Source organism: Rhizomicrobium sp., assembly GCA_037200045.1.
Classification (GTDB): domain Bacteria; phylum Pseudomonadota; class Alphaproteobacteria; order Micropepsales; family Micropepsaceae; genus Rhizomicrobium.
Map to the genome: position 1 here is coordinate 230,687 of JBBCHM010000001.1, position 115,343 is coordinate 346,029.

Genomic DNA, 115,343 nt, shown 5'->3' on the forward strand with positions numbered 1-115,343 from the left:
CGACGCTGCACGAGCCGGAGCGCATCGTCGGTCCGATCGTCGGCATCTTTTATGCGCTGGGCGCGCTGCCGCTCTTCCTGTTCTCCGGCGATACAACGCGCAGCGCGGTACGTTTCGCGGCGGCGTTTCGCGATGGCGCCGGCCGCCTGGTCGCGATGTTTCGCGGCCTGCACGTTCCGCGGGACATCGGAATCTATCTCGCCGCGCGCATGCTCTATGCCGATGCCAAGATGGCCCTGATCATATTCGGCGGCGTCTATGCCGCCGGCGTCATGCAGTGGGGCGTGGTGGAGCTGGTCGTGCTGGGTATGGTGACGACCGTGGCCGGAATCTGGGGCGGCGTGCTGGGAGGATGGCTCGACGTCCGGATCGGCCCCAAATACGCGATCATCACCGAGATCGGCGTCTCCGTCATCGGGGTGCTGGCACAGCTTGGCCTCGACCGGCATACGATCTTCTATTTCTGGCACGCCGGCGACATAGCGGCCTGGAACGCGCCGCTGTTCAAGACATGGCCCGAACTCGTCTATGTGGGCGTCGCCTTCGTCATTTCGGTCGTCGGCACGGCATCATGGGCGTCCAGCCGCACGCTGATGGTTCGGCTGTCGCCACCGGACGAGGTCGGGACCTTCTTTGGGCTCTATGCGCTGTCCGGCACCGCGACCGTGTGGTTCGGGCCGCTGCTTATCGGCATCTTCACGTCGATCTTCCAGACGCAGCAGGCGGGCTTTGCGCCGATCGTGCTGATGCTGTGCGCCGGCCTGGCGATGATGACGCTCGTCCGCGGCGGCGGAAAAAAGGTTTGACCGCTTAAACAGGAGGATTGCCGTGCGCCGTCTCATCAGTTCAGGATCGCCTACAGAGAAGATCGCGATGTATTCGCGCGCCGTCGTCCAGGACGGCTGGATCTTCGTTTCCGGCACCATGGGCGTCGATGCACAAACCGGCGCCATGCCGGACGATTTCACAGCCCAGGCACAGAATTCCTTCCGCATCATCGAAAATGCGCTCGAGCAGGCCGGCGCGAGCCTGGCCGACGTCGCGCATGTGCGGATTTTCGTCAGCGACCGGCAATATTTGCGCGAGATGGTGATCGTACTGCAGCAGAAATTCACCAACGTGATGCCGGCCCAGACGATGCTCATCGCTCAGATGCCCAACGAAGCGGCGAAGCTGGAAATCGAGGTCATCGCCAAGGCCCGGGACTGACCGAGATTCGAGCCGGTCGGGAGCCGGCGCCTTGCGGCGCCGGCTTTTCTATCAGTCCCTGTTCGTCGTCGCGATCGATTGGGCGCAGATATAGCCCCATGTCATGCAGGGGCCGATTGTCGTGCCAGCGCCGACCGCGCGTGTCCCGATAGGGTTGGCCATGGCGTTGCCGGCGCAATAGAGTCCCGCGATGACGCTGCCGTCGGCGCGCAGCACCTGGCCGTCCGCATTGGTTCTCGGACCGCCCTTGGTTCCCATGGTCGAGATATTGAACGGCGTCGCCACGAAAGGCGCCTTCTGGATCGATCCGAGCACGTTCTGCCCGCCGGACCAGTAGCGTTCGAACTTGTGCTCGCCACGTTGAAAATCCTCGTCGCGGCCCTTGGCGCAGAAGGCGTTGTAGCGCGCCACGGTCTCCTGAAGCGCCGATGCCGGAAGGCCGATCTTCTCCGCCAGCGCCGTCAGCGTCGGCGCCTTGATCAACCAACCGGGCTTGTGACGAGCGAAAAAGCGCAAGGGCGGAGTGCGCCGGAGGAAATTGGCATCGGCGATAACCCAGGCCGGCAAGTTCGCCGGCTTTTGCGTTTGCGGATCACGAACCACGAGTGTCTCGCAGAAATTGAAATCGCATTCGTTGCCGAACCGCCGGCCCTTCTGGTTGACCACGATGGCATGGGGATCCGCCTGGAAGCGCAGCGGCACGCCGTGCAGACGCCCCTCGTACCAGGTCGGCAAGGCACCGGCGAGATTGGCCTGATCCATGTGGGCCGTCACGGCGCCGGCCTGCACAGCCATGCGCAAACCATCGCCTTCATTGGTGGAGGGGCTGCACAGGAAATCGACCGGGCCTGGAAAGTGCTCGGCGAACAGGGCGCGGTCCCACTCGAAACCGCCGGTGGCGATGACGACGCCGCGACGCGCGCGAAATTCCCGGCGCTGACCCTTCTTCTCCACGATGACGCCGACGACAGCGCCTGACTCGTTCTGGATGAGCTCGACGGCGCGCGCCGCGAACTCGATGCGGCAGCCGTGATCCAGGCATCCTCGCAACAGGCCCGTGATCAGCGCCGTTCCCTGACATGCTATGCCATGCAGCTTCCGCCACAGAATTTTTGGGCCATTGCGCAGATAAGCTTGAAGCGGTTTGTGCAGGAAATTGGCGTGGATCATTTCCTCATAAGTGAGGGCATGGGGCTGGGTCGAGCGCCGAAGATGCTTGGCGTAGCGCCCCACCAGATCGCGTCGCATGGGCTTGGTGGACAGCATGCGCCCCCGCTTCCTGGCGCCGGCGACCTCAAGCATCGGATCGGGCTCGCTCAGGATTTCGAACCGCGTGGGGGATTCCTTTTCGACCAGCTCCAGCATGCGCGGCGCCGCCACAAGAAAGCTCTGCCACAGCGGGTCTTCGGTTTCACGCCAGCCATCCGGCGCCGCGGCGCGCATGTAGTCCAGCGCTTCGCCGATACTGTCGTCTATGCCCATTGTGTGCGCGTGATGGTTGGCCGGAATCCATGTGCCGGCGCCGGACATGGCGCTTGTGCCGCCGAGCTTTTCGCCCTTCTCGATCACGACGACCTGCATGCCGAGCACCGCAGCAGTGAGGGCGGCCGTCAGCCCGGCCGCACCGGAACCCAGGACGATGACATCGGCGCTCTCGGGCGACATGGAGATTGATGCACCTTTCATGTGGAAGGACGGCCGCCAACCGGCGACCGGAGAAGCGAAAATAATAGTAGCAATTAGTATCGTATGTAAATGCAGCCTTGGCGATGGCTGCAAGCAAAAAGGCCGCGCCTGCCGGCGCGGCCTCGTTTCGCCTCGGCGCCGGTAATTACGCCGGCGCGAATCTGTTGAAGGGCTTTTTGCGGATCATGGCGGCGCCTTCCAGGCGGCGCTGCGCATAAAGCCTTTCCATCTCGCCCATGTAAAAGGACGGAAAGTCCATCCTTGGCTTTCGCTGGCGCAGGAAATGGCGCGCATCGTCGAAGGTGATCAGGCGCTGGTCCGGCGGCCAAGGCTGCCACTCGGTTATTTCGAGCCAGAGCCGCAGCATGTAGCGCCGGCGCGCCAGCTCGTCATGGTCGTCATAGTCGAGACGGCTGTGGAGGATCTTGCGGTTGTTGATGAACTGGATGTCGCCCTCGTCGATCGTCATGTCGAGGTGGAACTCGTCGGACGCAGCAAATTTCTGCAACGTCTCATAGGCTTCCAGTTCGATCGCCGAGGCGACCGTGTCGCCCGCCTTGATGGCGTAAAGCCAATTGCCGGCGTCCATATGGCAACTGAAGTCGCCCGACTCGAAGCTGAAGATGGGGGCGGGCCTGCCGCCGGTATGGCCCGGGCTGAGGCTGAGTTCGGCGTCCGGCCCATGCATGCGCAGCGGTAAGCCCCGGCACAGCACTTGCGCCAGATCGGGCCGACGCTCGACCAAAGCGTTGTACAGCGAAACGGAGCTGACAATGCGGCTTTTGCCGCCCACCTTCGCACGCCTGAGGCACATCAGGCCGATCACGTCGCATGCTGTGCCGTCGGAATGAAACCCCTGCTGCCCGCCAGCGCGGTAGCCACGGGGCTTTTCGACGATATCGCTGACATCGACCACGCTTCCCAGCAGCTCGCCGCGATGCGACTGCGCCACCGGCTGCCCGATGTGCACCCCGAGCCCGACATAGATGCGGGCCAGGTCGTCCGGCGAATAACGCTCGCGCGGCAGGCCACGAAGAAGCAGGAAGCCCCGCCCGGTCTGGAGTTCGTGCCGCAAGTCCCTCAGATAGTGTCCGGTGGCCTTCAGCGGAAACGTGTCGCGCGTGATGTCCGGAATGTCCAGGTCGCCGAGCGATTTCAGATGATCCAGCGCACCATCGATCTCCGCGACCTGGTCGGCGGAAAGCCGATGCAGCGCCTCGGCCTGCCAGTCGAGCGCGGATCCCTTCCACGCGGCGGGAGAGTCGTGAACCTGAAGCGATGTTGCCACGAAAAATCTCCCGCTTGCCTCGCCACTGCGACAGAAACAGTACGAAAATATACCGTTTCTGCGATCGACCGAACCGCCAATTTCCGCGGACGATGCTTCAAAACGACGCTGGGCGCGATTCAGCGGTCTTTCCGGGCGTATCGGGCAAGGCCGGTGAAATAGAGCGTCTGCATCCAGGACAATTCCTGGGTGATGAGATCGGGACTGTGCCGGGGCTCCTCGAGCACCATCTCCGTCGCGGCATAGCCGACTTCGATCGTCAGCCGCGTCGCGATCCGCAAGAGGCGCTCTGGCACGTCCTTATAGGTATCGCGCAGGGCTGCGTAGAACGCATCGGCAACCTTGTTGCGCGACCGGACACGGATATCGCGCAACACCTGGATCGAGCGCATGGCGCGCATGATCCATATCCCACCCGGTTCCTCGCGGGTGATGGCGTTCACGCGTTCCTGGATCTGGATCGACTTCTCGACGGCTTCTTTTACGGTTGCCGCGACCAGGCCGTCATTGCGGATCCACGCGAACACCGCCGCGTCCTGTTTTTCCATCAGCCGGCTGCCGAGCGCCTTCAGGATCGCGTATTTGTTGGGAAAATAGCGATAGATCGCCGGCGGGGTCAGCTCCGCGCGCTCGCAAATCAGGTTGATATTGAACCGGTCGATGCCAACTTCTGCCAGGCTGCTCGAAGCGGCTGCGAGAATCGCGTCATAGGTCAGGCGCGAACGCTCCTGAACGGGAATGGTCTTGAGGGCCATGTCGATCTTGCGCTTCGTCCGCGCGGGCGGCTTGTTCGCGGCCAGGACCTGGCCTTCGTCATTACTTTTCCGCGCGGCTTTGCGGGGCCGCGGCTTTTCGCCTTCCGCCTTCTTCTTTTTTCCAGCCATCTTGTTGGCTCCATGGGAAGCCTGCGTTTTCATATGGGAAAGCCTCTATGGAGACGGATTGGAGCGCGGAAACCGGCGGCGTGGCGCAAAGAATTATCTAATTATTCCTCGCATAGCCATCGTCAACTTGACGGCATCGCGGAAACCCGACAGCCGCTTCGAATGCCACCTCCGGCATTCGAGATATCGAACGCGTCTCCGCCGCCAGCCGGTAAATGTAAAAAGATACTTTTGACTATCGTATCGGATACGGGCACATTGGCGTCCTGAAGTCTCAGGCGAGCCATGAACAGCGGACTTCTCTGCGTGGGATTGACGACGCTCGACATTGCGGGTCGTCCCATCGATGCCATCCCCGCGGGAGCGAGCTTGATCGAAGGCGTGGCCTTGTCGCCGGCCGGGACGGCGGGCGGGACGGCGCTGATCGCCGCCGCGCTGGGCGTGCGGACCGCACTCGCCAGTGCCATCGGGGACGATGGTGCGGGCCGGTTTGTGCGCAGCGAACTGGAGGCGAAAGGCGTCGATACACGGTTCCTCGCGACGTTGCCGCGGATGCGAACCTCCACCACCATTCTGGCGATCCGCAGCGATGGCGAGCGTCCCTTGTTCCACGCGCCGGGCGCGAGCCAATTTGCCAGGATCGACAGCGAAACGTTCGCGGCCGCCCAGACGTCGAAATTCGTCCATTGGGCGGGTATCGGGGGCCGTTATCTCGACGGCGGTCCGGCCGCCGATCTTCTCGCCGCCGCCAAGACGGCGGGTGCGACGGTGACTTGCGACCTGATCGGGCCGGGCAAACATACCATGGCAGAACTCGAGCGCGTCCTTCCGCATGTCGATTTCTTCATGCCCAACATGGACGAGGCCCTGCTGCTTGCCGAAACGGACGTTCCACAGAAGGCGGCGGAACGGTTTTTCGCGATGGGCGCTGAAACCTGCATCCTCAAATGGGGCCGCCGCGGCGCTATGGGCATCGCGCGCGACAGGCGGTTCGACATACCGGCGCATGAGATTCAGCCGGTCGATACGACGAGTTGCGGCGACTCCTTTTGCGCCGGCTTCATCGCTGCGCTCGATCGCGGACATGACATACGCGATGCCTGCCGGTTCGCATCGGCCACCGCCGCGCTCGTCGCCCAGGACCTGGGAACGCTCGGCAAGCTGGCCGACTACGAAACGACATCGCGCTACATGACGGAAACGCCGCTCAGGAGCGCCATATGACGGAGACCGCGGACGAAACCACGCTGCGCAACCAAGTGGTGGATGCCATGCGAGCGATGGTGGCGCATGGTCTCAACCGCGGCACCACCGGAAACGTGTCCGTGCGTTGCGGCGACGGGCTGTTGGTGACGCCGACCGGTGTCACGCCTGAAAACCTCACGCCGGAATGCATCGTCTTCCTGAATATGCAGGGGCGGGCGCGAGAAGGCTCCTTCAAGCCATCGAGCGAATGGCAGATGCATGCCGCATTGCTCGGGGCGCGGCGCGACGTGAATGCCATCGTCCATTGCCATTCGCGCTACGCCACCATCCTCGCCTGTGCGGGCAAGCCTATTCCGCCCTTGCACTATATGGTCGGCGTTTCGGGAAAGCCGTCGGTGCCGATCGCGGGATATGCGACATTCGGAAGCGAGGAACTGGCGCGGAACGTCGTCGAGACGCTGGCGGGAGGATATGCCTGCCTCATGGCCAATCACGGGCAGATCGCCATGGCGCCCAGCATCGCGCGCGCGCTCGTCATCGCAGACGAGATCGAGGAGCAATCGGCGGTCTATTGGGGTACGCTGCTGATCGGTGGCCCGAATATTCTTTCCGGGACGCAGATGGACGAAATATTCGGCCAGTTTAAAAAATACGGTCAAAAACACCGATCATAGAGCGCCGCTGCAGAAGACGCGCCGTTCGACTCGGTCTCTGACGATCCGTTTCCACACAAGGCGTAGCGGAGAGATATTGAGGTGGCTACGTAAGAATGCGACTGGCGGATATATGCGCGGACGATACAGCGTCTGTCAGTCAAGTAACCCCCATCCCAAGCTCTCTGGCGATGATGTTATTGGAGCTCCCGGCGACAAGCTCTTTCGGAACATGCCTCTCGCGCGGCGTCAGCAGCGCGAGCAGATCATGAGCCGCCATTAGCTCAGCCATCTTGGTCCGCCGCTCCTGGTTATGCCAACCGCCCGTGCAACGGCTGCGAACAATTGCACGGCTGCAAACGGCTTTTCGATAAAATCGATCGCAACGGCCCTCATTGCCTATACCGCAGGTGCCACGTTGGCATGACCGCTTACAACGATAACCGGTAGCAAAAGACCGTGTCGGACGATCTCCTCCTGCAACTTCTTCGCTTGCTGCCCAGGCGGTCTCTTTTTGCCGGTACACTTCATTCGCAAAAATGCCTACGGCACATTCGCAATATTTCCAGACTGCGTCGGTGCCAACACAGGCGATACGGAAAGACTTGTAAAGCCGCATTCGCTCCGTTCTTCTGTTTGCCATGTCGAGGCTCACGAGCCAGCGGGCCCAGTGGCTGGCCCAAAATATTGTGCCCCATGAGCGCATGATCCGCGCCTGGCTCGCGCGTCGCGCCTATGATCTGGACATCGACGACATCATCCAGAAAATGTACGCGCGCCTCGCGTCTCTCGACTCCGTCGCCGACATTCGCAGTCCGCGGCAATACGCGGCCCAGACGGCGTTTTCCATCCTCGCCAACCAGCTGCGCCGCCTGCGCGTCGTGCCGATCGTCGCGGTCGGCGACGTCGAGGCGATTGAGGCGTTCGCACCGGACGCCTCGCCGGAGGAGCAGGTCGCCTTGCGTGACGAGGTCCGCGAAGTCTACGAGGCTCTGGCCGATTTGCCGCCGCGCTGTCGCCAGGCCTTTCTGCTGCGCCGGGTGGAAGGGTTCTCGCAGCGCGAGGTTGCGAAACGCCTCGGCGTCAGCGAGAAGGCGGTCGAAAAGTACATGGCGCAGGGCGTGCGCTGCCTCATCAGCGCATTCGGCCGGGGAGGGAAACCGGCCTCTCAATTGTCTATAGGGGCAAGAGCACGCGGTTTCGGGACGCGGCAAAAATGACCGAGAGATATTCCGTCCAGTAAATTTATGACGCGGCCGCCCTGTGGGCCGCCAGGGCCGATGCCGGACCGCTAAATCCTGACGATCAGGCGCGCCTTGATGCCTGGCTGAGCGAGGATGTCCGACATGTCGGAGCGTTTGCGCTTGCAAGCGCATATCTGACGCCTCTGGCGCGACGTGACGCCCCCTCTCTGGGAGAAACCGGCGTTCTCCCGCCGCCGCGTCCTGTGGGGCGGCGGTATCGCCGCCGGCGTTGCCGGCCTGGCGGTCGCGGGGCGCCCGCTGCTGCAGTCTTTCGGCGGGGACCGCTACGCGACGCGGGTCGGCGAGATGCGGGTGGTGCCGTTGAACGACGGCTCCCTCATCAGTCTCAACACCCAATCCGAAGTCGTTGTCCGCTACTCCAAGAGCCGCCGCGACATCGATCTGATCCAAGGAGAAGCCCTGTTCGACGTGGCCAAGAACGCGCAAAGACCGTTCATCGTTCACGCCGGCGATATCGCCGTTCGCGCGGTCGGCACCAGCTTCACGGTCCGCGTATTGCCGTCCCAGCCGGTGCAGGTCCTTGTCAAAGAGGGCGTGGTCGAGGTGACCCGTCCCGACATCCCCGTTGCGCCGCCGGTGCGGGCGGCAGCCAACACCCGTGCCATCGCACCGGCGAACGCCCCGATCGTGGCAAAGCCTGTTGAAACGGCCGAGGTGGAACGGGCGCTGGCGTGGCGCGATGGCCGCATCGCGTTCCACGGCGAGACCCTTGGAACCGCGGCCGACGAGTTTGCGCGCTACAGCGACATCCGGATTCGGATCGACGATCCCTCCGTCGCCCAGGAACGGATCACCGGCTTGTTTCTGGCGGGCGATCCGATCGGCTTCGCCAACGCCGTCGCGGTTTCGTTCGATCTTCGTGTCGCGGTCGCGGACAACGAAGTCCGGCTCTTGCGGCGATAACGCGCGACAGCCGCGTAGGGAAAAGACGACCGTTGTGTGTCTCTTCCTCTGACAGGTCCGCGTGGGTGGCCTGCAGCGCGGGGGCGAGTATGCGTTTGAGTAGGACAGGACTGTCAGCGGCGAAGCGGCTTGCATTGCGAAGCGGCGTCGCCATCGGGACGTTGCTCTGCGCGGCGGCCGCCATGGGGCAGACGCGAAACTTCGACGTGCATTCCGACGCGGCGGTGAACGCCATTCCGGAATTTGCGCGGCAGGCTGGCATCCAGATCGTGGCGCCGGCGGACCAGCTCAATGGCGTGCGGACCCACGAGGTCAAGGGAAGCCTTGATCTGCATGCCGCGCTGTCGGCGCTCCTGGCGGGAACGGACATCGAGATCGCGTCCGAAAATGCCCAGACCATCATGTTGCGTGTCCGACCAAAAAACGCCGAAGCCGCCTCTGACCAAGGGGCGGCGAGCACCGCGACGAACGGCCAGCCGATCGAGACCGTCGTCGTAACGGGCACGAATATCCGCGGCGCGGCCAATCCGGCGAGCCCGGTCGACAGCTACTCGCGCGACCAGATCGACCTGTCGGGACTGGGAAGCGTCCAGCAATTCGTGCGGCGTCTGCCGGCGAATTTCGGCGGCGGGGCGTCCGACGAGACGGTGGGGACTCTCGTCGGCGGCGGCAACGCGGTGAACGCGGTCGGCGGCGCGGGCGTCAATCTGCGCGGTCTCGGCAGCGATGCGACCCTCGTCCTGCTCGACGGACACCGGATCGCGCCGGCGAACAATGCCGGCAATTTCGTCGACGTCTCGATGATCCCGCTGAGTGCGCTCGAACGTGTCGATGTTCTTGCCGACGGCGCATCGGCGATCTACGGCTCGGACGCCGTGGGCGGAGTGATAAATCTGGTGCTGCGGCACGATTTCGACGGCGCCGAGACCCGCGCGCGCTTCGCGGCGCCGACCGACGGCGGCGGCGTGGAAGAGGAAGTCGCGCAGAGCCTGGGCCGCACATGGGACGGCGGCTCCGCGCTTATCAGCTACGACTACGATCTGCGTTCGCCGATCTATGCGAGCCAGCGCAGCTATACGAGCGCCAACGCCAATCCGTTTACCCTGGTGCCGAAGCAATTGCATAATTCGGTTTTCGCGATGGGTAACCAGGCCCTGACCGGCGATATCAGCGTGTTCGGCGAGGGCTTCTGGTCAAACAGATCCTCGGCCAATGATGAGTTCTTCACCGGCATCGGGGACGACCACAACGTCGTGACCGCCTCGAACTATGGGGGCACCGCCGGCGTCGACATGGCGCTGCCGGAGGACCGGCAATTCGAGCTGAGCACGACCTACAGCGCGAGCGACAGCGACCAGAACGACGTCCTCGCCGGCGCACCCTCCGCGCATGTCCACACCATCGCGACGGTCGGAACCGTCGATGCCAAGCTCGACGGTGCGCTGTTCTCGCTGCCTGCCGGTCCGGTGCGGTTTGCGGTCGGGGGGCAATATCGTTACGAGACTCTCGATTCCAAGGACCTGATCGGACACAGCGTCTATTCTCCGAACCGGAATATCGCGGGCGGGTTTGCGGAGCTAGACGTTCCCCTCATCGGCCCGCGCGAGTCATAGCTGGACAATCGCCTGGAACTCAGCTTGGCCGACAGATACGAACACTACAGTGATTTCGGCTCGACCGATAATCCCAAGATCGGACTGAGCTGGATGGCGCTGTCGGATCTCAAATTCCGCGGCACCTATGGAACCTCATTCCGCGCGCCGCTGCTCAGCGATCTCAATCCGATACCGTCCCAAGTCGTCGCTTTGCCGGAAGCGGACCCGACGACGGGCGGCGCGTCCAACGTTCTGGTCGTCTTCGGCGGCAATCCGAAGCTTTCGCCGGAAAAATCGACCAACTGGACGCTCGGCGCGGACTGGGCGCCGGACGCCTTTCCGGGCGTCAGGGTCAGCACGACCTATTATAATGTCCATTTCACCAATCTGATCACGACCGCGCAGACGGCGGGATTCGATCTGTTCGATGCGCTCAACAACGCGTCGAGCTTCGGTCCTCTGATCCAGCGCAATCCCCCGGCGGCGGAAGTCGCGTCCCTGGTCTCCACCACGCAGGAGTCCGACGACTTCACCGGAATTCCGGGCGGCGTCGATCTTTCCACGATCGCGGCCATCGTGGATTCGCGCTCCACCAATCTGTCGGCGCTCGACACCAACGGCATCGATTTCAAGGCGTCCTATGACGGCGACTTCTCCTTCGGCCACCTTGAGACCGGCCTCGACGGCACCTATATCCTGACCTTCAAGCAGAAGGTGTCCGCGGCCATGCCGGCGGCCAGCGTGCTGAACACGCAGTACAATCCCGTCGACCTGAAGCTGCGCGGCCGCGTGATCCTGCGGCACGGAAATTCGATCTTGCGGTGTTCGCGAACTACATCGACTCCTACCGCGATGTCCGCAATGCGCCCTCCGTGCCGATCGCGTCGTGGACGACGTTCGACCTCGCGATGCAATACAATTTCGACCAGGGACCGGGAAGCCTTCTCGACGGATTCGTCGCTGGCTTGAACGTCATCAACGTCGCCGACACGAAGCCGCCCTTTGTCGCGACGCCGGACCCCGGAGTTGCGCCCGGACTTGTTTTCGACGGCGCGAACGCCAACGTGCTGGGACGGGTCGTTTCGCTTCAGCTCACCGCGCGATGGTGACCGGCGGTATTGGCCGCACTATACGCCGTCTGGCGATCGCGGTTGTCGCGCTTGCTTTCGGCGCGGCGACGATGGCGGATGCAGGTTCCCGGCGGCCGGTGACGCTGGACGACCTCGATGGTGTGGCTTCGGGCGAAGCCGCGATGCTGGCGACGCTCGACCTGTGTGCCGGCGGCACGTCGCTCGCCGTCGAGCGCGGCGGCGAATTGTCGATCGTGCGTGTCGAAGACGGCCACGTCGTGCAGCATCTGGGCGAGGGACTGATACCGCGCTGGTCGCCCGGCGGCGAAAGGCTCGCCTTCTATTCGCGCCGATCCGGCACGCTGCAAATCTGGCTATGGGACCGGAGCGACGGCGGCCTTCGGCAATTGACGGAATTCCCCGCTGGCATCGATCCCGAAATCGAGACCCGGATGATGGGCTATGTCGGCGATGCGTTCCGGATGCGCTGGTCGCCGAACGGCCGCAACATTGTGTTTGCTTCGCGCGTCGCATCGCCCGTTCCCGTGCCTTCCGCCGCCGGTGCGCCGCTGGCCCTGGACAATACGACGCCATCCGCGCAGATTCTCACGGACGTATTCGCTCATCCCGGCGGCGGAACTGGCGGCATCGTCGAGGCAAGGGACGGCCGCGATGTCGAATTCCGCGCGCCTCGGCCCGGAGAGGCGCTTTACAGCCAGCTTTTCATCGTCGACGCCGACTCGCATGCAAGCCGGCAGGTCACCCACGGCAACGCGATGGCCTTCGATCCGGCGTGGTCTGCCGACGGCGGCACCATCGCCTTCGCGCGGATCCGGGTGGATGATCCTGGCACCGCGTCCGGCGGCAGCATCCTGTCCGCGACGAAGGGCGAGATCGTGCTTCTCGATCTTCGCAGCGGGGACGCCCGCGCCCTGGCGGCGGGTGACGGCGTGAAATACCGGCCGCTCTGGTCGCGGGATGGAACACGAATCGCATTCCTCGTCAGCAGCAGCTTCGACGCTGCCGCCGCGATCCATGTCGTCTCGCCGGACGGCGCAGGCGCCGCGCGCGAATTCAGATTGAACGGTCCGGTCGTGAATTACGATTGGGACCGGGGATCCGAGTCCTTTCTTGTCGCCTATGACAGCGGTCTCGATGCGGGCGCCGCGCGCGGCGCGCCTGTCGCCCATGTTCGCGACACCGATTTCCTCGGCACGCTATCCGTAGGTCTGGTCGGACCGTGGTCGCAAGCGCAGAGCGGCGCGATCGCCTGGATCGACGGCGAATCCGGTCCGCTCGTCTGGCTGTCGCCGGACGGCGGCACGACCGCGAAAAAGCTGCTCTCGCTCGCACCCGATGACGATCTCGACTTGGCAAGGTCGCAAACCGTTACCTGGCTTAACGCGCACCATGAGGTGCTCACCGGCAATCTGCTCTATCCCGCGCATTATATTCCGGGGAAACGATATCCGCTGATCGTCGACGTCTATCCGTTTCCCGGCGGTGGTGGCGGCTGGATGAGCCCCTTGGCCGGAAACCAGGCCTGGGCCTCAGCGGGCTACATGGTGTTCAAGCCGCGGCCGCGCGCGCCGCATTCGGCGCCCAATTGCTCCGGCGCGCCCGCGTTCTGCAAGCGGGGCGCGGGGCCGGCCGCCTGGGATACGACGGTCGACGACGTGATGAGCGGCGTAGCGGAGCTCGATCGGCGGGGCCTCGTCGATCCCGACCGGATGTGCCTCTACGGCCATAGCAATGGCGGCGGTGTGGTCGATTACCTCGTGACGCGAACAGATAAGTTCAAATGCGCGGTCGCCGTCGCGCCTGCCTTGCCCGACTGGATCGGAAGCTCGCTTCTCTGGTTCGATGGGCTGGATTTCCTTGCAGACCTGGCCGGCGCCAAGTTGTGGGAAGACCCGTCCGCCTATGTAAGGCTTTCGGCCGTCTTCCGCGCCGGCAAGGTGAAAACGCCGATGTTGCTCGCGGATGGAGATGAGGACGGAAACTTTCTGCTGGGATCGATCGAACTGTACAACGTCCTGCGCGCTGCCGGCGCGAATGTGACACTGCTTCGCTATTCGGGCCAAGGACGTGTGCTGACCGGCGCGGCGCTTCGGGACTTTTGGCGGCGCGAGACGGATTTCTTCGCAACTTATCTGCAACCCGAGGAGACGGAGCGGTAGGGTACCTCTTTTGGAGGATTTTCGCGGCGCAAGCGTCTAGTTTCCGCGAGCACCGCAAAGATCGTCGGTCGATCTGCTCCTCTGTGGCAGCAGTACATCGGCGGAAGGGTTTCAACTGGCAGAAACGATCACGGGAGAACGGATGTTCTGGTGGCACGCAAGTGTAACGCAACAGCGGCAAAAACTGGCCTTTTCCAGCACAGTCTTGCACACTGTAGCACATCTAAGCCGTTGAAAGCATTGAATGGCCTCTTCGTTGACATGGTTAAGGTCACAGGTTCAATCCCTGTATTGCCCACCATTTTCAAGCACTTAGTCAACTTTTCGCACCGACTGCCATGAGCTGCGGCTGGGTCGGCAGGATGATTTCGCGCTTCGTCATTTTCGCGTTGATGTCCGCCATGACCTCGTCAATGGCAACCCGCGCCGCACTCAGATAGCTCGGATCGTATTTGGCATAGATCTCCGTCGTCCGCAGTCCGGCAGCCTTGTGCCCCAACATGCCTTGGACCTCCCACGGCGGAACGCCGCGGCGTCGCAGTTCTTTCGCCATGGTGTGCCGGATGCAGTAGGGCGAAATCCGCTCGGGCAATCCCTTGGCGATCTTTGGCAAGCGCTGGAAGGCCTTCTTGACCGAGAAGACTCGGTCGCCGTGATAGGTGACGACGTAGTTGGTCTTCCCCTTCTGTAGCCATGGCAGCAGCGTGTTGGTCATCGGAACCGTTGGCCGGTACTTCTTAGTCTGCTTGCGACCTTCTGGATTGAGCCGAACCAGCTTGCTTTCGAAGTCGAGCTGAAAGCGCGTCAATTCGAGCACGGCCTCGGGTCGCGCCATAGTGTTCGCCATCACCGGGCAGAACATCACGAGATGATCGGATTTGACGGTGTCGAAGACGATCGCCATCTGGTCGAGGGTCAGCGCCCGTTCCTCTGGTTCGCCTACTTCCACCGTCGGAATGAACGGCACCGCGCTTTTCGTCGCTACCCCGCCGCGGGGAGACAGACCTTGCGGCAGATTTTGTCGGGACGACCGGATCCGCGCTGATGAGTCTCGCACATTATCTTTTGAGGGCGGCCATAACCGCAGGGACCGGGCGACCCGACCGGCTGGCCTGTTGTGGGCCGACCTGTCACATGCCTCGGAAGACCCTGCGCGGGTAGCAGAAGCAGGGCGCTCGCCAAAACGCACGATGACAACGAGAGAAATCTCATGGGCGCTTCCTCGATCGGACAGCGCTAGCTAGCAAGTCGGGCCGGCCGGGACACTGTCCGTTCGGACAATAGACGTCCGGCCATGCGTTGTTCTTTCGAGCATTACAGATGCGTAATTCGTACGCATCATTTTCGCGGCCATTATCCGGTTGTGCCGGACGTTTGCGGCGCCTAACTTTCCGCGTCGATGGGTCCGCTCGATCAAGCCGAATTATCGCAGGTGATTGGCGCGATATACGACTGCATTCTCGACCGCCGCTGCTGGTCGAACGTGTTCGAGCTGCTGTGCCCGCGCATCGGGGCCGCCATGGCGATCTATCGGCAGACGCCGACTCTGCTCGTGCAGCACGGCATCGCGCCGCAAGCCTGGTCGACCTACCAGAGCGAATTCGGCCGCAGCAATCCATGGTCCGAGGCGGCGCTGCTCTATCTGCGAGAGGGCGACATGCGCACCCTCTACCGCACCGTCGACATCGCCGAATTCCGCCGGACCCGCTTCTACCGGGAATTGGTCGTGCCGCAGGGCTGGGGCGATTCCATCGGCGGGATGCTGTCGCGCACCACCTCCAGTCTTGCGTTCATCGCGATGATCCGGCCCGAGCGTGACGGTCCCTATGGCGACGGCGAAGTTGGGATCATGAAAACGCTGCTTCCGCATGCCCGCAAGGCGGCCAAGCTGGGTTGGTTGTTCGAGGATCAAAGAGCCAAGCTGTCCGGAATGGCCGCCTTCGTCGAACGGATCAAAGGTGCCGCGCTCCTGATCGACGGCGCGGGCCGCATCGCCTATGCCAACGCCGCTGCGGAGCAGCTGCTGTCGGACGGCGTGCTGCTGCGCGAGCAGAACCGCATTCTCTTGCCGCGCGATGCCGCTGTGCGCGACGCGCTGCGCCGAGCCTGGTCCGGCGAAGCGAATATCCCCTTCATCAAGCTGGCGCGTCATCCGCAGGGATCGCGAATCCTCTCGGTCATTCCGCCCTCCGACGAAAGCGGCGGCCATGCCATCGTGCTGGTGAGCGCGCCGGAGGCGGGCCTGCCGCTGCCCGGTCCCATTCTGATGGAGGCCTATGGCCTGACGGTCGCCGAGATTCGCGTTCTGGTCGGTCTCGTCAAAGGCCAGGCGATCGCGGAACTGGCGCGGGAATTCGGCGTTACGCAGCGCACGGTGAAAGCGCATCTGCAGAAGATCTTCGCCAAGACCGGAACCAGGCGGCAAAGCGATCTGATCCGTGAAGTCCTCAGCCACGCGCCGCCCCTGATGCTGTGCTAGCCATGACCGACGCGGTGGAGCTGTCGCGGCTGATCGACGGGATTTACGACTGCGTTCTGGACCGCAGCCGCTGGTCGAACGTGTTCGAGCAATTGTGCCCGCGGCTCGGCGCGCATGTGGCGGTCTACCGCCAGGCTCCGACATTGCTCATCCAGCACGGCGTCGAACCGCAGCTCTGGGCCACTTATCTTACGCAATATGCGCGCGGCAATCCCTGGTCCGAGGCGGCGCTGCTGTATCTGCAGGAGGGCGATCTGCGCGCCCTGTACCGTACCGTCGACGTGGCCGCTTTTCAGCAGACCCGCTACTACACGGACTGGCTGGCGCCGCAGGGCTGGGGCGATTCCATCGCCGGCATGCTGTCGCGGTCCAGTGCCAGCTTTGCCTTCATCGCAATGATCCGGCCCGCGGAGGACGGGCCCTTCGGCGACGAGGAATTGATGCTGATGCGCCTGCTGCTGCCGCATGCGCGCAAGGCCGCCAAGCTGGGCTGGATCTTCGACGATCAGGCCGCGCGGCTGTCCGGCATGGCCGCGTTCGTCGAGCGGATCAAGGGCGCGGCATTCCTGGTCGAAGGTTCGGGACGTATCGCCTATGCCAACGCCGCCACCGGACCGTTGCTGGCCGAGGGTGGGCTCGTGCGGGAGCGGGGCGGCATGCTCGTCCCGCTCGACGGCGACCTGCGCGCAGCGCTGCGCGCGGCCTTCTCCGGCCGCAAGAAAACGCCCTTCATCAAAGCGATTTCGCATGCCCAGGGAATGCGGATCCTCGCCGTCGTTCCGCCGTCGGCGGAAAGCGGCGGCTATGCCATCGTCCTGGTGTCCGCGCCGGAGGCCGACCTGCCTTTGCCGGGCCCGATCCTGATGGAGGCCTACGGCCTGACGGCGGCGGAGATCCGCGTGCTCGTCGGTCTCATCAAGGGCCGGCCGCTCGCCGAGATGGCGCGCGACTTCGGCGTCGCGCAGCGCACGGTCAAGGCGCATCTGCAGAAGATCTTCGCCAAGACGGGAACCCGGCGGCAGACGGATCTGATCCGCCAGGTTCTCAGCCTCGCCCCGCCTATGCTCCTGTCCTGAAGCGAAATACCGCGCGCGGCCTGCAATTTCCATCGGTCCATTGTCCGTTCGGACAATGCGGCGCGGCGGCCCGGCCGGCATAGTCGCTTCGACTTCAATTCAGGCAAATCACATGACGAGAGTTTCGACCGCCGGCCGGAATGGCCTTCGTCGCCTGCGCGGCCGCGTCCTTTCGACCTGCGCGGTCGGCGCGATCCTGTTGCTCGCCGGCGCGGCGCAGGCGGAGACCGTCACGGTGAACAGCGAGGCCGATTTCATCTCGGCCATCAACCAGGCGAACGCGGGCAACAATGTCGAAATCGACATTGCGCCGGGGCTTGTCATTCCGCTCACCGATCCCTTGCCGGCTTTGACCAACGGTGCGCTCGCCATCGGGAACACCGGAATTGCCGGCGGCAGTTTCAGCGGCGGCTCCCTCGAGAACGATTCGTTGGTCATTTTCCAGGATGCGGCCAACTACAATTACGCAGCAAACGGCTTCAGCTACGGCGTCGTCGATACCAATTTCAGCGGCACCGGCGCGTTCTGGGACGCGCGGACCTCGTCCATCTATCCCGATAACGTCCTGGTGCTCACCGGCACCAATACGTTCAGCGGCAATACCGTCGTCTTTGGCGTCACCGGCGGCGCCTATCATCCCATCGCCAGCTTCGAGAACAACCTGCTCGTCTATGGCACGCCAGCGGCGATGTCGGCGGCGAGCACCGTCTTCCTCAGCGACGGCGGCATGGTGGCGGCGGTGGGCACGCCGCTGGACCAGGCTTTTCTCGGCCGCATCCGCTCCACCACCACCGGCACCGGCGTGGTCGGCTCTTCGGCGGGCTCGGTACTGCTGAGCGACGACGACAGCAGCAATCTGGATTTCTCGGCGAGCGGCAACCTGGCCGGGATCAGCCTCGGTGCCTATGCCAACACCGCCCATCCGGCCGACGGCGATGTCACGTATAGCGGCACGCTCACGCCCTACAATCTCACCTATCTGGTGGGCGGCGGCACGACCGAGCGGCTGGTCATCACATCGGTGCTCGGCGATATCGGCGGCAACCCCACCAGACTCATCATGGAGAATGGCGGCAACGTCTTTCTGGCACCTGCGCCGACCTATACGGGCGGGACCGAAGTGCAGCTCGGCGCGCTCGGCATCGGCGGCGAGACGCTCGCGGCCGGCAGCGTCACCGTCGATCGCACCGGAATCTTCTATGCGCCCGGGGCGCTCGACCAGGTCGTGCTGGATGAAATCGCGCCCGGGTCGACCGGCACGGTGGCGATGTCGGCGAACACGGCCGGCGTGCTCAATTTAAACCTGCTGCCGGGCGTGAGCGTGGGGGCGATGGCGGCCTCGACCTTCTCCGGCACCATTCTGCCGGGCGCCGACGGCTATCTGCTGGGGGGCGGTTTCCAGGCCCTGACGGTTTCGTCCGTGCTGGCCGGAAATGTGGGCCTGACCGTCAACACGACCGAATCGGGCGCGACCGGGCAGACCACCGGCGTCGCACCCGTCATCCTGACGGGCGCCAACACCTATACCGGCGCGACCGCGATCGACGCCGGCCTGCTCATCCTCGGCAACGGCGTCAGCAACGGCTCGATCGACGATTCATCGGGCATCAGCATGATGACGCCGGCGCCCGATCCGGTGACGACGAACGTAGTGCCGACCTACAACAGGACCGGCCTGGAATTCGACGAAGCGACCGATGTGAGCTTCACGGTGCCGATCAGCGGCGGCGGCGAAGTCGATATAACCGGGCCGGGAAAAGTCACCTTCACCACGGTGCAACCCTATACCGGCCCGACGGAAGTCCTGAACGGCACGCTGGCGCTCGGCCCGGGCGCCTCGATCTCCGCTTCGTCGCTGCTGTACATGCAGGGCGGCACGTTCGACATCTCCGGCGGCGGCAACCAGACTATCACGGACCTGGGCGCCATCGGCAACAGCGTCATCCATCTCGGCGCCAACCAGCTCACGTTCGGATCCGATACCGGCTCCGACGCGGACTACGGCACCATCGACGGCGTGGGCGGCAGTCTGGTCAAGATAGGCGACTCCAACTTCTTCGTGGAGAACGTCAACACCTATTCGGGCGGCACCACCATCAGCGACGGCGCCGTCATCCTGGGCGGCGCCGGCGCCGCCGTCGGCACGCTGGGCAGTGGTCCGATTCTCAACAATGCCGATCTCGTTTTCGACGAGGGCGCCGATACCACGGTCCCGAACGCGATTTCCGGAACCGGCGTGGTCTATCAGGAAGGTTCCGGAAAGGTGATCCTGACCGGCGCAAACACCTATAGCGGCAACACCATGATCTCCGGCGGCACGCTGCAGATCGGCAATGGCGGGACCTCCGGTTCGATTGCCGGCGACGTCACGGACAACGGCACGCTGGCCTTCGACCGCTCCGACAGCCTGACGTTTGCCGGTATGGTCTCGGGTACGGGCGGCATCGACCAGGTCGGCAGCGGCACGACCATCCTGACCGGCGCCAACGCCTATGGCGGCGGCACGTCTATCGCGGCCGGCACGTTGCAGATCGGCAATAATGGCACGGCGGGCTCGATTCAGGGCGATGTCACCGACAACGGCACGCTCGCCTTCGACCGCTCGGATACCGTCACCTTCCCCGGTACGATCTCCGGTACGGGTAGCGTCAGCCAAATCGGCAGCGGCGAGACCATCCTGACCGGCACCAACACCTACAGCGGCGGCACCGCGATCAGCGGCGGCAACCTGCAGCTGGGCGACGGCACGACCAATGGCACCGCCGGCAGCGGGCCCGTCGTCACCGACGAGGCCAACCTGATCTTCCAGGAAGCGACGGCGATCACCTTCGCCAATTCGGTCTCCGGCACCGGCGGGCTCTTTCAGGACGGCCCGGGGACAGTCACGCTCCTCGGCGACAACACCTATTCCGGCACCACGCTGGTCGATCATTCCTCCTTGCAGCTGGGCAATGGCACGACCAACGGCACCGCCGGCACCGGCCTGATCCGCGTCTTCGGCAGCTTGGTCTTCGACGAGGCCACCAGCGTTACCATTTCGGGCATGATCCTCGACAACCCGGCCTATCTCGCCGGCTCCGTCACGCAAGAGGGACCCGGCACGGTGATTCTGACCGGCGCCAGCAACTATACGGGCGGCACCACCATCACCGGCGACACGCTGCAGCTCGGCGATGGCGGGACTGCCGGTTCGATCGCCGGCGACGTCATCGACAACGGCACGCTCGCCTTCGATCATTCCGACAGCCTGACCGTTGACGGCGTCGTCTCCGGCACGGGCAGCATCGATCAGATCGGCAGCGGCACCACTATCCTGACCGCCACCAACACCTACAGCGGCGGCACCACCATCGCCGCGGGCACCTTGCAGATCGGCGCGGGCGGCACGGCGGGCTCCATCCCGGGCGACGTCATCGACAACGGCACGCTCGCCTTCGACCGCTCGGATACCGTCACCTTCCCCGGTACGATCTCCGGTACGGGTAGCGTCAGCCAAATCGGCAGCGGCGAGACCATCCTGACCGGCACCAACACCTACAGCGGCGGCACCGCGATCAGCGGCGGCAACCTGCAGCTGGGCGACGGCACGACCAATGGCACCGCCGGCAGCGGGCCCGTCGTCACCGACGAGGCCAACCTGATCTTCCAGGAAGCGACGGCGATCACCTTCGCCAATTCGGTCTCCGGCACCGGCGGGCTCTTTCAGGACGGCCCGGGGACAGTCACGCTCCTCGGCGACAACACCTATTCCGGCACCACGCTGGTCGATCATTCCTCCTTGCAGCTGGGCAATGGCACGACCAACGGCACCGCCGGCACCGGCCTGATCCGCGTCTTCGGCAGCTTGGTCTTCGACGAGGCCACCAGCGTTACCATTTCGGGCATGATCCTCGACAACCCGGCCTATCTCGCCGGCTCCGTCACGCAAGAGGGACCCGGCACGGTGATTCTGACCGGCGCCAGCAACTATACGGGCGGCACCACGATCACGGGCGACACGCTGCAGCTCGGCGATGGCGGGACTTCCGGTTCGATCGCCGGCGACGTCGCGGACAACGGCGCGCTAACCTTCGACCGTTCGGATTCCGTCACCTTTCCCGGCGTCGTCTCCGGCACGGGCGGCATCGATCAGATCGGCAGCGGCACGACCATCCTGACCGCGAACAACACCTATAGCGGCGGCACCACCATCGCCGCAGGCACCCTGCAGCTCGGCGACGGCACGGCGAGCGGCACGCTCGGCAGCGGCGCCGTGACCGACAATGGCGCGCTGGCCTTCGCGGAAGGCAGCGACACGGTGTTCGTCAACGCGGTCAGCGGTACCGGCGGGCTGACCCAGAACGGTCCCGGCATGGTGACGCTGACGACCGCCGTCACCTATACCGGCAATACCGTGATCGCCGGCGGCACGCTGCAGGGTGGTGCGAAGAACGTGTTCAGCGCGGCCAGCGCCACGACGATCGATGAAGGCGGCACGCTCGACCTCGGCGGCTTCACCCAGACCATTGGGAGCGTCGCGCTCAATGGCGGCACGATCCTGGCCGGCGGCTCCTGCGCCGGCTGCGTGACGGTCCCTTATGGCCAGCTCGACGGCAGCGTGACCTCGACCGGCGGCACCATCGCGGCCAGCATGATCGGCTCCGGCACGCTGACCGTCGTCAGCGGCACCACGACGATGGAGGCCGGCGCCGTCGCCGTCGCGGTCGGTTCGGGGGAAGCCAACTACAACACCGGCGCCACGCTTATCGAGGGCGGCACGCTGCGCGGCGGCTCGGGCGCCGTGTTCAGCGCCGCCAGCGACATGACGATCGACGCCGGCGGCACGCTGGATCTGGGCGGCTATTCGCAGACCATCGGCTCGCTCGCCGGCGCCGGCACGGTCACCTCGACCGGCAATCCCGGATCGCCGGTGACGCTCCTTATCTACGACGCCACTCCGACGACCTTCAGCGGATTGATCAAGGACGGCGACAGCCCGGTGGCGCTCTCGCTCAACGACACCGACGAGAACATCACGCTGACCGGCGCCAACACCTATTCGGGCGGCACCATTTGGGGCTCGGGCGACGTCATCACGATCACCAACGCCAACGCGCTGGGCACCGGCGCGCTGGACATGTTCCCCGGCGCCACCCTGGTCTTCAGCGGCACCGGCTACACGCTGGCAAACGCCGTGGCATTCCAGACCTTTGGCGATCCCACCTTCGATTCCGGCACGGGCACCGTCACGATGTCGGGCGTCATCTCCGGCACGGGCGACCTGACCAAGATCGGCACCGGCACGCTGATCCTGACCGGCGACAACACCTATAGCGGCACCACCACGATCGCCGCCGGCACGCTGCAGCTCGGCAATGGCGGCACGACGGGTTCGATTCCGGGCGCCATCACCGACAACGGCACGCTCGCCTTCGATCGTTCGGATGCCATGACTCTCACGCAAGTGATCTCCGGCACGGGCGGCGTCAACCAGATCGGCAGCGATACACTGACGATGGACAGCGTGCAGACCTATACCGGCCTGACCGATGTCGCGGCCGGCACGCTGGTGGTCGGTGACGCCGCCACCCCGACCGCGAGCCTCGCCGGTTCGGCGCAGGTGGAGACCGGCGCGACGCTTTCCGGCTTCGGCACCATCGGCGGCAATCTGACCAACCGCGGCACGGTGCAGCCGGGCAGTGCCGCCGTCGGCACGCTGACCGTCGCCGGCAACTACACCCAGGCGGCGAGCGGCAACCTACTGGTCGCGGTGACGCCGACAGTGGCCTCGGTGCTTGCGGTGCAGGGCACCGCATCGCTGGGAGGCACGGCGACCTTCGTCTACGCGCCCGGCACCTATACGGCGACGTCGTACAATTTCGTCACGGCGACGGACGGCGTGACCGGCACCTTCGCCACCGTGACAGAGCAGGGGAACACGCCGACGACCCTGACGCGGACCGTCACCTATGGCGCCAACGCCGCGACTCTCACCTTGGGTTCGTCCAGCGTCGCCCCGCCGCCACCGCCGCCGCCGCCGCCGCCACCGCCGCCGCCGCCGCCGCCACCGCCGCCGCCACCGCCACCACCACCACCGCCTGTCGTGGTGCGTCCGGCCGACGAGTCGCTGTTCAGCAGTCAGGATTCGGCGCTCGTGGCCGGCGCCCGGCGGACGCTGGCGGTCCTCGACGCGGTCTGCGACACCGCCGAGCCATCCGGCGGCGACGCGCGCGCCGAACGTCCCGCTTGCCATGACGGGGTTTGGGCGCAAGGCATCGGCTCGTTCCTGACCGCCGGTCACGAAGGAGCGATCCCAGGCTTTCACGGCGACACCGTCGGCGCGCTCGCCGGGTACGGCTTCGCCATGGGCGGCGGCGGCAGCGTCGGCCTTGCGCTGGGCTACGACGAATCCTGGCTGCGCGACACCGCGAACGGCACCGGAAAGGAGCGCGTCGTACGCCTGGGCGTGTCGGCCTATCAACCGGTCGGCTACGGCGTTTTCCTCAAAGCCACGGCGATGTTCGGACATGATTGGGATTCGACCTTGCGCGACACCGGCATCGGCGCCGTCGCGGAATCGCACGAAGGCAACGAGGTCAGCGGCGGCCTGAATCTCGGCCTGCCGATCGCGCTGGACGGCACGCTGGTGACGCCGGAAGGCGGCGTGCGCTTCGCCGCCTTCTATCAGGGACGCTTCGCCGAACAGGCGAGCGGGGTGTTGGCGGCCTATGCGGTGACCGGCGGCAACGCCGACTTCGCCAGCGTCGCGCCCTTCCTGGACGTGACGCTATCGCATGCCTTTGACGGCGGCGCGGGCTGGACCATCCTGCCGATCCTGCGCGTCGGCTACAGCTACGAAGGCGGCGACCGCAATCCGGTCGTGACGCTCGCGGCGGCCGACGGCACCGGCTTCGCGGCCGATCATCTGCGTTTCGATCGGAGCAGCGCCGTGATCGCGCCCGAACTCAAGATCGACGACGGCCAGATGTCCTTCTTCGCCGATTACACCGCCGAACTGTCCGGCAATTGGAGCGATCAGACGCTCCTCGCCGGGCTGAATGTCCGGCTCTAGGAAAGGTGGCGGCATGCGCATCCTGAACCGAATGGCGGTCGCCGGCGTGGCCCTTCTGGCGTCGGCGGGCGCCGCTTGCGCCAGCCACGGCAAGGCGGGCCTGTGGAACGTGACCGTCACCCTGGGCGGCGCAAGCGTCGACATGTCGAAGATCCGGCCCGATCTCGCCGCGAAGATGAGGGCCGCCGGCATCGGCGCCAATGCGATCACGGTGCCGCACTGCATGACGGCGGCGGAAGTCGCAACCGACATGCCACATCTGGATCCCCGCAATATGCGCGGCTGCACGATCGCCGGCACCGATCACAGCGGTCACACGCTGAGGGCGGACCTGATCTGTAACGCCGACTTCAAAGGAACGGAGCATGTGCAGATCACCTACGATTCCGACACCCATTATTCTGGCATCATGAAGATGTCCGGCACCGTGAACGGCCGCCCGATGGATCGGGAGCAGACGGTGGAAGGCCGGTGGGTATCGGCGAGTTGCGGCGGCGTCGATCACTAAGGCGCGGCGGAAACTGCTCGGGCCGACAAGCATCGCCGGCGATGTGATGCGATGGGCTTGGCGCCGGGTCCGAGCGTCACCCTGCTCGCGGGGCGGCGATTCCCGATCGGGGATGGACGTCAGGTGGCGGTTCGTCCATTGGCGCGATTGCGCCGGATTCCGCCCGCATTGCGATCCCATGGATTTGTTTTTCGGCAAGCGCCATTTTACGGAAATCCGCGGAGACCGTGCGCGAAATTCTCTATATCGGCAAAGCATGCGATGTGTGTGCGAGCGCGCGAAGAGGTACGAGCAGATACGGTAAGAATTTAGGTCCTTGATATTGCTATGAACGAAATTCAACGCGATTGAACAAAGAAATCAGATTTTACTTGGCTTTTTGGCCGGAAGCTTGGCGCGCATAACGGTCTGGTCGCAGGTTCGATTCCTGCCGGTCCTACCATTGTTTTCGACGCCTTCCGTATCGTCGTGATCTTAACTTGTAATCGCGCGGCACGCACACGGCATGCAAGGGCCCGACTTTGAGTTACGCCGGCTGTCGACGAAACGGTTGGGCGCAACCGTTACGCTGGCCGCTTGTGGCGAGGCGCCTGCCCGCGCCGATAGGCGCTGGGCGTCATGCCGAACCAGCGCTGGCCGGCGCGCCGGAAGCTGCGCGCGTCGGAATAGCCGATTTCGGCGGCGATCTCCTCGAAGGATTTGTCGGTCATCAGCAGCGTCGCGGCCGTGCCGCGCTGAACATCGTCCAGCAGGGCGCGGAACGAGCTGCCGGCATCCGCAAGCCGCCGCCGCAGCGTGGCTGAACTCATCCGCAGATGTCGCGCCACAGCCGTCTCACCGTGCAGTCCGTCGTAAATCGCCGCGCGAACGTCCCTGACAATCGCCGGAGCATCCTCGGTCGTGCGTGAGTTGCGGTCGGCTGCCGCCTCCTCGAGCAGGCGCATGAACTCGACGAATTCATGCGCGGCCCAGGTATTGTATTTGACCGGGGCAAGGGGCGCCGCGGCGTCGCTTGCCCTGTAGGATAGCGTCACCCCGCTGCCTTTCACGATTGTTGGGCAGCGAAGCACGCTCTTCAGCATGGTCTTTCTGAACCGACCGATCGGCTCGGCCAATCGTGCCTGCAGCGGCCGCAAGCGGCGGCCCGTGAGCCAGCGAAAGGCGCAATGGATCGTGAGCGCGAAGGTCTCGACGAACAATTCCATGCGCGCGCTTCGCTTGCCTTCATAGCTCAAGGCGATGCTGAGCCCCCGCCTGTTCCGCCTTACGGCGACCTTGATATCCGGCCTCAAAAGCACCGCGGCAGCGGCGAAACGTTTCAGAGCCTCACCCAGATTGTTGCCCTGGCCGGCGGCGGCCATGAGGATGCCGAGCGTGCCTTTGGGGATGGGTTTGGCCGATATGCCGAAGGATTCGTCGTCGGTTATGCGCATCTGTTCGAGGCACAGTTTCAGAAATATGGTCGAGGGTATGAATTCGTCGCAATTCGGGCGGCCACTGCCGTGCGCGACGGATTTCGCCAGCAGCCGCGTGGCCACGACGGACCCCAGAAGCAGAACCAAGTAATCTCTCGGCACATGAAAGCCTGCCGCCGTGAAATGCACAGGTCCTTCGGGACGGCGGATGTGGACGGCGAGGTTCACGCCTTTTCTCCCTGGCACCAACGTGACGAGCGCCGTTATCCTGCTGCTATTTCATCACAATCATCCGGCTCTTGCGACAGCCGGAACGGCGCGCAACAGCATTCCGTTACGGAAATGCGCGTCCGCGGCGATTGCCGTGATCGAATTTGTCCCGGTCCTGTTGCACAGGCGCGTCCTAGCCGGGACCCGAGCTATGCACCAGAATCACGCAGCGCGGGCGCGCATTTTGCGATTTCACGAGGCCGGTGGTGAATCTTGCATTGACGTCTGAAGAGTTGTTGTTCCGCCGCGAGGTGCGCGCGTTCCTGGACGAGCATCTGACGGCCGAGTTGCGCGCGGCGGGACGCGCCACGACCAGCGTCTTCACGCCGAAGGCTTTCAGCATCGCCTGGCAGAAGATCCTGCACGCCAGGGGTTGGGTCGCGCCAAGCTGGCCGAAGCAATATGGCGGTACCGGCTGGACGGAAATGCAGCGCTATATCTTCGCCGCGGAATGCGCCCGTGCCGGCGCGCCGGGCCTGGCGCCGATGGGGCTCAGGATGGTCGGCCCCGTGATCATGGGGTATGGCTCGCCGGAGCAGAAGGCGCATTACCTGCCGCGCATCCTTTCCGGCGAGGATTACTGGTGCCAGGGCTACTCCGAGCCGAGTTCCGGGTCGGATCTGGCATCGCTGTCTCTGCGCGCGATCTCCGACGGCAACGATTACGTGCTGAACGGCTCCAAGATATGGACCACACACGCCCATTGGGCGAACAAAATGTTCTGCCTGGTGCGCACCCGGGCCGAAGGCAAGCCCCAGGCCGGCATCACCTTCCTGCTGCTCGACATGACGAGCGCCGGAATCACCGTCGCCCCCATTATCACGCTGGCGGGCGAGCACGAGCTGAACCAGGTGTTCTTCACCGATGTGCGCGTGCCCAAGGCGGGCCGATTGGGCGAGGAGAATGACGGCTGGACGGTCGCCAAATATCTCCTCGAATTCGAACGCGGTGGCGGCGCGGCGGCCGGCCTGAAGGTCGCGCTGGAGCGGCTGCGCCAGATGGCGAAAGCCGAACCCGCCGACGGCGGCGACGCCCTGAGCGACGATCCGGATTTTCGCGGCAAGCTGGCTGAAGCCGCGATTCGGATCGAGACGATCGAGATGACGGAGCACCGCGTCATGTGCGCCCTGGCCTCCGGCGGCAATCCGGGTCCGGCGTCATCGATGCTGAAGATGCAGAGCACAGAGGCGATGCAGCGCCTGGACGAAATCGGCATCGAAGTGGCGGGCCACTATGCCCTGGCGGAGCAGCCCGAAGCCCGCATGCCGGGCTCGAATGCGGAGCCGGTCGGTCCGGCGCACAGCCTCCACACGATGGCGCGCTATCTCAACAATCGCGCGGCGTCGATCTATGGCGGCTCCAACGAAATCCAGCGCGACATCATCGCCCGCCATGTGCTGCGCCTCTGAAGGATCAGGAGCATGAGTTCATCGCTATCGGCTGCCCCGCTCGATCACGCGCAGATTCCGACCCTTGCGGATATCCCGCGTTATCACGCGCGCGTTCGGCCTGACGACATTGCACTGTCGTTCGAGGGCCGCGACACGAGTTTCGATGCGCTCGACCGGCACAGCAACCAGGTCGCCCACGCGCTTATCGAGGCCGGGGCGCGGCCGGGCGACCGCATTTGCTACATCGGCAAGAACAGCGACCACTATTTCGAACTGCTGCTGGGCGCGGCGAAGGCCGGGGTGGTGATGACGCCGCTAGGCTGGCGGCTGGCGCCGCGCGAAGTCGCCTATATGGTCAACGACGCGGAGGCCCGCTTGCTCTTCGTCGGCCCGGAGTCGATGGCACTGGTCCGCCAGGTCCGCGGCGAGCTCGATAAGGTCGAACAAATCGTCGCCATGGAAGACGGCGCGGCGGAATTTCCGCTTTACGAGGCATGGCGCGACCGGCAAGGCGACACCGATCCCGCACGGCCGATCCGGGAAACGGACATCGCCCTGCAGCTCTACACCTCGGGCACCACGGGCAATCCCAAAGGCGCGATGCTGCGGCACGTCAATCTGCTCGGCGGACGGCGCCTGGCCGCGGAAGCCGGGCTCGACTGGAACCTGTGGGGTCCGGACGATGTCAGCCTCGTGGCGATGCCGGTTGCGCATATCGGCGGCACCGGCTGGGGCATCGTCGGCCTCTACAACGGCGCCAAAGGCGTCGTGGCGCGCGAGTTCGATCCGACCAAAGTGCTCGATTTCATCGAGCGCGACAGGATTTCGAAAATGTTCATGGTACCGGCAGCGCTGCAGATCGTCGTCAACCAGCCGCGCGCCCGCGAGGTCGATTACAGCCGCCTGAAATACATCCTCTATGGCGCCTCGCCCATTCCGCTCGACCTCTTGCGCGAATGCATGGCGGTGTTCGGCTGCGGCTTCTGCCAGCAATACGGCATGACGGAAACCTGCGGCACGGTCGCCTATCTGCCGCCGGAGGATCACGATCCGGCCGGCAATCCGCGCATGCGCTCTGCCGGCATCCCACTGCCGGGCGTGGAATTGAAGGTGATGGACGAAGCTGGAAAAACGTTGGGGCCCGGCGTCATCGGCGAAGTTGCGATCCGCTCGGTGGCGAACATGGCTGGCTATTGGCACCTGCCGGAGGCGACGGCCAAGACGGTCGACAGTGAGGGCTGGCTACGGACCGGCGATGCCGGCTATCTCGACGCCGACGGCTATCTCTACATCCAGGACCGCGTCAAGGACATGATCATCAGCGGCGGCGAGAACATCTATCCCGCCGAAGTCGAAAGCGCGATCTACGGTCATCCCGACGTCGCCGAAGTCGCGGTGATCGGTGTGCCCGACGAAAGATGGGGCGAGGCGGTAAAGGCCGTCGTGGTCCCCAAGTCCGGCCGCACCATCGATGCCGCCGATGTCATCGCCTTCGCCCGCTCACGCATAGCGCATTTCAAGGCACCAAAAAGCATCGACGTGATTGCAGCCCTGCCGCGCAACGCTTCGGGAAAAATCCTGCGCCGTCAACTGCGCGAACCCTATTGGGCTGGCCGCGAGCGCCGGGTGAATTGAACCCGATGCCCAGCCCGCCGTTATCATGACAGGAGTGCAACACCCCATGACCGACACAACCGCGACGATCAAGTCCAGCAGCGCCAAAGCTAGGCCGTCCAGCTACGGCAAGATCGATTTCACAACGCCGAAGGGCGAGCCGGCCCTGACCGCGCCGGATTCGGTTTCCTGGCAGGTGTTCAAGAATCCGGTGTCGCTGTTCATCGGCGGCATCACGGCCGTGCTGCTCGAATTCGCCGAGCCCGGCGTGCGCTCCGGCGTCTGGGATCATTCCTCATTCCGCCGCGAACCCTTGGCGCGCATGCAGCGCACAGGCCTCGCCGCGATGCTCACCGTCTACGGGCCGCGCAGCAAGACCGAACCGATGATCGCCGGCGTCCGCCACATTCATGCGCGCGTCGTGGGCACGACGCCGGACGGCGAGCCTTATCATGCCAACGACACCGCGCTGCTCGATTGGGTACAGGCGACAGCGAGCTTCGGCTTCCTCGAAGCCTATAGCGCTTTTGTGCGGCCGGTCGGCGATGCGGACAAGGATAAATTCTATGCCGAAGCGGCGCCATCGGCGCGGCTTTACGGCGCAACGGGCGCCCCGACCTCTCGGGCGGAATTGAATGCCCAATTCGAGGCGATACGGCCGAAGCTCGAACGCTCCGATATCGTGTTCGAATTCCTGGACATCATGCTGCGCACGCCGATCCTGCCGGGGCCGCTGAAGCCCGTTCAGCGCCTGCTGGTGCGCGCCGCTGTCGAGATCGCCCCGCAATGGGTTCGTGATATCCTGGGCCTCGGTCCGGAATGGGGCCTGAAATCATGGGAGGCTAGGCTTGTGCGCATCGCCGGGGCGCTGGCCGACCGCATCCCGATCCCGTCCAGCCCGGCATCGCAATCCTGCAGGCGCATGGGGCTTTCGTCGTTCTATCTCTATACGCGCTGATATAGGCGCACGGCGTGCCCGTCCCAAAAATTCGGGACGGGCAGCGCGTTCTCAATTGAAATTGTAGGTCAGGGATGCACCGTAGGTCATGGTCATGCCCGGGAAGCGCACATAGGTGTTCGTGTTGTTGGCCACCGAGGTCCAATAATACTGGTTGGTGAGGTTGCGGCCCCAGATGGAAAACAGCCAATTGTTGTCCAAGCTATGGAGCCCGATGCTGGCGTTCAGCAGGCCGTAGGATTTGATCGCATAGACGGCATCCGTGCACAGATCGGCGCAGGATTTCGATTGCCAATGCTCGTTGACAGTCGCCTGCAGCCCGAGCGTATCGGTGATGGGCGTGTCGTAATTGAGCGTCAACGCGCCCTGCCAATGCGGGCTGTACGGGAACTGGCTGCCCTTGAAATTCGCCGGGTTGCCGGATTCGTCCACGCCGAGATAATTGCCGACATAGGTCTCGACATAGGTCGCCGCCAGCATCGCCGTCAGACGATCGGTGATCGCCCAGGTCACATCGCCGTCCACGCCATCGGCATGGGACGTCGGAATATTCGCGACCCGACCGAGAACGGTATAGATCGGATCCGCGAACAGAACGCTGAGCTGCTTGTCGCCATAGTCGTAATAGAACGCAGCCAGGTTGAGTTGAACCTTTCCGTCGGCCAATGCCGTCTTCACGCCCACCTCATAGGACAACAGGCGTTCCTGCTTGGCGGGGACTTCCTGGCTGGCGATGTTCGCGGCGATGATCGGGATATTGCCGGCCTTGTAGCCCTTGGACACCGAGGCATAGAGCAGGGTGCCGGGCGAAACCTGCCAGTCTGCCGCGATGCGCCAGGCCAAGTTGTCCTCGTCGAGCTTCTCATTGATCACGCCGAACGAGTCGGTGGCCGGATTGAACGAAACGCAGTCGCCGGTTCCGATCGGGGCGGGCGTCGCGACGCCATAGATCAGGGGAAATAATGTGCGATTCACGATGTTGACGCTCGTCGCGAGGTTTCCGTTCACGTCGAAGGAGCAGCCCGCGAAGGTCTGGTGATCCTGCGTATAGCGAATTCCGCCCGTCAGCTTGAGTGTATCGGTCAATTGCCAGTCCGCGTTGACGAAGGCGCTCCAGGTGTTGGAATCGATCGTGCCGCGGTCGCCGAACGTGCGGAACGCCTGCGCCATCTGCGTCGGCGTGGTGCCGAATGTGTTGATCGCGTTGAACGGCGGCGTGGCCAGCAAAACCTCGCCGAGCGAGCGGATCAGCAAGGCGCTGCTGTTCTGGCCCAGCATGGTCCGGTCGCCGTCGAAGATGGTGTCGTTGGCGTAGTAGCCGCCGACCATCCAGTGAACCGTGTCGGTATCGCCCTGCAGGCGGAGCTCCTCGGAGAACGATCCGATATGCCCGACCTCGTTTTGCACGAGGATCTCGTAAGGCGCTCCCGACCAGTCGTTGACGCCGTCACGCTTGACATGATTGAACGCCGTCAACGACGTTGCCGAAATATTGTCGTTGAACCTGTAATCGACGCGCCCGGCGATGGAATAGAAATTGTCGTTCTCGGCGAGCGGCCGGTTCATTCCCAGGCCGGTGCCGATATCAGCGCCGCGCTGGGCCGCAGGCTCCCAGTCGGCTTGCGAACCCTTTGTCGGTTGATTGGCCGCCAGGTAATTTTGCAGACGCGTGTCGATCGGCAGGCCGGCGACCGGCACCAACCCGCCGATCGGCAAGGTCGTTGCCGGGCAGACGCCGCCCGGGGTAAAGCCGGGCACGAAGGCCGCCGTGAAGACGCTGGACAACTGCAGGCAGGATTCGGCGTTCGGAGGGCCTGCCGCAACGGTCAGGCCGGTCGCCTGCGCCGCGACGGAGTCCGACCTGTTGATCCAGCCATCGACCGTCAGGTTGACGGTCAGCTGCGATGTCGGTTTCCATTCCAACTCGCCACGGGCGCCGTAATTGTGCTTGCGGCCGAGCGTGTCGCCCGGACGGGAGTTGCTGTGCTGCCAGCCGTCGGCGCTGTCCTCCGTGCGGAAGGCGAAGCGGCCCTTCAACGTGTCGGTCAGCGGCCCGCTGATGAAGCCCTCGAAATTGTAGGTCCCGTTGTTGCCGCCTTCGGCGGTCACAGAGGCCGCGAAATCGTCCGTCGGCTTGTTGGTGATGAGGTCGATCAGGCCGGCCGTCGTGTTGCGGCCATAGAGCGTGCCTTGAGGCCCTTTGAGCACCTCGACACGCTGCACATCGAACAGCGGCCCGGCCATCATGAAGGGATAGGCATAGGCGACTTCGTCGACATAGGTGCCGACGGTGGAGGTTGCGGACAGATCGACTGTGTTGAATCCGATGCCGCGCAGCGTGAAGGTCGGCACGCCTTCATAACTTTGCGAGACGTTGAAGCTCGGCACGACGGTGCCCAGATCCGTCACATTCGTGACACGCTGAGCCTTCAGCGCCGCCCCGCTGAAGGCCTGGATCGACATGCCGACTTTGTTGATGTCCGCTTCGTGCCGTTCGGCGGTAACGACGACCGTCTCGATATCCGCTGCGTGAGCAGGATAGATCGCGGACGCGGTCGAAAGCAGTGCCGCCACCAGCAGCGAACGGCTTTGGACCCGGCTAACGGACGGCTGCAACGCTAAGGTGCGGACGCAATTTGCGCCTTTCAATCCTGACATCGTGTTCTCCCGATATATTTTTATTTTGCGGGAGAAATCCGCGTGACGCAGACAGACGGCCTCTGAGGCGCCGGCCCTCAAGCCCGGCGCATGCAGGAACTACGGCGCCGGCGCAGCTATCTGAATCACAAGGCTCCCCCCCTGTTGCAGGATATTCCGCCATGACCGCGAGCTTTGACGAGGACATCGGACGGCAATCGTCAGGGGACAGATCTGCTCACGACAGAACGCCTGGTCGTGGCAGCCACGCGTCACACGCCGGTTGCCTCTTCCCGGCCAGCCCCTCGGTTGCGTGCTTAGCCCGCCTCGTTGGTCGGCTCCTCCCGGTGAAACATCCGGTAAAGCGCAGGCAGCACGAACAGGGACAGCAGCGTTGCCGAAACAATGCCGCCGATGACGACGGTGGCGAGCGGGCGCTGCACCTCGGCACCCGTACTCGTATTGAGCGCCATCGGCAGGAAGCCCAGCGAGGCGACCAGGCCGATCATCAGGATGGGACGGAGCCGGGTCAGGGCGCCCTGGATGATGGCCTGATCGATCGGAAGCCCCTCGCGGACGAGATCGCGGATATAGGAGATCATGACCACGCCGGTCAGCACCGACACGCCGCAGAGGGTGATGAACCCCACACCGGCCGTGATCGAAAGCGGAATGCCGCGCAGCAGAAGCGCAAGCACGCCACCCGTCAGTGCCAGCGGCACGCCGGAGCAGACGAGCAGCGCGTCTTTCAAGGAGCCGAAGGTCAGGATCAGCAACCCGAGGATGAGCAACAGCGCCAGCGGCACCAGCACGGTCAGGCGCTCGGACGCCGACGCCAACTGCTCGAAGGTGCCGCCATACGCGACATAGTAGCCGGGCGGCAGCCGGAGCTTATCGCTCACCTGCCTGCGCGCGTCGTTGACGAAGCCCGCCAGGTCGCGGCTGCGCACATTGGCCATCACCACGATGAAGCGCTTGCCGTTCTCGCGGCTGACCTGGTTGGGTCCTTCGCTGGACCGAATCTCCGCCACTTCCGCCAATGGCACATAGCTGCCATTCGGCCGCGCCAGCGGCAGGCGCCTGAGCACGTCCGGATCGGTACGCATCTGCTCGGGCAAACGCACTTCGAGCGGATAACGCGCATCGCCCTCATAGATAAGGCCGGTTTCCTTGCCGCCCAGCGCGGCGGCAACCACGTCCTGCACATTGGCGACGCTCAAGCCGTACCGCGCCAGTGCGATACGCCGCGGCTCGATGGTGAGCAGCGGCAGGCCCGAGGCTTGCTCGGTCTTCACGTCCTGCGCGCCGGGGATGGCGGCCAGAATGCGCTGTCCCTGGGCGGCGAGCCGCACCAGTTCGTCGAGATCGTCGCCGAAGATTTTCAGGGCAACATCGCTGCGCACGCCGGAGATCAGTTCGTTGAAACGAAGCTGGATCGGTTGGCTGAAGCCATACACCGTGCCCGGCACCGTATGCGCCGCCGTCTCGATTTCACGGACGAGCTGCGCCTTGGGCTTGCTCGGGTCCGGCCAGTCCTTGCTGGGTTTGAGCATCACATAGGTGTCGGAGCGGCCGGGCGGCATCAAATCGGTCGCCACTTCCGCCGTGCCGTTGCGGGCGAACACCGTCAGCACTTCCGGCAGCTTGCCCAGTGTCCGGTTGAGCTGGAGCTGCATCGCCACCGCCGTTTCAATGCCCGTGCTGACGGGGCGCACCGTCTCGATCGCCAGATCGCCTTCATCGAGGTTCGGAATGAACTCCGCGCCCATGCGCGACGCAAGGAAGCCACAAAGCACGACAAGCACCACCGCCGCCGCGATAACCAGGCGGCGCGCTTGAAGGACGCCACTGAGCAGCGGTTCATAAAGGCGCTTGGCCCCGGCAACGAGCCAGTTGTCCTTCTCCTGGATATTGCCGCTTAGCAGCAAGGCGCAGGCGGCCGGTACGAAAGTGATGGAGAAGATCAGCGCGCCAACCAGCGCCGCGACCACGGCAAAGGCCATCGGGTGAAACATCTTTCCCTCGACGCCCGACAGCGCGAAGATCGGCAGGTTCACCAGCACGATGACCACGACGCTGACCAGGCTGGGGCGGAACACCTCCCGCGTGGCATGGAATACCGTGTCGAAGCGCTCGGCCTTGGTCAGCAGCCGGTCGTGCGCGTGCTGCGCGTGTGCCAGCCGGAACATGCAGTTCTCGACGATGATGAGGGCCCCATCGACGATCAGCCCGAAATCCAGCGCGCCGAGGCTCATCAGATTGCCGCTGACCCCGCCCTCCACCATCGCGGTGAACGTCGCGAACAGCGAAAGCGGAATGACGGCGGCGGACAGCAAGGCGGCACGCAGATTGCCCAGAAACAGGAACAGCACGACGATGACCAGCACCGCGCCTTCCAGCAGGTTCTTCTGCACCGTTTCGATGGTCTTGTTGACCAGCACGGTGCGGTCATAGATCGGTGTCGCCGTCACGCCGGGCGGCAGGCGCTTGTTGATGTCGGCGAGTCGTGCGGCGACCCGATCGCTCACCACGCGGCTATTCTCGCCGATGAGCATCATCGCCGTGCCGAGCACCGTCTCGTGATCGTCCTGCGTCGCGGCGCCCGTGCGCAATTCCCGGCCGATGCCGACCGTGGCCACATCGCTAACCGTGATCGGCGCGTTATCGCGCGTGGCGATGACCGCATGGCGGATGGCCTCTTCGTCGGCAAGCTGGCCGGGCACGCGCACGAGATATTGCTCGCCATTGCGCTCGATATAGCCCGCGCCGACATTGAGGTTGTTGGCTTGCAGCGCCGCGATCAGATCCGACAGCGTAACCTTGAAGGCAAGCAGTCGCGCCGGGTCCGGTGCGACCTGATATTGCTTGGCGTAACCGCCGATCGAGTTCACTTCGGAGAGGCCCGCCACCTGCCGCAATTGCGGCCGGATAATCCAGTCTTGGATGGCGCGCAGATCCGTCGGCGTATATGCCGCGCCGTCCGGCTTCCGCGCGTCGGCCTTGGCATTGACGGTGTAGAGATAGATTTCGCCGAGGCCGGTGGAAACCGGGCCGATCTCGGGCTCGACACCCGCAGGAAGCTGGCTGCGCACTTCTTGTAACCGCTCATTGACGAGCTGGTGCGTGAAATAAACGTCGGTGCCGTCCTCGAAGACGATGGTGACTTGCGACAGCGCATAGGCCGAGGTCGAGCGCGTGTAGCTCAAATGCGGTATGCCCGCCATCGCCGTCTCGATAAGGAAGGTCACGCGCTGCTCGACTTCGGCCGGGGAATAGCCCGGCGCCGTCGTATTGATCTGCACCTGCGTATTGGTGATGTCCGGCACGGCGTCGATGGCAAGCCGCCGGTATTCGTAGATGCCGAAGGCCACGAAGCCCAGCACCGCCGCCATGACCAGCCAGCGATAGACGATGGCGCCTTTTATGATGCGGTCGATCACTATTCCTCCTCCGCTTCGCCTTTGAGGAGGTCGGCCTTGATGATGTAACTGTTGGCCGACGCGTAGCGCTCGCCGGCGCGCAGGCCTTGCGTCACTTCCACCGCATCGCCCGACCGTTTTCCGATCGTCACCCCGCGCGCCTGAAAGCCTTGCGCGGTCCGCACAAACACCACCACTTTGCCGTGGACGTTCTGAAGGGCGGCAGGATTGACGGCGACCGAGGCCTGCACCTCGGAGAGCACGACGTCCGCCGTGGCGAATTGCCTGGCCACCCAGCGGCCGTCGGCATTGTCGAGAACCGCGCGGGCCGCCACCGTTTGACTGTCGGCGCTGCCGGCCGGCGCAACATAGGCAATCGTGCTGTGCGCCACCTGTCCGGTGTCCGAGCCGCTGACCCGCACGTTAAGACCCGGCCGCACCCGGCCAAGGTCGTGCGCGAACACCGCAAACTCGGCCCACACCGTGCCGAGATCGGCGACCTTCATCAGCACCGTGTCGCTGCCGACCGATTCTCCGGGGTTCGCGTGACGTTCGAGGACGCTGCCCGCTATCGGCGACGCAATGCCGTAGGTCTGCAAACTCTCATTCGATTCCACGGTGACCAGCGTTTCACCACGCGCCACCGTCTCGCCGGGCCGCTTGTTGACCAGCCGGACCACGCCGGGATAGCGCGCGCGCAATTCCTGTTCGCGCTCGGCATTGGGCTTGATCGTGCCGTAGAGGGTGACCGTCTCGCCGATGGCGGCGGGACCGGCCGTCTCGATGGCAATGCCGGAGTCGCGCGCCGTATCGGCGCTCATCGCCACTTCGTTCGGCTGTACTTGCACGGGCGCGGCTTGCTCGGTGGTGGCCGCGTCCTCGCGCCAAGGACGCACTACCACCAGCAACACGATCAGTGCCGCGATAGCGGCGACCGTGAGCCAGACCCACGGTCTGTATGCGCGAAATATATTCATGGCGAACCTGCAATGTCGGAGGAACCATGCGCCGTCAGGCGCTCTACTTCGGTGCGCGCTGCATGCAGCCGCGTCAGGGCCGCGTTGAGCGCGCCGCGCGTCTCGAACAGCGCGCGCTGGGTGTCCAGCACATCGAGATACTGAAATCCGCCGACGCGGTAGCCGGCCAACGCCAGCGTGAAGGCGCGTTGCGCTTGCGGCAGTGCGGCGTCTTTCAGAGATTTGATCTCGGCAAAGGCGCTCTTCCAGCGGCCCCATGCATCCACGAGCTGTTGCGAGCGTTCCAGTTCGACCTGCCGCCGCTCGCTCGAAATGCGCGTGACTTCCGCCCCTGCGCGCGCGATCTCGCCCTCGTTCTGATTAAAGACCGGTATCGGGATCGAGACGCCCGCCACAAGCGCGGCGTCGCGTCCTGCGAATTGGCGAACGCCGAGGCTGGCCCGCACATCCGGCGCCGCGCCGGCGCGCGCAAGCGCGAGATCGGCCTCGCGCGCTTCGCGCAAGCGCGCGAACCGCGCAAGGTCCGGCGCGTCCTTCAGCTCGGCCTCATAGTCGGCCAGCGCCTCCGGTGCCTCCGCGATGAAGAACACATTGCCTGCCAGCGGTTCCGCGACGATGGGCTCGCCCCAATAGCGGCCGAGCTTCTGCCGCGCCGTCAGCAACGCCGCTTCGGCACGCGCGCGGGCAATGGTCGCGTTGGTCAGCGCCACCTCGGCGCGGCTGCGTTGAAACAGCGGATCGCGCGCGGCGGCGACGCGACGCGACACATCGGCAAAAACGCTGCGCGCCGTACCTTCAAGGTTCTTTGCCAGCCGAACATTCTCTTCGGCGGCAACGACATCCATGTAGGCCAGCGTGACATCGCGCACGAGGTCGAGTTGCGCGGCGCTGAGTTCGGTTTCCGCTGCACGGCGATTGGCGGCGGCTGCCTGCTGGCGCGCTTCGCGCTTGCCGCCGAGTTCGATGAGTTGCGCCACACCGTAGGTGAACTCCGAACCGGACAGACCGCGATAGGGGCCGGTGCCGATGATGTTCTCCGCCTCGACCGAGAGCTCGGGATTGGGCAACAGATGGGTCTGCAATTCCGTGCCTGCCGCCGCCCCGATACCGGCCCGCACCGCATCGAGACGCGGTGACGCGGCGAGTGCGCGCTGCACCGCTTCGCGGATGGTCAGGGCCGGAGCGCCGGGGCCTTGCGGAGCCGCCGCGTCGGCCGACGACGGCAGCACGACACATAGCAATGCGCCAAGCGCTGCGCCTTGAATGAAGCAGGTCAGAGACCTGCGTTGTGGTTTGCGGTTCATGGTGTGCCGTTGCTGCGCGTCAGCGAGGACTGATCGCGCCGATGAATGACGGAGAGCGCGCAGAAGCGCCCCCGACGAACTTCATCCAAACGGCAGTCAGATCAGAAGGACGGTGACTTTGCGGTGCGCCAGCGCGGTGTTGCGTGCGGCAACCATCAGCAGCGGTGCGCCATCGGCGCGCCGGAAGAGCGCGGCGCAGATCGCCAACGCCAGCAGCGTGACAACGGCGAGCGCCGCATCGATGTGGGACTTGCCGTCGCCGCCCACGGCTGCATCGGTCTCCGGTTCCGGGTGCACGGCGACGAGGTCGACGAGCCGTTCGGCGCTGCGCGTCGCCCGGACGACGCTGTGATTGTCGGTCTCATCGGTGCATTGCGTGGCATGCGCCGCCAGCAGCAGCACCAGCAGCATCCCGAACAGCGCAAGCACCCGCACGGACAAACGGTCCGAAAGACTGCGCATGAGGGACGAAGCGGCAGAGTGCATGGCGCTCGAACCTAAATCCTAAAGCCGCTGGAGGGTCAAGGTGAAAGATAAGTTGCCCAATTGCCGCCGCATTTATAGAACGGCTTATATATGGAGAGCTGCATCGCATGATCTGCCGCACAAAACACGGGCGCGTGCAGGACTGCCGCATCATCGAAGTATTGGTCGGCCACAGCCGTTCGCGGTGCCTCGAAAAGCAACATGCGGAGCCCATAGCCGAAAAATGAGGTGCAATGGCTGAAAACCACGACCATCACCACGACCACGGTCATCATCATGCGCCGCCGAAGGATTTCAGCACGGCGTTCCTGCTCGGGACGCTGTTGAATGTTGGTATCGTCGTTTTGCAAGCAACCTATGGCATCATTGCTCACTCGACCGCGTTGCTGGCCGATGCGGGGCACAATCTCAGCGACGTATTGAGCCTGATTATCGCATGGGGCGCAGCCGGTCTCGCCCGGCGGGCGGCAACCGCACGCTACACCTACGGTTTGCGCGGTTCCTCCATCATCGCCGCGCTTTTCAACGCCGTGTTTTTGCTGGTGGTGCTGGGCGGCATTGCCTGGGAAGCGATCCAGCGCCTCTCCAACCCCGCTCCGGTGCAGGGCGAAATCGTCATGATCGTCGCTGCGGCGGGCATCGTTATTAATGGCCTTTCCGCGTGGCTATTCGCATCTGGTAGCAAAGGCGACATCAACGTCCGTGGCGCATTCCTTCATATGCTGTCCGATGCGGTGGTGTCGTTTGGCGTGCTGGTCGCAGGCGGTCTCATCGTCCTTACGGGATGGCTTTGGCTAGACCCCGCCATGACGCTTGTCGTGGTCGTCATCATCTTCTGGGGAACGTGGCGACTGCTGCGCGATTCCGTGAGCATGGCGCTCGCCGGCGTTCCGAGCGGCATCGACCCCGAGAAGGTGCGCGCCTATCTCGGCACGCTACCCGGCGTCGTGCGCATTCACGACCTGCATATCTGGCCGATGAGTACGACCGAAACGGCATTGACCTGCCATCTGGTCGTGCCGGCAGGACACCCCGGCGATTCCTTCACCGTCGACATCGCCAAGGAATTGCGCCACGCATTCGGCATCGAACATACAACGTTACAAATCGAAGTGGGCTTGGATGCCGACTGCGGTGTCTGCGACAACGGCGGTTGAGACACAATGGTCGATGCTCGTGCCGGCAGTCAGCATGAATCTGAAAGAGGTCGAGCGGAACAAGCGCGAACGGCACACGCTCTGGCGCTATGCGATCCTGCGCCTCCATGAGGTCGTGCAGGATATCGTGCCGCACCTGACCGACGGGGATCGGAACCGTTTCGATACCGGGCTTAGCCGGGTCTTCGTCGACAATTACGCAGCGGTCCCATCCGCGATCCGCAGACTGCTGGCGCTGCGCGAAGCAGGCGTGATCCGCGTGCTGGAACTGGGACCGGATTGTGAAATGGATGTGAACGAACACGGCACTTCGATCGCCGCCGGGAATTCCGTCCATCGCTTTCGAATATTCATCGACGCGCGCGGGCAGAAGCCGCTTGAGACGAAGGACTTGCCGTTTCCGACATTGTGCGCGCAGTTGCGGGCGGCCGGCGGTGACGTTCCAAATATCGATGACGCTTATACATTGCCGGGGCCGGCTGTCGCGCGGGGGCCCCAATGCCTTCGGCGCTGCCCTACCTGATGCACGATCGGCCCTTCGTGCAAGGCATCACCGCAAGCGCCGAAATCGGTGCAGAGATCGGAAAAGCAGTATCGAGACGCGATCTTCGCCCGACATGTGGATGAAAGGCGCCGAAGTTCGAGGATATCGGGCTCGCCCCATCAAGACTTAGCGGAAACGACGGTTCAATGGACAAGACCGCTTTGACGCAGACCATCGAGCACGAACTGAACAGCCAGGGCGGCCAGCAGGACGCCGGAAATGCGTCCGACGACGTCCGAACCGGTCTGGCCAAGACAACGCTGAAGCACGTCCGCGAGAAGCATGGCGACGAAAGTGAGCGCCAGGCAAACGGCGAGGATCACGAGCACCGCAAGCTCGTCCGACCAGCGCTCCAGACGGCTCATCAGAAGCACGACGGCCGAGAGGCTTCCAGGACCCGCGATCATCGGAAAGGCCAGCGGCAGCACGGCAATGTCGCCCGGACGTTCGGCCTCGCGATGCTCGCCTTCGCTGATGGACGACAGGCCGGGACTCGCAAAGGTCAGCGTCAGGGCCTGCAAAAAAAGCAGAATGCCGCCCGCTATCTGGAAGGCCGGGAGTGTGACATGCAGAAGGCCGAGCAGCAGATTGCCTCCAAGCGCGAAGAGCAGCAGCATGACGCCGGCAATGCTGACCGAGCGTGCGGCGAGGCTCGTGCGGCGCGATCGGTGCACGCCGGTCGTGAGGCTGGCGAACACCGCCGCGGTCTCGATCGGGCCGATGGTGACGAAAAGGGTCACGAAGGCCGACCAAAGGCTGAGCGAAATATCCATCGCGGCGCATTATGCCGATGCGCTGTGGCTGCCGCCGCGCCGCTGCCGGTCAATCATCACGCAGAGCTTATCGTCCGGGATGCCGTCGAGACGCTGCAGCACGTCCACGATGTCGTCGAACGACACCGGCGTCTTGGCGCCCGGTGCGAGGCGAAGGTCAGGACGGCACTCGACTGAACAGGCATCAGAGGCCCAGGATGAAAGGATCGCGCGCTTCTCCGACAGCGAAAGCGTCGCGTCCGCCAGGACATCCTTCGGGCGGCGGAAATACCGCGCCGGCGTCAGCAGCCGATCGAGTTCATCGTCGCCGGTATAGGGCCGGCAGGGCGGCATTGGATTTGTATCTTTGCCATCGTCGAACATCGCAGCCTCCCGGTTTTTTCCCTTTCCCTAGTAGAGAGCGAAGCGGGCCGGCGAGCGGCCCGCTTCGCGCGTCAAAGTGCTGACCGGCCCTTTGGCTCCGGAGCGGCGCTCCACCTTGCCTGGATCGGCCTCGCCGCGGCAGGGGCCGCGGGGTCGCCGCAATCGCCGCTGGTCTGCGAAACGACCTGCGGCTTGCCGCCGGTTTCGGGCGCACGGATCTGGATCGTTCGGACGCAGGAGCGCGCGCCGTTCGTGGTTACGATCCAGCTAGAGCTGCTGGTGCCCGGCGGCAGGGCGCGGCGCGCCGCGTCGTTCAGACCACCGTTCGGGGCTTGCAGCGCTTGCACCTGACGCAGCATCGCATCCATCTGCCGGTCCATGGCCGCATCCAGCGCCTCGAAGTCTGCAAAGGGCCGGGTCCGGTTCGCCGGGACCGTCCAGAAGAACGGATGCGCATCGAAGACGATCTTCGGCGCGACATCGCCCGTGTACTGGACATGCTCCACGCCGCCACCGGGCAATGGGATCGTGATGTCGTGGACGGCGGGGCGGCTGGCGGCCAAAGCAACCGACCCTGCTAGCAGCAGCGTGCCCGCACCGGCCGCCACGACGGGAAGGAATGATTTCATGGCTGTCTCCCTGGCCGTGGGTTTCAGACGGCCGGAAATCTAGCGCGGGAAATCGGACCTTCAAGATCCGAGCGTCTGTTCTGCCGTGAAATTTTTGAAGGGTTCGCTGTCGACGACGGAGGCCGGACGAATCGAAAACAACGCGTCAGAGCGCCGAAGTCTTCATGTCAGGCGCAGAAATTTTCCTGAGGCAAAGACCTTGAAGAGATCGGCCGGACTTCTAGATCGAATCCCGCCGGACGCCCGTCGTGGGTCCGGATAGTTCTTATTCCAGGACGAAACTCGTATCCGTGTTGCTCGAAAGGAGGATGTGGCTATGAGAGACACGATCGACATCACCAATTTCGGCCGGTCGGCGATCGGCTTCGAGCGCATGCTCGACTTGCTGCGCAGCAATCTGGGCGATCCTGGCGACAGCTATCCACCCTACAATATCGAAAAGACCGGGGACGACCGCTACCGCATCGTGCTGGCCGTAGCCGGTTTCGCCGACAGCGAGCTGACCGTCACGCAGGAGCAGAATCGGCTGATCGTTACCGGACAGAAAGACGAGACACCGAAGCGCGGTACGTTCCTCCATCAGGGGATCGCCGGGCAGCCCTTCACGCGGCATTTCGGTCTCGCCGACTACGTCCAGGTTCGCGAGGCCAGACTGGCCAACGGATTGCTGACCATCGAGCTCGACCGCCAGTTGCCCGAGGCGATGAAACCGCGGCGCATAGCGATCGGCGGCGAGACCAATGCTTCGGCTGCGAAGCGCGCGGCCTGACCGGGACCAGCAAGACGAAATCGGCGGGCGTCGCGGAGCGCGCCGCCCGCTCATCAATGAAGGAGAAGACCATGAACATGCGCAGTCTCATTCCCTGGGCACGCGAAACCGCGTTGCCCGCCAACCGTTCCACCGACGAGCCCAGCCCGTTCCTGTCGCTGCACCGGCAGGTCAACCGGCTGTTCGACGATTTTTTCCGCGACTTCGACGCGCCGCTGGCGCGCGGCTGGTCGGCAGGCTGGCCGAGCGTCGAGGTCAGCGACGGGGACAAGGAGGTGACGGTCGTGGCCGAGCTTCCCGGGCTCGACGAGAAGGACATCGACATCACGTTGCGCGACGGCATTCTGACGCTCAAGGGCGAGAAGAAACACGAGAGCAACGGCGCCGTTTACAGCGAGCGCTGGCACGGGCAGTTCGCCCGCGCGATCCCGCTGGGGTCGGATGTCGATGCCGATAAGGTGAGGGCCGCGTTCAACAAGGGCGTGCTGACGATCACGCTCCCGAAACGGCCAGAGGCGCAGAGCAGCGTCAAGCGCATCGCGATCAATCGCGACTGACGTCCGCGTCGGGTGGCACGCCAGTCCGTTCGCGTGCCACCCGTTCCGCGAATTTGCCTGCGACAGCGGGTGAACCGCCGCCAATTCGGCGGTCAAGTCCGCCGGCTCCGAGGTGGAACGAAGGCAAACGTCGAACGTCCGGCCTGTCCGTTCCAGGTGCCATACCCCCCCAAGTTAACTTATTGTAATTATTAGGTTAGTGCCGGCAGAATTTTTTGGCACTCCCCTCTTGAACCTGCCAGCACGTTTTCTAAATCGACAATCGTCCGGCGCGGAGCCGGGCTCTGGACACCGTTGTTTTGCAATTGGAGGAACTGCATGCATTTCCGTCCCTTGCACGACCGCGTGGTTGTGCGCCGCATCGAGGCCGATCAGAAGACGGCCGGCGGCATCATCATCCCTGACACCGCGCAGGAAAAGCCGCAGGAGGGCGAAGTCGTCTCCGTCGGTCCCGGCGCGCGCAACGACCGGGGCGAGCTGATCGCGACCGAGCTCAAGCCCGGCGACCGGGTGCTGTTCGGCAAATGGTCGGGCACCGAGGTCAAGATCGACGGTCAGGAGCTGTTGATCATGAAGGAGACCGACATCATGGGCGTGATCGAGAAGGTCGCGTCGTTCAAAAAGGCCGCCTGATCGGGGCCTCCAAGCTGTTTGAGCCTAGGAAAGGAGTGAGAGGCAAATGGCTGCGAAGGAAGTCAAATTCTCAACCGACGCGCGCGAGAAGATGCTGCGCGGCGTCGATATTCTGGCAAACGCCGTGAAGGTGACGCTGGGTCCCAAGGGCCGCAATGTCGTCATCGAGAAGTCGTTCGGCGCGCCGCGCATCACCAAGGATGGCGTGACGGTCGCCAAGGAAGTGGAGCTCGAAGACAAGTTCGAGAACATGGGCGCCCAGATGGTGCGCGAAGTCGCGAGCAAGACCAACGATCTGGCCGGCGACGGCACCACCACCGCGACGGTTCTGGCCCAGGCGATCGTGCGCGAAGGCACCAAATCCGTGGCCGCCGGCATGAATCCGATGGACCTGAAGCGCGGCATCGACCTCGCCGTCGAGGCCGTCGTGAAAGACCTCAAGAGCCACGCCAAGAAGGTCAGCGCGAATGACGAGATCGCCCAGGTCGGCACCATCTCGGCCAATGGCGACCACGAGATAGGCCGCTTCCTGGCTGACGCAATGGCGAAGGTCGGCAATGAAGGTGTCATCACTGTCGAAGAGGCCAAGAGCCTGCAGACCGAGCTCGAAGTGGTCGAGGGCATGCAGTTCGACCGCGGCTATGTCTCGCCTTATTTCATCACCAATGCCGACAAGATGCGCGTCGAGCTCGAAGAGCCCTATGTGCTGATCCACGAGAAGAAGCTGTCCAACCTGCAGGCGATCCTGCCGGTGCTGGAAGCCGTCGTGCAGTCGGGCAAGCCCCTGCTCATCATTGCGGAAGAGGTCGAGGGCGAGGCGCTGGCTACGCTGGTCGTCAACAAGCTGCGCGGTGGCCTCAAGGTTGCGGCGGTCAAGGCGCCTGGCTTTGGCGACCGCCGCAAGGCCATGCTGGAGGACATCGCGATCCTGACCGGTGGCACGGCGATCTCCGAGGATCTCGGCATCAAGCTCGAGAACGTCACCCTCGCTATGCTCGGCCACGCCAAGAAGGTCGCGATCGACAAGGACAACACCACGATCGTCGATGGCGCCGGCAAGAAGGCGGAGATCGAGGCCCGCATCAAGCAGATCCGCGGCCAGATCGAGGAGACGACCTCCGACTACGACCGCGAGAAGCTGCAGGAGCGGCTGGCCAAGCTCTCCGGCGGCGTGGCGGTGATCCGCGTCGGCGGCGCGACCGAAGTCGAGGTGAAGGAGAAAAAGGACCGCGTCGATGACGCGCTGCATGCGACCCGTGCGGCGGTCGAGGAAGGCATCCTGCCCGGCGGTGGCATCGCGCTGCTGCGCGCGCTGAAGGCGCTCGAAGGCCTCAAGCCCGAGAATGAGGACCAGCGTGCCGGTGTCGAGATCGTGCGCCGTGCCATCCAGGTGCCGGCGCGCCAGATCGCGCAGAACGCCGGTGCCGACGGCTCGGTCGTGGTCGGCAAGCTCCTGGAGAAGAGCGACTACAGCTGGGGCTACAACGCTGCGACCGGCGAGTATCAGGACCTGGTCCGTGCCGGCATCATCGATCCGGCGAAGGTGGTGCGCACCGCGCTGCAGGATGCGGCCTCGGTTGCGTCCCTGCTCATCACCACCGAGGCCCTGATCGCCGAGAAGCCGAAGCGGGACAAGGCGCCCGCGCCGGCTGGCATGGGCGATATGGACTTCTAAACCTGTCGAAGGCCCGGCCTCGCTGGGCCGGGCCTTCGTCGTTCAATAGACGGCCCTGGAGGAGCCGTGGGAGCAATGCCATGAAGATGGACATTTTGAACAAGATTCTTCACGACGGCGCTATCGTGCCGAAGCGCCACTTCGCCTTCCCGCAAGAGGTGACCGACGATCCATCTCTCAGCACGGAAGAAAAGCGCGCCATTCTCTGCGAGTGGGCCTCGGACGCCTGTGCCGTCCCCTCATTCCCGACCTTGCGAATGCTGCCGGGTACGACCTTTCCGGTGACGTTCTCGGCTGTCATGGATGCACTGGCAGAGTTGGATCGCCAGACCTTCCTGCAAGACGAGGCGCGCGCATCCCGCGGGACTTCAACGGTCGTGCCGCTGCCCCGCAGGGACCGCGCCTCGCCCTTACGGTCCGCGACAGCGCAGCCTCTGCAAGCGTGATCCAGCCCAGGAGCAGACGATGTGCGCATCGGCGGACAAGCTGATCACCGGCGCGGCGGTGCTTCTTTTCGTAACCGTCGCCACCGTTTCACCTGCGAAGGCGGAAGCGCTCGAGTGCAAGGATACGATCCTGAACGAACCGGCGTTTCATCTGCGCACCGATGTCCAGAACTCCACCGTAACGCTGGAGCCGACGCCGAGTTCGTTCATCGCCCCGCAGGGGATTTACACGCTTCCCGCGCAGCAGGCGAACGGCGCGCTCAAATGGGCGATGCCGCACGCTCTGGGCACGCTGGAGTTTGTGCTCGACGGAAAGACCGGCGCCGTGACCGTCGACCGGCTCTCAAGCGGTCGGCGCGAAAACTACGCAGGCTTTTCATGCACGAAAGCCACGGACACAAGTCCGCAAACCTGAACGTGTCGAAATGGAGAAAGAGATGAGACCCACGCGAAACAGAATCGCCTCCCGGCTTCTGGCCTCATGCCTTGCGCTCGCCACCGTGCCGAGCGTGGCCATAGCCGCAGTTTCAAACCCGCCCAGCAACGCCGCGGTGACGAATGCGGCGCCTCCTTCCGGGCAATATGCGCCGCCGCCGTCTGGTGCCGAAACCTCGGGATCGGCATATGACGATCGCGCTCAGCGCTATGATCGCGACTATGCCGATCATTATTCGCACTGGGCCGCGCAGAATTGTGTCGATGAACGCAATAGCAATACCGCGGCGGGCGCCATCATCGGCGGTGTCCTCGGAGCTGCCCTTGGCGCAGGTGCCAGTCACGGGCATGCGGCCGGAGCTCTCGCAGGCGGCGCGGTTGGTGCGGTCGCCGGCGCTGCGGTCGGAAATGCGAGCACGGCCTGTCCGCCCGGATATGTCGTGCGCGCCGGTTCGCCGGCCTTCTACTATGATGGCCCGATCTATTACGGTCCCGACGTGGTTTACGGTCCGGCCTGGTATCAGCCCTGGGTGTGGGTCGATGGACATTGGATCTACCGGCCCTATCGCTACTGGTACTGGTATCATCCCGTCTACTGGCGCCCGGGCTGGCATGCGGGGCCTTGGCACTATTCCTATCACCGGTGGTGAGCCCCTTCGATCCCTACGCGGATGGCCCCTTAGGGGGAACAAGTCGGATGGAGTCTGGCAGGTAGCCGAGCGGCTCGGGCCTTAAAGCCTGAACCGCTGCTATCTGCTTCTGCCCGAGCGCCGGGTTCATCGTTTAGTGCAGGTCGATATCTCCGGCTGGCCCTGCGGGTCGCCGGGATTAGCATCGGTCACCGCGGACTCCGGCTGCATAGCGTTACCAATATTGGATAGCGCGCTGACGCAGAAGCGACACGAGGCTAGTTCCAGCCCAATTGCATCGGCTCCGAATGGGCTTGCAACACACAATGATTCATACCATACCATATTACTATATAATGTGAACTCCAGGTGTGCGAGCCTTCCATGAGCGATGCGGCGGAATTCCTCTGGTACATTCCCAATCAAATCATACCTGGGCATCGCGGCGATTCGGCCGGCGAAGGCCATAACAGCCTGGATACCCTCACCCGCCACGCGAGGGCGCTGGAAGATCATGGCTGGAAAGGCGCGCTGATCGGCACCGGCTGGGGACGGCCTGACACCTTTACCGTTGCGACCGCGCTCACCGCGCGGACGACCAGCTTCGAGCCCTTGATTGCCATCCGTCCGGGATACTGGCGACCGGCCAACTTCGCCTCCGCCGCGGCCACCCTCGATCATCTTTCGGGCGGCCGCGTGCGCATCAACATCGTTTCGGGCAAGGACAATTTGGCGGCCTATGGCGACAGTGAAGGCGACCAGGCGCACCGCTATGCCCGGACCAAGGAATTCATGCGGCTGATCCGCCGGCTCTGGACCGAGGAGAATGTCACCTTTGCGGGCGAGCACTTCCAGGTAACCGACTCCACCGTCCAGCCGCGCCTTCCCGCGCGAGGAGACCGCAAGCATCCCAGGCTTTATTTCGGCGGCGCGTCGGAAGCGGCCGAACGGGTGTCGGCGACGGAATCCGATGTCCAACTCTTCTGGGGCGAGCCGCTGGACGGGGTGCGCGAGCGCATCGAGCGCCTCAAGGCGTTGAGCAAGCAGCTGGACCGCGATTTGCCGCCGCTGGAATTCGGCTTGCGGATCACAACCTTCGTGCGCGACACCGCCGAGCAGGCTTGGGCCGATGCGGAAGCAAGGGTCGCCGAGATGGCCAAGAAGACGGAGGATGGCTTCGACTATCACCGTCGCTCGGTCGCGGTGGGCCAGCAGCGGCTGCTGAATCTGCAGGCGCGGGGCGACGTTCTGGACGACAATCTCTACACCGCGCCGGGCAGGTTCGGCGGCGGCGGCGCGGGTACGACCTGGCTGGTCGGCTCGGCGGCGGATGTCGCAAGGTCGTTGAAGAAATACCGCGACCTGGGCATTTCCCATTTCGTGCTGTCGGACACCCCCTACTTGAACGAGATCAAGCGACAGGGCGATCAGCTGCTTCCGCTGTTACGCGACTGACAGTCGTTGCGCGGGCAGGGTAAAACCATATCGATGTAGTATACATCCACAAGGCGATGGAAATGGGCTTGCGCGTTTCGACGATCGTTGCCGCCGTTATGGCGGTCCTGCTGGTCGCGCCGGGCGTTAGCGCGGCGGACTTGCCGCTCAATGCGCCGCTGCCCGACAAGGTTCCTCCCGGCACCACGCTGGTGGTGGGCGGTCCCACGCTGGAGACCGCGTTCAGGCTCTCGGGCGAGTTGCAGAGGCTGCCCTTCAAGGTGGTCTTCACCACGTTCAGCGGCGGCCCGGCGGTGCTGGATGCCTTCCGCGCAAACGCGCTGGATGTGGGTTTGGGCAACGACATCCCGGCGATCCATGAGACTTTCATCGGTTTCGATGTGCGGATCGTCGCGGTGGCGGGACGGCGCGGCGGCACAAGCGGCGTGTCGTTCGGCATCGCACCGGGCGCGAACATCCGCACGCCGGCCGACCTGCGCGGCAAGCGTATTGCCTACAGCGCCGGCCAGGCCCAGGGCTCGGTGGTTTTGCGCACCCTCAGCCGCTATGGCATCGCCAAGGATCAGGTGACGCTGGTGCCGCTGCCCTCCCGCAACGACGTTTATGTCAATGCGCTTAAATCGCACCTTGTCGATGCGGCGCCGCTCGGCGCCACCGTTTTCACCAAGCACTACATCGACGATTTCGGCCGGGACGGCGCCAGAATCCTGACGCCGGCGGGCGTGCCGGAAAATCCGATCAACCTGTGGGTGAGGACCGATACACTGAAAGATCCGGCCAAGGCTGCGGCGCTTAAACTGTATCTGCAGGCTTACATTCGGGCCCAGCACTGGGTGGATACCCACCGGGAGCAATGGATCGACGCTTATTATATCAAGAACCAGGGCCTTTCGCATGCCGATGCGGACTATCTGGTGAGCAGCACCGGCGCGTTCGTCTTCCTTGCCAACTGGGACCAGGCCATCCGCGACGAGCAGGAAACCATCAACTTCATGGCGCGGGAGACGGGGCAGAAGCCCTTCGATGCGCGCACGATCTTCGACCGACGCTTCGAGTCCGTTGCGGCGCAGGCGCTGGGCGCCAAGATCGGGAAATAGATAGGCGACAATAAAAGGGTCGGGCGGCGACGCGGGACTTTCTTTTCGAACCTAGCCCGATCAGGCAACGATGCGGCCCTGATAAGGGTGGCCGGGATCGTTGTAGCCAGGCGTCGAGGGATGGCCGGTAGCGACGAAGCGGTCGATCAGCGCTTCATCCTCCGCTGTGAAGCGGTAGGCGAGGGCCGGGACATAATCCTCCCACTGCGCCAGGGTGCGAGGCCCGGTGATCGCCGACGTGATCAGCTTGTTGTTCAGCACCCAGGCCAGGGCGAACTGGCCGGGGGTGATGCCGAGCGTTTCGACATGGCGCTTGATCGCCTGCGCCAGCTCCAGCGATTCCGGCCGGTATTCGGTCTGCTGCATGCGTACGTCCTTGCGGCCGGCGCGGCTGTCCGGATCGGGCGCTTTGTCGGGATCGTATTTGGCCGTCAGCACACCGCGCGCCAGGGGGCTGTAGGGCACAACGCCGACACCGTAATGGAAGCAGGCGGTGAGATGTTCCTGCTCGATCTGGCGGTTGGCCAAATTGTAGAGCGGCTGGCTGGCGGCCGGACGGTCGACGCCCAGCGCGTCGGCGATATGCGAGAATTCGGCGATCTTCCAGCTGCGGTGGTTGGAAAGGCCGTAATAGCGCAGCTTGCCGGCCTTGATCAGGTCGCCCAGCGCGCCGACTTGTTCCTCCACCCGCACATCCCGATCCTCGCGGTGGATATAGACCAGGTCAATATAGTCGGTGCGAAGGCGCTTCAGGCTGGCCTCGACCGCCTGCACGATATATTTGCGCGAGGCGCCGCTCTGGTTGGGCCAGACGCTTTGGCCGCCGGCGAATTTGGTCGCCAGAATCCACTTGTCGCGGTTGGGCGCGATCAGCCGGCCCACCACGTCCTCCGATTTGCCGGCATTGTAGACGTCGGCGGTGTCCAGGAAATTGACGCCCTGCTCGAAAGCGCGGGCGGCAATCTGTCCAGCCACGGCTTCGTCGGTCTGGTTGCCGAACATCATGGTGCCGAGGCAAAGCGGGGAAACCTGGATGCCGCTACGGCCCAACTGACGATATTTCATATTTTCCACTTCAAGGATGATCGATGCGAAGGCTGTCGGCTCAGATGGCGGCCAGTGCCTCTTCGGGACTGGCATAGACGCCCATCTGGGCGAGCAATCTGGCGCGCAGAGCCCGCCGGCCCGTGCCATTGCGCGTCTGGGGATCGACGGCGAAATCGGTGACCAGCTTGCCTTCCTCCAGCACGACGATCCGGTCGGCCAGCTTGATGGCCTCCTCGACATCATGGGTGACCAGCAGCACGGCGGGGCGGTGACGCTGGCACAGGCGACGCAGCAGATCGTGCATGCGCAAGCGCGTCAGGGCATCCAGGGCGCTGAAAGGCTCGTCGGCCAGCAGCAGGTCGGGCGCGCGCACCAGCGAGCGCGCCAGGGCGGCGCGTTGCTGCTCGCCGCCGGAAAGCTGGTTCGGCCAGGCAAAGGCGCGGCTGGTAAGTTCGACCTCTTCCAGCGCCTGCACGGCGCGCTTTTTTACGTCCGGCCCTTGCAGGCCCAGGGTGACATTGTCGATCACCCGCTTCCAGGGCAGCAGGCGCGCATCCTGGAAGACCACCGAGACATTCTGCGGCACCACCAGTTCCCCGGAGCCGGCGACGCCGTGGTCGAACTGCGCCAGCGCCCGCAGCAGCGTACTCTTGCCGGAGCCGCTGCGGCCCAGCAGGGCCACGAACTCGCCCTTTTGGATGTCGAGGTCCAGGCCGTTGAGCACACCGCGGCCGCTGAAGCCGCGCGTCAGGCCGCGGACCCGCACGGTGGGAAAGGCATTCAATTCGCGAAGGTGCGCTGCCATGACAAGGCTCTTTTCTGAATGAGGCGGACGACCGCGTCCGAGGCGAAGCCGAGCGCGGCATAGACCACCAGGCCCACCAGCACGACGTTGATCTGCCCATAGCTGCCGGCCAGGTTGATCATGTAGCCGATGCCGCTGGTGGCGTTGATCTGCTCGACCACGACCAGCGCCAGCCAGGCGCCGGTGACGCCGAAGCGCAGGCCCAGCAGCAGGCCTGGAAGCGCGCCCGGCAGCACGACATGCCAGATGAAGCCGGGATAGCCGAGGTCCAGCGAGTCGGCCAGCTCGATGAATCGGCTGTCGATACCGCGCAGATAGGAATGAACGTTGATGTAGACCGGGATGAAGACGGTGATCGCGATGATGATCACCTTCATGGATTCGCCGATGCCCAGATACAGCATCAGCAACGGGATCAGCGCCAGGGTGGGAATGGCGCGCTTGATCTGGATGATGCCGTCGACGAGATATTCGCCGAGGCGGCTGAGGCCCGAAACCAGCGCCACCAGCACGCCCGCGGCAACGCCGATGCCGAAGCCCTGCGCCACGCGCAGCAGCGACACCAGCAGATTATCCTGCAGGCGACCGTCCGCGATCAGGTCGCGCGCGGTGCTGACCACGGTCCAGGGCGCAGGCAGCGAGCGTTCGTCGATCGCGCCGGTGGCTGAGCCGATGATCCAGGCGGCCAGCAGCAGGATCGGTCCGAAGGTCCAGCCATAGCGGATGGGCTTGCCCAGCCGCAGCGAACGCCGCCGCCGCGCCACCGGCTTGGGCTCAAACGGGGAGGATGCCGCAATGCCGGCGGGTTCGGGAACGGCAGATACGAATTTGGTGTCAACACTCGCGATCGACATGGCGGTTCCTGTCACCGGTCCGATTACCGTGTTAAAGTCTATCTATCTCATAGAGATTGAACAAGACGGTGCCGTCGGCGTCGCAAGATATGGAAACCGGAGTTTTTCGATGATCAGCCAGGCCCCTGAATCCCTGTTTTGGGCGCGCAACCGCGATCCCGACAGTCCTGCCCCCGGTCCCTGGAACGATGTTGTCGCCGGCTTGGTCAATCACCGTTCCGTGCGCAACTTCGCCTCTGCCGCCCTGCCGCAGGGATTGGCGGAGACGCTGGTGGCCGCCGCGCAATCCGCCGCCAGTTCCTCAAACCTGCAGACCTGGAGCGTGGTGGCGGTGGAAGACGCCGCGCGCAAGGCGCGGCTCAGCGAACTGGCCGGGAACCAGGCTTTCGTCCGTCAGGCGCCCCTGTTCCTGGTCTGGCTGGCGGATCTGTCTCGCAATGAGCGCGTGGCGGCGGAGCGTCAGATCAAACTGGAAGCGATCGATTATCTGGAGACGCTCTTCATCGGCATCATCGACGCGGCACTCGCCGCCCAGAATGCGGTAGTAGCGCTGGAATCGCTTGGATTGGGTGCTGTCTATGTCGGCGCCATCCGCAACAAGCCGGAACTGGTGGCCACCGAACTCGGATTGCCGCCGCGCGTGATGGCGGTGTTCGGCCTGGCTGTCGGCTATCCCGACCCGACGGTGGCCAGCGGCGTCAAGCCGCGCTTGCCGCAGCGCGCGGTGCTGCATCGCGAACAGTATGACAAGACCCCACAGCCCGAAGCGGTGCTGCACTATGACGCCCAGATGAGCGATTTCCAGCGCGAGCAGAACATGGATGTGATCGGCTGGCTGGGCCGCACCATACCGCGATTGAGAAGCGTCAAGTCGCTGGCGGGACGCGACCGCATGCGCGAGGCGCTGGCCAATCTCGGCTTCGAGTTGCGGTGATCTCAGCGTGTGCGGGGCCAGACGGTCCGGAAGCCGTCGCGGTTGGGCATTTTCACCGCCGCCAAATTGGTCGCGTCCAACACCGCGTCGCCGGGTACGATTTTGTCCACCGACAGGATATAGGCGCATAGCGCATAGGCGTCGTTGGCACTCAGACTGCGCGGCTGGTTGATCGGCATGGCGGCGCGGATATAGCCGAACAGCGTTGTGGCGTAAGGCCAGTAGCTGGCGACGGTGCGTAACGGATGGGGCGATGTCAGCGAGCCGACGCCGCCGGTCAGGCGATCCGCCGGACCACCCGCGCCGGCCTCGCCATGGCACATGGCGCAGCGCTCGGCGAAAATGGCTTGCCCTTCGGCGACGCTGCCATGGCCCGGCGGTAGATTGCTGCCATCGCGACCCGGCAGAATGTCCCAGGCCGCGATGCGGCCCGGATCGGCGGGCTCTCCGAGGTGCGGACGCGGCGGCGCGGCGAAGGCTGTGCCGCAGAAGAGGACCAGGAGAAGGGCAAGAACCACGCTACGCATAGACGTTGTGGACCTTGCCATCGGCGTCGACCTGCCAGCTCTGGATGGCGTTGTAGTGATAGCCTTGGCCGGGCGCGAACCGCGCAGCCCATGCCGCGTGGCTGGGCTGATGATTGCCGGCGCTATCGACGGCCCGGCTTTGCAGCAGGACGGGCTTGCCATCCCAGGCCCATTCCAGGCGGAAACGGGTGAGGCTTTGCGGTAGCACCGGGCTCGACAGTTCGGCCTTCTGCCAATGCCGCCCGCCATCGGCCGTGATCTCCACGCCGCGTATGGCGCCATGGCCGGACCACGCCAGGCCGGTGATCTGCTGATAGCCGGGCGCGAGCGTCATTCCCACCGACGGCGACAGGATCACCGATTTGATCGGCATGATGAAATCGAACTCGCGGGCGGTGCCGTCGCGCTGAAGCTGCGTGTATTTGGAAGTCTCTTCGCGGGTGAAGACCGGCTCCTTCACCAACTTCAAGCGCTGCAGCCACTTTATATTCAGATTGCCTTCCCAGCCCGGCATGAAAAGACGCACGGGATAGCCCTGCTCGGGACGCAAGCGTTCGCCATTCTGGAATAGTGCCAGCAGGCCCTGCTCATAGACAGGTTTAAGCGGCAGGCTGCGTGCCATGGAGGCCGCGTCGCCGCCTTCCGCCACGATCCAGGCGGCATCGGGGTGAATCCCGGCTTCGTCGAGCAACAACTCCACCGGTACGCCGGTCCATTCGCTGCAGGAGACCAGTCCGTGGATCAGGTCCACCGAGGTCTGGGGCGGCGCCGCGGCGGCGTTGGCGCCGCTGTTGCCGCCGCACTCCAGGAACGCGATGCGGCTGACACGGGGATAGCGCAGCAGCGCCGGAACCGAAAATTCCAACGGCCGCTCGACCAGCCCGTGCAGAAGAAGCCGATGGGTGGTGGGATCGATCTGCGGCACACCGGCATGGTGCCGCTCATAGTGTAGCCCGCTGGGCGTGATGATTCCGTCCAGCTTGTGCAAAGGCGTGCGGGACGAGGCGGTGCCCGGCGAAATCTGCGGCGCCAGCGGCGTCGCGAGCCGTTTCACGTCGGCCTCTACGGGAGCCGGCGTGCCGTACGGCGCACCCGGCGCTGCCGGCGTCGTCATGGCGGGTGTGATGAAGTTCTCTGCGCGAGCGGCCGCCGGGGCCATGGCACCCAGCACGCCGGCTTTGAGAAGATTGCGGCGGTCAGTTTTGCGGATCATGACGCCATGGCAGAGGAACGCGCCTCTCGCGGAAGAAGCAGACGCTGATACTATATCAACTAGATATAGTAAAGTGTTGTTCAGCTGCGGTGTCTCTTCGCGCGAACGATACGCATACCACTTCGGTCATATCGGCGTGTCGGCCTGCAGATGCCAGAAATGCAAGGATCACTGCGATGCCCGCACAGCTCGAAACGAAAAGCGTCTATTGACTCGATAGCAGTCAATATATATCGATTTACTAGAGTATGAATTGTGCGGGGATGCGGAGCGGGGGCCAAAGGGCAAGTAAAGCGGTGTTGGCGTCTGCGATGCCATATCGACGGTCATTGCGCGCACCAAGCGCGCGGCGGCTTCAGCCGATCACGATGCTTGTTCACGGGAGCCCCTCCGCATTTTCGCGGCAGCGTTGCATTCGAGGGAGTGCTGATTATGCGTTCTATTTTTCTCCGGGTTCTGCTCGGGACGACCGCGGTTCTGGCTATACCGTCCTTCGCTTGGGCGGCCGATGCGCCGAACAGCGATTCGAACGGCACGACCCGAGTTGCTGCAGCAGACACCACGCGAGTCGCAGCGAACCTGTCGCCGCTAGGCGGCGAGCAGACTGTTGAGACGGTCGTCGTGACCGCTCGGCGCCGGGCGGAAAACAGCCAGGATGTTCCGATATCGCTGCAGGCGATCAGCGGCGAGACACTCGAACGCAAGGGCACGATCGATCTGCAGAGCCTTATCGCTCAGACTCCGGGCTTGAACTCGACGGGCGGCAATCCGCGCAATTTCTCGGTGCTGATACGCGGCATCGGCTATGCTCCCACCGCCGCCGACGGTCTCGACAACGCGATCGGCGTCTATATCGACGGAGTCTACCAGGCCCGTCCGGGACAGGTGCTCCAGGATCTTGTCGATGTCGGCAGCTTCGAAATATTGCGCGGCCCACAAGGCACGTTGTTCGGACGCAACGCCGCGGCCGGCGCGCTGAACATCACCACCAACAAGCCCAGCTTCACGCCGAGCGAAAGTTTCGAGGTGTCGTCCGGCAATTACAGTTTCTTCCAGGGCAAGGCGATCCTCACAGGCCCCATCACCGACGACATCGCCTATCGCACCGTGATCTATGGCACCAGCGCCGACGGCTGGCTGCCCACGCCTTTCAAGGTCAGCTTCAAGAACGCGGCGGCGCAGGAAGGCATCTATGCCCCGACCGCTAGCAACCAGACCGTAACGGGGGGCACGGGGCGCTGGGGCGTCCGCCAACAATTCCTCATCAATGCCAGCGACAAACTGAGCATCAATATCACCGGCGATCTGATCGTCGAGAACGACAGTTCGGCGGGCTTCAGCTCCGGCGGCGGAATCACAACACTTTTTGGCCCCGGCAACTGGGGAATCAATACGACCGCAGCACAACAGACGACTGTTACGAAGGCTCTGGCGGCATTGGGCAACCTCAGAAGCTATGGCGGGGTGCAGAACTGGATTCCGGCGGTCAATCCTGATGCCGACATCACCAACAACAATAACCGTACGCACACGACGAATGGCGGGGTATCGGTCACGGCCGACTACAATCTCGACTGGGCAACCCTGACCTCGATCAGCGCCTGGCGCATGTGGGATTTCCATCCGCCGCAGGACAGCGACGCCTCGCCACTCGACATCTATGACAACGAGGCGATCAGCCGCGACGATCAGTTTAGCGAGGAAGTGCGCCTGGCCTCCAACAGCGGAGGGGCGATCGAGTGGCAGACCGGTGTTTTCCTCTGGTATTCCAAGCTCAAGGACCACTACCAAGTCCACCAGTTCGGCGCCGATGTGATTCCCTGGTACAATGCCTATAAAGCCGCAATTGGTACTCCTATTTCTGCCACCTTTGCGCCCATTCCTCTTTCTTTCGCCTCGCAGCTGACGGGCGCGCAGATCATCGAAAATACAACGGTGCAGAATCAGGATGCGGCCGTATATGGCCAGGCAACCTGGCATATCGATGATCAGTTCGATCTGACCGGCGGCCTACGCTACACCTATGATCGCAAGAGCGGCGGCAGCCCGGTCGATACAAGCCGTCTCCCCCAGACCCTTCCCGCCGGCGTGACGAACGCCCAGCTGAACACGTTCTACAACGCAATCGGCGCGGTCTTCAGGAATCCCGGCGTCGTTTACACGACACCTGGCTATCCGGCCGGCGTCGCGACCTCGGGCTATCCTCTCAACGCGTCGACATCGTCCGGCAATGTCTCCGGCTCGGCCAGCCTGTCCTACAAGATCACGCCCGACATATTGACCTATGTCGCGTTCAGTAACGGATTCCAGGCCGGCGGCCTGGATCTCAACAATGGTTCGGCCATTGCTTCGCAGGTCGCCGTCAATCCGACGACCACGGACAATTACGAAATCGGCGTCAAATCCGAACTGTTCGATGATCGCCTGGTGCTCAATATCACGGCTTATAACGAGGTTCTCTACGGCTTCCAGACGTCCATCTCCTATCTCCTGCCCAATGGCACCTCGTACAGAGGCGCCACCAATGCGGGCAATATCCGCGCGCGCGGCATCGAGTGGGACGCGACGGCTGTTCTGGGGGATGGCGTTGGGGTGACCTTCGACGGCGCCTATAACGACGCCATCTATCAGAAGGCGCTGTCGCTGCCCGCCCCCGCGGAGTTGAGCTACAACGGCGTGGCGACCGTCAACGCCACCGGGCAGGTGGCGCCCTTTTCGCCCAAGCTGTCCTTGGCCGTCACCCCGTCCTGGGATTTTCAGATCGGGCCTGACGCGGAATTTTACAGCTATGCGCAGTATTCCTATACAAGCGACTACAGCACGGGCGTAACCCAGTCGATCTACACGCAGGTGCCGGGGGAATCGAACCTCAATCTGCGAGCGGGCGTACTGCTGGACGATGGCAGATATGATGTCTCGGTCTTCGCCAATAATGCTCTCGATGCGAAAAACATCGCCTCGCAGGCGCTGTTGGCAGCACCCTCGGGCGCAGGTGTCACGGCCTATCTCGGCAGGACTGTTTCCTACAACCCGCCTGCTAGGTATGGCATTACTTTGAGGGCAAAATTTTGATGCAGCAACGCGGTGGACCCGTCCCGCAAGGGACGGATCCACCGCGACGGTCTCGAAGGAGACGAACCATGACGGAGCCAATGATGTCGCTTGCGGGGAAGCGGGTCGTCGTCATCGGGGGAACCTCCGGTATCGGTTTCGCCGTGGCTCTGCTGGCGCGCGAGTTGGGAGCGGCTCTGGTCATCGCGTCCAGCAAGGCCAGTAGCGTCGGCTCGGCGCTTGAGCGCTTGCCCGGAGCGACGGGCGATGTTGTCGACCTTAAAGACGAAGCGAGCACCACAGGCTTCCTGGGTCGTCTTGATCCATTCGATCATTTGGCGATCACGGCGGGCGAGTTCGATCGAAGGGTGTTCACTTCGACCGAAGACCTTGACCTCGCTTTGGCCCGAGAAGCCTTCGAAGTGCGCTTCTGGGGGGCGCTTGCGATTATCAAGCACGCCCGCCATATCATCGCGCCGAACGGCTCGGTTACGCTGACGAGCGGCATGCTCGCCCATCGCCCATCGAAGGGATCGCCGCTGCCAACGGCCGTGGTGGGCGCCGTCGAGCATCTGGTTTGCGGTCTGGCGGTCGACCTCGCGCCTCTGCGGATCAACGCGGTCTGTCCGGGGCTGACCCTGACCGAGCTCATAACGAATAGGCCGGGCAGCGCGGGACGAATAGAGACAGCTACGGCCGGCCTACCTTTGCCGCGTGCTGCATCCCCTGCCGAAGCCGCTGCGGCTTATATTTATTTGATGCTGAACGGCTACCTGACCGGCCAAATCCTTCCGGTGGGCAAGGCCTGGACGAGTTCGTGGACGAGGTCGTGCCGGAGCTTCAGCGCCGCGGCATTTTCCGGCGCGAATATGAAGGGAACTGACCTTGAACCACTGGGATCTGCCCATCCGCGAGATCGATCCGCACGCCACGGGCGATTGATGTAGAAGGTCGCGCGCCGCCGCAATCGGGGTTGACCATGTCTGAAACCAGCAAGCCGGACCTGCCGAAACCTGGCCGTGGCCGTGTGTTCAATTCCATCACCGAAACAATCGGCAATACGCCCCTGGTGCGCCTGGCGCGATTGCCGAAACAGGCGCGCGTGGGAGCCGAGATCCTGCTCAAGCTCGAATTCTTCAACCCGATCTCCAGCGTCAAGGATCGCATTGGCGTGGCGATGATCGAAGCGCTGGAGCGCGAAGGCGAGATTTCTCCGCAGCGAACCACGCTGGTCGAGCCGACCAGCGGCAACACCGGAATCGCGCTCGCCTTCGTGGCTGCCGCCAATTCGAACTCCCGCGCATCCTCGGTGAATATCTTCCGGGCGGTCTGATCGTCGAAATGGCCGATGAGGGCGAGCCAGCGGACGCGACCGCATCAGCCGGCCAAATGGCTCCGGATGATGGCGATGGCATCCTTATCGCCGAAACCAGCGTCACTGCGCGGCTCGCGCATCGCGCTTCGATCGAGGTCTTGCCGGGTCATATGGGAAGTGCATTCGGCCATCAACAAAGCGTGCGGATGCGGCTACGGGCGCACGGCGCCAAGGTCGGAGAACCGTTTCGGCTCCGCGGGTGTCTCAGCGTCTAAGCACGGAGGACTCCACGAATAAATCTTTCGATTGTCGTTGACTCCACTGTTTCGTCTCTTTAAATCTGAATCTGCATCCAGATTCAGATTGTATCGATGCCCAAGTTAACTGACCGGGCCGGTAGGCGGGACAACGACAGCAGGCAGGAAAGCCCTGCTAACTCCTTGCCAGCATTGCAGGAACGTTCACGCGAGACGCGTGACCGGCTGATTGCTGCGGCGGAAGAGGCGTTCAGCCAGAGGGGCTATGAAGGCGCCCGGATCGCCGACATAGCCAAAGCGGCGGGTTGCTCGACTGGCTCGGTCTACTTCCGATTCAAAGACAAGAGCGCGCTGTTCGCCGGCATCGTCGAGCGCTTTGCTGAGGAAGCGCAGGCTCTTGTTCAGGCCCTGCCCGTGCCTGGAGCGGGGATGGGCGCGGTTGAACTGATCCAGATACTGGTGTCGGGGGTGGCGGATCTCTTTTTCGCCCACCGGGGCCTTTTTCGCGCCGTGGTCGAGCGCGGCGTTCACTTCCCGCCTGCCTTCATCGCCGTGGTGCGTGTACGCGCCGATCTCGACCGTGTGATCGGCAATGCCGTACGCGCACATCGTAGCGAACCCGGCCGCGATCTGGATCTAGAGGTCCGCGTGGCCACTCAGATCATCTACGGCTTCCTGTTCAACATCGTGATCAATCCCCTGTCGCCGACGCGGAGCGATGGAGAGCGCGCGATCGCCGAATTGGCCAAGGCCGTCATCGCCTATTTGAAACTCAATTAGCCGAACGAAGAAGTGCCGGGGTGTCATGATCAAGCTGCGTCTATCGCTCCTAGCGGCGGCTTCCACCGCCGTTCTTTTATCGATCGCGCCGGCTGAAGCCGCTGGCGACACGTGCGGCAGCGGAACGGCGGGCGGTACGCGATCGATCGCCTGCGGCACGAGTTCGGTAGCTTCCGGGACTGAGAGCGTCGTTTACGGCTATGACGGCACGGCTTCGGGAGATCAGGCGATCGCGCTGGGCGCCCGCGCCTCTGCGCAAGGCGACATTTCGGTGGCGATCGGCGCCGGCGACGGCTCGACGACTTCCAGCGCCCTGACCTACGGAACCGCTGGAATTTCCATCGGCGCGGATAGCATCGCAGGCAAGTCCGACGGCAGTTCTCCTTACGACGCGGCGATCGGCTACCATGCCTATGCGCAGGGCGGTCAGAGTTCGGCATATGGCTATTTCACCAATGCCTCGGGCGTCGACGCGTCCGCCTTCGGCGACAATGCAACCGCGTCCGGCACCAGCAGCTTCGCGGGCGGCGCCTATGCAACGGCGTCCGGCGATAGGTCCATAGCCATCGGCGGCGACTCCAACAGCACCAGTGCCGCGCATGGCTATGGGTCGGGCTCCGTCGCCATCGGCGACTTCAGCCGCGCCGGCGCCGCCGACGGAAGCACCTTCCACGACACGGCGGTCGGCTACAGTGCGCAAGCCAATGGCGGCGACAGCAGCGCGTTCGGCAATTCCAGCGTCGCCAGTGCCCAGCATGCATCAGCCTTCGGCTTTAATGCGAGCGCGGCAGGGGCAAGCAGTATCGCCTCAGGCTTTTCGAGCCATGCCAGCGGCGACTCCGCCGCCGCCTATGGCGCCTCCAGTTCGGCTTCCGGGGTACATAGCCTTGCCGTGGGCGAGGGCGCATCGGCCACGGATTCGAACACGGTCGCCCTCGGCGCCGGCGCCTCTGCCATCGCCGAGCACGGCCTTGCCGCCGGCGCCGGTGCGAGCGCCACCGGGGACGAAAGTGTCGCGCTGGGCTATGGCAGTTCGTCCTCCAACAACGACACAACCGCAATCGGCACATCGGCCGATGCCAGTGGCGACTCCTCGAACGCCGTGGGTTAATTCAGCAGCGCGAGCGGCCCCGGTAGCGTGGTGATCGGTCAGGGCGCCTCCGCCACGGGCTTCTACGGCGTGGCGAGCGGCTATTTTTCCTCCGCCGGCGGCTTTTACAGCGTCGCGAGCGGCTATTTCTCGTCCGCCAGCGGCGCTTACAGCTCCGCGATCGGTGGCGGTTACGACTGGAATCACGATGGCGTCATCGATGTCGACGAAGCCACGCTCGCCAACGGAACGGCCGCCAGCGCTTTCGGGGGCGGCGCCATCGCCAACGCGACCAACGCGACCTCCGTCGGCGCGGGGAGCAGCGTAACGGGCGCCAATTCCTCGGCGCTTGGTGTGGGGGCCTATGCGGGCGGCATCGCGGCCGGCAATTCCGCCAACAGCTTCACCAATGCCTACACCACGGCGCTCGGCGCGGGGGCAGAGGCCGGCGCCACCGGGACGGGCGAAACCTACGCCACCGCCGTCGGTTACGGCGCGACGGCCAATGCGGCCAATGCCACCGCGCTCGGCTCCGAATCATCGGCGCTTTCGAGCAACGCCATGGCCATTGGGTTCGCCTCGACGGCCAGCGCCACCAACAGTGTCGCGCTCGGTTCCAGCGCCGTGGCGACCGCCGCAAATGCCATGGCCTTTGGCGACAACGCCAATGCATCCAGCGCGGATTCGATCGTCCTCGGCGCCTCCGCTGCCGTCGGTCAAAGCGGCGGCAGCCACGCCCAATCGGGGCAGGCCGGAATCGCCATCGGCGGCGCATCCAATGTTCGGGCCGACGACTCGGTCGCGGTCGGCGGTTCAGCTCTCGTCAGCGATAATTCGGATCACGGTGCCGCATTCGGCTATGGCGCGACCGTCGCGCTCGGCAATGAATTCTCCACCGCCCTTGGTTCTGCGGCCCAGGCCGGCGTCGCCGGGCTTCCCCTTGGCAGCCAGCGGCAGACTTATGCGACCGCGGTGGGCTACAACGCGCGCGCTCCAGAACAACACCACCGCGACCGGCGGCAACAGCTACGCCCTCGGCGTGAGCGACAGCGCCTTCGGCGCCGGCGCGCTTGCCGGCGGCAATGGCGGCAACGGTTTCACCAATGCCAACGACACTGCGATCGGCGCGGGCGCGCAGGCCGGCGCGCTTCAGTCCTCTGCAACCGGCTCGACCGCGGTCGGCGCCGCGGCGCTCGCCAATTACGGCGACGACACGGTGATGGGTAATGCGGCCTCGTCCACCGGAATTGCGGCGAGCGCCTTTGGCATGAATTCGAGCGCGCATGACGGCGGCTCGGCCTTCGGCTTCGGCGCCGGCGGGAATTCCAGCTCGGCATTCGGTGAGTTCGCCGCTGCGAACGGAAATTCTGCACTCGCCATCGGCAATTCGGCCGCGGCCGGCGGAGATACCAGTGCGGCGGTCGGCGATCTCGCCAGTTCCACCGGATTCGCCGGTTCGTCCTTCGGCGTCCAATCCTCGGCGGGCGGCAGCTACAGCACGGCGCTCGGCGCGCATGCTTCCGCCGACGCGTCGAACACAATCGCGCTCGGCGGCGGCGACAATGCGCTGACTTTTGGCGCCAGCGCATCCGTCAGCGGCGCGATCGCGATCGGCGCCAGTACCGGGGCGAGCGCGGCGAACGCTGTCGCGCTCGGCCTCGGCGCTCGGGCGACGGGCTCCAACAGCGTTGCCATCGGCTCCAACGCATTGGCCAACGTCGCCAACACCGTGTCGTTCGGCGCCATTGGCAGCGAGCGCAGGCTCGTCAACGTCGCGGCTGGGACACTCATATCCGGCGGCACCGACGCTGTGAATGCTGGCCAGCTCTTCACCACCAACGCGAATCTTGCCAGCCTAACGACGACAGTCTCCGGCAACGCCTCGGATATAGACGGCCTGCGGACCACGGTGGGCGGCAATACGTCCGACATCGCGTCGCTAACGACCAATCTCGGCGACCTGACGACCACGGTCTCCGGTAACACGAGCGACGTTACGCGCCTGCAAACAACCGTCAGCGGCAACACGTCCGACATAGCCGGACTGCAGACCGCCGTCGGTAACAACGCGGCAGGCCTCACCAATCTGACAATGACGGTCTCGGGCAATTCATCCGATATAGCCGGCCTGCAGACGACCGTTTCCGCCAATACGACTGACATTACGACACTGAACACCACGATCGACGGCGCTGTCGCGAATATATCGGGCCTCACGACGGCGGTTGGCACCCACACGACCCAGATCGCCGCGCTGCAAGCCGATGTCGGCAATCTGGCGAGCGACATCAATTCGTTATCGGCCGGCGGCTCGACCTATGTGAAAGTCAACAGCTCCGGCACGGCGGCGCAGGCCAGTGGCGGCGACGCTGCGGCAATCGGCACCGGCTCGGTCGCGAGCGGCGATTCCTCGATCGCCTTCGGCAATGGTGCCGAGGCGACTCGGAACGGCGCGATCGCCATGGGTTACGGCGCGTCCTCGACTGGAGCGAATGCGATCGCGATTGGCGCGGGCGCGTCCGCGACAGGCTCTGTCGCGGTCGGCAACGGTGCCACGGCCGCCAATGGCGGCTCGGCTTATGGTGATTTCGCGATTGCGACGGGCGCCGATTCCGCCGCGCTCGGCGCGAACGCCAGCGCGACTGCCGAAAACGCCGTGGCGATTGGAAACGGTTCGGTCGCCGCGGTCGCCAACACAGTGTCCTTCGGCACCGCTGCCAACCGGCGCGTTCTGACCAATGTTGCCGACGGCGCTATCGCGGCGAGCAGCGGCGATGTCGTGACGGGCGGCCAGCTCTACACGACCAACCAAAACGTCGCCGTGGCGCAGGGCACCGCCAATACGGCGCTGGCCATTGGCCAGAACGCCGTGGCTTATGACGGCCCATCCCATACGAATGTGACGTTCAATCCGTCGGGCCAGGCGGCAACGCTGCACAATGTCGCCGCGGGCGCCGCGGCGACGGACGCGGTCAATGTCGGTCAGCTCCAGTCGACGAATGCGGCGACGCTGAACCAAGCCGACGCCTACACCGACACGCGCGCCGTTGCGGCGGTGGGCCAGGCCAACGCCTATACGGACGACAAAGCGACCGCGACGCTAAATCAGGCCAATGCCTACACCGACAAGAAGGCCGCGGCCATCAGTGCGGACATCGCGCGCATGGATTCGCGCAGCAATGCTGGCACCGCGCTTGCGCTGTCGTCCGGCAGCCTGCCGCAGGCCTATCCGGACGACAATGGCGTCGTCGGTGTCGGCGTCGGCGAATATAACGGCCAGACCGCGGTGTCCTTCGGCGCTTCGAGCGTCTTTGGCGACCACACCGTGGCCCGCGCCGGCGCGAGCTTCGACTCGCAAGGCTCCGCAGGCTTTTCCGCTTCCGTCGGATGGAGGTTTTGATGACGATGACGACTTACGATGCTTTGCCGCGGTCGGGGTTCCTCGCTTCGCGCGGCGCGACCGTGCTGCTGGCGACGCTCATATCGGCAATGGCCGGCGCCGGGGGCGCCGCGCTCGTCTCGACCGGAATGCTGTCCAATGTCGGACATCCCGCGCCAGTCGCAGCCCCGGCGGCTGAACCGGATGCCGCGCCGCGTCCGCCATTGCCGCCGCATCCCGCACTGCCGCGCATGCAGCTTCAGGCGCAATATGCCGGCCCGCTCCAGGACACGGTGGTGCAGCGGCTGCGCGATCCGGTCGACGGCACGATCTGCTATGTCTACCTGCCTATCGCCGTGCACCACGCGGCGGTGAAACAGGAGAACGAGTATGTTGACTATGGCGCCAACGCGATCGGCGCGCTGAGTTGCTATGCGTCACCGGTGTCGCCGCGGGCTGCCGCGGCCCATGCGGCGCCGGTGCCCTCACACCAAGTTTCACCCCATTTGTAACTTAGCCTGTCACGGAAGATACCGATCAATTCGGGAGCGGAGAGTCGACTCCGATCCCCGCAAGGCGATGATCGGCGCGACCGGCAGGCAGTCCTGCGGCAGATCAATCGTCGCCTTGCCCTCGGCGGTATCGAGCCGCGCCGGGGCGAATCCAATCCAGCATGTCCCAAGGCCGGCGGCCCTGGCCTCCATCACCTTGATACTGTTTTGCCGCTCGCACGGAGGCGAGCATGGCTCTCTTGCGCATGACTACCTGCACGCGAACGTCCCGTCACGGTCGCCGGTTCTATCGCCCACGCGCTGCTACCCGGTCCACGCCGTCGAATCGACGGAGATGCCCCCCGTCTTCTGCGCTGGGGGCGGGATTTCGCGGGGCCGGAATTGGCCCTTGCCGCGAAACCTGACGAGATAGGTGGGCGCGAGCACGGCAAGGCTCGCCGGCTCGATCCCGAGATCGGCGAAGGAGAGCGCGCCCTTGCGCATGACAAGATCGATGCGGGCGCCGCCCGGCAATGAAACCACGGCCCGCTCGCGTTCGATCGCCCCGAGGATCCAGTCGCTGAGCGCGCGATGGCTCAGCACATTGGGTCCTGCAAGCTCGTAGGTGCGACCGTTTGCGCATCCGGGATCGGTGACGGCCTTGGCGACGGCCGCGCCTATGTCGCCCGCAAACACCGGCTGCAAACGCGTCGTCGCATTGCGCAACAGGAGCGCCGGAAACATCTGCGCGCGCGCGGCGATGCGGTTGGTGAAGCGATCGTCCGGTCCGAAAGCGCTCGCGGGGCGCAGGATTGTCGCGGCGGGGAATTCCTCTCGCACGGCGGCTTCGGCCTGTCCCCTGATGCGTCCCTGCCGCGTGCGCGAACGGAAGGAGGCATCGAGCGTGGAGATGTGCACGAGTGTCTGCGCGCCCGCGTCCATCGCCGCCCGCGCGACCATGATGGCGCCGTCGAGATGGAGCGCCCTGTATCCTTCGCCCGACCAAGGCGCGCGCGCACCCACCATGTTCACGACCGCGCTGGCGCCACGTACTGCACGCGCAATGTCGCTTGAGGAACGGACGCTTCCATGCGTGGCCTGGATTTGGCCCGGGAGCCCCATCGACGCCAGGAATCCGGCGATATAGGGCTGGCGCACCGCAACGCGGATCCGGAAGCCGGCGCGCGCGAGCGTCCGCACGGCATGGCGGCCAAGGAAGCCCGAGCCTCCGAACACCGTCACAATCTTGTCGCGCACACCCCAACCCCGAACGGAAGCACCCCATGACCAGCCCCACGGGTCGATTATCGAGACTAAGTCATTCTCGCCAAGCTCACCATTGCAAACGACCGGCGAGCGTTAACATTCGAACGACCCACGCACTGTTGGCCCATCAGTGTTGCGTCAAGGCTTCGGTCGCCCCAACTGCAAATCTGCGAATATCTTATTTACCATTCGGCAATTGCACATCCGCTAGCGTCTCTGCCCAATTGAACGGCATCGTCGCGCCTGTTTGTGGTTATGCGCCTTCCCGGACCTCGCATGATGATTTGATGAATTTTGCCCAGCACGAGCAATAGACTGGTCATCGCGTCTGCTGCGTGGAAAGAAGGACGCTGTCGGGAGTTCAGGCTTCTGGGTCCCTGCCAGGGGCGCGAGCGGTTGGGGGATAATGTGATAACGCGCTTTTGGTGGGGGCGTCGCGCCCGCTATGTCGAAACGGAATTGACTGGCATCGACCTGATCAACCAACCCCTTCTCAACAAGGGAACGGCGTTCAGCGACAAGGAGCGCGGGCTCTTCCGGTTGCACGGCCTGTTGCCGCCGCATGTGGGCACGCTGGACGAACAGGTAGACCGCCGGTTGAGAGCGCTGAGAGCCTATTCGTCGGATTTCGAGCGTTACTCGTTTCTGCGCGACCTCCAGGACACCAACGAAACGCTGTTCTATGCATTGCTCGTGCGCCATACCGAGGAGATGTTGCCGCTGATCTATACGCCCACGGTCGGCGAGGGCAGCCAGCGCTTCAGCGAAATCTGGCGCAAGCCGCGGGGCGTATTCCTGAGCTATCCCAATCGCAACCGCATCGCGGAAATTCTCGCCGACCCTCATTTCGATCGGGTGCGCATCGTCGTGGTCAGCGACGGCGAGCGTATTCTGGGCTTGGGCGACCAGGGCGCCGGCGGCATGAGCATTCCCATCGGCAAACTCGCGCTCTACACGGCTTGCGCGGGCATCCACCCGGTCGAAACCCTTCCCATTTTGCTTGATGGGGGCACGAACAACGAAGAGCGCCTTGCCGATCCTCTCTATGTCGGCTGGAGACATGAGCGCGTGCGCGGCGACCGCTATGATGAATTCGTGGAGACCTTCGTACAGGCGCTTCTGCGCCGCTGGCCGCATGTGCTTCTGCAATGGGAGGACTTCGCGAGCCCGAATGCCGGCCGCCTGCTCGAGCGATATCGCGACCGGCTGTGCACGTTCAACGACGACATTCAGGGCACGGCAGCCGTTGCCGCAGGCACACTGCTTGCCGCGGCAAACGTGACGGGCGTGCCGCTGGCGCAGCAGCGCATCGCCTTGGTCGGCGCCGGATCGGCGGGAACGGGAATTTGCGCCCTGCTTCTACGCGCCATGATCGAGGACGGCATGGGCGAAGAGGAGGCGCGGCGCCGTTTCTTCGCCATCGACCGCGACGGGCTTCTCGTCGAGGGCATGGCGAACATCACGTCGGCGCAAGCCCCGTTCGTACAACCGCGCGAAGCGATTGCGGGCTGGAAGCTGCGGGATCCCGCGCGCATCGGCCTGTTCGACGTCATGGCGAACGCGCATCCCACGACGTTGATCGGCGTTTCGGGCCAGGCCGGCGCTTTCAAGGAGGACGCAATCCGCGAGATGGCGCGCCATGTCGCGCGACCCCTGATCTTTCCGCTGTCCAATCCCACATCGCGTAGCGAGGCCTCGCCCGCCGACCTCCTGGCGTGGACGGAAGGGCGCGCGCTCATCGGCACGGGCAGTCCGTTTCCTTCCGCAAGCTGGAACGGAAAAACCGTATCCATTGCGCAGACGAACAACGCCTACATTTTCCCCGGCATGGGTCTTGGCGTGCTCGCCGTGGGTGCACGACGGGTCACCGACTCCATGTTCATGGCCGCTGCCAGGGCGCTTGCCGGAATTTCTCCCGCCGCAAAGGAACCTTCCGGTCTCCTGTTGCCGGCAATTCCGGATTTGCGCGCCGTTGCCCGTGTGGTGGCCGTCGCCGTGGCGCAGCAGGCCGCGAAGGACGGCGTGGCTCGCAGGTTTGGTGCCAAAGCTCTCGCGCGCCGTATCGCGGGGACGATGTGGGAACCGGATTACCTACCCTATCGCCGCATACCTCGCCGCCGTCCGCACACCTCGGGACACCGGTTCCACCTCGGGCACTAGGTCACATACTCAAAAAGAAAAGGGGTTCCCAATTTAGGCGAACGGTGATTCGAATTTCCGGCGATGGGAGTTTGGATGGCTCGCTTCGATTTGACGGATTTCGAGTGGTCGGTGATCGCTCCGCTGCTGCCGAACAAGGTGCGCGGGGTTGAGCGGGTGGACGACCGACGGGTCTTGAACGGGATATTCTGGCGTCTTCGAACGGAAGCGCCCTGGGCGGACATTCCGGAACGCTATGGCCCTCACACGACCTGCGTGAACCGCTTCAACCGGTGGCGCAAGGCCGGCGTGTGGGATCGTCTTCGGGAAGCGGTGTCGAAGGCTTATGACGGCGACATCCAGATGATCGATTCCTCGTCGATCCGGGTGCACCAGCACGCCGCCAACGGTCAAAAAGAGAGACGCGATCCCGTTGCATGGGTCGCTCGCGGGGCGGGCTGACCACCAAGATCCACGCTCTCGTCGATGCCTGCGGATCGCCGATTGTACTGCAGTTGAGCGAGGGGCAAGCCTATGGCAAGCGCAACCTTATCGAGCGGTTCTTCAACAAACTCAAGCAATTCCGAGCCATCGCCACGCGATACGACAAACGCGACGACAACTATCTTGCAAACTCGCCTCAGCACGAATTTGGATGCGCTTTGATGAGGCGATGGCTCTAATGCCAGAACTCGCGGACATTGAGATCGCTAAATCCAGATTGACGCTGATCGCGCTGCCTTGCTTCGGAACCATTATGTGGCACATCGTGCTGATCTCCTATTGCAGAAATCGTCTAAAACGCTGCAACGAAATAAAGAACAAGATCGTCCCGATCGCGGCAAGCCACGCAAATTCTGGCCAGACGATATCGAAACCAGCGCCTCGGAATAGAATAGCTTGCCCCAAGATCACGAAATGCGTGTTGGGTGCAGCCAGCATCACATATTGGATGACGTCTGGCATGCTTTCGCGCGGTGTCGTGCCCCCAGACAATATTTGTAACGGCATCAGAACCAGCATCAGCAGAAGGCCGAATTGCGGCATGGTACCGGCGACCGTTGCGAGGAAAATCCCCAAACAGGTCGTGGCGAAAACGTCCAACGCTGCGCCTATCAGGAAAAGAGGGATCGAGCCCTGTATCGGCACGGCCAGCAGTCCTTGAACGATGAACGTAAGCGAGAATGCAGTGGCAAGAAGCACAACCAGCCCCATCGACCAGACCTTGCTCGCCATGATATCGATCGGCGTCACCGGCATGACGAGCAGGTGCTCGATGGTTCCATGTTCGCGCTCCCGTATCAGCGCGGCACCGGTCAGGATGATTGCCAGCATGGTGATCGACGAAATGACGTTGGTGATGGCGCCGAACCAGCCCTTGTTGAGTTCGGGGTTGAAGCGAGACCGTAGATCCAGATCGACCGGTGGAGGCGCCGCGGAACGGTGGCGATCCAAAAACTCGTCAACTTGGCCGGTAACGATGGCTTGAACGTAGCCGCCGCCGGTGAAGGCCTGCGATATGCGGGTTGCATCGACATTGAGTTGGATCGTCGGCGAACGGCCGGCAAGCAGGTCACGTTCGAAATTGGGCGGAATATCCAACGCGAAAGTATCCATACCGGCGTCCATGCGCCTGTCCATTTCCGCCTGGGAAATGAGCCGGGGCACGGCGAAATAGGGCGGATAGAATGCCGTAATGATGCGTGACGACATCGGCGACTGGTCTTCGTCGATGATCGCGATTGCCGCGTTGTTGAGAGTCTCGGGGACGGCTTTCGACGCCGTGTAGATCGACAATGTGAAGGAATAGATGATCAGCACCACCAGCATGGGATCACGCAGGAGGCCGCGCAATTCCTTGATTCCAAGTTGCGCGATATTGTCAAAACGCATGGCTAGCGAGCCTGCTTTTTGAGAAGAGCGGCGCCAATGCCAAGAAGGACGGGAATGGCGATGAGCATCGGGATGAAGGTGCTCGCGAGGTCTGTGAACCCCAGCGCCTTGGAGAAGGTGCCACGCGAAATTGTCACGAAATATGTCGTCGGATAAATTCTTCCAATGAAGGCGCCAACGCCCTGGAGCGACGACACCGGATCGATCAGTCCGGAATATTGGACGGCGGGAATGAGCGTGAGCAATGCGGTTCCGAATATGGCCGCGATCTGGCTGCTCATGAAGCTCGAGATCACCAGGCCCATGCCGGTCGTGACGATCACATAGAGAAACGCCCCGGCGGCAAATGTGGCAAAACTTCCCGTAAACGGGACGCGAAAGATGTATACCGCAACGCCCGTCAACAATAGAAAATTGAACATGGCAAGCGCGACATAGGGAATCTGTTTGCCGATCAGGAATTCGAGCTGTGTGGTGGGCGTCACATAGAAATTGATGATGGAGCCAAGCTCCTTTTCGCGCACCACGCTGAGAGCGGCCAGCATCGCCGGGATCATCAGCAGAAGGAGCGGGATGACGGCCGGCGCCATGGCCACGAGACTTTCGACATTGGGGTTATACCGGTATCGAATCTCAAGCTGGAAGTTGCCGACGACTGCGGCGTCGCCATAGAGCTGACGCGCTTTCTGGGTCAGCCACTGCGCATGCAGCGCCTGCACATAGCCGCTCACGGTTTCTGCCCGGACGGGCATGGCGCCGTCGATCCAAGCGGCGATTTGGACGTTGCGGCCGCGCGCAACGTCACGCCCGAATTCGGGGGGGATCTCGATCGCTAGACTCAGTTCGCCATCACGCATGCGCCGGTCGAGATCGGCATAGTCCGTGATCGGGGCCTTCTCGGTGAAATAGCGCGACCCGGCAATCTCCAGGATGTAGTCGCGACTGACGGTTGTGTCGTCTCGGTCAAGGACGGCAAAAGGCAGATTTTCCACGTCCATGTTGATCCCATAGCCGATTACGAACATCAGGATCACCGTGCCAAGCGTTGCCAGGGTTGCACGAATGGGATCGCGGCGAAGTTCGAGCGTCTCGCGGCGCGCGTAAGCCAGCAAGCGGCGCAGGTCGAAAAGGCGCCGGACGCCACCCGATGGCGGACGCTCATTGCGAGCAGTTGCTGGCCCCGACGAGCGGCCCGTGCTTCTCGCGATAGTGGCCGATGCCGCCGCGGTCTCACCAATGGCGTCTTGAAGATAGGCGATGAAGGCTTCTTCCAGCGTTGCGGACGATCGATTCCGTATGATCGCGGCGGGCGCATCGCTTACCAATACGCGCCCCGCATGCATGAGCGAAATGCGATCGCAACGCTCAGCCTCGTTCATGAAGTGCGTCGAGACAAAGATCGTCACGTTATCCTTGCGCGAGAGGTCCGACAGAATCCGCCAAAATCCGTCGCGCGCCACGGGATCGACGCCGGACGTGGGTTCGTCCAGGATCAAAATGTCGGGAGAATGAATCATCGCGACCGCCAGCGACAGTCGCTGGCGGATTCCGAGCGGCAACGCATCGGGTAGGGAGTCCAGGACGTCGGTGAGATTGAAACGACGTGTTACTTCAGTGATCCGCGCTGGAATGGCGTCGGGTGCCATATGGAATAAGTGGGCGTGCAGGTCGAGGTTTTGCCGGACGGTCAGTTCGGAATAAAGAGAGAAGGCTTGGGACATGTAACCGACCCGCTGGCGTACGGCTATGTCATTTGCGTCCACCTCTCGACCGAATAGTTTGGCGCTGCCCTGCGTGGCAGGCAACAACCCGGTCAGCATCTTCATGGTCGTTGTCTTGCCGCAGCCGTTCGAGCCGAGAAATCCGAATATTTCTCCGCGCGCGATACGGAAGCTCACATCGTCGACGGCGGTGAAATCGCCAAAACGCATCGTGAGATGCTCGGCTTCGATCGCGGGCTCCCCATCGCCGTCCGGCAGCCGGGGCGGAATGACCACCTCGGTGTGCCCTTTGCGCTCGTCTTCCGGCAACAGAAGAATAAAGGCCGCATCAAGATCGGGGGCGTGCGTCTGCTCCAGAATCTCTGCAGGCGTACCTGCCGCGAGCACCCGCCCGGCATTCATTGCGACCAGATAATCGAAACGGGCCGCTTCCTCCATGTAGGCGGTCGTGACGATGACGCTCATGCCGGCGCGGTTGGCCCGGATGCTGTCGATCAGTTCCCAGAATTGGCGGCGCGACAGAGGATCGACGCCGGTCGTCGGCTCGTCGAGAATCAGAAGATCGGGATCGTGGATCAGCGCGCAACAGAGACCCAGCTTCTGCTTCATGCCGCCGGAAAGATTGCCGGCAGGTCGATTCGCGAACGGTGCGAGGTCCGTGCTGTTCAGCAGATCGTCGATGCGATTTTCGCGTTCCTGCTTGTTCTGTCCGAAAAGCCGTCCAAAAAAATCGACGTTCTCGAATACCGAAAGCGTCGGATAGAGGTTCTTGCCGAGACCCTGAGGCATATAGGCGATCCGCGGACATGTCAGGCGTCTGTGCCGGACGTCGCCCATGTCGCCGCCGAGAACCTCGACACGCCCGTCCTGAATGACGCGCGCGCCGGCGATCAGCGCAAGAAGACTGGATTTTCCGACGCCATCCGGCCCGATCAGACCCACCATGCGCCCGGAGGGGATATCCAGGGTAACGGCCTCAAGCGCACGGGTCTTGCCGTAAGAAAGCCCGACATTTCGCAGCCGCGAGACCGGCGTCGGCGCAAGCGGCCCATCTCCAACTGCGGAAACACTCATCGTGCAACGGGTCCACTGAGCTTTGCCGGCCAAGGAACCCGCGGATCAAGACGAACATAGGCCATTCCCGGAAGGCCTGTTTTGACCTGCGTGATGTACTTGCGAAGAAGCTCGGGAGCGATCCGCGCCTTCACCCGGAACATCAACTTCAGCCGTTCTTCCTCGGTTTCGACGGTCTTGGGGGTGAACTGAGCAACGTCAGCTACAAAGCTGACTTTCGCCGGAATCACGTATTGGGGCGCGGCATCAAGCACAAGACGCACATCGGTTCCGATGGGAACCCGTCCGGCCTGTTCCGCCGGCAGGAAGAAGGTCATGTAGACGTCACTTAGGTCGACGAGATTAAGAACGCGTCCCCCAGCGGCAAGAACCTCGCCCGGTTCGGCGACCCGGTATTGCACGCGACCGTCGCGGGGAGACCGAAGCACGCTGTCATTGATATCGGCGGAGATGCTTTGGATCGCTTCCCGCGCCGCATCGACGGCCGATCGCGCGTCGATAACCTGTTCCTTGGCGGTCGTCACCGCCGCGGCGGCGGCAGCGACCTGGGCCTGTGCTGCATTGACTGTCGCGACCGCGCCCTGAGCGTTTGCACGATCGTCGTCCAGCACTTGGAGCGCAACGGCATGATCCCTCGCCAGCCGCTCCGATCGGGCCAACCTTCTCTGCGCCGCGTCGAGCTCCGCGTCTCGCTGGGCCACGGTGGCGATCGCCGCGAGCCTATTGGCTTCCTGTTGCGCCACCTGGCTGGTGGCAGTATCCACCCCGATGATCTCACGCTGCAGCTGCGCCATCGCTTGGCGGCGCTGTGCTTCCAACTGTGTGGTATCCATGCGAGCGAGTACTTCGCCGGCCCGGACGAAATCGCCCTCATTGGCGAGCACTTCGCTGATCCGCCCGGGAATTTTGGCGGAGACGTCGATCTCGATCGCTTCAATGCGGCCGTTGCCGCTGGCGATGCCCGCTGGCAGATCGCCGCTTGCCAGTGTCAGCCAACCAAGATAGCCACCTCCCAGGAGGACGACAAGCGCGGCGACAAAAACCACCGGCCGCTTCCGGATTTTTTCGAATGAGCGATGGGCAAAAGTGGAGGCCGTTCTCGCCTGAACCGCCCCATTTTCCACCGTCATAAACGCTCTCCAAAATCAACTCAGCAATAGAAACCATATCGCCCGGCGCGGCCTTTGATCTTGATCAACCGCTGTTGACCGGCGAGATGCAATGTTTTCTTGATTGTTAGCATTTGCTTTTTTGTGAGGACGACTTGCGCCGGACAAAAGCGGCAGAATCCAAGACTACGACTCGTGACCGCATACTGGAGGCTGCGGCATCGCGGTTTGCCGCGCATTCTTACGAGAATACTGGGCTGCGGGATATTGCGGCGGATGCCGGCGTCGATGTCGCCTATGTCCATCGCTGTTTTGGCTCAAAGGCACAACTTTTTGCCAAAGCTGTTCAGGCGACAATCTCTCATCACACCATTCCCCTTGGCACTGCGAGCGATCTCACAATCTATTTTGCAAGATTATTGTTTCAGCGCGACGGCGCAAAGTCCGCCAATAAAGTCACTGCTCTCGATATCATGCTTCGCTCTCTTTCGAGTCCGGATGCGATGCCGGTTCTGCGCAAATTCGTCCTGGACAATTTTGTCATGCCGCTTGCAGGAAGGTTGCCGGATCCGGCCGAGAGCCGGGCCGCTTTGGTTGCGGCTTTTCTCATGGGGATCGGAATCTTAAGGCGCATTCTGCTCGTCAAGTCGCTGCGCGAACCTGCAGGCGACCAAGTCGAAGAGCTTGTCACAAAGATTTTTGGCTATCTCTTGGAAGGGTCGGATTTGTGCGGATCGACGACCGCGGGCGTTCGGGAATACGGCAAACAAAAATCCTAGGCTCTGCGCTATCTTCACAAGCCCGTCGATTTTGTTCTGCTCCATAGCGACGAGCATGTGCCGACGAATCCGGTTGAGAGGCTCGCCTCGCAGGGCGGAAGCGTCGACTGGTTTCGGTTTTGTTGCAGGGCCACGAAAATCCCGATCCGAAAAAAGCCAACCAATATCGGCGCTGGCGTGCGCTGCAGCAATTGACCAATCCCTGATGAGCGAATCCTTCGGGGAGGAGGAACGGAATGAACATGCACAAGAATGCATGCCAGCTCGAACTGCGAGAACTGGCGTTCTGGTAGCCCGCAAGTGTAACGCAACCGGGGCGAGAATCAGCTCTTTTCCAGCCCCATTTGCGCATACGCCAGCTAGCGTAAGCCATTGAAATCGTTGGATAGCCCCTGGTAGGGGTTACAGGTTCGATCCCTGTCGCGCACACCACTTCACTCACTTGGCAAAATTATCGTCCGTCTACTGTCTATCAAAAGGGATCGGAGACGAAAGATTCTGCGACTGAGATGCATTGACAACGTCCTGGACTAACCGCTAGATGCAAATAATTCGCACTCTCAGGGGCGGGCAATACGATGGCGATGAAATTTCCCATCCCGCCGATGGCCGAGCTTGGGTATCCGGGCCGGTCCCAGGACGACTGACAAGTCAGACGGGGCGTTTTCATGGCATGGCGGCAGCATCGGAGTAATTCCCGGGTTCTCTCCCAAATTCCGATCCTTATTTCGACACATGAAAGTTCATGCCGACGTGCCGAATCCGGCCGCCACGCACGACAGCCTCTATTGCCCGTCGACAGGAATGCGGCGTCCGTCCGCAACAGCAATGCCGCGCCGCGCGGCCACGGCGCAATGCTTCGAGTCTGCGGAGCGCTTCTGGCAAGCGCTGCGTTTCTTGCGCTCGCGACGCCGGCCTCGGCCGACACCATAGAAACCGTCGTGGTCAGCGCGCCCCACTACGTGCCGAAGCAGACCAACGACGCGACCAAGATGGACGTGCCGCTGATCGAAACGCCGCAGGCCGTGTCGGTCATCACCCGCGACCAGATCGACCTGCTCAACTGGCAGAACCTCGGCCAGGCGGTGCGCTACACCGCCGGCATCACCGGCGAGAACTACGGTTCGGATGAGCGCTACGACTGGCTGACGTTGCGCGGATTCAATCCTGTCGAATTCATAGACGGTTTGCAGGCGCCCGTCGGCTCGGTGTCGAGCGCGGGGGTCGACCTCTACGGCTTTCAGACCGTCGAAGTCCTGAAAGGCCCATCGTCCACGCTTTATGGCCTGGCGCCGCCGGGCGGCATCGTGAACGTGGCGAGCCGCCGTCCGCAGGCGGATTTCGGCGGCGAGGCGCAGATTCTCTATGGCGAGTACAGCAACCTGCAACTCGCTGGAGACGTCACCGGCGCGCTGGACGATGACGGCGAGTTTCTCGGCCGCATGACGGCGCTCGGCTATACGCGCGGCACGCAGACCGATGGGGTGCGCTCGAACCGCGTCTATCTGGCGCCGTCCTTCACCTGGAACATCGCGCCGGATACCTCGCTCACGCTGCTGAACTACTTCCAGTACGACAATGTCCGCGGCGACGGCGGCGGCTTCCTGCCGATCTACGGCGTGGCGCTGCCCAATCCGCTGGGCAAGGTTCCGACCGACACCAATCTCGGCGACACGAAGTACAACGACTATCGCCGCGCCCAGTTCGGCACCGGCTACGAGTTCACGCATCAATTCAGCGACTGGCTGGGCTTCACGCAGAATTTGAAATTCTTCGGCAGCGACGCCCATATGCTCGACGTCTATGGCGCGGGTCTTCTCGATGCCAATGGCGATGGCGTGCCGGACGATTACCGCACGGTCCAGCGTTACAACTTCCCGTTCAACGAAAACGTCCAGTCGTTCAACGTCGATAACCGCCTGGCCGCGACGTTCGATACTGGCCCCGTCTCGCATCGGTTGCTGGCCGGTCTCGATTATCGAAATTACATGGACGTTTCGTCCAACGGCTTCTCGCTGGCGCCGCCAATTGACCTGTTCCATCCCCAGCATGTGCAGCCGATCACGACGCCGTCGATGGCGCCCTATGCGCATGAGCGGCAGAACCAGACCGGTCTCTACGCCGAAGACGAGATGAAGCTCGACCGCTGGGTCCTTACGCTTGGCGGCCGCAATGATTGGCTGAGCGAAACCAACACCGGCACCAAAACGGATACCGCCCACTTCACCTATCGCGCCGGCTTGAACTATGTGTCCGACATCGGGCTGGCGCCCTACATCGCCTATGCGACATCGTTCCAGCCCACATCCGGCGCGGATTTCGAGGGTCATTCGTTCAAGCCGACCTCCGGCAACCAGATCGAAGGCGGCGTGAAATTCCAGCCGACCTTCCTGCCGCAGAACGTGAACGCGCTGGCCACGGCCGACGTCTACCGGCTGGTGCAGAACAACGTGCTCACGCCGGATCCCGATCCGACGCATCCGTTCTTCAGCGTGCAGGCGGGCCAGGTGCGCGTGCAGGGCTTCGAGCTGGAGGGTGTGGCGCGCATCTTCGATCGCATCAGCCTGAACGCATCCTACAGCTACACGGACTCCAAAGTGCTGAAGAGCAACGGGGCCGACCTCGACCAGCAGCTCACCATCGTGCCGCGCAACAAGATCTCGGGCTATGCGGACTACACCCAGCAGACCGGCCTCTTTGCCGGCCTGGGCGCCGGCTTCGGCGTCCGCTACACCAGCGATTACTACGGCAACGCGGCCAATACGCTTCGCTCGCCGCCGGTAGCCCTGTTCGATGCCATCCTGCACTACGACACCCAGGACTGGCGCCTGCAGGTCAATGCCAGCAACCTGCTCGACCGGACCTATCTGTCCCGTTGCAGCGACGTGACGCAGTGCTTCTATGGTCTGCGCCGGGACGTTACGGTTACGCTCAGCCGGAAGTTCTGAACCGGCGGGCGGCAGGCCGCCGGACGGCATGTCAGGCTTCCCGCCCTGCGAGCCCACCAATGCCGAACGCTGCCGCACCGACCCTGCCTTCCGATCCGCGCGCAAGGTTCGCCCGGCAAGCCGCGGTGCACAACGCGCTGGTCTGGTTGCATCGCTATTCCGGTCTGGCGATCCTGCTGTTCTTGATCTCCGCTGGCGTGACCGGCAGCGTTCTCGTGTTCCGCACGCAACTCGATGCCGTGCTCAACCCGGACCTGTTCGATGCCGATACGGCGCATGTCACCGCCGCACCTGCAGCGCTCGCCGACGCGATGGCCCGCGCGCATCCCGGCTGGCGCATCACCCAGGCACCGCTGACGATCGAGCCGGGCCGGTCGCTGGCCCTGCGGGTGGCACCGGCGCGGCGCGGCAAACCGCTCGGCTATGACGAGGTCTTTGTCGATCCCCTGGACGGCCATGTCCTCGGCACACGCCAGGTGACGCCCGGCTGGGGCCGGCGCGGGTTTGTCGAGGCGATCTATCAATTCCACTTCAACCTGCTGGCGGGCACGTTCGGCCGCTGGTTCATGGGCGCGGTGGCGATTCTGTGGGTACTGTCGAACCTCATCGGCCTCTATCTGACCTTTCCGCGCAGCCGGCCGTTCTGGAAGAACTGGGGCCAGATGTGGCTCGTCCATCGCAACACACGGCTGGCGCGATTCTGCCTGGAACTGCATCGCGCCGGCGGGCTGTGGCTGTTCATCGGCTTCCTCGTCCTGTCGATCACATCGGTCGAGATGAATTTCTACGACGAGTTGTTCGTGCCGTTCACAAACGCGGTGTGGGCGCACGAGCCAACGCCGTTCGACAGCGCGCCCGTGGCGCGGGACGCGCCGCCCGTGCTGACATTCTCCCAGGCGTTACGCCTCGCCGAACCGCTGGTGGCGCGAGATCATCCCGCGTGGGTTGCGGCTTTCGCGACCTATGGACCGCAAAGCGGTCTCTACAGCGTGTCGTTCATCCGGCCGGGCACCGACACCTATTCGGCGCTGGGCCCCGTGGCCTACTATCTCGACGGCTGCAGCGGTGATTTCGTCTATCGCGACGACCCCTACAACGATGGTACCCGCGGCGCCTTCATGCGTTCGCTCTATCCTCTTCATGCCGGACGTATCCTCGGCTGGCCGACACGCTATCTCGTGCTGCTTCTCGGGATCGCCGTGACGGTGCTTTCGATCACCGGTCTTTATGTCTGGTGGCGGCGGCGTTTTGGAATTCAGGCACCGCCAATCTTCCAGCGCGCCAGCCGCTCGTAATACGGATAGGCCGCGTCGGCGACCGCCGCCAGCGCGGGCGACAGCTTTTGAGGGGTCGTTCCCTGCCGGGACACAAAGCCGGTCGACCGCTCCACCTGATCGTACCAGGCCGGTGCCCAGACGCCGTCGCTCCCCCGACGGCCCTCGGGCCAGTGCAGCATCTTCGCACTGAATGCGATCCCGATCGCGGAACAGAGCGCTTTCAACTGAAACTCCGGCGCGGCGGATATGTCGGATGCGTCGATCACTATCGGCGCATGCCCGAGGCGGTCAGCTTCGGCGTCGAACAGTTCCGCCTGCCTTACGATGCCGATGTCCGACAGCGTGGCTTCGCCCCGCTTGTCCTTGTACGAGGCGACGACGTCATCCGGCCGCCGGATCAGGAAGACGTTGCAGCAGGCCGACATCCAGCCTGTCCCGATCTCGGGCAGCATGTGATGGGTCATGTGTTTTTGATAGAAGATCGGCGCGCCATGGGGACTTGGGCCGAGCAGCGCGGCTTCGACGTCGCGCCAATCGTTCGGCTGGCTCTTCAGGACCTCTTCGCGCATCGGGTGGTCGGCGCCGCTGAGCGCGAGATAGGCGGCATAGAATGGCTCGTCGACCACCGCGGTGTCGTCGCGATTCTCGAAGGCGCGCATCATCGCGGTCGAGATGTTGCGCGGGCCGGACCACATGGCGATGCGCAGCGGCTGCGTGCTCATGTCTTCGCGGCCTCGGCATCCTTCAGCTCGGCATAGGCCGCGCGGAGCCGGGACGTGACCGGCCCGGGCAGCGCCGCGGGCAGCACGCGTCCGTCGATCTCGCGGATCGGCGTCAGCCCGCCGAACGTCCCGGTGACAAAGGCTTCGTCGGCGTCGCGCGCCTTGTCCGGTGCGAAGCTCCCGAGCGCGATGCTGATCCCGTGCACCCGGCACAGCGCGATGACATTGGCGCGCGTGACGCCGTTAAAGCAGAAAAGACCGGTCGAGGTGTGCACGATTCCGTCCTTGACGAAAAAGAAGTTCGTGGCGTTGCAACTGGAGACGAACCCATCCGGATCGAGCATCAAGGCTTCGTCGGCGCCGGCACGGATCGCCTCCTGCAGCGCGAGGATGAGATTGAGCCGGCTGTGCGAGTTCAGCCGCATGTCGAACATGTGCGCCGGCGTGCAGCGGATCGAGACGGTGGCGAGCGACAGCCCGCGCGTCGCCAGCTTCGGACTGGGCTCTTTGCGCTCCGCCAGGATGACGATGGTGGGTCTGCCGAGCGCATTGCGCGGATCCTGGTTGGCGGCCGATTTGGGTCCGCGCGTGATCATCAGCCTGAGATGAACGCCGTCCTCGAACCGGTTGGCCTTCAGCGTCCGCCAGATCTCGGCCACCAGCGTCTCGCGGCTCAACCCGATGTCGAGCCCGATCGCCGCGGCCCCGGCGAACAACCGGTCCAGATGCGCGTCGAGGAAGAGCAGGGCGCCCTTGTGCAGGCGAAGGCCTTCCCAGATGCCGTCGCCGACGACGAAGCCGGCATCGAATACCGAGACCTTCGCCTCGGCGCGCGGCACCAGCGCACCGTTCAAATAGATCAGCGCCGACTCATTGGCGGGATCGTTCTCGAAGTCCTGGCTGCCCGGCATCGCACGCTCTCCGTCGTCAAACGAACGCCGGCGCGTTCGCGAACGGCGCGTCCAGGCTGTGCGACGGATGCGTGAACCAGCGCGGCCCCTGCTCCGTCATGTAGAAGTGATCCTCAAGCCGTACGCCGAATGCCTGCGGCACGACGATCATCGGTTCGTTGGAAAAGCACATGCCGGACGCAAGCGCCGTGCGGTCGCCGCGCACCAGGTTCGGTGCTTCGTGGATGTCGAGCCCGATGCCGTGGCCGGTGCGATGGGGCAGCCCGGGCAGACGATAATCCGGACCCAACCCCGCCCCGGCGATGACGGCGCGCGCCGCCGCATCGACCGATTCGCAGGACGCGCCGAGCCTCGCCGCCCCGAACGCCGCGGCCTGCGCGTCCTTCTCCAATTGCCAGATCTGCCGCACGCGCGGCGGCGGCTCGCCGAAGACATAGGTCCGCGTGATGTCCGAATTGTAGCCGTCGATCTGGCAGCCCGTGTCGATCAGGACGACGTCGCCTTCGCGCAGCGCGCGGTCGCCTTCGCCGCCATGGGGCAGCGCGCTGTCGGCGCCGAACGACACGATGCAGAACGTACTGCCGGAGCCGCCCAGCGCGCGATGCTCGGAATCGATGAAGCGCGCGACCTCCGACGTCCGCACGCCTGCGGTCAGGCTTTTCCAGGCACGGCGCTGCACTTCGAGCGTGATCGCCTTGGCACGGGTCATGAGCGCGATCTCGGCGGCCGATTTGCGGCTCCGCAAACCGTTGATGAGCGGCCCCGCGTCGCCGATGCGCTCGGGCGACAGAACGCGAGCCAGTCCGAGATAAACGAACAGCGCGACTTGGTCGTCGAGGCCCACGCGCGCGCCGGGCTTGAGCCGCGACGCGATCAGGGCGTAGGGGTTTTCTTCTTCCTCCCAGGTGAGGATATCGCCCGTCACGCCGACGGCGCCGGACACTTTGGACCGTTCGAAGCCGGGGCAGACATATTCCAGCGCGCCGCCCGCATGCACGATCGCGCCAGTGAACCGCTCCGACGGCGACCACGCCAGGCCGGTGAAATAGCGCAGGCTCTTGGTGGACCCGAGCAGGATGGCCGCAAGCCCGGCCTCGTCCATCCGCGATCGCAGCGCCGCCAGTCGCACCTGTCGTTCGGCAGGGCCGATGGGGGCGGGGTTGTTCGCGGCCGTCATGCATGTCTCCGAAGGCGTCATTGTCACCACTATAGGATCATGCTCAACTTCCAGGCGATACGTTTTCGCAGCCGAGGGGCCGCTTGATCGTCGATATTCTTCTGGCCGCGCTGGCGCTGATCGGCATCGGCTACAGCGCGACTCTCTTGCGTCTTGCCGCGGCGCGGGGCCAGCTTCGGATCAGCCTCGAGGCCACCGCTCTGGGGGCCGTCACCAATTTCTTCGACACGCTGGGCATCGGCTCCTTCGCGCCGACGACGGCCTGGCTCAAGCTGCGTTCGCTGGTTCCCGACCGCTTCATTCCAGCGACGCTCAATGCCGGTCATTGCATTCCCACCATCGTCGAGGCGTTGGTGTTCATCCGCCTGGTGCAGGTCGACCCCTGGCTGATGATCGCCTGCATCCTGTCCGCGATCGCCGGCTCCTTCGTCGGCGCGGCCGCGGTGCAGCGCGTATCGGTGCAGGTGGTGCAGGCGACCGTCGGCGCCGCGCTGGTCATCGCCGCCGCGCTCTATGCCATGCAGAACCTGAACCTCATGCCGGTCACCGGCAATGCGCTGACATTGGCGCCGCTGTTCTTCGTCATCGCCGTCGCGGCGCATTTCATCCTGGGCTCCCTGATGGCGTTCGGCATCGGGCTGTACGCGCCGTCGTTGGTCACGCTCAGCCTGATGGGATTGGACCCGAAAGCCGCCTTCCCGATCATGATGGGCGCCTGCGCCTTCCTGATGCCGGTGACGGGATTGCGGTTCGTCGCCGACAAGCGTGTCGATCTGCGCATCGTGCTGGGATTGGCGTTGGGCGGCGCGCCGGCTGTGCTGCTCGCTGCCTATGCCGTGACCAACCTGCCGCTGGTTGCGCTTCGCTGGGGCGTGGTGGTCGTGGTCCTCTACACGGCCGCCGTCCTGCTGCGCGCCGCGGCAAGGCGGGTGCCGGAAGATCGCCAAGAGGCGCCGATCGTGGTGTGATGGATGGGCAAGCATATTCTCCGGCCGCTGCTGGCGGCGATCCTTCTGGTCGCCGTGCCGCACGCTGACGCCAAGCCGCCGAGCGCCGATGCGCGGCTCAAGGCGCTCTACACCGCCGAATGGATTTGGCGCGAGGCGCAATTCGCCGACGACGAGGACGGCCAAAAACCCGTCAGCGATCGCCTGCCGAAGGTCGACCCCGCGACGCAGGCCATGCGGCTCGCCTATTGGGAGAACACGATGGCGACGCTGAACGCCATTCCGCGCGACAAGCTTTCGCCCGCCGAGCGGGAGAACTACGACATCTACAAGCCACAGATCGCGGTGCTCATCGGCGGCCAGAAATTCCGCGACTATGAGATGCCGGCCAATTCCGACACGACATTCTGGACCGACATCGGCTACACGGCGCGCAAGCCGTTCCGCACCTTGACCGATTATCGCAACTGGATCGCGCAGATGCGCGATATTCCGCGCTATTTCCATGAACAGATCGGCGAGATGCGCGCCGGGCTGAAGCGCGGCTTCACGCCGCCCGGCGTGACGCTCCAGGGCCGCGACGCCTCGATCACCGCGGTGATCGATGCCGCGCCGGACAAGAGCCTGTTCTACACGCCGTTCGCCCAGATGCCGGGCATCGCCGACGCCGACAAGGCGGTGCTCCGCGCCCAGGCCGTCGCCGCGATCCGCGACATCGTCCAGCCGGCCTATCGCGAGCTTCTCGCGTTCTTCCGTGACGAATATCTTCCCGGGACGCGGACGACGCTGGCGGCGCAAGACATGCCGGACGGCAAGGCATGGTATCGCGAGCAGATCCGCGAATACACCACGCTCGACATGGATCCGGCGGCGATCCATGCGCTCGGCCTGCGCGAAGTCGCCGGCCTGCATCAGCAGATGATCGACGTGATGAAACAGACGGGCTGGACGGGCGACTTCCCGGGCTTCCTGCACTATCTGCGCACCGATCCGCAGTTCTACGCGAAGACGCCTCGGGAATTGTTGATGCGGACGGCGTGGATCGCGAAGACGTTCGACGGCAAGGCTTCCACCTGGTTCGGCTATTTGCCGCGCATGCGCTTCGCCATCGTGCCGGTGCCGGACGATCTCGCGCCGTTCTACACCTCCGGCCGCGGCGGCCCGGGACAATACCTCGTCAACACCTACAAGCTCGAGACTAGGCCGCTCTACAATCTGACCGCGATGACGCTGCATGAATCGGCGCCGGGGCATGCGGTTCAAATTCCCATCGCCCTCGAACAAACGGGCCTGCCGGAATTTCGCCGCCACACCTATATTTCCGCCTTTGGCGAGGGCTGGGCGCTCTATTGCGAGAAGCTCGGCGACGAGATGGGGATGTACGAAACGCCCTATGACCGCTTCGGCATGCTCGGATGGCAGATCTGGCGCGCCGCGCGCCTGGTCGTGGACACCGGGATTCATTCGCAAGGCTGGACGCGCGAGCAGGCGATCCAATATCTCCTTGCATACACGGCGCTGCCCGAGCACGAGGTTGAGACCGAGGTCGACCGCTACATCGCCTGGCCCGGGCAGGCGCTCTCCTACTATCTGGGCGAAATGGCGATCTGGGATGCGCGGCACAAGGCGGAAGCCGCGTTGGGTTCACGCTTCAACATTCGCGCGTTTCACGACACCGTCCTGCAGTTGGGATCGGTGCCGTTGCCGGTCCTGACCGCGCGCATCGATCGCTTCATCGCCGAGGGCGGCAAAGGCCCTTATCCCGATCTGGAGTGACGATACCGTTCGGCGCGTGCTCTTGGCGCAAAGCGGCCGTGGAGAGCGGTATCCGTTCGACATTCGGGGGACATCCAAGCTCAGACCAGTTTGACCGTAACTTCGATGTTGCCGCGCGTGGCGACATAGCTCGCGAGGCCGCTGTTGCAGCTTCGTCGCGCCGGTTTCACGGGGTCCGGCGAGGATATACGCCTATCATCGCCGCCAGCTTTTCGCACGCCAATCTTCCGGGCCACCTGAGCCGGCGGCATGGCGCGTCGAATCCTATGAATTGCGGCAGACCGCCGCGCTTCTCGATCAGCGCCTGACGCTCCTGTGGCGCGGGTCGCGAACCGCGCCGCCGCGCCAGAAGACGCTGCAAGTGATGCTAGATCGGAGCTTCGGGCTTCTCACGGGACTGGAGCGGGTGATCCTACGCAAGCTCGTCATCTTCGTCGATGCAGTGCCGACGATCCATGGTACCATCGGAAAAAAGGGTTGGCTGACGCCTGCTGACCCGGAATGGTGCGACAGAGAAACAATGGAAGCGCGTGATGCGGGAATACAGTCCGCGGGCGATCGCCGCGTGCCCATTCCCGAAAGAAAGTCGCTTCGATATCATCTGTGCTAGGTACGTTGGAGAGAAGGACTGGTTTGCCAATCATGGTCGCGCTTCCCCTGCCTGAATTGCCCGACGAGATGAACGAGCTTTCCGAACTCGCGCTCGATCTGCGCTGGACATGGAGTCACAGCGGTGACGCGCTGTGGTCGTACATCGACGCCGCTTTATGGGAACGCACCCACAATCCCTGGGTGGTCTTGCAGAGCGCGCCATCGGAACGTCTCAAGGAACTCGCGTCCGATCAGGTCTTTCTCAAGAGGCTCTCCGATTTCGCCGCCGACCGGGCGCATTACCTGAAGACGCCGGGATGGTTTCGCGGCAGCGAGGAGAGGGCGGCGCTCGGCGGCGTGGCCTATTTCAGCATGGAGTTCGGCCTGGGCGCGGCCCTGCCGCTCTACGCTGGCGGGCTGGGCGTGCTTGCCGGCGATTTCTTGAAAGTCGCAAGCGATCTCGATGTTCCGATCGTCGGCATAGGCTTGCTCTATCAGGAAGGCTATTTCCGCCAGATTTTGGACAACGCCGGCGCGCAGCAGGAATTCTACCCCTACAACGAGCCGGCCGCGATGCCGATCGAGAAAGTCCTGTTGCCCGATGGCGGCTGGCTGCGCATCGGGCTCGAACTGCCGGGGCGCATTGTTCAGCTTCGCGTCTGGCAGGCCTCGGTCGGCCGCATAAAGCTCTATCTGCTCGACAGCAACGATGTCCTCAACAGCCCGTCGGATCGCGGTATCACCGCGAAGCTATATGGCGGCGGCTCGGAAATCCGCCTGATGCAGGAAATCGTCCTCGGCGTCGGGGGGTGGCGCGTCGTGGAGAAGCTGCATCCGGAAATCGAGATCTGCCATGTCAACGAAGGCCACGCCGCGTTCGCCTTCATCGAGCGGGCCCGTCACTTGGCGGTGAAGGAAGGAATCGATTTCTGGGACGCGCTGTGGGCGACGCGCGCCGGCAACGTGTTTACCACCCATACGCCCGTCGCGGCGGGGTTCGACCAGTTTTCCGCCGATCTGCTGCGCAAATATCTGCCCTATGTCGAAGGCACGTTGGCGGGGCAGGGCGTGGAATTGAACGATGTGCTCGCGCTCGGCAGGGCCCCCGGCCATGATCGCGACGAGCCGTTCAACATGGCGTTTCTCGCATTGCGCAGCGCCGCGATGTGCATGGGCGTCAGTCGCCTGCACGGCGAATTCAGTCGGCGCATCTTCCAGCCTCTGTTTCCGCGTTGGCCGACAGGCGAGGTGCCGGTGTCCCACGTCACCAACGGCGTGCACGTGCCGACATGGGATTCGGCCGAGGCCGACCGCATTTGGACGGAGGCTTGCGGCAGGGACCGCTGGCGCACGATCGATGAGGGCGCGGGGAAAAGCATCGCCGATGTCCCGGATGAGGTGATCTGGGCGATGCGCGGCAAGGGCCGCGAACGCGTCGTGCGGATCGCGCGAAGGCGCCTGGGCGCACAATTGCGCGAACGCGGATTTGACCGGGACGCCGTCGGTGCAGCCGAGATGGTGCTGGACGCCAACATACTGACCCTCGGCTTCGCGCGTCGCTTCACCGAGTATAAGCGGCCAAACCTTTTGCTGCGGGATTCCGAGCGCTTCGGCCGGCTGTTGCTCGACGAAAGGCGGCCGGTGCAGATCGTCGTCGCCGGCAAGGCCCATCCGGCGGACATTGGCGGCAAGCAGATGATCCGCGATTGGATCGATTTCGCCAGCCAGTCGCGCTACCGCCGCCACGTTGTCTTCATCGAGGATTACGACATCGACATCGCGCAGGAGCTTGTGCAGGGCGTCGACGTCTGGATCAACACGCCACGGCGCCCCTGGGAAGCGTGCGGGACGAGCGGCATGAAGGTCCTGGTCAATGGCGGGCTCAACTGCTCGATCCTCGACGGCTGGTGGGACGAAGCTTACAATGCCGATGTCGGCTGGGCGGTCGGCGACGGCAGCGGCGGCGAAGTCGGTTTTGTCGATGCGCGCGATGGCCAGAGCCTATACGAGATCCTCGAGACCAAGGTGGTTCCCTTGTTCTACAATCGGGACGCGGGCGGCTTGCCGCGGGCCTGGCTTCAGCGGATCCGCAAGAGCATGTCGACGCTGACCCCGTCCTTCAGCAGCACGCGCATGATGCAGGACTATGTCGAGGGCGCTTATCTGCCGCTGTCCAAGGCCGTGCGCCAGCGGACCACCGACAAGAACACCAAGGGACGGGAGCTGAACGCATGGTCCCGCATGCTCTATCGCGGCTGGCCGACATTGCATATCGGAAACCCGACGATACAGCGCGAAGACGGCTCGTTGCTCGTCTATGTGCCGGTCTACATGGGCGAGGTCGACCCATCGTCGGTGCATGTCGAGCTGTACGCCGATGCCGTCGGTGAGCAGCCGCCCGAAGTGATCCTGCTGCATCGCGAGCAGGCGATACCGGGTTCGAGCAACGGTTATGTCTTCGCGGGCACGGTCCGGACGGCGCGCGCGTCACAGGACTACACCGTGCGCGCGGTACCCTATCACCCGGACGCCATCTTGCCGACCGAGCTTCCGCTCGTGACGTGGCAGCGTTAGGCCGCCGGCCGGCCAATCTTTTCGGAAACGCGCTTGTTCGGCGGCCGGGAGATCGGCGCGCTCGGTATCACGAAAGCGGCCGGATAGCGCGGCGGCTGGTCGGCGCGGCATTCCGCTTCGAGCTCCGCCTTTGCCTGGAGCCAGTGCGCCACGGCCTGGCCATACGGGCAACCTTCATGCTGCCAGATCTGATAGCTGCGCAACCGGATGGCGTCCTCGATGAGCGGAACATTTGAATGGGCCATGGCGATCTCCTACCGATATCCAACGCCCCCAGTGCTTCACCCCGATTTAGGCTCGCATTTTTGCCGATTTTAAAGTGTTAGACGGCGACTTGTCTTGCACATTCCACCGCGCCATCCGGGGCGGGAACCCGCCCGGCGATGTCGCGATAGAGCGCGATATAGTTGCTGGCGCTCGCATCCCAGCTGAAATCCTGCGCCATACCCTGCAGTTGCAGCCGGCGCCAAGTCAGCGGCTCGCGATAATATGCCAAGGCCCTTCCCACGGCTTCTCTCAATCCGTCACTGTCGGCGTTGTCGAAAACAAATCCGGTCGCGGTTCGATCCATGATCGTGGCTCCGGTCGCGTCCACGACGGTGTCCGCCAAGCCGCCGGTCCGCCGCACGACCGGCAATGTTCCATAGCGGAGGGCGTAAAGTTGCGTGAGCCCGCAGGGCTCGAACCGGGCCGGCGCCAGTAAGATGTCGCATCCCGCCTGGAGGCGGTGGGCAAGCGATTCGCTGTAGCCGATGTGGATCGACACCGATTGCGGATACGCCGCCTGAATACGCCGGAAGTTCTCCTCGATATCCGGCTCGCCTTCGCCAACCAGGACGAACTGCGCGCCTTGCTCGACAACCCAGGGAAGAACGTTTGCGATGACGTCGGCCATCTTCTGATGCGTCAGACGACTGACGAATCCGACGAGCGGGACGTCGGGATCGACAGGCAGGCCGAAGGCCTCCTGCAGCGCGGCCTTGCAGACCCGCTTCCCGGCGATATTGCCGGCCCGGTATGTCTGCGGCAAATGCCGATCCGTACAGGGGTCCCAGCCCACATTGTCGATGCCGTTGAGAATGCCGGTGAAATCGCCGGCCCGGGCGCGCAGCACGCCATCCAGGCCGCAGCCTCCCTCGGCGGTGAGGACCTCCCGCGCATAGGTCGGGCTGACGGTGGTCACGCGATCGGCAAAGCGCAGGCCGGCCTTCAGGAGCGAGATCTGACCGTAGAATTCGATGTCGTCAGCCGCCGCGCCGCGTTCCGAGATGCCGATCAAGGGCAGCGCGCCGGCCGGAAAATTCCCCTGGAACGCCATATTATGCGTCGTGAACACCGTGCCCGGCCGCGCGGCCCCTTCCTGGGCCAGCAGGAGCGGCACGAGCCCGGTATGCCAATCGTTCGAATGGACGATGTCCGGGGTCCAGGCCAAGCCTACCGTTCCCATCGCGACCTTCGCCGCGATATGCGAAAGGAAGGCAAAACGCCGTGCGTTGTCGGGCCATTCGTGCCCGGCGCGGTCGCAATACGGCCCGCCGTCGCGCGCGAAAAGCGAAGGCGCGTGGACGAGCAGGACGGGAATGCTGGTATCCGGAAGTGTTCCGCCAATCAGCATGGCGTCATCAATTCCGAGAATGGGGTCCAATTTCGCGACTATGCGCGGGTTTTCGATCCCCGCCACCGCGGAAGGATACGCCGGAAGCAGAAGACGCACGTCCAACCCGCATCGCGCGAGTGCGAGCGGCAAGGCGTAAGATACGTCAGCAAGACCGCCCGTTTTGGCCAACGGGTAGGCCTCCGACGTCACAAATAAAACCTTCATCCCAACGGCCTCCGCCACTACTAAGAGCTACGATAGGCGTTGTCCTTCCCTGAAACTTGACTTCGATCAGACTCACATCGTCGGGTAGGATTGAATTATTTGCAACAGGGGGTGATGTCGCGCAACGCCATGCCTATAAACCCGTATCTCTCTACGGACGGATTGCGCTTTCGAGGCTCTTTCATGACAAATCAAAATGCGCAGTCGAGGGCCGGCCGCGCGCCGCCCATGCCGGACGCCGATTTTGAGCGGATTGCCGGGTTCCTGCAGGGCGAGGAGCAGGATCCGTTTTCCTATCTCGGCATGCATGTCGACCAATCCGGCCAGTTGGTCGTGCGGGCGCTCATCCCCGGCGCCCTGTCGGTCGGCGTCGTCGAGCGCGAGGGTGGCGATGTGGTTGGTGGTCTCATGCCGGTCGGCGCGACGGACTTCTTCATCGGCACCATCGGCTCGGCGCGCGACGTGTTCTCCTATCGCCTGACCGTCACGGATCAAAGCGGGACAAACCTGGTCGACGATCCCTATTCCTTCCCGTCCTGGATCGGCGATCTGGACCTGTATCTGCACGCCGAAGGGAACCTTCTTCGCGCCTATGAAAAATTGGGCGCGCATCCGCTTGTTCTTTGCGGCGTGGCGGGGACGAGCTTCGCGGTCTGGGCCCCCGATGCGCGCCGCGTCAGCGTCGTTGGCGACTTCAACGGCTGGGATGGAAGGCGCCACCCCATGCGGTTGCATCCCGGCAGCGGCATCTGGGAGATATTCCTGCCCGGCGTGGCGGCGGGCGCGCTCTACAAATACGAGATCAAGACGCGCGATGGCGCGATCAACCTCAAGGCCGACCCCTTCGCGTTCGAAGCGGAGCGGTCGCCTCGTACCGCGTCCGTCGTCTGCGCGCTTCCGCCGCCGGTGCCGCAATCGATGCTGCCCGCCGATCGCTCCAGCCCGGTGTCGATCTATGAGGTGCATTTGGGCTCGTGGCGACGCGTGCCGGGCGAAGCCAACCGCTCTCTCAGCTATCGCGAGCTCGCCGATACGCTTGTCCCCTATGTCAAGGACATGGGGTTCACGCATGTTGAATTGATGCCCATCGCTGAACATCCCTTCGACGGATCCTGGGGCTATCAGCCGACCGGGCTTTTTGCCCCGACCAGCCGCTACGGTAAGCCCGCGGAATTTGCCGCGCTGGTCGCGCGCTTCCACCAAGAGGGAATCGGCGTGATCCTCGACTGGGTCCCCGGACACTTTCCGAACGATGCCCATGGCCTCGCGCATTTCGACGGCTCGTATCTCTACGAACATCGCGATCCGAGGGAGGGTTTCCATCCCGACTGGAACACGCACATCTACAATTTCGGCCGCAACGAAGTTCGTGGCTTCCTGACATCCAATGCCCTGTTCTGGCTGTCGCAGTATGGAATAGACGGGCTGCGCGTCGATGCCGTCGCCTCGATGCTGTATCGCAATTACAGCCGCAAGGCGGGCGAGTGGATTCCCAACGTCCATGGCGGCGTCGAGAACCTGGAAGCGATCTCCTTCCTGCGCCGCCTGAACGAATGCGTCTATGAAAACCATCCCTGCGCGGTGACGGTGGCGGAGGAATCGACGGCCTGGCCGATGGTCTCGCGGCCCACCTATCTCGGCGGCCTCGGCTTCGGCTACAAATGGAACCTCGGATGGATGCACGACACGCTGGACTACCTAGCGAAGGATCCGGTGCACCGCAAATTCCACCACGACCGCCTGACGTTCGGCCTGCTATATGCCTTCAGCGAGAATTTCATCCTGCCGCTCTCGCATGACGAAGTCGTGCACGGCAAGGGTTCGCTGCTCGGCAAAATGCCCGGAGACCGCTGGCAGAAGTTCGCGAATCTGAGGGCTTGTTACGCTTACATGTTCACTCAGCCGGGCAAGAAGCTTCTGTTCATGGGCGCCGAACTCGCGCAGGAGCGCGAGTGGAACCATGACGAGAGTCTCGATTGGCATCTGCTGTCCGATGGCATGCACGGCGGCGTGCAAAGCCTCGTGCGCGACCTCAACCGCCTCTATCGCGCAGTCGGGGCGCTGCACGAGCGCGATTGCGAGCCGGACGGATTTTCCTGGATCGACTGCAGCGATTCCGAGGCGAGCGTGATCTCGTATATCCGTCGTGGCGTCAATCCGTCGGACTTCGTCGTGGTGGTGTGCAACTTCACGCCCGTCATTCGCAGCGGCTATGGCATCGGCGTGCCGCAAGCCGGCGCCTATCGGGAAATCCTGAACACCGACTCCCGCTTCTACGGCGGTAGCGATGCGGGTAATGGCGGCGTGATCGAAAGCATTGCGGTCGGCGCCCATGGCATGGCGCAGACGCTATCGCTGACCTTGCCGCCGCTCGGCGTGCTGATCCTCCGGCCGGCGCGAGAGGCCGCGTGACAGCCGCGCTGTATCTCAAGGAAGGCAGCCCGCAGCCGCTCGGCGCGACCTTCGATGGTAAGGGCGTGAACTTCGCCCTGTTCTCGGCGCATGCGGAAAAGGTCGAACTCTGCCTGTTCGATTCCGACGGCGCGGTCGATAGCGCCCGGCTGATGCTTCCCGAGCACACCGACGAAGTGTGGCACGGCTATCTCCCCGATGCGCGCCCGGGTCAGCTCTATGGCTACCGCGTGCATGGGCCTTACGATCCCCTGAACGGTCATCGCTTCAATCCCAACAAGCTTCTGATCGACCCCTATGCACGGGCGCTCAGCCATGCCTTCGAGTGGGACGAGCTTCATTGCGGCTATGATCCGGCCGATCCGCGCGGCGATCTTTCCTTCGACACGCGCGACAACGCGGCCGCGATGCCGAAATGCATCGTCGTCGACTGGGCAAAATCGTCCGCGGGTCCGGCGCGCCCGGGGACGGATCGTGCGCGGTCCGTCGTCTACGAGATGCATGTGCGCGGCTATACGATGCGTCATCCTTCCGTCGACAAGGCGGTTCGCGGGACCATGGCGGGTCTTCGCCACCCCGACATCATCGCGCATCTGCGTGCTCTGGGCGTCACCGCCGTGGAGCTTCTGCCGGTCCATCCGATCGCGACCACGCGCGAGCTCGCGGGGCGGGGCCTGCGGGACTATTGGGGCTACAATTCGATCTGCTTCTTCGCACCGGAGCCGCGCTATCTCTCCGGCGGAGACATCGCCGAGTTTCGCGACACGGTGCGCGCGCTGCATGCGGCCGGCATCGAAGTCATCCTGGACGTCGTGTTCAACCATTCGGGCGAGGGCGACGAGACCGGCCCCACGCTGTCGTTCCGCGGCATCGACAACGCGTCCTACTACTGCCTTGCCGAAGACCGGCGGCGCTATCTCGATGTCACCGGAGTCCGCAACACCCTCAATCTCGAGCATCCGCGTGTCCTGCAGATGGTGATGGATTCGCTGCGCTATTGGGTGGAGGTGATGGAGGTCGACGGCTTCCGCTTCGATCTGGCGGTTGCGTTGGCGCGCCAGGGCCGTCACTTCGCGCCGCAAGGCAAGTTCCTGGCGGCCGTGATGCAGGACCCACTGCTTGCCGCGACGAAGCTGATCGCCGAGCCCTGGGACCTCGGTCCCGACGGCTACCAGCTCGGTGCGTTCCCGCCGGGATGGAGCGAATGGAACGACAAATATCGCGATACGGTGCGCCGGTTCTGGCGCGGCGACGACGGCATCGTCGGCGATCTCGCGTTCCGCCTGTCCGGATCGAGCGACGTGTTCGCGGGCCGGGGCCGGCGGCCGACCGCCGGCCTCAATTTCGTCACCGCCCATGACGGCTTCACCCTGGCCGATCTCGTCAGCTACGAAACCAAGCGCAACCTGGAAAACGGCGAAGACAACCGGGACGGTTCCGATGCCAACTATGCCTGGAACTGCGGCGCCGAAGGCGAGACGTCCGATCCGGCGATCATGGCGTTGCGCGCGCGGCAGAGGCGCAACCTGATGGCGACGCTTCTGCTGTCGCAAGGCGTGCCCATGCTCCTCGCGGGCGACGAGTTCGGCCGCACGCAGCGCGGCAACAACAACGCATATTGCCAGGACAACGAAATCGACTGGATCGACTGGAGCGCTCCGGAGTCCGACAGGTCCTTTTTCGAATTCGTCCGCCATCTGACGCAACTGAGGGCCGCGTACCCCGTCTTTCATCGATTGCGCTTCTTCCGTGGCGATCACATCGATGGCGACGGAGTCAAGGACATCGCCTGGCTGCGGCCGGATGGGCGCGAAATGGTCGACGAGGACTGGCATGCCCGCGATCTGCGTTGCCTTGGCGTTCGCTATGCCGCCGTCGAAAACGCCACGGCCGCAACGGAGGGCTTTGCCTTTATGCTGCTACTGAACGGCGGCGGAGAGCCGGCCGTCTTCACGCTTCCCGATCCGCGCCCGCAGTCGCGGTGGAAATGCCTCGTGGACACGACGTCGGCCGTCCAGCCTCCTGACTGTATTCGCGAACCCGGTTCGGAATTCACCCTGGCGGCGCACGCCTTGGCGCTGTTCGTCGGCGAAAGCTGACCGGACATGATCGAAAACGAAAACCTCAGGCTGCTGGCCGACGAAGCGGGGATCGAACCGCGCTATTGGGATATCCTCGGCAATCTGCACGAAATGACCGCCGACGCGGCGCGTTCGGTTCTCGCTGCGCTTGGCCTGCCGGCGAACAGCGAGGCCGATGTCGCGGCCAGCCTCGCCGCGCTGCGGGCCGAGACATGGTGCGATCCGCTCCCGCCCGTGCTGGTCGCGCGCGAGTCCGAGCCGATCGCCGTGCCGCTTCGGTTTCCCTCCCTCGGCGGGCCGAAGACGATCCGGTGGTCGGTGCGGTTGGAGAACGGCGAAGTCCGAACCGGCGAATGCGATGCCTTTTCGCTCGCGGTCGCGGCGACTGGAGAATGCCGCGGCACTACGATGGAGCTTCGCAATCTCGCGCTCGCGCCGATGCCGCTCGGCTATCACGAGTTTGTCCTCGACGGCGTCGGCGACATGCTCCTCATCGTCGCGCCATCGCGCTGTCATGACCTGCCGGAGGGGCGCCATTGGGGTCTTGCCGCCCAGCTTTATGCGCTCAACACACAGTCGAATTGGGGGATCGGCGATTTCAGCGATCTCAAGACGCTCGTCGAGTTTGCGTCGGACCGCGGTGCCGCGACGATCGGACTCAATCCTCTCCATGCCCTGTTTCTCGACACGCCGGAGCAGGCGAGCCCCTATTCGCCGAGCAGCCGGTTGTTCCACAATCCGCTTTATCTCGATGTCACCGCCATCCCCGATTTCGCCGAATGCGGCGAGGCCCGTTCGCTGGTCGTGGCACCCCAGACGGTGCATGCCCTGGCGGCGTTGCGCGCCGGGCGAGACGTACAATACAAGCCGGTCGCCGATCTCAAGATGGCGATGCTGGAGCGGCTTCACCGCGGCTTCGCGGTGGAACACGTCGCGCGGAACACGCCGCGCGGGCGCGCCTATGTCGACTATGTTGAACGCTCGGGGACCGGGCTTCAGAACCTCGCGATGCATCAGGTTTTGACCGAACGATACGGCACGCATGACTGGACACGGTGGCCGACAGCCTTGCGCGACTGTGACGCGACGGCGCTCGCGGGCCTGCGCACCGATCATTCCCAGAGGATCGATTTCTTCTGCTACCTGCAATGGCTCTGCGAGGAGCAACTCGCCGGCGCCGCGCGGAACGCGCAAGCGCGAGGGATGGCTGTCGGCCTCTACACCGATCTCGCCGTCAGCGTCGATGCTGCGAGCGCGGATCACTGGATGAATCAGGGTCTGTTCGCGGCCGGCCTGCGCATCGGCGCGCCGCCCGATCCCTTCAACGCGCGGGGCCAGGAATGGGGCGTGGTGCCGCTCAACCCGCGCAAACTCCGGGCCACACGCTACGGCCATTTCATCGCGCTGCTGCGTGCCAATATGCGTCATGCCGGCGCGTTGCGCATCGATCACGTCATGGGGTGGCAGCGCCTGTTCCTTATCCCGTCCGGCGCGCCCGCCGCGAGCGGCGCTTATCTGCGCTATCCGCTCGACGATCTGCTGGGGATCGCGGCGCTGGAGAGCCGGCGCAATCGCTGCGTGATCATCGGCGAAGACCTGGGAACCGTGCCGGAGGGATTCCGCGAGCGGATGGCGGCTGCCAATGTGTTCTCGACGCGGGTCTTCTATTTCGAGCGCGAGAATGGCCGCTATCGCGCGCCCAGGGATTATCCGCCGTCGGCGGCGGTCACCGCCGCGACCCACGACCTGCCGACCCTGCGCGGTTTCTGGAGCGGCGACGATATCGCGGCGAAGGAGGCGATCAGGGCTGTGACTTCGCAGGAGGCCGCGCAGGCGCGACAGACGCGGTCCGAAGAAAAGGCGTCTCTCCTGCATGCCCTGGCGGAGGAGGGGCTTCTTCCGAACGGTTCGGATCGCGCCGACGCGGATTGGACGGCGGATCTGGGATGCGCTGTCCAGGTCTATCTCGCACGAACCCCCAGCAGGCTGTTGCTGATCCAGCTAGACGATCTCGCCGATGAACTGCATCAGGCGAACTTGCCCGGCAGCACGACCGAATATCCGAACTGGCGCCGGCGCCTGTCGCGCACGCTCGCCGAATTGCAGCTCGATTCCGGGACAAAGGAAGGATTGGCTGCCGTGTCGTTCGCGCGCGGGAACGGATAGCGCCGTTCGATCTCCTAGCTTGCCGCGCAGGATGCGCTGACCCTCGCGCGTCTTGCCGCGCTCGAATCCTCGATCGACCTTTACCGCGCGCTGGGCGGCGCGTGACTCATTCGGCTGGGTTGAGGCCCGCCGCCACCGCGTCGTTCACGTTTTCGAGCCAGACGAATTCCAGCTGGTCGCGCGCCTCCTTCGGAATCTCGTCATAGTCGCGCCGGTTGCGGGCGGGCAGCATGACGCGCTTGATGCCGGCGCGCGCCGCGGCGGTCACCTTCTCCTTGATGCCGCCGACGGGAAGCACCAGGCCGCGCAGGCTGATCTCGCCCGTCATCGCGGTATCGGCGCGCACCGTCCGCCCGGTCATCAGCGAGGTCAGCGCCATGAACATCGCCACGCCGGCGCTCGGCCCGTCCTTGGGCGTGGCGCCGGCCGGGACATGGACGTGGATATCACTTTTCTCGAATAGCGCTGGATCGATGCCGAGCGCCTTGGTTGAACCCTTCACCACGCTGAGCGCGGCCTGCGCGCTCTCGCGCATCACCTCGCCGAGCTGTCCGGTGAGGATGAGCTTGCCCGCGCCTGGAATCCGCGTCGCCTCGATGAACAGGATGTCGCCGCCGACCGGCGTCCAGGCAAGGCCGGTCGCCACGCCCGCAACGGCCGTGCGCAGCGCGACTTCATCCTCGAACACCGGCGGCCCGAGGATTTCGGCAAGATCGCCGGCGTCGATCCGGATCGGGCCGTCCGCTCCTTCCGCCACGCGCACGGCGGCATGGCGCAGCGCCTTGCCGATCTGCCGTTCCAAGCTGCGCACGCCGGCCTCGCGGGTGTAGCGGTCGATGATGGCGCGGATCGCCGCATCGGTGATCGCGGCCTGGCCGTCTTTCAGACCGTTCGCCTCCATCTGGCGCCGCACGAGATAGCGCTTGGCGATCTCGAACTTCTCGGTCGCGGTGTAGCCGGCCAGGCTGATGATCTCCATCCGGTCGCGCAACGGCCCCGGCACGGTATCGAGCACATTGGCCGTGGTGATGAACACCACGCGGCTCAGGTCGAACGGCACTGCCAGATAGTTGTCGCGGAACGTGCCGTTCTGCTCGGGATCGAGCACTTCCAGAAGCGCCGCCGACGGGTCGCCCTGAATGCCCGCGCCCAGCTTGTCGATCTCGTCCAGCATCATCACGCAGTCACGGGTGCCGGCCTTGCGGATCGCCTGAATGATATTGCCCGGCAGCGCGCCGATATAGGTGCGGCGATGGCCCCGGATCTCGGCCTCGTCATGCACGCCGCCCAGGCTGACGCGCACGAATTTCCGCTTCATCGCGCGCGCGATGGACTGGCCGAGCGAGGTCTTACCCACGCCCGGCGGCCCCACGAAACACAGGATCGGCGCCTTGCCCTCCGGGGCGAGCTTGCGCACGGCGAGATATTCGACGATCCGCTGCTTGATCTTGTCGAGACCGTAATGGTCCGCGTCCAGCACCCGCCGCGCCTCGGCGATATCGATCGGCGCCTCTTGCGGCAGCGTCCAGGGCAGCGCGATCAGCCAATCGAGATAGGCACGGATCATGCCGTATTCGCCGGCGGCCTCCGGCATCCGCTCGAGCCGCCGCAGTTCCTTGCGCGCCTGCTCGTCCACGTCCTTCGGCATCCCGGCCTTGGTGATGGCTTCGCTCAGTTCCGCGATCTCGGCCGTCTTGCCCTGGTCGCCGCCTTCGCCGAGCTGGCGCTGGATCGCCGCCATCTGTTCGCGCAGCAGCACCTCGCGCTGCCGCTCGTCGAGCGCCGCCTTGGTCTGCCGGCCGATCTCCTGCGACAGGCGAAGGACTTCGATCCGATGCGCCAGAAGGCGCGAGACCTTGTCCATCCGCACGCTGACATCGACGGTCTCGAGGATTTCCTGCCGTTCTTCCGGCTTGAGGTCCATATAGGCGGCGGTGAGGTCCGTGAGCGCGCCGGGCGCGTCGGTGGACCGGATGGCGCCGACCAGTTCGGCGGGTGCCTGCGGCAGAAGCTCCAGCGCCTCGATCGCCTGCTGCTTGAGCAGGACGAAGCGCGCCTCGATGTCCGACGATGTCGCCTGCGGCTCGGGAAGGCGCAGGACCCGCGCCGCCATGAACGGCCACCCGTCCAGGAACTCGGTCACCTGGAAACGCTGGTCGCCCTGGCAGACGAGATGCGTCGTTCCGTCCGGTCCGGTGACGTAGCGGATGATATTGGCGACCGTGCCGAAGCGATGCATGTCGATGGCCGATGGTTCGGCGACCTGCGTGTCGCGCTGCATCAGGACGCCCACCTGGCGCTGTTCGCGCACCGCCTGCTGCGCGGCGGCGACCGACTGCGTCCGCCCGATCGTGACCGGCATCACCACGCCCGGAAACAGGACGAAGTTCCGGACCGGCAGGATGATCAGCGCGTCGGAGGGTAACGGCTTCGTTGTCATGGCACCGCCGGCCGCGTCGCGCACATCAGCCACGGCCAGCCTCCGCCTTTTCGAGGACAACGACGAGGCAGCCATCCGCCGCGGTTCGCCGCACGTCGAGGTAGCGCCCGGCCGGAATCGGCACGCGCCGGAAGAAGCGGCCCTGGGGCAGTTCCAGCCGGTGGATGGCGGCCGTGCGCAACTCGGGCGGCACCTGGCGGACGCCGGACAGCACCAGCGCCGCGCCTTCGATCGTCGTCTCGACCCGGTCGATGTTCACGCCGGGCAGCGCCACGAAAATCAGGACCTCGCGCGCCGTTTCGAGCACGTCCACCGGCGGCTGCCATTGCGGCGACCGCGCGCCGGGCTCGAAAAGCTGCTGCTGCAGGCGTTCGGCCCGGGCCAGCATCTCGCAGGCTTCGGACCACATCCAGTTGCGGGATTCATTGTCCATGACGGCTCACCGAGTCGGGGTCGGGCAAGAACGCCCGCCGGATAGGAGGATTCCACATTTCGCGGCCCGGTTCACGCCGCCATCGACCGCGCCGGAGTTCCCGGAGGTCTGAAGGCCTATTTCGGGAAACCAACACTTTGCGCGAAGGCGACGAATTGCGTCGATGGCAGGTTCATTCGCCGCGCGAGCTTCGCATAATCGATGGCACCGCGGAACACCGATCCGAGTCCTTCCGCGGCGCAATACAGATAGACGTTTTGGCCGATGAAACCGGCATCGACCGAGGCGTAAAGCCGGCGATCCTCGGGCGGCACCTCGGTCATGCGCTCGCCATGCGCGACATAGATAAGATTGAGCGGCGCCGTCGCTACGTAATCCTGCGTTCCCGTGTCGCCACGGATGTCGTCCTTAAGGTAAGGCACGAGCGCGTGCGCCACCGGATCGTAAAGCCACACGCCGTCGGCCATCGCGGCATAGACGTCGATCACCATCGCATGCCGCCAACAGGGGACGGTACGCTCGCCACTGGACCGGTTTATACCGAAAGCCGCCCATAGAAGATTCGACAGCGTTTGCATGGGCAGGGGTTTACTTGCATATTCACGCGTCGAACGCCGCGCCTTCAGCGCCGTCAACAGCGGCATCCCGCCGCTTTCCAGCGGTGCCGGCAGCATCCGGATGTTCTGCGCAAGAGCCGTTGTAGCCGTCGCGCCCACCACTGTCGCGGCCGCGAGGCCCACCTGCATGTCACGCCTCGTCATCACGATCGCTCTCTTGCTTATCACCGACTGCGCTTTACCCTATTCTTCCGACTAGGACCGATGTTGAGGCGGATCAATCGGATGGCTTCCGGCCTTGATCGGCGTCACTGTCCTGTCGACTTTGGATCGCAAATCAAACGATGCTAAGCGCTGGAATTCTCCTCTTTCGCCGCCGCGAAGGCGTGTTGGAAGTGTTCCTCGTCCATCCGGGCGGTCCTTTTTGGGTAAGAAAGGATCTGGGCGCCTGGTCGCTGCCTAAGGGGCTGGTTGAGGCGGGCGAGGACCTGCTCGTCGCGGCCAGGCGAGAAGTGAAGGAGGAAACCGGACTCGATGTGGCCGGCCGGTTCCACGATCTGGGCGAGTTCCGGCTGCCCGGCGGGAAGCGGCTGCACGTCTGGACCATCGAAAAGGACTACGATCCGGCGAATCTGAAGAGCAATCTGTTCGAAATGGTCTGGCCGCCAAAATCCGGACAAGCCCGCCGTTTTCCGGAAGTCGATCGCGGCGCGTGGTTTGACAGGGCGGAGGCATTGAAGAAGGTCCATAAAGGCCAGCGCACGATCCTGGAAAGCTTCTTTGCCGGGTTCGCCGTGCAAGAGAAGGCCTAGCGGATTGACCGACGACGAATTGCTCCAGACATTGTCGGACCGTCTTGGACGGACGCTTGCCAGGCAGCGCCTCGGAATCGAGCGCGACCGTGGGGCGCAAATCTTCGGGCAGGGTCTGAATTTCTTCCATCCCGAAAACCTTCCCTCGGCCCGCAACCTCATTGCCGCGGTCCTGATGGCGAGCGGGCTCTATCGGCGTGGTTTGCGCAACGCGCGAAACGTGGCGGTCCGGCACAACGAAATTCGATCGCCCCGGCTTCCGAGGGCGTTCGACGGCTATAGGCTGCTCCATCTCAGCGATCTGCACGTCGACCTGTCGGACGAGATCACGGAATGTGTTGCGCGGCTCGTCGCCAGCTGCGACTACGACGTCTGCGTCATGACCGGCGATTATCGCGCCGCGACATCGGGACCGCACGACGCGGCCGTGGCCGGCATGCGCCGAATTCGGGATGCGCTGAGAGGGCCGGTCTATGGCGTGCTCGGAAATCACGACGGCGCCGCGATGGTGCCGGAACTGGAAGCATTCGGCATACGCCTGCTCATGAACGAAAGCGTCGACCTGGAATGCGGCGACGCGCGCATCCGCCTAGCCGGCGTGGACGATGCGCACTACTTCCGAACGGACAACCTCGAAAAGGTCGCGGCCGAGACGCCGGAATCGATGTTTTCAATTCTGCTGTCGCATACGCCTGAAATTTATCGCCAGGCGGCCCATGCCGGCTTCGATGTTATGCTCAGCGGCCACACGCATGGCGGCCAGATTTGCCTGCCGGGCGGATTTCCCGTCACGCTGGATTCCGTGCTGCCGCGTCGACTGGGTTCGGGGGCGTGGCGGCACGCCGATATGGCGGGCTATACCTCCCGGGGCGCCGGCTGCTCAATCATTCCTGTGCGGTTCAACTGTCCGCCGGAAATCACCCTGCACCATCTCCGATCGGCTTAGCGGCCACTATCTATCCGATCGCCTTCAATGGATGCTTTCGAGCGGAAACGCCCGAATGCTTAAGGAGCATGCGGCCCGGGACGGAAAACCGTCCGTCTTGACGATCCTAATATGATTAGGCAAAATACTAACGTATTTTTACGGTAATGGCATGGCGACCGCACAGGCGCGTTTGGTGAAGGAAGCAACCGCGCTGGTAAACCGGCACGGGCTCGATGGCCTGTCCATGAGCGACCTGGCGCAGGCGATGAACGTGCGGACGCCGTCGCTCTATTCCCATGTCGCCGGGCTGGACGAGGTCAAGCGATTGCTCGCGCTGCACGGCCTGGCCGAGCTGAACGCCGCCGCGATGCGCGTGACGATCGGAAAATCCGGTCCGGACGCGGTCCGTGCGCTGCTCAATGGCTATCGCGATTTTGCCGAGAGGAATCCCGGCCTTTACGCCGCGACAGTGCCGACGCCGCCGCGCGCGGACCGCGAATGGAGCGGCGCGGTGGATCTTCTGATGTCCACGTTTCTGGCCGCGCTTCAGCAATACGGTCTGCGCGGCGCCGATGCGGTGCATGCGCTGCGCGGCCTGCGCAGCCTCGTGCACGGCTTCGTTTCGCTCGAAGCCGCCGGCGCGCTGAAGCATCCGGTGGATCGCGACGAAAGCTTCGCGTGGCTGGTCGAGTCCTTCCTCGCCGCGCTCGACAAGATGGCCGCGTCCCCGCGCGGCGGACAGGCAGGGCGCAAATGAAACCGACCGCAAGACTGCGCGAGTTGCTGCGCCAGCCGGACATGATCGTGGCGCCCGGCGCGTGGGACGGCATCACCGCGCGGCTCACCGAACAGGCCGGATACGACGCGGTTTACATGACCGGCGCCGGTACCTCGATGGCGCGGGGCTTTCCCGATTTCGGCCTTCTGACCATGGACGAGATGGCGGACAACGCCGCCGTGATGGCGCGCACCGTCACGATCCCGCTGATCGCCGATGCCGACACCGGCTATGGCAACGAACTCAACGTCACGCGCACCGTGCGCGAGTTCGAAGGGCGCGGCGTGGCCGGCCTCCATATCGAGGACCAGGTCTCGCCCAAGCGCTGCGGTCATCTCGACGGCAAGGAGATCATCCCGGCGCCGCAATTTCTCTCCAAAATACGTGCGGCCGTCGCGGCGCGGCGCGATCCGGATTTCCTCATCATCGCGCGCACCGATTCCCGTGCGGTCGCCGGATTCGAGGAAGCGATCGCGCGCGCCAATGCGGCGCTGGAGGCGGGTGCCGACATGGCGTTCGTCGAGGCGGTCCAGACACCGGAAGAACTCGCCGCAGTGCCGCTGCGCGTGAAAGGGCCGTGCCTGCTCAATGTCGTGCCGGGCGGAAAGACGCCGCGCATTCCGCTCGCCGAGGCGCAGACGCTGGGCTACCGCCTCGCGATCCTGCCGGGGCTTCTGCTGGGGGCGGTGATGATCGCCGCCGATCAGGCCCTGCGCGCCGTGAAGGAAAACGGGATCACGCCGGAGACGCCGCGCAACGCCGGCGTCGCCGATACGTTTCGGCGTTTCGGCGCGGATGAATGGAACGCGCTGCGCCAGCGTTTCGCGGCGGACGGCTGACCATGCCGCGCACGCTGTTCGAGAAGATCTGGGACGCGCATGTCGTGCGCGATCTCGGCGACGGCTGGTCGCTGCTGCATATCGACCGGCATCTTCTCCACGACCTCTCAGGGCCGCCGGCGTTGGCGGAGATCGACCGTCGCGGCCTCAAGGTCCGCGATCCGGAACTGACCTTTGCCGTCGCCGACCACGCCGTCTCCAGCGCGCCGGACCGCGTGGCGGAGACCTTTCCGCTCGGCGGCCGGCTCTACGGCATGTTGAAGCATCTCGCGCAGAAGGACGGTATTCGGTTCTTCGATCTTGGCCATAAAGGTCAGGGCATCGTGCATGTCATGGGGCCGGAGCTGGGACTGGTTCTGCCCGGTGTGACGCTGATCTGCGGCGACAGCCACACCTGCACCAACGGCGCGCTCGGCGCGCTTGCCTTCGGCGTCGGCAATTCGGAGAGCGCGCACGCACTCGCGACCCAGACCCTGCGCCAGCGTCGGCCGAAACAGATGCGTGTCCGTTTCGAGGGCACGCTCGGGCAGGGCGTTGCACCGAAGGACATGATCCTGCATCTGATCGGAAAGATCGGCGCCGCGGCCGGCGCGGGCCATGCCGTCGAATATGCCGGCGCCGCCGTTCGCGCCATGTCCATCGAAGGCCGCCTGACGGTCTGCAACCTGACCGTCGAGCTCGGCGCCAAATACGGGCTGATCGCTCCGGACGAGAAGACCTTCGCATGGTTGCGTGGCCGTCCCTTTGCGCCGCAAGGCGCCGCCTTCGACCGCGCCGTCGAACGCTGGGGCATGCTCCGCACGGACGATGACGCACGGTTCGACCGCGAAGAGATCGTGGACGCGTCCGCCATCGTCCCGACCGTGACCTGGGGTACCAGCCCCGAGCATGTGATGCCGATCGACGGCACGATCCCGTCGCCGTCTTCGCAGTCCGATCCCGAAACGCGCAAGGCCTATGCGGCGGCGCTTGACTATATGGGCCTCGAAGGCGGAAAGCCCATCGCAGGCACGAAGATCGATTGGGTGTTCATCGGCTCCTGCGCCAATTCGCGGCTGCCCGATCTGCGCGAGGCGGCGGCGCTCGCGCGGGGCCGCCATGTCGCGTCCGGCGTGACCGCCTGGGTCGTGCCCGGCTCGGAACAGGTCAAGCGCGATGCGCAAGCTGAGGGCCTGGACAAGGTGTTTCGCGATGCCGGATTCGAATGGCGCGAACCGGGTTGCAGCCTGTGCGTCGCCGCCAATGGCGAGCGCGTGCCGCCGGGTGCGCGCGTGGTTTCAACCTCGAACCGCAATTTCGTCGGCCGGCAAGGTCCGGACGCGCGCACGCATCTGGCGAGCCCGGCGATGGCGGTTGCAGCGGCCGTCACGGGCCAGCTCACCGATGTGAGGCGGCTGTGATGCAACCTTTCACGACCGTCACCGGCGCCGCGATTCCCCTGCCGCGATCCAACATCGATACGGACGTCATCATTCGCATCGAAAGGCTGACGCAGGGCGGCGATCTCGGGCTCTATGCGTTCGAGGTGCTGCGCTATCGGCCCGACGGCTCGCCCGATCCCGCCAGCGTATTCAATGAACCGCGTTTCGCGGGCGCGTCGATCCTGCTGGCCGGCCGTAATTTCGGCTGCGGTTCCTCGCGCGAGGGCGCGGTGACGGCGTTGATGGCGATGGGCCTGCGCTGCGTGATCGCGCCCAGCTTCGGTGACATCTTCTTCGCCAACTGCTTCCGCAATGGGATGCTGCCCGTCGTGCTGCCGGAAGAGACCGTCGGGTTGCTGGCGGCGCAGGCGCGCGACGGCGATTTTACCGTCGATCTGAAGGCGCGGACGATCCATGCGCCGTCCGGCGAAAGCCTCGCATTCCAGGTCGATCCGTTGCAGCGCGAAGGGCTGCTGGAGGGGCTCGACGAGATCGGCCTCACGCTAAAATGGGCCGATGACATTGCCGCCTGGCAGAAGACGGACCGCGCGGCGCACCCATGGGTCTGGCAGATCGAAGGGATAAGTGTGTGATGGCGGACGCGACGGATCCGAACGGCGTGACCGGAACGCTGGCGACCTGGCTCGCGAAGCTGTCGCTCGCCGATGTGCCGCAAGTGGTACGCGAGCGGGCGAAATATCTTCTGCTCGACGGCGTCGGCTGCGCCCTCGTCGGCGCGAAGTTGCCCTGGTCCATCCTTGCCGCCGAAACCGTGATGCGTTTCGAGGGTGCCGGCGACAAGACGATCATCGGGTGGGGCCGCACGGCCGCGGGACCGGCGGCGGCCTTGCTCAACAGCAGCTTCATCCAGGGCTTCGAGCTGGACGACTTCCATCCCACCGCGCCGCTGCACAGCGCTTCGCTGCTCCTGCCGGCGCTGCTCGCCTGCGCGGAAGACGACACGAACGGTAGCGCCTTGCTGCTGGGCGCGATCAAGGGCTTCGAGACCGGCCCGCGCGTCGGCCTCGCGCTGCATGGCGCACAGATGCTGTCGCGCGGCTGGCACTCGGGGCCGGTGTTCGGCACCCATGCCGCCGCCGTTGCCGCCGGCTCGCTGCTCGGCCTCGATGCCGCCGGCTACGAAGACGCGCTCGGTCTCGCCGCGACGCAATCGGGCGGGCTGATGGCGGCGCAGTTCGAATCCATGGGCAAGCGCATGCAGCACGGCTTTGCGACGCGCAACGGCCTTTATGCCGCGCATCTCGCGGCCGCTGGCTATACGGGAATCAAGCGCGTGTTCGAGCGCGAATATGGCGGCTTCCTCACCGTGTTCGGCGAGGGTCATGCGCCGGATGCCAGACGCATCGCGAAGGGCCTGGGCGAATCCTGGGAGACGCCGCGCATCGTCGTGAAACCCTATGCGGCGATGGGCGCGCTGCATGCGCCGCTCGATGCGCTGTTCGAGATCGCCAAACGCCGGCCTTTGCGCGGCGACGAGATCGCGCATATCGACGTGGATATGTCCCATGCGGGCTATCACCACGGATGGTGGAAGCTGGAGCGCCCGCTCGAGCCGATCGGTGCCCAGATGAACGTTGCCTATGCGCTGGCGGCCGCGATCCTCGATCATGCCGCGCTGGTCGAGCAGTTCACGCCGCAGCGGATCGCTTCGGACGATGTGTGGACGCTCATCCCGAAAATCGAGGCACATCACGATCCTGAGTTCGACAAAGCCGGCCCCAACGGCCGCGGCGCGGCGCGGGTTACGATCCGCTTCACCGACGGCACATCCGAGCAATGTCTGGTTGCCGTCGCGCACGGCATTCTCTCGCCGCTGCCCGCGGGCGAAGTGGTGGTCAAGTTCCGCGCTCTCACGCATGGCATCGTCGCGCCGGAGCGGGCCGCCCGCATCGAGAGCATGGTTCTCGACCTCGAAAATTTGCGCGATGTTCGAGATTTGCTTGCTCTTCTCGCTCCGCCGGTCGAGCCGGCGTTCCATTGATGGAGACTCCCATGGGCTACGTCGCGCTCTTTTTCGCCGGCGCCTTTCTCTGCAATTGCATTCCGCATCTCGTGGCGGGGTTGCAGGGCACGCCGTTTCCGACGCCTTTCGCGCGGCCGCGCGGCATCGGCAGCTCGCCGGCGCTGGTGAACTTCCTGTGGGGTGCGGTCAATTTCGCGATCGGCTTGTTTCTTCTTTCGCGCCATCCGGTCGCGGTCGGGCCCAATGCCGATTGCCTCGCTCTCGCGGCGGGCGCGTTGCTCCTGGGGCTTTATCTCGCACGTCACTTCGGAAAGGTGCGCGGCCAAGCCGTATCGTGATCGGGAGTGAACCAATGGCAAAGGCGACTCCCTGGCCGACCGTTCAACTCGCGCGCTTCGCGGCCGAGTTCGCCCTCCTTTGCGGTAAGCCGTGGAAGGCCTGGGCGGTCCCGGCACGGGGCGACAGCTGCGTCAGGTCCTGCTGGCGGCCGGGGCAGCAACATTCCATTAGGGGCCCCGCGCGGCGTCAATCATAGGCGTGAAGCTGTTCGCCGCCCAGCAGATGCATGTGCAGGTGATAGACGGTCTGTGCGCCTTCGGGGTTGGTGTTGATCACCAGCCGGAAGCCGGACTGATCGATGTGCTTCTGCCGCGCGAGCTTCACGGCGAGGCCGACCATCTCGGCAACGACCGCGGGCGGCGCGTCCAGGATCGTGTTGTAGCGCTTCTTCGGGATGACGAGGATATGCACTGGCACGTCGTGCCGGATGTCATAGAACGCGATGGTGTTGGGCGTCTCGCCGATCCATTTGCTGTGCGGGATGCTCTCGAACGGCGTCGGACCGGCCAGGCTGGCGGCCCGGACTTGCGGCAGGTGCCATTCCGCGAGTTTCCAATAGATCAAGCCGGCCGGATCGAGTTGTCCGACGACAAAGGCCACCAGGATGGCCACGGCAACCCGCCAATGCCTGAACATGTCTTTCGCTCCCAAATCGAACCCCCGAGCCCAAGCGGCCGGACAAGCGACGTTAAGCGATTCGCATAGCACTGGATGTCAGTAGCGGGGATGTCATCGCGGTCCCGGCCTGGCAATGCGAGTCGGCCGGCGCTTCCTTAGGCGCCCGCGCGCGGCGCCGGGCCGGGCGGATGGTCGAGCGCTCTGAGGACGCGGCTGGTGCAAATCAGCACGCCGATCAGGATGATCGCGTAGTGTTTCGCGAAGGCGTCGGTCAGGAACGGCGTGATCGCATCGAACCCGTTGGAATTTCGGACATAGCCGCCGTCCCGCTCCAGTTCGCGCATCAGCGAGAGAATATGGGCCCCGCGTCGTGTGCAGCCGGGCCGCGAGCAGGGCGACATTGGGCTTGAGCTCGCCCGTCGCCGGAAAGCTCCCACCTTTGTCGACCGCCTGGGCCAGGCAGTAGAGAAGAAGCATGCCGCTGCGCCGCGCGGTGACTTTTTGGATGATCGCCAGTTCGGCGCGCGGCCGGTTGGCCGCGCCCAGGAACATGTCGCCGGTCATGGCGCAGATGATGCGAAAGACCTCGGGGTCGTCGAAGCGGTCCGCCAGGCGCTGGGCTTCGGGCTCGATCATCGCCGCCGCGTTGAACTCGATTCGCAGCCGCGCCCTGAAGGCGCCCAGCATGGTCTTGGTCGGCACATAGCGCCGTACCGGTCCGCTCCGCTGTTCGCCGGCCGGTTCGACATAACCGATGACGCGCAGATGCATCAGGATGGCGGTGGCGCGTCCCGAGCTCAAAGATCCGGTCGCGCTGCTCAGATCCCTCAGGCGACGATGCGTCAGGCCGCCGGTCGCGTCGAGATAGAGCGCGAGCACGCCCAGCACGAACCGTCCGGCATCGTCGAATATGCGATGATGGACCGGATTGGCGTCCATCAGCGAAAGCGCCTCGCCGGCGACATGGCGCAAGGGCATCGCTGAACCGCGGACTGGCCCGCATCTCGGCGATCATGTCCTCGGAAACATCGACCCCCGGCGGGAGCTCCCAATGAGCCAGACCGAAAGGAACCAAGACCGAATCGACCATCGGACGCCTTGTACATGTTGACGGCGCCGATACTGCGCGCGACTCGCCGGCTTGTACCAGATTTTTTCCAGGCTTTCCCCCCGAATGTCGTCGATCCGTCCCATGGAGTAGGGCGGGAAGGTGCCTGCTGATCGCCATCACCATGATGGACGAAGCGCGTTTGGCCGAGGCGTCCGCGTGGGACGCTGCCCACCGCCGCGTTGGGCAGGAATGCGGTTTACTCGCCCTTGGTTCGCGACATGATTGCGAAGCACCATAAGCGGGTCACGCATGCAGCCTTTGATCGTTCGCGTCGACACGCCGGCCGCCCGGCAGATCCGGTTCCATTGTCTGGCCGGCGACGAATTGGCCGTGCGCCAAGGCGAGATGCTCGTGTGGCTTCGTCCCGCCGGCCGCATCGGACAAAGCGGCGTCCGGCAACGCCTGGCCTTTGCCTATCGCTCGGACCTCGACGACTGCGCCCTGTCCCTCGAGTTCGGGTTGTTCGATCCTCTGACTGTCGAATATGTGGCGCGCGCGTCGGACAGGATCGCGATGGCGGCGATGGATCGCCGCTGGCGGCCGACCATCGCCCGCCTCGGCCGCATCCCCGGCGAAGCGGCGCGGGTCGCGACGGCCGAGGTCCGGCTCGAAGGGCCTGACATCGTGGCGGCCCGGCGGATCGTCCATCCGTCCTACATCCTCGACCGCCTCATCGCCCGCCAGCGCGCCATCGCCGTCGAGGAAATCGAAGTCATGCTCTATGGTCGAATGACGCGGAACGCCGTGCGCCTGACGGCGTAAGCACGACACGGATTGCATCGCGACGATTCCACAGAAAGAATCGCGGATGGGAGCCCAGGGAAGGACGCTTTGGACACGGAAACGCTGCTCCAGGAAGTGACGGATTACTGCCGGCGCACCGGCATGGCCGAAAGCACCTTCGGCCGCCATTCCGTCAATGACGGGAAATTCGTCAGCCGGCTCAAGCTGGGCGGGCGCGTGACGCTCGAGACGATGGACCGCGTCCACGCCTTCATGCGCCAGCCCGCGCCGCCCAGGCTGCGGGCCTCGTCCGCCAATGGCACCGCCCACCCAGCGCCGCCGCCCGATCCCGAGCGCAATTTCCGCTTCTACGACAACCGTCAGAAATACCTGATGTTCGTCAACACCTGCAGCGAAAAGCGCGAGATCGCCAACCGCGTCTCGCTCGAACTGGCGAACATCCACCCGCGGCCGCCGGCCGTGCGGCTGTTCGATGCCGGCGTCGGCGACGGCACCGTGCTCGCCCGCGTGCTGCGCAGCATGCACCGGCGCTTCGAGCACATGCCGTTCTACGTCGTCGGCAAGGAGATCAGCCTGGAAGACGTGCGCCTGGCGCTGGAAAAGATGCCCGACCGCTTCCTTGAGCATCCCGCGACCGTGCTGATCCTGACGAACCTCTATTATTCGGAGGCGCCCTATCTGCTTCCGTCGTCGGTCACCGCCGCGACCAGCCTGGTGTGGCACGAACTGCCGCTGCGCGGCAGCACGGCGGCGGAGTTCGAGGAACAGATCAGCGATCTCGAGCCCTTCCTGGCGCAGAACTGGCGCGCCACTGTCAGCAAGAAGAGCGGCAATCCGGTCTACGAGAAACCCGTCGTTCTGGTGATCTACCTGGAGGACTGCCGCTTCCTGCTGGACCAGGTGATCCCGCGGCGTGGCTCGATCCACGCCGACTACGATCTGGTGATCGCGTCGCAGCCCTATCGGGCGCGCGCCACCGCCGAATTCAAGGCCAGGAAAGTGATCGCGCCGCTCGCGCAAAGCCTGGCGCCGGGCGGCAGGCTGATCGGCATCCACTCCGCCGGCGCCGATCCGGGCATGGAGATCATCCAGAAAGTCTGGCCGGACGAGCAGCCCTTCACCACGACGCGGCACGACATCCTGCGCGAAACCAAGGCCGCCATGGGCGCGCGGGCGCGGCACTTCAACTTCAACGCCTTGCCCGACGACCGTTCGCACTTCCAGTACGAGATGTACACGCTGCCGAACGAGATCGACGCCCAGGCGACTTCGATCGGCACCTCGACGTTGTTCGCGGCGTGGAACGACGCGGCCTATGTCGCGCAGATCGAGGACGACCGGCTGACCCAGGCGATGCGCGATTCGCGCTATCTCGACGCCACCCGCGACGTCCTCAGGACGCATAACGGGCTGTGGTTCCGCGACGAATCCTACGTCATCTCCCGCAAGCGCGAGATGTGATGTCGGGGCGCTTTGTCCCTAGCCCCCGCAGTGTCATGGCCCGCGAATGCGGGCCGCCCAGTTGAAACCCGCAGAGCTCGAAGATTTTAAGCGAAGATCCGATCCGACGGCGGTGTCGCGTGTTACCTGGGTGGCCCACATTCGCGGGCCATGACAAGTTTGGATCAATTACCAATCAGCCGCGTGCGTCGACCGAGGCTCTACCGTCCCGCCACGATCACGCCGGTGAACTTGCCCGTCGCATCCTCGCCGGCGAAGGTGTCGCCGATCTTGTAGTCCTTGATCGGGAAGCAGGCCGGCTTGGTGCCCGCCGGCTGCGGCGGATCGGTGGTCGTGAAGCAGCTTCCGCCGTCGCCGTCCGCCCAGGTGCCTTTCAGCGTGCTGCCGTTCGGCAAGGTGATCGAATAGGTGTGGTCGGGGTTGACGTAGACCTTGACCACGCTGCCATTGGCATAGGTCGAGACGATAGTGCCGCTATAGGCGCCGGCCCAGGTATCGCCCGCGAGCGCGGGCACCGTGGCGGCCGCCAGCGCGGTGGCCGAGATCAGAAGCTTTGTCGCCAAACGCATGACGTTTCCCCCTTGTCGTTCAATCCGCCCTGATCGGCTGGCCAAGCAGGTCTTCGGCGCGATCCACCTTGATCAGCACGGCCCAGCCCTTTTTCTCCTTGTCCCATTCCTTCTCGGGCGCGATCAGCCGGTCCCACACCTTCTCGTAGACGGGTCCCGATTTGTGCACGCTCGCCGTCCCGTAGAGCCGCACGATACCGCCCATCGGAAGCACGTCGCGCGCGCCGAGATTGAAATAGAACACCGTGACCTTGGTGCCATCGGTCAAATGCGCCGTCGTGGTGCCGCGGCCGCGCTCCCACAGTGAGATATGTCCATCGTCATAGACCTGCGCGCTGCCGCGCGGCGTGATCTGGGCGAAACCGTCGTCGAGCACCGTGCCGATCAGGCAGACATGCTCGGGAAAGGCGCCGTCGATCAGCGGATATATCTTCTTCGGAATGGTCGTCATGGTGGACCTCAGCGGTAGGTATTGTTGGAAGTGTGATCGCCCTTGAGCCAGCGCGCCAGCTCCTCGCGGGCCTTGCTGCGGCGTTCTTCGTTGATTTCATGGGCATTGGGCGCGTCCAGCGTGAATTCGACGGTCAGCCCGTTGGGATCGGTGATGTAGACGGAACGGCAATAGCCGTGTTCGAGGATGTAGGTGTCCGGCTCCTTGTAGCCGGCGGTCTTGATGCGCTCCTCGATGCCCTTCTGCGTCTCGGCGTCGACGTTGAGCGCGATATGGTGGAACGGCGAGAACGGCATCTTGGGGCCGAACTCTTCCTGGTCCTTGGGGTTCGCGAACTGGAAGAAGGCGAGCGCGCCGCCGTCGCCAAGTGCGAAGAAGCAATGGCAATAGGTCCTGAGCGCGCCGAACAATTCGTCGGCCTCGCTCCAAGTCGCGACCAGCGGCAGGCCGATCACGTCCTCGTAGAATTTCCGCGTGGCTTCCATGTCCTTGGTGACATAGGCGTTATGGTGAAGACGGCTCGGGAGCGTCGCTTGCTTGGCCATGGTCCTGCCTTTCGTTTCCTATCCCTGGTTCACCAGAATTGCTTGGAGGCGATTCGCGCGCCTTCTGCGAGCGCGGCGAGCTTCAGCCAGACGACATCGGGGTCGACGCCGCCCTGTCCGACATGGATCGAGAAGCCGCAATCCACGCCGGCCATCACGTTTTCGCGCCCTACGAGCTTGGCGTAGCGGACGATCCGCTGGGCGACCAGCTCGGGATGCTCGATATAATTCGACTGGCATTCGATGACGCCGGGCACCAGCACCTTGCCTTCCGGCGGTTTCATGGTCTCGAACATCTGCCACTCATGCGCGTGCCGCGGATTGGCCGCCTCGAACAGGATGGCGGTCGGCTTGGCATAGGTCAGGACGTCGATGATGTCCGCAAAGGGCACGTCGCAATGATGCGGGCCGGGATAATTGCCCCAGCACATGTGCATGCGAAGCTGCTCGGCCGGGATGTTGCGGACCGCGTGATTGAGCGCCTCGATATGCAGGCGCATCCGCCTGCGGAATTCCTCCAGGCTGAGATCGGCGTATTGCACATGCCGGCCCATCGCGAGGTCGGGGCAATCGAGCTGCAGCGTCATCCCGGCATTGGCGATGGTCTCGTATTCGTAGCGCATCGCTTCGGCGATCGCGTAGAGATATTCCTCGTGGCTCTTGTAATAGTCATTGCGGAAGAACAGCGAGATCACGCCCGGCGACGCCGCGCTGGAGAACAGCCCCTCTACCTTGGCGCCGGCCGCACAGGCCGTCAGGTTCTCGACATCGACTTTCGGCGATTTCAGGTCGCGCACCGAGATCGGCCCGTTGCAGCCCGGCGTCTTGCGCGTCTTGCGGCCCGGATCGCCGAACACGCGCGCTTGGCTCTTGGGAAAGCCGACGAGGTCCTGGAACACGAAGCTGTTGCTGGTGCCGTCGAACCCGTTCAGCCGGTCCTTCACATAGGTCGCATAGCTCGGCTTCGACATCTCGCCGTCATTGACGATATCGACTCCGGCCTCGCTCTGTCGGCGTACCATCTCGCCGATGGCGCCGGTGACGCGCGTGTCCAGCGCGGCGGCGTCCACCGGAATGCCTTCCTCGCGGGCGACCATCATCGCGATGAGATCGTCCGGACGGGGCAGGCTTCCCGTGTGGGTCGTCAGGAAGCGTTCGGTGCTGCGGAGCATGGGATGTTTTCGGATATCGAAAAGTTCTTCGATTTTACGCTATCGTGGCTGAAGCGAAATTGCAAAACACGTTCTGCTCTATTTGGCTTTTACACCGTCATAGGTGATCGCGTCTGCCGCGGCATTCGACATGATGAAGCCGATCGGCCGCTGCGCCTCTTCCTGGAGATGCGCGAGCAGTCCTGCGGTGCGCGCCAGGATCGAGATGCTCTTGAGCGCGGTCAGCGGAAACCCGATCTCCAGCAGGATGGCGGGGATGACGCCGTTGATGTTGATGGGAAGGGGCCGGCCGAGCGCCTCCGGCAGCACCTCTTTCACAGTCTGTAG

General features: G+C 64.1%; 99 protein-coding genes and 2 pseudogenes (2 of these 101 running past the window's edge). 61 read left to right on the top strand and 40 right to left on the bottom strand.

Features of this window, described 5'->3' with window-relative positions; genetic code table 11:
• A protein-coding gene (locus WDM86_01015) for an MFS transporter (protein MEI9988591.1) crosses the window boundary here: on the top strand, positions 1 to 806 show its 3' portion. It extends 601 nt beyond the left edge of the window; the window shows 806 of its 1,407 coding nt (coding positions 602-1,407); its start codon lies off the left edge, out of view; it ends in the stop codon at positions 804 to 806.
• A 67-nt stretch (positions 807 to 873) separates the two neighbouring features.
• The gene (locus WDM86_01020; protein ID MEI9988592.1) at positions 874 to 1,209 is read left to right on the top strand and encodes a Rid family hydrolase; all 336 of its coding nucleotides are present in this window, start codon (positions 874 to 876) and stop codon (positions 1,207 to 1,209) included.
• Positions 1,210 to 1,260: 51 nt separating this feature from the next.
• Here the strand turns inward: WDM86_01020 and WDM86_01025 are convergent, their stop codons facing one another.
• From WDM86_01025 to WDM86_01035, 3 genes are all read right to left on the bottom strand, one after another.
• A complete protein-coding gene (locus WDM86_01025) occupies positions 1,261 to 2,874 on the bottom strand; it encodes an FAD-dependent oxidoreductase (GenBank protein ID MEI9988593.1) in 1,614 nt (537 codons plus the stop codon).
• A 166-nt stretch (positions 2,875 to 3,040) separates the two neighbouring features.
• Positions 3,041 to 4,183, bottom strand: coding sequence for a TauD/TfdA family dioxygenase (locus tag WDM86_01030; protein ID MEI9988594.1), 1,143 nt, complete (start codon positions 4,181 to 4,183; stop codon positions 3,041 to 3,043).
• Positions 4,184 to 4,302: 119 nt separating this feature from the next.
• Positions 4,303 to 5,067, bottom strand: coding sequence for a helix-turn-helix domain-containing protein (locus tag WDM86_01035; GenBank protein MEI9988595.1), 765 nt, complete (start codon positions 5,065 to 5,067; stop codon positions 4,303 to 4,305).
• Positions 5,068 to 5,352: 285 nt separating this feature from the next.
• On the opposite strand from WDM86_01035, the gene WDM86_01040 reads away from it, so the two are divergent.
• Positions 5,353 to 6,291, top strand: a complete 939-nt coding sequence (locus WDM86_01040; GenBank protein MEI9988596.1) for a sugar kinase — start codon at positions 5,353 to 5,355, stop codon at positions 6,289 to 6,291.
• Positions 6,288 to 6,947: a class II aldolase/adducin family protein gene (locus WDM86_01045; GenBank protein MEI9988597.1), complete on the top strand. Its 660-nt coding sequence runs from the start codon at positions 6,288 to 6,290 to the stop codon at positions 6,945 to 6,947. Before WDM86_01040 ends, WDM86_01045 begins: the two co-directional genes overlap by 4 nt.
• A gap of 139 nt (positions 6,948 to 7,086) precedes the next feature.
• On the opposite strand, the gene WDM86_01050 is transcribed toward WDM86_01045, so the two are convergent.
• Positions 7,087 to 7,545, bottom strand: a complete 459-nt coding sequence (locus tag WDM86_01050) for a hypothetical protein (GenBank protein ID MEI9988598.1) — start codon at positions 7,543 to 7,545, stop codon at positions 7,087 to 7,089.
• A gap of 22 nt (positions 7,546 to 7,567) precedes the next feature.
• Between WDM86_01050 and WDM86_01055 the strand changes: the two genes are divergently transcribed.
• From WDM86_01055 to WDM86_01080, 6 genes are all read left to right on the top strand, one after another.
• The gene (locus WDM86_01055) at positions 7,568 to 8,146 is read left to right on the top strand and encodes an RNA polymerase sigma factor (protein MEI9988599.1); all 579 of its coding nucleotides are present in this window, start codon (positions 7,568 to 7,570) and stop codon (positions 8,144 to 8,146) included.
• Positions 8,147 to 8,323: 177 nt separating this feature from the next.
• Complete coding sequence (locus tag WDM86_01060) at positions 8,324 to 9,094, top strand: FecR domain-containing protein (protein ID MEI9988600.1); 771 nt, start codon at positions 8,324 to 8,326, stop codon at positions 9,092 to 9,094.
• Between the two features lie 95 nt (positions 9,095 to 9,189).
• Complete coding sequence (locus tag WDM86_01065) at positions 9,190 to 10,707, top strand: TonB-dependent receptor plug domain-containing protein (protein MEI9988601.1); 1,518 nt, start codon at positions 9,190 to 9,192, stop codon at positions 10,705 to 10,707.
• Positions 10,708 to 10,719: 12 nt separating this feature from the next.
• Positions 10,720 to 11,658: a TonB-dependent receptor gene (locus WDM86_01070; protein ID MEI9988602.1), complete on the top strand. Its 939-nt coding sequence runs from the start codon at positions 10,720 to 10,722 to the stop codon at positions 11,656 to 11,658.
• The gene (locus WDM86_01075; GenBank protein ID MEI9988603.1) at positions 11,655 to 11,798 is read left to right on the top strand and encodes a hypothetical protein; all 144 of its coding nucleotides are present in this window, start codon (positions 11,655 to 11,657) and stop codon (positions 11,796 to 11,798) included. The genes WDM86_01070 and WDM86_01075 overlap by 4 nt, the downstream gene beginning before the upstream one ends.
• 71 nt (positions 11,799 to 11,869) lie before the next feature.
• Positions 11,870 to 13,939: a prolyl oligopeptidase family serine peptidase gene (locus tag WDM86_01080; protein ID MEI9988604.1), complete on the top strand. Its 2,070-nt coding sequence runs from the start codon at positions 11,870 to 11,872 to the stop codon at positions 13,937 to 13,939.
• Positions 13,940 to 14,255: 316 nt separating this feature from the next.
• Here the strand turns inward: WDM86_01080 and WDM86_01085 are convergent, their stop codons facing one another.
• Positions 14,256 to 14,906 carry a tyrosine-type recombinase/integrase gene (locus WDM86_01085; protein MEI9988605.1) on the bottom strand — a complete coding sequence of 217 codons (651 nt, stop codon included), beginning with the start codon at positions 14,904 to 14,906 and terminating at the stop codon, positions 14,256 to 14,258.
• Positions 14,907 to 15,371: 465 nt separating this feature from the next.
• On the opposite strand from WDM86_01085, the gene WDM86_01090 reads away from it, so the two are divergent.
• From WDM86_01090 to WDM86_01105, 4 genes are all read left to right on the top strand, one after another.
• Positions 15,372 to 16,418: a LuxR C-terminal-related transcriptional regulator gene (locus WDM86_01090; GenBank protein MEI9988606.1), complete on the top strand. Its 1,047-nt coding sequence runs from the start codon at positions 15,372 to 15,374 to the stop codon at positions 16,416 to 16,418.
• A gap of 2 nt (positions 16,419 to 16,420) precedes the next feature.
• A complete protein-coding gene (locus tag WDM86_01095) occupies positions 16,421 to 17,494 on the top strand; it encodes a helix-turn-helix transcriptional regulator (GenBank protein MEI9988607.1) in 1,074 nt (357 codons plus the stop codon).
• Positions 17,495 to 17,606: 112 nt separating this feature from the next.
• Complete coding sequence (locus tag WDM86_01100) at positions 17,607 to 24,545, top strand: autotransporter-associated beta strand repeat-containing protein (GenBank protein ID MEI9988608.1); 6,939 nt, start codon at positions 17,607 to 17,609, stop codon at positions 24,543 to 24,545.
• A gap of 13 nt (positions 24,546 to 24,558) precedes the next feature.
• Positions 24,559 to 25,053, top strand: coding sequence for a DUF3617 domain-containing protein (locus tag WDM86_01105; GenBank protein MEI9988609.1), 495 nt, complete (start codon positions 24,559 to 24,561; stop codon positions 25,051 to 25,053).
• Between the two features lie 563 nt (positions 25,054 to 25,616).
• On the opposite strand, the gene WDM86_01110 is transcribed toward WDM86_01105, so the two are convergent.
• Positions 25,617 to 26,696, bottom strand: a complete 1,080-nt coding sequence (locus WDM86_01110; protein MEI9988610.1) for a helix-turn-helix domain-containing protein — start codon at positions 26,694 to 26,696, stop codon at positions 25,617 to 25,619.
• 260 nt (positions 26,697 to 26,956) lie between these two features.
• Between WDM86_01110 and WDM86_01115 the strand changes: the two genes are divergently transcribed.
• Genes WDM86_01115 through WDM86_01125 form a run of 3 tightly spaced genes read left to right on the top strand, consistent with a single transcriptional unit; the run spans position 26,957 to position 30,701 of the window.
• Complete coding sequence (locus tag WDM86_01115; protein MEI9988611.1) at positions 26,957 to 28,147, top strand: acyl-CoA dehydrogenase family protein; 1,191 nt, start codon at positions 26,957 to 26,959, stop codon at positions 28,145 to 28,147.
• Between the two features lie 12 nt (positions 28,148 to 28,159).
• On the top strand, positions 28,160 to 29,764 hold the full coding sequence (locus WDM86_01120; protein MEI9988612.1) for a fatty acid--CoA ligase: 1,605 nt from the start codon (positions 28,160 to 28,162) through the stop codon (positions 29,762 to 29,764).
• Positions 29,765 to 29,810: 46 nt separating this feature from the next.
• Positions 29,811 to 30,701 (top strand): oxygenase MpaB family protein, encoded by an 891-nt coding sequence (locus WDM86_01125; GenBank protein MEI9988613.1) that lies wholly within the window; start codon positions 29,811 to 29,813, stop codon positions 30,699 to 30,701.
• Between the two features lie 51 nt (positions 30,702 to 30,752).
• On the opposite strand, the gene WDM86_01130 is transcribed toward WDM86_01125, so the two are convergent.
• The 5 genes from WDM86_01130 to WDM86_01150 all read right to left on the bottom strand — a co-directional run bounded on the left by WDM86_01130 (position 30,753) and on the right by WDM86_01150 (position 39,500).
• Entirely contained in the window at positions 30,753 to 33,275 is a 2,523-nt protein-coding gene (locus tag WDM86_01130; GenBank protein MEI9988614.1) for a TonB-dependent receptor, read from the bottom strand.
• Positions 33,276 to 33,655: 380 nt separating this feature from the next.
• Complete coding sequence (locus WDM86_01135; GenBank protein ID MEI9988615.1) at positions 33,656 to 36,778, bottom strand: CusA/CzcA family heavy metal efflux RND transporter; 3,123 nt, start codon at positions 36,776 to 36,778, stop codon at positions 33,656 to 33,658.
• The gene (locus WDM86_01140) at positions 36,778 to 37,734 is read right to left on the bottom strand and encodes an efflux RND transporter periplasmic adaptor subunit (protein MEI9988616.1); all 957 of its coding nucleotides are present in this window, start codon (positions 37,732 to 37,734) and stop codon (positions 36,778 to 36,780) included. The genes WDM86_01135 and WDM86_01140 overlap by 1 nt, the downstream gene beginning before the upstream one ends.
• Positions 37,731 to 39,038 (bottom strand): TolC family protein, encoded by a 1,308-nt coding sequence (locus WDM86_01145; protein MEI9988617.1) that lies wholly within the window; start codon positions 39,036 to 39,038, stop codon positions 37,731 to 37,733. The genes WDM86_01140 and WDM86_01145 overlap by 4 nt, the downstream gene beginning before the upstream one ends.
• A 96-nt stretch (positions 39,039 to 39,134) precedes the next feature.
• Positions 39,135 to 39,500: a hypothetical protein gene (locus WDM86_01150; protein MEI9988618.1), complete on the bottom strand. Its 366-nt coding sequence runs from the start codon at positions 39,498 to 39,500 to the stop codon at positions 39,135 to 39,137.
• A gap of 257 nt (positions 39,501 to 39,757) precedes the next feature.
• Here WDM86_01150 and WDM86_01155 point away from each other — a divergent pair, with 257 nt between their 5' ends.
• Positions 39,758 to 40,681: a cation diffusion facilitator family transporter gene (locus tag WDM86_01155; protein MEI9988619.1), complete on the top strand. Its 924-nt coding sequence runs from the start codon at positions 39,758 to 39,760 to the stop codon at positions 40,679 to 40,681.
• A 34-nt stretch (positions 40,682 to 40,715) separates the two neighbouring features.
• The gene (locus WDM86_01160; GenBank protein ID MEI9988620.1) at positions 40,716 to 41,204 is read left to right on the top strand and encodes a hypothetical protein; all 489 of its coding nucleotides are present in this window, start codon (positions 40,716 to 40,718) and stop codon (positions 41,202 to 41,204) included.
• 164 nt (positions 41,205 to 41,368) lie between these two features.
• Here the strand turns inward: WDM86_01160 and WDM86_01165 are convergent, their stop codons facing one another.
• From WDM86_01165 to WDM86_01175, 3 genes are all read right to left on the bottom strand, one after another.
• Positions 41,369 to 41,998: a MarC family protein gene (locus tag WDM86_01165; GenBank protein MEI9988621.1), complete on the bottom strand. Its 630-nt coding sequence runs from the start codon at positions 41,996 to 41,998 to the stop codon at positions 41,369 to 41,371.
• Between the two features lie 9 nt (positions 41,999 to 42,007).
• Positions 42,008 to 42,361: a hypothetical protein gene (locus tag WDM86_01170; GenBank protein ID MEI9988622.1), complete on the bottom strand. Its 354-nt coding sequence runs from the start codon at positions 42,359 to 42,361 to the stop codon at positions 42,008 to 42,010.
• Positions 42,362 to 42,432: 71 nt separating this feature from the next.
• On the bottom strand, positions 42,433 to 42,990 hold the full coding sequence (locus WDM86_01175; GenBank protein ID MEI9988623.1) for a hypothetical protein: 558 nt from the start codon (positions 42,988 to 42,990) through the stop codon (positions 42,433 to 42,435).
• Between the two features lie 316 nt (positions 42,991 to 43,306).
• Here WDM86_01175 and WDM86_01180 point away from each other — a divergent pair, with 316 nt between their 5' ends.
• The 9 genes from WDM86_01180 (at position 43,307) to WDM86_01220 (ending at position 50,686) form a co-directional block, all read left to right on the top strand.
• Positions 43,307 to 43,759 (top strand): Hsp20 family protein, encoded by a 453-nt coding sequence (locus WDM86_01180; protein MEI9988624.1) that lies wholly within the window; start codon positions 43,307 to 43,309, stop codon positions 43,757 to 43,759.
• 71 nt (positions 43,760 to 43,830) lie between these two features.
• Entirely contained in the window at positions 43,831 to 44,316 is a 486-nt protein-coding gene (locus tag WDM86_01185) for an Hsp20/alpha crystallin family protein (protein ID MEI9988625.1), read from the top strand.
• A gap of 318 nt (positions 44,317 to 44,634) precedes the next feature.
• Positions 44,635 to 44,949 carry a co-chaperone GroES gene (locus WDM86_01190; protein MEI9988626.1) on the top strand — a complete coding sequence of 105 codons (315 nt, stop codon included), beginning with the start codon at positions 44,635 to 44,637 and terminating at the stop codon, positions 44,947 to 44,949.
• A gap of 46 nt (positions 44,950 to 44,995) precedes the next feature.
• On the top strand, positions 44,996 to 46,624 hold the full coding sequence (groL, locus tag WDM86_01195) for a chaperonin GroEL (GenBank protein MEI9988627.1): 1,629 nt from the start codon (positions 44,996 to 44,998) through the stop codon (positions 46,622 to 46,624).
• An 80-nt stretch (positions 46,625 to 46,704) separates the two neighbouring features.
• Entirely contained in the window at positions 46,705 to 47,070 is a 366-nt protein-coding gene (locus WDM86_01200; GenBank protein MEI9988628.1) for a hypothetical protein, read from the top strand.
• Positions 47,071 to 47,089: 19 nt separating this feature from the next.
• On the top strand, positions 47,090 to 47,485 hold the full coding sequence (locus WDM86_01205) for a hypothetical protein (protein ID MEI9988629.1): 396 nt from the start codon (positions 47,090 to 47,092) through the stop codon (positions 47,483 to 47,485).
• Positions 47,486 to 47,945: 460 nt separating this feature from the next.
• Complete coding sequence (locus tag WDM86_01210; protein MEI9988630.1) at positions 47,946 to 48,155, top strand: hypothetical protein; 210 nt, start codon at positions 47,946 to 47,948, stop codon at positions 48,153 to 48,155.
• A gap of 363 nt (positions 48,156 to 48,518) precedes the next feature.
• Positions 48,519 to 49,589 (top strand): LLM class flavin-dependent oxidoreductase, encoded by a 1,071-nt coding sequence (locus tag WDM86_01215; protein MEI9988631.1) that lies wholly within the window; start codon positions 48,519 to 48,521, stop codon positions 49,587 to 49,589.
• Positions 49,590 to 49,651: 62 nt separating this feature from the next.
• The gene (locus WDM86_01220; protein ID MEI9988632.1) at positions 49,652 to 50,686 is read left to right on the top strand and encodes an ABC transporter substrate-binding protein; all 1,035 of its coding nucleotides are present in this window, start codon (positions 49,652 to 49,654) and stop codon (positions 50,684 to 50,686) included.
• A 60-nt stretch (positions 50,687 to 50,746) separates the two neighbouring features.
• Here WDM86_01220 and WDM86_01225 read toward each other — a convergent pair whose 3' ends face one another.
• From WDM86_01225 to WDM86_01235, 3 genes are read right to left on the bottom strand one after another with little or no spacing between them, the layout of a single operon-like run.
• Positions 50,747 to 51,751, bottom strand: coding sequence for an aldo/keto reductase (locus tag WDM86_01225; GenBank protein MEI9988633.1), 1,005 nt, complete (start codon positions 51,749 to 51,751; stop codon positions 50,747 to 50,749).
• Between the two features lie 40 nt (positions 51,752 to 51,791).
• The gene (locus WDM86_01230; protein MEI9988634.1) at positions 51,792 to 52,538 is read right to left on the bottom strand and encodes an ABC transporter ATP-binding protein; all 747 of its coding nucleotides are present in this window, start codon (positions 52,536 to 52,538) and stop codon (positions 51,792 to 51,794) included.
• Entirely contained in the window at positions 52,514 to 53,392 is an 879-nt protein-coding gene (locus WDM86_01235; protein MEI9988635.1) for an ABC transporter permease, read from the bottom strand. The genes WDM86_01230 and WDM86_01235 overlap by 25 nt, the downstream gene beginning before the upstream one ends.
• Between WDM86_01235 and WDM86_01240 the strand changes: the two genes are divergently transcribed.
• Positions 53,391 to 54,326, top strand: coding sequence for an NADPH-dependent oxidoreductase (locus WDM86_01240; GenBank protein ID MEI9988636.1), 936 nt, complete (start codon positions 53,391 to 53,393; stop codon positions 54,324 to 54,326). The genes WDM86_01235 and WDM86_01240 overlap by 2 nt on opposite strands.
• Positions 54,327 to 54,328: 2 nt before the next feature.
• Here the strand turns inward: WDM86_01240 and WDM86_01245 are convergent, their stop codons facing one another.
• Together WDM86_01245 and soxC are read right to left on the bottom strand one after the other, a co-directional pair.
• Positions 54,329 to 54,853, bottom strand: a complete 525-nt coding sequence (locus WDM86_01245) for a cytochrome c (protein MEI9988637.1) — start codon at positions 54,851 to 54,853, stop codon at positions 54,329 to 54,331.
• A complete protein-coding gene (gene soxC, locus WDM86_01250; protein ID MEI9988638.1) occupies positions 54,846 to 56,066 on the bottom strand; it encodes a sulfite dehydrogenase in 1,221 nt (406 codons plus the stop codon). Before soxC ends, WDM86_01245 begins: the two co-directional genes overlap by 8 nt.
• 432 nt (positions 56,067 to 56,498) lie before the next feature.
• Here soxC and WDM86_01255 point away from each other — a divergent pair, with 432 nt between their 5' ends.
• The 7 genes and pseudogenes from WDM86_01255 (at position 56,499) to WDM86_01285 (ending at position 63,786) form a co-directional block, all read left to right on the top strand.
• Positions 56,499 to 59,138, top strand: a complete 2,640-nt coding sequence (locus WDM86_01255; GenBank protein ID MEI9988639.1) for a TonB-dependent receptor — start codon at positions 56,499 to 56,501, stop codon at positions 59,136 to 59,138.
• Positions 59,139 to 59,206: 68 nt separating this feature from the next.
• The gene (locus tag WDM86_01260; protein MEI9988640.1) at positions 59,207 to 60,064 is read left to right on the top strand and encodes an SDR family oxidoreductase; all 858 of its coding nucleotides are present in this window, start codon (positions 59,207 to 59,209) and stop codon (positions 60,062 to 60,064) included.
• Positions 60,065 to 60,096: 32 nt separating this feature from the next.
• Entirely contained in the window at positions 60,097 to 60,450 is a 354-nt protein-coding gene (locus WDM86_01265; GenBank protein MEI9988641.1) for a pyridoxal-phosphate dependent enzyme, read from the top strand.
• 353 nt (positions 60,451 to 60,803) lie between these two features.
• Positions 60,804 to 61,469 (top strand): TetR/AcrR family transcriptional regulator, encoded by a 666-nt coding sequence (locus tag WDM86_01270; GenBank protein ID MEI9988642.1) that lies wholly within the window; start codon positions 60,804 to 60,806, stop codon positions 61,467 to 61,469.
• A 25-nt stretch (positions 61,470 to 61,494) separates the two neighbouring features.
• A complete protein-coding gene (locus WDM86_01275; protein MEI9988643.1) occupies positions 61,495 to 62,580 on the top strand; it encodes a hypothetical protein in 1,086 nt (361 codons plus the stop codon).
• Positions 62,581 to 62,601: 21 nt separating this feature from the next.
• Positions 62,602 to 62,658 (top strand): annotated as a pseudogene (locus WDM86_01280) (hypothetical protein).
• The gene (locus WDM86_01285; protein MEI9988644.1) at positions 62,650 to 63,786 is read left to right on the top strand and encodes a hypothetical protein; all 1,137 of its coding nucleotides are present in this window, start codon (positions 62,650 to 62,652) and stop codon (positions 63,784 to 63,786) included. The pseudogene WDM86_01280 and the gene WDM86_01285 overlap by 9 nt, the downstream one beginning before the upstream one ends.
• Here the strand turns inward: WDM86_01285 and WDM86_01290 are convergent.
• Both WDM86_01290 and WDM86_01295 read right to left on the bottom strand, forming a co-directional pair.
• On the bottom strand, positions 63,760 to 64,002 hold the full coding sequence (locus tag WDM86_01290; protein ID MEI9988645.1) for a hypothetical protein: 243 nt from the start codon (positions 64,000 to 64,002) through the stop codon (positions 63,760 to 63,762). The genes WDM86_01285 and WDM86_01290 overlap by 27 nt on opposite strands.
• A gap of 48 nt (positions 64,003 to 64,050) precedes the next feature.
• Positions 64,051 to 64,284, bottom strand: coding sequence for a hypothetical protein (locus WDM86_01295; protein MEI9988646.1), 234 nt, complete (start codon positions 64,282 to 64,284; stop codon positions 64,051 to 64,053).
• On the opposite strand from WDM86_01295, the gene WDM86_01300 reads away from it, so the two are divergent.
• Positions 64,268 to 65,959, top strand: a complete 1,692-nt coding sequence (locus WDM86_01300; protein ID MEI9988647.1) for a YadA-like family protein — start codon at positions 64,268 to 64,270, stop codon at positions 65,957 to 65,959. The genes WDM86_01295 and WDM86_01300 overlap by 17 nt on opposite strands.
• On the top strand, positions 65,959 to 66,450 hold the full coding sequence (locus tag WDM86_01305) for a hypothetical protein (protein ID MEI9988648.1): 492 nt from the start codon (positions 65,959 to 65,961) through the stop codon (positions 66,448 to 66,450). Before WDM86_01300 ends, WDM86_01305 begins: the two co-directional genes overlap by 1 nt.
• A 303-nt stretch (positions 66,451 to 66,753) precedes the next feature.
• Here the strand turns inward: WDM86_01305 and WDM86_01310 are convergent, their stop codons facing one another.
• A complete protein-coding gene (locus WDM86_01310; GenBank protein ID MEI9988649.1) occupies positions 66,754 to 67,686 on the bottom strand; it encodes a complex I NDUFA9 subunit family protein in 933 nt (310 codons plus the stop codon).
• Between the two features lie 417 nt (positions 67,687 to 68,103).
• Here WDM86_01310 and WDM86_01315 point away from each other — a divergent pair, with 417 nt between their 5' ends.
• On the top strand, positions 68,104 to 69,855 hold the full coding sequence (locus WDM86_01315) for an NAD-dependent malic enzyme (GenBank protein ID MEI9988650.1): 1,752 nt from the start codon (positions 68,104 to 68,106) through the stop codon (positions 69,853 to 69,855).
• A gap of 75 nt (positions 69,856 to 69,930) precedes the next feature.
• Positions 69,931 to 70,466 (top strand): annotated as a pseudogene (locus WDM86_01320) (IS5 family transposase).
• A 148-nt stretch (positions 70,467 to 70,614) separates the two neighbouring features.
• On the opposite strand, the gene WDM86_01325 reads toward WDM86_01320, so the two are convergent.
• Genes WDM86_01325 through WDM86_01335 form a run of 3 tightly spaced genes read right to left on the bottom strand, consistent with a single transcriptional unit; the run spans position 70,615 to position 75,652 of the window.
• Positions 70,615 to 71,727: an ABC transporter permease gene (locus WDM86_01325; GenBank protein MEI9988651.1), complete on the bottom strand. Its 1,113-nt coding sequence runs from the start codon at positions 71,725 to 71,727 to the stop codon at positions 70,615 to 70,617.
• A gap of 2 nt (positions 71,728 to 71,729) precedes the next feature.
• A complete protein-coding gene (rbbA, locus tag WDM86_01330; protein ID MEI9988652.1) occupies positions 71,730 to 74,522 on the bottom strand; it encodes a ribosome-associated ATPase/putative transporter RbbA in 2,793 nt (930 codons plus the stop codon).
• On the bottom strand, positions 74,519 to 75,652 hold the full coding sequence (locus WDM86_01335) for an HlyD family efflux transporter periplasmic adaptor subunit (GenBank protein ID MEI9988653.1): 1,134 nt from the start codon (positions 75,650 to 75,652) through the stop codon (positions 74,519 to 74,521). The genes rbbA and WDM86_01335 overlap by 4 nt, the downstream gene beginning before the upstream one ends.
• Positions 75,653 to 75,786: 134 nt before the next feature.
• Between WDM86_01335 and WDM86_01340 the strand changes: the two genes are divergently transcribed.
• The 3 genes from WDM86_01340 to WDM86_01350 all read left to right on the top strand — a co-directional run bounded on the left by WDM86_01340 (position 75,787) and on the right by WDM86_01350 (position 80,653).
• Positions 75,787 to 76,410, top strand: coding sequence for a TetR family transcriptional regulator (locus tag WDM86_01340; protein MEI9988654.1), 624 nt, complete (start codon positions 75,787 to 75,789; stop codon positions 76,408 to 76,410).
• Between the two features lie 941 nt (positions 76,411 to 77,351).
• Positions 77,352 to 79,358: a TonB-dependent siderophore receptor gene (locus tag WDM86_01345; protein ID MEI9988655.1), complete on the top strand. Its 2,007-nt coding sequence runs from the start codon at positions 77,352 to 77,354 to the stop codon at positions 79,356 to 79,358.
• A gap of 59 nt (positions 79,359 to 79,417) precedes the next feature.
• Positions 79,418 to 80,653 carry a PepSY-associated TM helix domain-containing protein gene (locus WDM86_01350; GenBank protein ID MEI9988656.1) on the top strand — a complete coding sequence of 412 codons (1,236 nt, stop codon included), beginning with the start codon at positions 79,418 to 79,420 and terminating at the stop codon, positions 80,651 to 80,653.
• Here the strand turns inward: WDM86_01350 and WDM86_01355 are convergent.
• Genes WDM86_01355 through WDM86_01365 form a run of 3 tightly spaced genes read right to left on the bottom strand, consistent with a single transcriptional unit; the run spans position 80,614 to position 83,445 of the window.
• Entirely contained in the window at positions 80,614 to 81,357 is a 744-nt protein-coding gene (locus WDM86_01355) for a hypothetical protein (protein MEI9988657.1), read from the bottom strand. The two genes, WDM86_01350 and WDM86_01355, sit on opposite strands and share 40 nt — an antisense overlap.
• On the bottom strand, positions 81,354 to 82,268 hold the full coding sequence (locus WDM86_01360) for an aminotransferase class IV (GenBank protein MEI9988658.1): 915 nt from the start codon (positions 82,266 to 82,268) through the stop codon (positions 81,354 to 81,356). Before WDM86_01360 ends, WDM86_01355 begins: the two co-directional genes overlap by 4 nt.
• A gap of 16 nt (positions 82,269 to 82,284) precedes the next feature.
• Entirely contained in the window at positions 82,285 to 83,445 is a 1,161-nt protein-coding gene (locus tag WDM86_01365) for a Xaa-Pro peptidase family protein (GenBank protein ID MEI9988659.1), read from the bottom strand.
• A gap of 83 nt (positions 83,446 to 83,528) precedes the next feature.
• On the opposite strand from WDM86_01365, the gene WDM86_01370 reads away from it, so the two are divergent.
• The 4 genes from WDM86_01370 (at position 83,529) to glgP (ending at position 89,333) form a co-directional block, all read left to right on the top strand.
• Positions 83,529 to 84,413 carry a sulfite exporter TauE/SafE family protein gene (locus WDM86_01370; protein MEI9988660.1) on the top strand — a complete coding sequence of 295 codons (885 nt, stop codon included), beginning with the start codon at positions 83,529 to 83,531 and terminating at the stop codon, positions 84,411 to 84,413.
• A gap of 3 nt (positions 84,414 to 84,416) precedes the next feature.
• Entirely contained in the window at positions 84,417 to 86,168 is a 1,752-nt protein-coding gene (locus WDM86_01375; GenBank protein MEI9988661.1) for a DUF885 family protein, read from the top strand.
• A 271-nt stretch (positions 86,169 to 86,439) separates the two neighbouring features.
• Positions 86,440 to 86,778 (top strand): hypothetical protein, encoded by a 339-nt coding sequence (locus WDM86_01380; protein ID MEI9988662.1) that lies wholly within the window; start codon positions 86,440 to 86,442, stop codon positions 86,776 to 86,778.
• A 32-nt stretch (positions 86,779 to 86,810) separates the two neighbouring features.
• On the top strand, positions 86,811 to 89,333 hold the full coding sequence (gene glgP, locus WDM86_01385) for an alpha-glucan family phosphorylase (GenBank protein MEI9988663.1): 2,523 nt from the start codon (positions 86,811 to 86,813) through the stop codon (positions 89,331 to 89,333).
• On the opposite strand, the gene WDM86_01390 is transcribed toward glgP, so the two are convergent.
• Complete coding sequence (locus tag WDM86_01390; protein MEI9988664.1) at positions 89,330 to 89,578, bottom strand: DUF2934 domain-containing protein; 249 nt, start codon at positions 89,576 to 89,578, stop codon at positions 89,330 to 89,332. The genes glgP and WDM86_01390 overlap by 4 nt on opposite strands.
• A gap of 77 nt (positions 89,579 to 89,655) precedes the next feature.
• On the bottom strand, positions 89,656 to 91,155 hold the full coding sequence (gene glgA, locus WDM86_01395) for a glycogen synthase GlgA (GenBank protein ID MEI9988665.1): 1,500 nt from the start codon (positions 91,153 to 91,155) through the stop codon (positions 89,656 to 89,658).
• Between the two features lie 183 nt (positions 91,156 to 91,338).
• Between glgA and glgB the strand changes: the two genes are divergently transcribed.
• From glgB to malQ, 3 genes are read left to right on the top strand one after another with little or no spacing between them, the layout of a single operon-like run.
• Positions 91,339 to 93,567 (top strand): 1,4-alpha-glucan branching protein GlgB, encoded by a 2,229-nt coding sequence (gene glgB / locus WDM86_01400; protein MEI9988666.1) that lies wholly within the window; start codon positions 91,339 to 91,341, stop codon positions 93,565 to 93,567.
• Positions 93,564 to 95,666 (top strand): glycogen debranching protein GlgX, encoded by a 2,103-nt coding sequence (gene glgX, locus WDM86_01405; GenBank protein ID MEI9988667.1) that lies wholly within the window; start codon positions 93,564 to 93,566, stop codon positions 95,664 to 95,666. The genes glgB and glgX overlap by 4 nt, the downstream gene beginning before the upstream one ends.
• 6 nt (positions 95,667 to 95,672) lie before the next feature.
• Positions 95,673 to 97,814 carry a 4-alpha-glucanotransferase gene (malQ, locus tag WDM86_01410; GenBank protein MEI9988668.1) on the top strand — a complete coding sequence of 714 codons (2,142 nt, stop codon included), beginning with the start codon at positions 95,673 to 95,675 and terminating at the stop codon, positions 97,812 to 97,814.
• 106 nt (positions 97,815 to 97,920) lie between these two features.
• Here malQ and lon read toward each other — a convergent pair whose 3' ends face one another.
• The 3 genes from lon to WDM86_01425 form a co-directional block, all read right to left on the bottom strand.
• Positions 97,921 to 100,254: an endopeptidase La gene (gene lon / locus WDM86_01415; GenBank protein MEI9988669.1), complete on the bottom strand. Its 2,334-nt coding sequence runs from the start codon at positions 100,252 to 100,254 to the stop codon at positions 97,921 to 97,923.
• 25 nt (positions 100,255 to 100,279) lie between these two features.
• Positions 100,280 to 100,687 carry an Hsp20 family protein gene (locus WDM86_01420; protein ID MEI9988670.1) on the bottom strand — a complete coding sequence of 136 codons (408 nt, stop codon included), beginning with the start codon at positions 100,685 to 100,687 and terminating at the stop codon, positions 100,280 to 100,282.
• A 116-nt stretch (positions 100,688 to 100,803) separates the two neighbouring features.
• Positions 100,804 to 101,433, bottom strand: coding sequence for a nitroreductase family protein (locus WDM86_01425; GenBank protein ID MEI9988671.1), 630 nt, complete (start codon positions 101,431 to 101,433; stop codon positions 100,804 to 100,806).
• Positions 101,434 to 101,588: 155 nt separating this feature from the next.
• On the opposite strand from WDM86_01425, the gene WDM86_01430 reads away from it, so the two are divergent.
• The 8 genes from WDM86_01430 to WDM86_01465 all read left to right on the top strand — a co-directional run bounded on the left by WDM86_01430 (position 101,589) and on the right by WDM86_01465 (position 108,344).
• A complete protein-coding gene (locus tag WDM86_01430; protein MEI9988672.1) occupies positions 101,589 to 102,056 on the top strand; it encodes an NUDIX domain-containing protein in 468 nt (155 codons plus the stop codon).
• A 4-nt stretch (positions 102,057 to 102,060) separates the two neighbouring features.
• Complete coding sequence (locus WDM86_01435) at positions 102,061 to 103,002, top strand: metallophosphoesterase (GenBank protein MEI9988673.1); 942 nt, start codon at positions 102,061 to 102,063, stop codon at positions 103,000 to 103,002.
• 151 nt (positions 103,003 to 103,153) lie between these two features.
• Positions 103,154 to 103,741 carry a WHG domain-containing protein gene (locus tag WDM86_01440; GenBank protein MEI9988674.1) on the top strand — a complete coding sequence of 196 codons (588 nt, stop codon included), beginning with the start codon at positions 103,154 to 103,156 and terminating at the stop codon, positions 103,739 to 103,741.
• The gene (locus WDM86_01445; protein MEI9988675.1) at positions 103,738 to 104,601 is read left to right on the top strand and encodes an isocitrate lyase/PEP mutase family protein; all 864 of its coding nucleotides are present in this window, start codon (positions 103,738 to 103,740) and stop codon (positions 104,599 to 104,601) included. The genes WDM86_01440 and WDM86_01445 overlap by 4 nt, the downstream gene beginning before the upstream one ends.
• Complete coding sequence (gene leuC / locus WDM86_01450) at positions 104,562 to 106,001, top strand: 3-isopropylmalate dehydratase large subunit (protein MEI9988676.1); 1,440 nt, start codon at positions 104,562 to 104,564, stop codon at positions 105,999 to 106,001. The genes WDM86_01445 and leuC overlap by 40 nt, the downstream gene beginning before the upstream one ends.
• Positions 106,001 to 106,615: a 3-isopropylmalate dehydratase small subunit gene (gene leuD / locus WDM86_01455; protein MEI9988677.1), complete on the top strand. Its 615-nt coding sequence runs from the start codon at positions 106,001 to 106,003 to the stop codon at positions 106,613 to 106,615. Before leuC ends, leuD begins: the two co-directional genes overlap by 1 nt.
• Complete coding sequence (locus WDM86_01460; GenBank protein MEI9988678.1) at positions 106,615 to 108,024, top strand: MmgE/PrpD family protein; 1,410 nt, start codon at positions 106,615 to 106,617, stop codon at positions 108,022 to 108,024. Before leuD ends, WDM86_01460 begins: the two co-directional genes overlap by 1 nt.
• 11 nt (positions 108,025 to 108,035) lie before the next feature.
• Positions 108,036 to 108,344 (top strand): hypothetical protein, encoded by a 309-nt coding sequence (locus WDM86_01465; GenBank protein MEI9988679.1) that lies wholly within the window; start codon positions 108,036 to 108,038, stop codon positions 108,342 to 108,344.
• A gap of 187 nt (positions 108,345 to 108,531) precedes the next feature.
• Here the strand turns inward: WDM86_01465 and WDM86_01470 are convergent, their stop codons facing one another.
• Together WDM86_01470 and WDM86_01475 are read right to left on the bottom strand one after the other, a co-directional pair.
• Positions 108,532 to 108,981, bottom strand: a complete 450-nt coding sequence (locus WDM86_01470) for an HIT domain-containing protein (GenBank protein ID MEI9988680.1) — start codon at positions 108,979 to 108,981, stop codon at positions 108,532 to 108,534.
• A gap of 137 nt (positions 108,982 to 109,118) precedes the next feature.
• Positions 109,119 to 109,307, bottom strand: a complete 189-nt coding sequence (locus tag WDM86_01475) for a hypothetical protein (GenBank protein MEI9988681.1) — start codon at positions 109,305 to 109,307, stop codon at positions 109,119 to 109,121.
• Positions 109,308 to 109,335: 28 nt separating this feature from the next.
• Here WDM86_01475 and WDM86_01480 point away from each other — a divergent pair, with 28 nt between their 5' ends.
• The 3 genes from WDM86_01480 (at position 109,336) to WDM86_01490 (ending at position 112,279) form a co-directional block, all read left to right on the top strand.
• Complete coding sequence (locus WDM86_01480) at positions 109,336 to 109,947, top strand: hypothetical protein (GenBank protein MEI9988682.1); 612 nt, start codon at positions 109,336 to 109,338, stop codon at positions 109,945 to 109,947.
• Between the two features lie 376 nt (positions 109,948 to 110,323).
• Positions 110,324 to 110,836, top strand: a complete 513-nt coding sequence (locus WDM86_01485) for a hypothetical protein (protein ID MEI9988683.1) — start codon at positions 110,324 to 110,326, stop codon at positions 110,834 to 110,836.
• Between the two features lie 69 nt (positions 110,837 to 110,905).
• Positions 110,906 to 112,279 carry a hypothetical protein gene (locus WDM86_01490; protein ID MEI9988684.1) on the top strand — a complete coding sequence of 458 codons (1,374 nt, stop codon included), beginning with the start codon at positions 110,906 to 110,908 and terminating at the stop codon, positions 112,277 to 112,279.
• A 200-nt stretch (positions 112,280 to 112,479) separates the two neighbouring features.
• Here WDM86_01490 and WDM86_01495 read toward each other — a convergent pair whose 3' ends face one another.
• The 5 genes from WDM86_01495 to WDM86_01515 all read right to left on the bottom strand — a co-directional run.
• On the bottom strand, positions 112,480 to 112,848 hold the full coding sequence (locus WDM86_01495; GenBank protein MEI9988685.1) for a hypothetical protein: 369 nt from the start codon (positions 112,846 to 112,848) through the stop codon (positions 112,480 to 112,482).
• A 19-nt stretch (positions 112,849 to 112,867) separates the two neighbouring features.
• Positions 112,868 to 113,299 carry a pyridoxamine 5'-phosphate oxidase family protein gene (locus WDM86_01500; GenBank protein MEI9988686.1) on the bottom strand — a complete coding sequence of 144 codons (432 nt, stop codon included), beginning with the start codon at positions 113,297 to 113,299 and terminating at the stop codon, positions 112,868 to 112,870.
• 8 nt (positions 113,300 to 113,307) lie between these two features.
• A complete protein-coding gene (locus WDM86_01505; GenBank protein ID MEI9988687.1) occupies positions 113,308 to 113,844 on the bottom strand; it encodes a VOC family protein in 537 nt (178 codons plus the stop codon).
• A gap of 29 nt (positions 113,845 to 113,873) precedes the next feature.
• Positions 113,874 to 115,016, bottom strand: a complete 1,143-nt coding sequence (locus WDM86_01510; protein MEI9988688.1) for a cobalamin-independent methionine synthase II family protein — start codon at positions 115,014 to 115,016, stop codon at positions 113,874 to 113,876.
• A 78-nt stretch (positions 115,017 to 115,094) separates the two neighbouring features.
• On the bottom strand, positions 115,095 to 115,343 hold the end of the coding sequence (locus tag WDM86_01515) for a citryl-CoA lyase (protein MEI9988689.1). 537 nt of this gene lie beyond the right edge of the window; 249 of the gene's 786 nt are visible here — the last part of the coding sequence; its start codon lies beyond the right edge, outside the window — the gene reads right to left on this strand; its stop codon occupies positions 115,095 to 115,097.

Excerpts from the sequence above, each read along its gene's own strand:
- lon (MEI9988669.1), bottom strand. The coding sequence starts at position 100,254 with ATGACAACGAAGCCGTTACCCTCCGACGCGCTGATCATCCTGCCGGTC.
- WDM86_01245 (MEI9988637.1), bottom strand. The coding sequence starts at position 54,853 with ATGCGTAGCGTGGTTCTTGCCCTTCTCCTGGTCCTCTTCTGCGGCACA.
- WDM86_01080 (MEI9988604.1), top strand. The coding sequence starts at position 11,870 with ATGGCGGATGCAGGTTCCCGGCGGCCGGTGACGCTGGACGACCTCGAT.
- groL (MEI9988627.1), top strand. The coding sequence starts at position 44,996 with ATGGCTGCGAAGGAAGTCAAATTCTCAACCGACGCGCGCGAGAAGATG.
- WDM86_01175 (MEI9988623.1), bottom strand. The coding sequence starts at position 42,990 with ATGAAATCATTCCTTCCCGTCGTGGCGGCCGGTGCGGGCACGCTGCTG.
- WDM86_01375 (MEI9988661.1), top strand. The coding sequence starts at position 84,417 with ATGGGCAAGCATATTCTCCGGCCGCTGCTGGCGGCGATCCTTCTGGTC.
- WDM86_01165 (MEI9988621.1), bottom strand. The coding sequence starts at position 41,998 with ATGGATATTTCGCTCAGCCTTTGGTCGGCCTTCGTGACCCTTTTCGTC.
- glgP (MEI9988663.1), top strand. The coding sequence starts at position 86,811 with ATGGTCGCGCTTCCCCTGCCTGAATTGCCCGACGAGATGAACGAGCTT.
- WDM86_01105 (MEI9988609.1), top strand. The coding sequence starts at position 24,559 with ATGCGCATCCTGAACCGAATGGCGGTCGCCGGCGTGGCCCTTCTGGCG.
- WDM86_01265 (MEI9988641.1), top strand. The coding sequence starts at position 60,097 with ATGTCTGAAACCAGCAAGCCGGACCTGCCGAAACCTGGCCGTGGCCGT.
- WDM86_01510 (MEI9988688.1), bottom strand. The coding sequence starts at position 115,016 with ATGCTCCGCAGCACCGAACGCTTCCTGACGACCCACACGGGAAGCCTG.
- WDM86_01495 (MEI9988685.1), bottom strand. The coding sequence starts at position 112,848 with ATGCGTTTGGCGACAAAGCTTCTGATCTCGGCCACCGCGCTGGCGGCC.
- WDM86_01040 (MEI9988596.1), top strand. The coding sequence starts at position 5,353 with ATGAACAGCGGACTTCTCTGCGTGGGATTGACGACGCTCGACATTGCG.
- leuC (MEI9988676.1), top strand. The coding sequence starts at position 104,562 with ATGGAACGCGCTGCGCCAGCGTTTCGCGGCGGACGGCTGACCATGCCG.
- WDM86_01215 (MEI9988631.1), top strand. The coding sequence starts at position 48,519 with ATGAGCGATGCGGCGGAATTCCTCTGGTACATTCCCAATCAAATCATA.
- WDM86_01500 (MEI9988686.1), bottom strand. The coding sequence starts at position 113,299 with ATGACGACCATTCCGAAGAAGATATATCCGCTGATCGACGGCGCCTTT.
- WDM86_01120 (MEI9988612.1), top strand. The coding sequence starts at position 28,160 with ATGAGTTCATCGCTATCGGCTGCCCCGCTCGATCACGCGCAGATTCCG.
- WDM86_01145 (MEI9988617.1), bottom strand. The coding sequence starts at position 39,038 with ATGAACCGCAAACCACAACGCAGGTCTCTGACCTGCTTCATTCAAGGC.
- WDM86_01170 (MEI9988622.1), bottom strand. The coding sequence starts at position 42,361 with ATGTTCGACGATGGCAAAGATACAAATCCAATGCCGCCCTGCCGGCCC.
- WDM86_01125 (MEI9988613.1), top strand. The coding sequence starts at position 29,811 with ATGACCGACACAACCGCGACGATCAAGTCCAGCAGCGCCAAAGCTAGG.
- WDM86_01240 (MEI9988636.1), top strand. The coding sequence starts at position 53,391 with ATGGCGGTTCCTGTCACCGGTCCGATTACCGTGTTAAAGTCTATCTAT.
- WDM86_01305 (MEI9988648.1), top strand. The coding sequence starts at position 65,959 with ATGACGATGACGACTTACGATGCTTTGCCGCGGTCGGGGTTCCTCGCT.
- WDM86_01360 (MEI9988658.1), bottom strand. The coding sequence starts at position 82,268 with ATGCCGGGCAGCCAGGACTTCGAGAACGATCCCGCCAATGAGTCGGCG.
- WDM86_01470 (MEI9988680.1), bottom strand. The coding sequence starts at position 108,981 with ATGTTCAGGCATTGGCGGGTTGCCGTGGCCATCCTGGTGGCCTTTGTC.
- WDM86_01100 (MEI9988608.1), top strand. The coding sequence starts at position 17,607 with ATGACGAGAGTTTCGACCGCCGGCCGGAATGGCCTTCGTCGCCTGCGC.
- glgB (MEI9988666.1), top strand. The coding sequence starts at position 91,339 with ATGACAAATCAAAATGCGCAGTCGAGGGCCGGCCGCGCGCCGCCCATG.
- WDM86_01475 (MEI9988681.1), bottom strand. The coding sequence starts at position 109,307 with ATGCGCGAACTGGAGCGGGACGGCGGCTATGTCCGAAATTCCAACGGG.
- WDM86_01230 (MEI9988634.1), bottom strand. The coding sequence starts at position 52,538 with ATGGCAGCGCACCTTCGCGAATTGAATGCCTTTCCCACCGTGCGGGTC.
- WDM86_01485 (MEI9988683.1), top strand. The coding sequence starts at position 110,324 with ATGCAGCCTTTGATCGTTCGCGTCGACACGCCGGCCGCCCGGCAGATC.
- rbbA (MEI9988652.1), bottom strand. The coding sequence starts at position 74,522 with ATGAGTGTTTCCGCAGTTGGAGATGGGCCGCTTGCGCCGACGCCGGTC.
- WDM86_01460 (MEI9988678.1), top strand. The coding sequence starts at position 106,615 with ATGGCGGACGCGACGGATCCGAACGGCGTGACCGGAACGCTGGCGACC.
- glgA (MEI9988665.1), bottom strand. The coding sequence starts at position 91,155 with ATGAAGGTTTTATTTGTGACGTCGGAGGCCTACCCGTTGGCCAAAACG.
- WDM86_01185 (MEI9988625.1), top strand. The coding sequence starts at position 43,831 with ATGAACATGCGCAGTCTCATTCCCTGGGCACGCGAAACCGCGTTGCCC.
- WDM86_01440 (MEI9988674.1), top strand. The coding sequence starts at position 103,154 with ATGGCGACCGCACAGGCGCGTTTGGTGAAGGAAGCAACCGCGCTGGTA.
- WDM86_01355 (MEI9988657.1), bottom strand. The coding sequence starts at position 81,357 with ATGAGCACGCAGCCGCTGCGCATCGCCATGTGGTCCGGCCCGCGCAAC.
- WDM86_01420 (MEI9988670.1), bottom strand. The coding sequence starts at position 100,687 with ATGGACAATGAATCCCGCAACTGGATGTGGTCCGAAGCCTGCGAGATG.
- WDM86_01220 (MEI9988632.1), top strand. The coding sequence starts at position 49,652 with ATGGGCTTGCGCGTTTCGACGATCGTTGCCGCCGTTATGGCGGTCCTG.
- WDM86_01505 (MEI9988687.1), bottom strand. The coding sequence starts at position 113,844 with ATGGCCAAGCAAGCGACGCTCCCGAGCCGTCTTCACCATAACGCCTAT.
- WDM86_01365 (MEI9988659.1), bottom strand. The coding sequence starts at position 83,445 with ATGACGGCCGCGAACAACCCCGCCCCCATCGGCCCTGCCGAACGACAG.
- leuD (MEI9988677.1), top strand. The coding sequence starts at position 106,001 with ATGCAACCTTTCACGACCGTCACCGGCGCCGCGATTCCCCTGCCGCGA.
- WDM86_01160 (MEI9988620.1), top strand. The coding sequence starts at position 40,716 with ATGAATCTGAAAGAGGTCGAGCGGAACAAGCGCGAACGGCACACGCTC.
- WDM86_01350 (MEI9988656.1), top strand. The coding sequence starts at position 79,418 with ATGCCGAACGCTGCCGCACCGACCCTGCCTTCCGATCCGCGCGCAAGG.
- WDM86_01425 (MEI9988671.1), bottom strand. The coding sequence starts at position 101,433 with ATGCAGGTGGGCCTCGCGGCCGCGACAGTGGTGGGCGCGACGGCTACA.
- WDM86_01430 (MEI9988672.1), top strand. The coding sequence starts at position 101,589 with ATGCTAAGCGCTGGAATTCTCCTCTTTCGCCGCCGCGAAGGCGTGTTG.
- malQ (MEI9988668.1), top strand. The coding sequence starts at position 95,673 with ATGATCGAAAACGAAAACCTCAGGCTGCTGGCCGACGAAGCGGGGATC.
- WDM86_01325 (MEI9988651.1), bottom strand. The coding sequence starts at position 71,727 with ATGCGTTTTGACAATATCGCGCAACTTGGAATCAAGGAATTGCGCGGC.
- soxC (MEI9988638.1), bottom strand. The coding sequence starts at position 56,066 with ATGATCCGCAAAACTGACCGCCGCAATCTTCTCAAAGCCGGCGTGCTG.
- WDM86_01045 (MEI9988597.1), top strand. The coding sequence starts at position 6,288 with ATGACGGAGACCGCGGACGAAACCACGCTGCGCAACCAAGTGGTGGAT.
- WDM86_01225 (MEI9988633.1), bottom strand. The coding sequence starts at position 51,751 with ATGAAATATCGTCAGTTGGGCCGTAGCGGCATCCAGGTTTCCCCGCTT.
- WDM86_01445 (MEI9988675.1), top strand. The coding sequence starts at position 103,738 with ATGAAACCGACCGCAAGACTGCGCGAGTTGCTGCGCCAGCCGGACATG.
- WDM86_01025 (MEI9988593.1), bottom strand. The coding sequence starts at position 2,874 with ATGTCGCCCGAGAGCGCCGATGTCATCGTCCTGGGTTCCGGTGCGGCC.
- WDM86_01050 (MEI9988598.1), bottom strand. The coding sequence starts at position 7,545 with ATGCGGCTTTACAAGTCTTTCCGTATCGCCTGTGTTGGCACCGACGCA.
- WDM86_01020 (MEI9988592.1), top strand. The coding sequence starts at position 874 with ATGTATTCGCGCGCCGTCGTCCAGGACGGCTGGATCTTCGTTTCCGGC.
- WDM86_01035 (MEI9988595.1), bottom strand. The coding sequence starts at position 5,067 with ATGGCTGGAAAAAAGAAGAAGGCGGAAGGCGAAAAGCCGCGGCCCCGC.
- WDM86_01155 (MEI9988619.1), top strand. The coding sequence starts at position 39,758 with ATGGCTGAAAACCACGACCATCACCACGACCACGGTCATCATCATGCG.
- WDM86_01390 (MEI9988664.1), bottom strand. The coding sequence starts at position 89,578 with ATGGCCCATTCAAATGTTCCGCTCATCGAGGACGCCATCCGGTTGCGC.
- WDM86_01150 (MEI9988618.1), bottom strand. The coding sequence starts at position 39,500 with ATGCGCAGTCTTTCGGACCGTTTGTCCGTGCGGGTGCTTGCGCTGTTC.
- WDM86_01260 (MEI9988640.1), top strand. The coding sequence starts at position 59,207 with ATGACGGAGCCAATGATGTCGCTTGCGGGGAAGCGGGTCGTCGTCATC.
- WDM86_01465 (MEI9988679.1), top strand. The coding sequence starts at position 108,036 with ATGGGCTACGTCGCGCTCTTTTTCGCCGGCGCCTTTCTCTGCAATTGC.
- WDM86_01275 (MEI9988643.1), top strand. The coding sequence starts at position 61,495 with ATGATCAAGCTGCGTCTATCGCTCCTAGCGGCGGCTTCCACCGCCGTT.
- WDM86_01270 (MEI9988642.1), top strand. The coding sequence starts at position 60,804 with ATGCCCAAGTTAACTGACCGGGCCGGTAGGCGGGACAACGACAGCAGG.
- WDM86_01205 (MEI9988629.1), top strand. The coding sequence starts at position 47,090 with ATGTGCGCATCGGCGGACAAGCTGATCACCGGCGCGGCGGTGCTTCTT.
- WDM86_01095 (MEI9988607.1), top strand. The coding sequence starts at position 16,421 with ATGACCGACGCGGTGGAGCTGTCGCGGCTGATCGACGGGATTTACGAC.
- WDM86_01200 (MEI9988628.1), top strand. The coding sequence starts at position 46,705 with ATGAAGATGGACATTTTGAACAAGATTCTTCACGACGGCGCTATCGTG.
- WDM86_01055 (MEI9988599.1), top strand. The coding sequence starts at position 7,568 with ATGTCGAGGCTCACGAGCCAGCGGGCCCAGTGGCTGGCCCAAAATATT.
- WDM86_01255 (MEI9988639.1), top strand. The coding sequence starts at position 56,499 with ATGCGTTCTATTTTTCTCCGGGTTCTGCTCGGGACGACCGCGGTTCTG.
- WDM86_01235 (MEI9988635.1), bottom strand. The coding sequence starts at position 53,392 with ATGTCGATCGCGAGTGTTGACACCAAATTCGTATCTGCCGTTCCCGAA.
- WDM86_01180 (MEI9988624.1), top strand. The coding sequence starts at position 43,307 with ATGAGAGACACGATCGACATCACCAATTTCGGCCGGTCGGCGATCGGC.
- WDM86_01190 (MEI9988626.1), top strand. The coding sequence starts at position 44,635 with ATGCATTTCCGTCCCTTGCACGACCGCGTGGTTGTGCGCCGCATCGAG.
- WDM86_01140 (MEI9988616.1), bottom strand. The coding sequence starts at position 37,734 with ATGAATATATTTCGCGCATACAGACCGTGGGTCTGGCTCACGGTCGCC.
- WDM86_01335 (MEI9988653.1), bottom strand. The coding sequence starts at position 75,652 with ATGACGGTGGAAAATGGGGCGGTTCAGGCGAGAACGGCCTCCACTTTT.